General features: G+C 65.3%; 102 protein-coding genes. 45 read left to right on the top strand and 57 right to left on the bottom strand.

Annotation, left to right across the window (positions count from 1 at the left end):
* The coding region (locus VH499_RS00510) for a cysteine desulfurase family protein (RefSeq protein WP_332050713.1) at positions 1–711 on the bottom strand (711 nt) is incomplete at its 3' end.
* 9 nt (positions 712–720) lie between these two features.
* On the bottom strand, positions 721–1260 hold the full coding sequence (locus tag VH499_RS00505; RefSeq protein WP_332050712.1) for an Rrf2 family transcriptional regulator: 540 nt from the start codon (positions 1258–1260) through the stop codon (positions 721–723).
* 175 nt (positions 1261–1435) lie between these two features.
* Between VH499_RS00505 and VH499_RS00500 the strand changes: the two genes are divergently transcribed.
* Entirely contained in the window at positions 1436–2110 is a 675-nt protein-coding gene (locus tag VH499_RS00500) for an alpha/beta hydrolase (protein WP_332050711.1), read from the top strand.
* A 15-nt stretch (positions 2111–2125) separates the two neighbouring features.
* Here VH499_RS00500 and VH499_RS00495 read toward each other — a convergent pair whose 3' ends face one another.
* On the bottom strand, positions 2126–3193 hold the full coding sequence (locus VH499_RS00495) for an anhydro-N-acetylmuramic acid kinase (protein ID WP_332050710.1): 1068 nt from the start codon (positions 3191–3193) through the stop codon (positions 2126–2128).
* Positions 3193–3627, bottom strand: coding sequence for a hypothetical protein (locus VH499_RS00490; protein WP_332050709.1), 435 nt, complete (start codon positions 3625–3627; stop codon positions 3193–3195). The genes VH499_RS00495 and VH499_RS00490 overlap by 1 nt, the downstream gene beginning before the upstream one ends.
* 75 nt (positions 3628–3702) lie before the next feature.
* Between VH499_RS00490 and tyrS the strand changes: the two genes are divergently transcribed.
* Positions 3703–4956, top strand: a complete 1254-nt coding sequence (tyrS, locus tag VH499_RS00485) for a tyrosine--tRNA ligase (RefSeq protein ID WP_332050708.1) — start codon at positions 3703–3705, stop codon at positions 4954–4956.
* A gap of 3 nt (positions 4957–4959) precedes the next feature.
* On the opposite strand, the gene VH499_RS00480 is transcribed toward tyrS, so the two are convergent.
* On the bottom strand, positions 4960–8049 hold the full coding sequence (locus VH499_RS00480) for a DUF3971 domain-containing protein (RefSeq protein WP_332050707.1): 3090 nt from the start codon (positions 8047–8049) through the stop codon (positions 4960–4962).
* A 127-nt stretch (positions 8050–8176) separates the two neighbouring features.
* On the opposite strand from VH499_RS00480, the gene VH499_RS00475 reads away from it, so the two are divergent.
* The 3 genes from VH499_RS00475 to VH499_RS00465 all read left to right on the top strand — a co-directional run bounded on the left by VH499_RS00475 (position 8177) and on the right by VH499_RS00465 (position 12572).
* Positions 8177–11131, top strand: a complete 2955-nt coding sequence (locus VH499_RS00475; protein ID WP_332050706.1) for a bifunctional [glutamine synthetase] adenylyltransferase/[glutamine synthetase]-adenylyl-L-tyrosine phosphorylase — start codon at positions 8177–8179, stop codon at positions 11129–11131.
* Positions 11128–11604: a thioredoxin-dependent thiol peroxidase gene (gene bcp / locus VH499_RS00470; protein ID WP_332050705.1), complete on the top strand. Its 477-nt coding sequence runs from the start codon at positions 11128–11130 to the stop codon at positions 11602–11604. Before VH499_RS00475 ends, bcp begins: the two co-directional genes overlap by 4 nt.
* 170 nt (positions 11605–11774) lie before the next feature.
* Positions 11775–12572: a response regulator transcription factor gene (locus tag VH499_RS00465; RefSeq protein ID WP_332050704.1), complete on the top strand. Its 798-nt coding sequence runs from the start codon at positions 11775–11777 to the stop codon at positions 12570–12572.
* 13 nt (positions 12573–12585) lie between these two features.
* Here VH499_RS00465 and VH499_RS00460 read toward each other — a convergent pair whose 3' ends face one another.
* Positions 12586–13896, bottom strand: a complete 1311-nt coding sequence (locus VH499_RS00460) for an MFS transporter (protein WP_332050703.1) — start codon at positions 13894–13896, stop codon at positions 12586–12588.
* A 240-nt stretch (positions 13897–14136) separates the two neighbouring features.
* Positions 14137–14979: an amidohydrolase family protein gene (locus VH499_RS00455; RefSeq protein ID WP_332050702.1), complete on the bottom strand. Its 843-nt coding sequence runs from the start codon at positions 14977–14979 to the stop codon at positions 14137–14139.
* A gap of 164 nt (positions 14980–15143) precedes the next feature.
* Here VH499_RS00455 and VH499_RS00450 point away from each other — a divergent pair, with 164 nt between their 5' ends.
* A complete protein-coding gene (locus VH499_RS00450) occupies positions 15144–15608 on the top strand; it encodes a YbaK/EbsC family protein (RefSeq protein WP_332050701.1) in 465 nt (154 codons plus the stop codon).
* A 47-nt stretch (positions 15609–15655) separates the two neighbouring features.
* Positions 15656–15901 carry a hypothetical protein gene (locus VH499_RS00445; RefSeq protein ID WP_332050700.1) on the top strand — a complete coding sequence of 82 codons (246 nt, stop codon included), beginning with the start codon at positions 15656–15658 and terminating at the stop codon, positions 15899–15901.
* Positions 15902–15907: 6 nt separating this feature from the next.
* On the opposite strand, the gene VH499_RS00440 is transcribed toward VH499_RS00445, so the two are convergent.
* Both VH499_RS00440 and VH499_RS00435 read right to left on the bottom strand, forming a co-directional pair.
* Positions 15908–16126 carry a hypothetical protein gene (locus VH499_RS00440; RefSeq protein ID WP_332050699.1) on the bottom strand — a complete coding sequence of 73 codons (219 nt, stop codon included), beginning with the start codon at positions 16124–16126 and terminating at the stop codon, positions 15908–15910.
* A gap of 68 nt (positions 16127–16194) precedes the next feature.
* Positions 16195–18102 (bottom strand): AsmA family protein, encoded by a 1908-nt coding sequence (locus VH499_RS00435; protein WP_332050698.1) that lies wholly within the window; start codon positions 18100–18102, stop codon positions 16195–16197.
* 184 nt (positions 18103–18286) lie between these two features.
* On the opposite strand from VH499_RS00435, the gene VH499_RS00430 reads away from it, so the two are divergent.
* Entirely contained in the window at positions 18287–18529 is a 243-nt protein-coding gene (locus tag VH499_RS00430; RefSeq protein WP_332050697.1) for a hypothetical protein, read from the top strand.
* 1 nt (position 18530) lies between these two features.
* Here VH499_RS00430 and VH499_RS00425 read toward each other — a convergent pair whose 3' ends face one another.
* The gene (locus VH499_RS00425) at positions 18531–19505 is read right to left on the bottom strand and encodes an aldo/keto reductase (protein WP_332050696.1); all 975 of its coding nucleotides are present in this window, start codon (positions 19503–19505) and stop codon (positions 18531–18533) included.
* Positions 19506–20086: 581 nt separating this feature from the next.
* On the opposite strand from VH499_RS00425, the gene VH499_RS00420 reads away from it, so the two are divergent.
* The 4 genes from VH499_RS00420 (at position 20087) to VH499_RS00405 (ending at position 23546) form a co-directional block, all read left to right on the top strand.
* Positions 20087–21697 carry a choline dehydrogenase gene (locus VH499_RS00420; protein ID WP_332050695.1) on the top strand — a complete coding sequence of 537 codons (1611 nt, stop codon included), beginning with the start codon at positions 20087–20089 and terminating at the stop codon, positions 21695–21697.
* Between the two features lie 108 nt (positions 21698–21805).
* The gene (locus VH499_RS00415; protein ID WP_332050694.1) at positions 21806–22354 is read left to right on the top strand and encodes a hypothetical protein; all 549 of its coding nucleotides are present in this window, start codon (positions 21806–21808) and stop codon (positions 22352–22354) included.
* A gap of 118 nt (positions 22355–22472) precedes the next feature.
* Entirely contained in the window at positions 22473–23066 is a 594-nt protein-coding gene (locus VH499_RS00410; protein WP_332050693.1) for a phosphatase PAP2 family protein, read from the top strand.
* Between the two features lie 321 nt (positions 23067–23387).
* Positions 23388–23546: a hypothetical protein gene (locus VH499_RS00405; protein ID WP_332050692.1), complete on the top strand. Its 159-nt coding sequence runs from the start codon at positions 23388–23390 to the stop codon at positions 23544–23546.
* 22 nt (positions 23547–23568) lie between these two features.
* Here the strand turns inward: VH499_RS00405 and VH499_RS00400 are convergent, their stop codons facing one another.
* The 6 genes from VH499_RS00400 to VH499_RS00375 all read right to left on the bottom strand — a co-directional run bounded on the left by VH499_RS00400 (position 23569) and on the right by VH499_RS00375 (position 30390).
* Positions 23569–23967, bottom strand: a complete 399-nt coding sequence (locus VH499_RS00400; protein WP_332050691.1) for a VOC family protein — start codon at positions 23965–23967, stop codon at positions 23569–23571.
* A 19-nt stretch (positions 23968–23986) separates the two neighbouring features.
* Positions 23987–24736 (bottom strand): SDR family oxidoreductase, encoded by a 750-nt coding sequence (locus VH499_RS00395; RefSeq protein ID WP_332050690.1) that lies wholly within the window; start codon positions 24734–24736, stop codon positions 23987–23989.
* A 102-nt stretch (positions 24737–24838) separates the two neighbouring features.
* On the bottom strand, positions 24839–25540 hold the full coding sequence (locus tag VH499_RS00390) for a phosphatase PAP2 family protein (RefSeq protein WP_332050689.1): 702 nt from the start codon (positions 25538–25540) through the stop codon (positions 24839–24841).
* A gap of 247 nt (positions 25541–25787) precedes the next feature.
* A protein-coding gene (prfB, locus tag VH499_RS00385; RefSeq protein WP_333783819.1) for a peptide chain release factor 2 occupies positions 25788–26910 on the bottom strand; the annotation gives its coding sequence in 2 pieces (ribosomal slippage) (positions 25788–26840 and positions 26842–26910; 1122 coding nt in all).
* A gap of 56 nt (positions 26911–26966) precedes the next feature.
* Positions 26967–29468, bottom strand: coding sequence for a penicillin-binding protein 1A (locus VH499_RS00380; protein WP_332050687.1), 2502 nt, complete (start codon positions 29466–29468; stop codon positions 26967–26969).
* 85 nt (positions 29469–29553) lie between these two features.
* Entirely contained in the window at positions 29554–30390 is an 837-nt protein-coding gene (locus tag VH499_RS00375) for an N-acetylmuramoyl-L-alanine amidase (protein WP_332050686.1), read from the bottom strand.
* A 457-nt stretch (positions 30391–30847) separates the two neighbouring features.
* Here VH499_RS00375 and VH499_RS00370 point away from each other — a divergent pair, with 457 nt between their 5' ends.
* Positions 30848–33691: an Rne/Rng family ribonuclease gene (locus VH499_RS00370; RefSeq protein WP_332050685.1), complete on the top strand. Its 2844-nt coding sequence runs from the start codon at positions 30848–30850 to the stop codon at positions 33689–33691.
* A gap of 114 nt (positions 33692–33805) precedes the next feature.
* On the opposite strand, the gene VH499_RS00365 is transcribed toward VH499_RS00370, so the two are convergent.
* A complete protein-coding gene (locus VH499_RS00365; RefSeq protein WP_332050684.1) occupies positions 33806–36964 on the bottom strand; it encodes a multidrug efflux RND transporter permease subunit in 3159 nt (1052 codons plus the stop codon).
* Between the two features lie 12 nt (positions 36965–36976).
* Complete coding sequence (locus tag VH499_RS00360) at positions 36977–38134, bottom strand: efflux RND transporter periplasmic adaptor subunit (RefSeq protein ID WP_332050683.1); 1158 nt, start codon at positions 38132–38134, stop codon at positions 36977–36979.
* Between the two features lie 319 nt (positions 38135–38453).
* On the opposite strand from VH499_RS00360, the gene VH499_RS00355 reads away from it, so the two are divergent.
* The 7 genes from VH499_RS00355 (at position 38454) to VH499_RS00325 (ending at position 42991) form a co-directional block, all read left to right on the top strand.
* Positions 38454–39326 carry an SDR family NAD(P)-dependent oxidoreductase gene (locus VH499_RS00355; RefSeq protein WP_332050682.1) on the top strand — a complete coding sequence of 291 codons (873 nt, stop codon included), beginning with the start codon at positions 38454–38456 and terminating at the stop codon, positions 39324–39326.
* 119 nt (positions 39327–39445) lie between these two features.
* Positions 39446–39688, top strand: a complete 243-nt coding sequence (locus tag VH499_RS00350) for a hypothetical protein (protein WP_332050681.1) — start codon at positions 39446–39448, stop codon at positions 39686–39688.
* Between the two features lie 114 nt (positions 39689–39802).
* Entirely contained in the window at positions 39803–40513 is a 711-nt protein-coding gene (locus VH499_RS00345; protein WP_332050680.1) for a GntR family transcriptional regulator, read from the top strand.
* 6 nt (positions 40514–40519) lie between these two features.
* Entirely contained in the window at positions 40520–41626 is a 1107-nt protein-coding gene (locus tag VH499_RS00340) for a Zn-dependent alcohol dehydrogenase (protein WP_332050679.1), read from the top strand.
* A gap of 63 nt (positions 41627–41689) precedes the next feature.
* Positions 41690–42481, top strand: a complete 792-nt coding sequence (locus VH499_RS00335) for a sterol desaturase family protein (RefSeq protein WP_332050678.1) — start codon at positions 41690–41692, stop codon at positions 42479–42481.
* A 13-nt stretch (positions 42482–42494) separates the two neighbouring features.
* Positions 42495–42698, top strand: a complete 204-nt coding sequence (locus VH499_RS00330; protein ID WP_332050677.1) for a hypothetical protein — start codon at positions 42495–42497, stop codon at positions 42696–42698.
* The gene (locus tag VH499_RS00325; protein ID WP_332050676.1) at positions 42695–42991 is read left to right on the top strand and encodes a DUF6166 domain-containing protein; all 297 of its coding nucleotides are present in this window, start codon (positions 42695–42697) and stop codon (positions 42989–42991) included. Before VH499_RS00330 ends, VH499_RS00325 begins: the two co-directional genes overlap by 4 nt.
* Positions 42992–43000: 9 nt before the next feature.
* Here the strand turns inward: VH499_RS00325 and VH499_RS00320 are convergent, their stop codons facing one another.
* Both VH499_RS00320 and VH499_RS00315 read right to left on the bottom strand, forming a co-directional pair.
* Entirely contained in the window at positions 43001–44056 is a 1056-nt protein-coding gene (locus tag VH499_RS00320; RefSeq protein ID WP_332050675.1) for an acyl-CoA dehydrogenase family protein, read from the bottom strand.
* 15 nt (positions 44057–44071) lie between these two features.
* On the bottom strand, positions 44072–45229 hold the full coding sequence (locus VH499_RS00315; protein WP_332050674.1) for an acyl-CoA dehydrogenase family protein: 1158 nt from the start codon (positions 45227–45229) through the stop codon (positions 44072–44074).
* Positions 45230–45306: 77 nt separating this feature from the next.
* Here VH499_RS00315 and VH499_RS00310 point away from each other — a divergent pair, with 77 nt between their 5' ends.
* Positions 45307–45783, top strand: coding sequence for a nuclear transport factor 2 family protein (locus VH499_RS00310; protein WP_332050673.1), 477 nt, complete (start codon positions 45307–45309; stop codon positions 45781–45783).
* On the opposite strand, the gene VH499_RS00305 is transcribed toward VH499_RS00310, so the two are convergent.
* The 3 genes from VH499_RS00305 to VH499_RS00295 are packed head-to-tail and all read right to left on the bottom strand — an operon-like array spanning position 45780 to position 49251.
* Positions 45780–46781, bottom strand: a complete 1002-nt coding sequence (locus VH499_RS00305; protein WP_332050672.1) for a DUF3298 domain-containing protein — start codon at positions 46779–46781, stop codon at positions 45780–45782. The two genes, VH499_RS00310 and VH499_RS00305, sit on opposite strands and share 4 nt — an antisense overlap.
* Complete coding sequence (locus VH499_RS00300; RefSeq protein ID WP_332050671.1) at positions 46778–47929, bottom strand: pyridoxal phosphate-dependent aminotransferase; 1152 nt, start codon at positions 47927–47929, stop codon at positions 46778–46780. The genes VH499_RS00305 and VH499_RS00300 overlap by 4 nt, the downstream gene beginning before the upstream one ends.
* Before the next feature lie 8 nt (positions 47930–47937).
* Positions 47938–49251, bottom strand: coding sequence for a gamma-glutamyltransferase (locus VH499_RS00295; RefSeq protein WP_332050670.1), 1314 nt, complete (start codon positions 49249–49251; stop codon positions 47938–47940).
* A gap of 49 nt (positions 49252–49300) precedes the next feature.
* Between VH499_RS00295 and VH499_RS00290 the strand changes: the two genes are divergently transcribed.
* Both VH499_RS00290 and VH499_RS00285 read left to right on the top strand, forming a co-directional pair.
* Positions 49301–50671 carry a M48 family metalloprotease gene (locus VH499_RS00290; protein WP_332050669.1) on the top strand — a complete coding sequence of 457 codons (1371 nt, stop codon included), beginning with the start codon at positions 49301–49303 and terminating at the stop codon, positions 50669–50671.
* A 36-nt stretch (positions 50672–50707) separates the two neighbouring features.
* The gene (locus tag VH499_RS00285; protein WP_332050668.1) at positions 50708–51478 is read left to right on the top strand and encodes a DsbA family protein; all 771 of its coding nucleotides are present in this window, start codon (positions 50708–50710) and stop codon (positions 51476–51478) included.
* Here VH499_RS00285 and VH499_RS00280 read toward each other — a convergent pair.
* From VH499_RS00280 to hppD, 5 genes are read right to left on the bottom strand one after another with little or no spacing between them, the layout of a single operon-like run.
* Positions 51475–52950, bottom strand: a complete 1476-nt coding sequence (locus VH499_RS00280) for a hypothetical protein (RefSeq protein WP_332050667.1) — start codon at positions 52948–52950, stop codon at positions 51475–51477. The two genes, VH499_RS00285 and VH499_RS00280, sit on opposite strands and share 4 nt — an antisense overlap.
* Positions 52947–53591: a maleylacetoacetate isomerase gene (gene maiA, locus VH499_RS00275; protein WP_332050666.1), complete on the bottom strand. Its 645-nt coding sequence runs from the start codon at positions 53589–53591 to the stop codon at positions 52947–52949. The genes VH499_RS00280 and maiA overlap by 4 nt, the downstream gene beginning before the upstream one ends.
* 30 nt (positions 53592–53621) lie before the next feature.
* Positions 53622–54614: a fumarylacetoacetate hydrolase family protein gene (locus VH499_RS00270; RefSeq protein ID WP_332050665.1), complete on the bottom strand. Its 993-nt coding sequence runs from the start codon at positions 54612–54614 to the stop codon at positions 53622–53624.
* An 11-nt stretch (positions 54615–54625) separates the two neighbouring features.
* Positions 54626–55774, bottom strand: a complete 1149-nt coding sequence (locus VH499_RS00265; protein WP_332050664.1) for a homogentisate 1,2-dioxygenase — start codon at positions 55772–55774, stop codon at positions 54626–54628.
* A gap of 16 nt (positions 55775–55790) precedes the next feature.
* On the bottom strand, positions 55791–56870 hold the full coding sequence (gene hppD / locus VH499_RS00260) for a 4-hydroxyphenylpyruvate dioxygenase (protein WP_332050663.1): 1080 nt from the start codon (positions 56868–56870) through the stop codon (positions 55791–55793).
* A gap of 52 nt (positions 56871–56922) precedes the next feature.
* On the opposite strand from hppD, the gene VH499_RS00255 reads away from it, so the two are divergent.
* The 5 genes from VH499_RS00255 (at position 56923) to aat (ending at position 60434) form a co-directional block, all read left to right on the top strand.
* Entirely contained in the window at positions 56923–57384 is a 462-nt protein-coding gene (locus VH499_RS00255) for a MarR family transcriptional regulator (protein ID WP_332050662.1), read from the top strand.
* A 75-nt stretch (positions 57385–57459) separates the two neighbouring features.
* Positions 57460–57930, top strand: coding sequence for a type II 3-dehydroquinate dehydratase (gene aroQ, locus VH499_RS00250; protein ID WP_332050661.1), 471 nt, complete (start codon positions 57460–57462; stop codon positions 57928–57930).
* Positions 57931–57952: 22 nt separating this feature from the next.
* Entirely contained in the window at positions 57953–58420 is a 468-nt protein-coding gene (accB, locus tag VH499_RS00245) for an acetyl-CoA carboxylase biotin carboxyl carrier protein (protein ID WP_332050660.1), read from the top strand.
* Between the two features lie 15 nt (positions 58421–58435).
* Positions 58436–59779 carry an acetyl-CoA carboxylase biotin carboxylase subunit gene (gene accC, locus VH499_RS00240; RefSeq protein WP_332050659.1) on the top strand — a complete coding sequence of 448 codons (1344 nt, stop codon included), beginning with the start codon at positions 58436–58438 and terminating at the stop codon, positions 59777–59779.
* Between the two features lie 7 nt (positions 59780–59786).
* Positions 59787–60434: a leucyl/phenylalanyl-tRNA--protein transferase gene (aat, locus tag VH499_RS00235; protein ID WP_332050658.1), complete on the top strand. Its 648-nt coding sequence runs from the start codon at positions 59787–59789 to the stop codon at positions 60432–60434.
* On the opposite strand, the gene VH499_RS00230 is transcribed toward aat, so the two are convergent.
* The 4 genes from VH499_RS00230 to VH499_RS00215 are packed head-to-tail and all read right to left on the bottom strand — an operon-like array spanning position 60374 to position 61938.
* The gene (locus tag VH499_RS00230) at positions 60374–60862 is read right to left on the bottom strand and encodes a DUF2155 domain-containing protein (protein ID WP_332050657.1); all 489 of its coding nucleotides are present in this window, start codon (positions 60860–60862) and stop codon (positions 60374–60376) included. The genes aat and VH499_RS00230 overlap by 61 nt on opposite strands.
* A 2-nt stretch (positions 60863–60864) precedes the next feature.
* A complete protein-coding gene (locus VH499_RS00225; protein WP_332050656.1) occupies positions 60865–61095 on the bottom strand; it encodes a hypothetical protein in 231 nt (76 codons plus the stop codon).
* Positions 61095–61544, bottom strand: a complete 450-nt coding sequence (mlaD, locus tag VH499_RS00220; RefSeq protein WP_332050655.1) for an outer membrane lipid asymmetry maintenance protein MlaD — start codon at positions 61542–61544, stop codon at positions 61095–61097. Before mlaD ends, VH499_RS00225 begins: the two co-directional genes overlap by 1 nt.
* 40 nt (positions 61545–61584) lie before the next feature.
* On the bottom strand, positions 61585–61938 hold the full coding sequence (locus VH499_RS00215) for an NADH:ubiquinone oxidoreductase subunit NDUFA12 (RefSeq protein WP_332050654.1): 354 nt from the start codon (positions 61936–61938) through the stop codon (positions 61585–61587).
* Positions 61939–62239: 301 nt separating this feature from the next.
* On the opposite strand from VH499_RS00215, the gene VH499_RS00210 reads away from it, so the two are divergent.
* Both VH499_RS00210 and VH499_RS00205 read left to right on the top strand, forming a co-directional pair.
* Entirely contained in the window at positions 62240–65935 is a 3696-nt protein-coding gene (locus tag VH499_RS00210) for a vitamin B12-dependent ribonucleotide reductase (protein WP_332050653.1), read from the top strand.
* Positions 65936–66332: 397 nt separating this feature from the next.
* On the top strand, positions 66333–67517 hold the full coding sequence (locus VH499_RS00205; RefSeq protein ID WP_332050652.1) for a GNAT family N-acetyltransferase: 1185 nt from the start codon (positions 66333–66335) through the stop codon (positions 67515–67517).
* A gap of 43 nt (positions 67518–67560) precedes the next feature.
* Here the strand turns inward: VH499_RS00205 and VH499_RS00200 are convergent, their stop codons facing one another.
* The 4 genes from VH499_RS00200 to VH499_RS00185 are packed head-to-tail and all read right to left on the bottom strand — an operon-like array spanning position 67561 to position 71334.
* The gene (locus tag VH499_RS00200; protein ID WP_332050651.1) at positions 67561–67734 is read right to left on the bottom strand and encodes a hypothetical protein; all 174 of its coding nucleotides are present in this window, start codon (positions 67732–67734) and stop codon (positions 67561–67563) included.
* A gap of 5 nt (positions 67735–67739) precedes the next feature.
* On the bottom strand, positions 67740–70061 hold the full coding sequence (gene clpA, locus VH499_RS00195; protein WP_332050650.1) for an ATP-dependent Clp protease ATP-binding subunit ClpA: 2322 nt from the start codon (positions 70059–70061) through the stop codon (positions 67740–67742).
* A gap of 31 nt (positions 70062–70092) precedes the next feature.
* Positions 70093–70545 carry an ATP-dependent Clp protease adapter ClpS gene (clpS, locus tag VH499_RS00190; RefSeq protein WP_414709723.1) on the bottom strand — a complete coding sequence of 151 codons (453 nt, stop codon included), beginning with the start codon at positions 70543–70545 and terminating at the stop codon, positions 70093–70095.
* 33 nt (positions 70546–70578) lie between these two features.
* Positions 70579–71334: a hypothetical protein gene (locus VH499_RS00185; RefSeq protein WP_332050649.1), complete on the bottom strand. Its 756-nt coding sequence runs from the start codon at positions 71332–71334 to the stop codon at positions 70579–70581.
* Between VH499_RS00185 and VH499_RS00180 the strand changes: the two genes are divergently transcribed.
* Positions 71288–72871 carry a serine hydrolase gene (locus tag VH499_RS00180; protein WP_332050648.1) on the top strand — a complete coding sequence of 528 codons (1584 nt, stop codon included), beginning with the start codon at positions 71288–71290 and terminating at the stop codon, positions 72869–72871. The genes VH499_RS00185 and VH499_RS00180 overlap by 47 nt on opposite strands.
* On the opposite strand, the gene VH499_RS00175 is transcribed toward VH499_RS00180, so the two are convergent.
* From VH499_RS00175 to fabD, 10 genes are all read right to left on the bottom strand, one after another.
* Entirely contained in the window at positions 72840–73274 is a 435-nt protein-coding gene (locus tag VH499_RS00175) for a gamma-glutamylcyclotransferase family protein (RefSeq protein WP_332050647.1), read from the bottom strand. The two genes, VH499_RS00180 and VH499_RS00175, sit on opposite strands and share 32 nt — an antisense overlap.
* Complete coding sequence (gene pgmG / locus VH499_RS00170) at positions 73274–74674, bottom strand: phosphoglucomutase/phosphomannomutase PgmG (RefSeq protein ID WP_332050646.1); 1401 nt, start codon at positions 74672–74674, stop codon at positions 73274–73276. Before pgmG ends, VH499_RS00175 begins: the two co-directional genes overlap by 1 nt.
* Positions 74675–74704: 30 nt before the next feature.
* Positions 74705–76021 (bottom strand): UDP-glucose/GDP-mannose dehydrogenase family protein, encoded by a 1317-nt coding sequence (locus VH499_RS00165; protein WP_332050645.1) that lies wholly within the window; start codon positions 76019–76021, stop codon positions 74705–74707.
* A 3-nt stretch (positions 76022–76024) separates the two neighbouring features.
* Entirely contained in the window at positions 76025–76915 is an 891-nt protein-coding gene (gene galU, locus VH499_RS00160) for a UTP--glucose-1-phosphate uridylyltransferase GalU (protein WP_332050644.1), read from the bottom strand.
* 103 nt (positions 76916–77018) lie between these two features.
* On the bottom strand, positions 77019–77726 hold the full coding sequence (locus VH499_RS00155) for a molecular chaperone DnaJ (RefSeq protein ID WP_332050643.1): 708 nt from the start codon (positions 77724–77726) through the stop codon (positions 77019–77021).
* Between the two features lie 3 nt (positions 77727–77729).
* Positions 77730–78740, bottom strand: coding sequence for an endolytic transglycosylase MltG (gene mltG, locus VH499_RS00150; protein ID WP_332050642.1), 1011 nt, complete (start codon positions 78738–78740; stop codon positions 77730–77732).
* Between the two features lie 16 nt (positions 78741–78756).
* Positions 78757–80013 carry a beta-ketoacyl-ACP synthase II gene (gene fabF, locus VH499_RS00145; protein WP_332050641.1) on the bottom strand — a complete coding sequence of 419 codons (1257 nt, stop codon included), beginning with the start codon at positions 80011–80013 and terminating at the stop codon, positions 78757–78759.
* Positions 80014–80047: 34 nt separating this feature from the next.
* The gene (locus VH499_RS00140) at positions 80048–80287 is read right to left on the bottom strand and encodes an acyl carrier protein (protein ID WP_092820995.1); all 240 of its coding nucleotides are present in this window, start codon (positions 80285–80287) and stop codon (positions 80048–80050) included.
* A gap of 131 nt (positions 80288–80418) precedes the next feature.
* Entirely contained in the window at positions 80419–81156 is a 738-nt protein-coding gene (gene fabG, locus VH499_RS00135) for a 3-oxoacyl-[acyl-carrier-protein] reductase (RefSeq protein WP_332050640.1), read from the bottom strand.
* Between the two features lie 13 nt (positions 81157–81169).
* Entirely contained in the window at positions 81170–82111 is a 942-nt protein-coding gene (gene fabD / locus VH499_RS00130) for an ACP S-malonyltransferase (RefSeq protein WP_332050639.1), read from the bottom strand.
* Between the two features lie 270 nt (positions 82112–82381).
* On the opposite strand from fabD, the gene rpsF reads away from it, so the two are divergent.
* The 13 genes from rpsF (at position 82382) to VH499_RS00065 (ending at position 94723) form a co-directional block, all read left to right on the top strand.
* A complete protein-coding gene (gene rpsF, locus VH499_RS00125; RefSeq protein ID WP_332050638.1) occupies positions 82382–82822 on the top strand; it encodes a 30S ribosomal protein S6 in 441 nt (146 codons plus the stop codon).
* Entirely contained in the window at positions 82819–83052 is a 234-nt protein-coding gene (rpsR, locus tag VH499_RS00120) for a 30S ribosomal protein S18 (protein WP_085933286.1), read from the top strand. The genes rpsF and rpsR overlap by 4 nt, the downstream gene beginning before the upstream one ends.
* 10 nt (positions 83053–83062) lie before the next feature.
* Positions 83063–83701 carry a 50S ribosomal protein L9 gene (rplI, locus tag VH499_RS00115; RefSeq protein WP_332050637.1) on the top strand — a complete coding sequence of 213 codons (639 nt, stop codon included), beginning with the start codon at positions 83063–83065 and terminating at the stop codon, positions 83699–83701.
* 224 nt (positions 83702–83925) lie between these two features.
* On the top strand, positions 83926–85164 hold the full coding sequence (locus VH499_RS00110) for a cyclopropane-fatty-acyl-phospholipid synthase family protein (RefSeq protein ID WP_332050636.1): 1239 nt from the start codon (positions 83926–83928) through the stop codon (positions 85162–85164).
* A 91-nt stretch (positions 85165–85255) separates the two neighbouring features.
* Positions 85256–86785, top strand: coding sequence for a replicative DNA helicase (locus tag VH499_RS00105; protein ID WP_332050635.1), 1530 nt, complete (start codon positions 85256–85258; stop codon positions 86783–86785).
* An 8-nt stretch (positions 86786–86793) separates the two neighbouring features.
* The gene (gene alr / locus VH499_RS00100) at positions 86794–87942 is read left to right on the top strand and encodes an alanine racemase (RefSeq protein ID WP_332050634.1); all 1149 of its coding nucleotides are present in this window, start codon (positions 86794–86796) and stop codon (positions 87940–87942) included.
* Complete coding sequence (locus VH499_RS00095; protein ID WP_332050633.1) at positions 87939–88718, top strand: ABC transporter permease; 780 nt, start codon at positions 87939–87941, stop codon at positions 88716–88718. The genes alr and VH499_RS00095 overlap by 4 nt, the downstream gene beginning before the upstream one ends.
* Positions 88719–88723: 5 nt before the next feature.
* Complete coding sequence (locus tag VH499_RS00090) at positions 88724–89497, top strand: ABC transporter ATP-binding protein (protein WP_332050632.1); 774 nt, start codon at positions 88724–88726, stop codon at positions 89495–89497.
* Between the two features lie 2 nt (positions 89498–89499).
* Positions 89500–90357: a protein-L-isoaspartate O-methyltransferase family protein gene (locus VH499_RS00085; protein ID WP_332050631.1), complete on the top strand. Its 858-nt coding sequence runs from the start codon at positions 89500–89502 to the stop codon at positions 90355–90357.
* 1 nt (position 90358) lies between these two features.
* Entirely contained in the window at positions 90359–91822 is a 1464-nt protein-coding gene (gene radA / locus VH499_RS00080) for a DNA repair protein RadA (protein WP_332050630.1), read from the top strand.
* A 7-nt stretch (positions 91823–91829) separates the two neighbouring features.
* Positions 91830–92429, top strand: coding sequence for a CvpA family protein (locus VH499_RS00075; protein ID WP_332050629.1), 600 nt, complete (start codon positions 91830–91832; stop codon positions 92427–92429).
* Positions 92430–92439: 10 nt separating this feature from the next.
* The gene (gene purF, locus VH499_RS00070; protein ID WP_414709722.1) at positions 92440–93933 is read left to right on the top strand and encodes an amidophosphoribosyltransferase; all 1494 of its coding nucleotides are present in this window, start codon (positions 92440–92442) and stop codon (positions 93931–93933) included.
* Between the two features lie 55 nt (positions 93934–93988).
* Entirely contained in the window at positions 93989–94723 is a 735-nt protein-coding gene (locus VH499_RS00065) for an SDR family NAD(P)-dependent oxidoreductase (protein WP_332050627.1), read from the top strand.
* 2 nt (positions 94724–94725) lie between these two features.
* On the opposite strand, the gene der is transcribed toward VH499_RS00065, so the two are convergent.
* Genes der through VH499_RS00050 form a run of 3 tightly spaced genes read right to left on the bottom strand, consistent with a single transcriptional unit; the run spans position 94726 to position 98150 of the window.
* Positions 94726–96174 carry a ribosome biogenesis GTPase Der gene (gene der / locus VH499_RS00060; RefSeq protein ID WP_332050626.1) on the bottom strand — a complete coding sequence of 483 codons (1449 nt, stop codon included), beginning with the start codon at positions 96172–96174 and terminating at the stop codon, positions 94726–94728.
* Entirely contained in the window at positions 96161–97501 is a 1341-nt protein-coding gene (locus VH499_RS00055) for a PQQ-binding-like beta-propeller repeat protein (RefSeq protein WP_332050625.1), read from the bottom strand. The genes der and VH499_RS00055 overlap by 14 nt, the downstream gene beginning before the upstream one ends.
* A gap of 4 nt (positions 97502–97505) precedes the next feature.
* On the bottom strand, positions 97506–98150 hold the full coding sequence (locus VH499_RS00050) for a tetratricopeptide repeat protein (protein WP_332050624.1): 645 nt from the start codon (positions 98148–98150) through the stop codon (positions 97506–97508).
* Between the two features lie 166 nt (positions 98151–98316).
* Here VH499_RS00050 and VH499_RS00045 point away from each other — a divergent pair, with 166 nt between their 5' ends.
* Entirely contained in the window at positions 98317–98652 is a 336-nt protein-coding gene (locus VH499_RS00045) for a DUF2794 domain-containing protein (protein ID WP_332050623.1), read from the top strand.
* Between the two features lie 16 nt (positions 98653–98668).
* Here the strand turns inward: VH499_RS00045 and VH499_RS00040 are convergent, their stop codons facing one another.
* The 8 genes from VH499_RS00040 to VH499_RS00005 all read right to left on the bottom strand — a co-directional run.
* On the bottom strand, positions 98669–98893 hold the full coding sequence (locus VH499_RS00040) for a bacteriocin (protein ID WP_332050622.1): 225 nt from the start codon (positions 98891–98893) through the stop codon (positions 98669–98671).
* Between the two features lie 149 nt (positions 98894–99042).
* Positions 99043–99390, bottom strand: a complete 348-nt coding sequence (locus VH499_RS00035; protein ID WP_332050621.1) for an ArsC family reductase — start codon at positions 99388–99390, stop codon at positions 99043–99045.
* Between the two features lie 2 nt (positions 99391–99392).
* The gene (locus VH499_RS00030; protein ID WP_332050620.1) at positions 99393–100301 is read right to left on the bottom strand and encodes an oxygenase MpaB family protein; all 909 of its coding nucleotides are present in this window, start codon (positions 100299–100301) and stop codon (positions 99393–99395) included.
* Between the two features lie 57 nt (positions 100302–100358).
* Positions 100359–101057: an ABC transporter ATP-binding protein gene (locus VH499_RS00025; protein ID WP_332050619.1), complete on the bottom strand. Its 699-nt coding sequence runs from the start codon at positions 101055–101057 to the stop codon at positions 100359–100361.
* Positions 101054–102886: a branched-chain amino acid ABC transporter ATP-binding protein/permease gene (locus tag VH499_RS00020; protein ID WP_332050618.1), complete on the bottom strand. Its 1833-nt coding sequence runs from the start codon at positions 102884–102886 to the stop codon at positions 101054–101056. The genes VH499_RS00025 and VH499_RS00020 overlap by 4 nt, the downstream gene beginning before the upstream one ends.
* A 13-nt stretch (positions 102887–102899) precedes the next feature.
* The gene (locus VH499_RS00015) at positions 102900–103775 is read right to left on the bottom strand and encodes a branched-chain amino acid ABC transporter permease (RefSeq protein ID WP_332050617.1); all 876 of its coding nucleotides are present in this window, start codon (positions 103773–103775) and stop codon (positions 102900–102902) included.
* A 50-nt stretch (positions 103776–103825) separates the two neighbouring features.
* Positions 103826–105202, bottom strand: a complete 1377-nt coding sequence (locus VH499_RS00010) for a substrate-binding protein (RefSeq protein ID WP_414709721.1) — start codon at positions 105200–105202, stop codon at positions 103826–103828.
* Positions 105203–105415: 213 nt separating this feature from the next.
* A partial coding sequence (locus VH499_RS00005) for a hypothetical protein (RefSeq protein WP_332050616.1) occupies positions 105416–105648 on the bottom strand: 233 nt, incomplete at its 5' end.

Below are 105648 nucleotides of genomic sequence, written 5' to 3'. Positions count from 1 at the left end.
CCCGAATCCGACAATGCCTGCGACGTTCTCGGTCCCGGCGCGGCGATAGCGTTCCTGGCCGCCGCCGCGGCGATCCGGCGTCAATGGTGCGCCATCACGCACGACCAGAGCGCCGACGCCTGTGGGACCGCCAAGCTTGTGGCCCGAAAGGCTGAGATAGTCGACGCCCAGTCCGTGAAAATCGACCGTCGCCTTCCCTGCTCCCTGGACAGCGTCGCAGTGGACGAGGGCGCCTGCCGCCCGCGAGATCCGCACGACCTCCGCGATCGGCTGCAACACACCGGTCTCGTTGTTCGCAAACATCACCGAAACCAACGCAGGCCCGTCCACCCCGTGGAGCATGTGCTCGAGAGCCGCCAAATCGACCGTGCCACGGGGCTCGACCGGAATGACTTTGGCATCGGGAGCAGGCCTTAGCACGCTGTCGTGCTCGATGGCCGAAACCAGAACGTACGGGCGACCCGCGCCTGCCAGCACGAGGTTATTCGCCTCCGTGCCGCCCGATGTGAAGACGACCTCTGTCGGCATGGCACCGACAAGAGCGGCCACGCTGCGACGCGCCGCCTCGATCCGCGCGCGTGCGGCGCGGCCCGCGCGATGAACCGACGAAGGATTGCCGCCGGCCCGCAGCGCCTCGATCATGGCATCGAGCGCCGCCGGCCGCAGAGGGCTGGTGGCGTTGTGATCAAGGTACACTGACACGACGCTCATCGGGCAGCCTTAGCTGGCGGCGGCCATCGAGCCGTTGCTGGCGGCGGTTGGCGCCTCGGAGAGTCTTGTAGTGATCTTCCGCTCGAGCACATCCGACAGGGTGACGGAACTCAGGAACATGTGGATCTGATTGCCGAGCTCTTCCCACAGATCATGGGTCAGGCACTTGCTGCGGTCGGTGCGGCATCCGGGTGCACCCATCTCCGTGCAGCGCGTCGCCGAGATCGGCTCGTCGACCGCGAGAATGATCTCCGATACGCGCGTTTCGTTGGACGCCTTGGCCAGACGGTAGCCCCCACCGGGCCCGCGCACGCTTTTCACCAGCTCGGCCCGCCGCAGGCGGGCGAAAAGCTGTTCGAGGTAAGACAAAGAGATCTCTTGTCGCGCCGCGATATCCGACAGAGAGACAGGCTTAGCCTGGGCATGACGGGCCAAATCGACCATCGCCATCACGGCATAACGACCCTTGGTGCTGAGCTTCACAGCATCCTCCTCGCGCCGGGCTGAACCGGCTGTCGCATCCAAACGCCTAAAGGTCTTGAAAACCAAGGCGTTGCTACGATATTCCAGCCCCCCGGAACACAGGGGGAAAGACCAACTATTCAGCTTGGTTTTAGTAAACCTGAGTAGGTTGGTCAAGTATCATGCGTGCCTGCGAAAATGCTGCTGTCGGCCACCACCGGCGGCCTGAAGCGGCCAATAATGATGAATAATCGGAGTTTCCATGCCTGACGTGATGTTTACCGGCCCGGAAGGTCGCCTCGAGGGCCGCTATCATCAGAGCAAGGAAGATCATGCGCCCATCGCGCTGATCCTCCATCCCCATCCGCAATATGGCGGGACGATGAACCACAAGGTGGTGTTCTCGCTGTTCCACGTCTTCGTGAATCGGGGCTTTTCGGTCCTGCGGTTCAATACTCGGGGAGTGGGGCGCAGTCAGGGTCGGTTCGACAACGGCATGGGCGAACTGAGCGACGCCGCGGCTGCCCTCGACTGGCTGCAGACGATGAACGCCGACGCCAAATCCTGTTGGATCGCCGGCTATTCCTTCGGCGCCTGGATCGGCATGCAGCTTCTGATGCGGCGGCCGGAGATCGATTGCTTCGTGTCCGTCGCGCCGCCGGCGAATTCATACGATTTCGGCTTCCTTGCCCCCTGTCCCTCCTCCGGCCTGATCGTCGGGGCCGAGAAGGACGAGGTCGTTCCCCTGGCCGATATCCAGAAGCTGGTGGCCCGACTGTCGCTGCAGAAGGGCATTACCGTCGAGGCGCGGACCATCAAGGGCGCCAACCATTTCTTCCACGACTCGCTCGACCGGCTTGCCGTCGAAGTCGACAAGTACGTCGCCAAGTGCCTGATCAATCCGCCCGGCCGGGCGACATCCAACAAGGAACCGTAAGCCCGAAGGCGCAGGCTACGGCAGGTGCAGCCGGCCGCCGGTTTGCGGCCGCGGCACACCGGTCGTCGTCGGAAAGGTAAGTGGCAGTCCACGCAACGATCGCACCGCGAGGAAGCCGAAAGCCTGGGCCTCGATCGCATCGCTATTCCAGCCCAGGGCATCGGCGGTAATCACGTCGCTGCGCGTCTCCTCTGCCACGGCCCTGAGCAACGTCGGATTGCGCGCGCCACCACCGCAGATGATCCACTGCGTGACTGGCGCCGGGAAATGCCGCGTGGCCAGTGAGACTGCCCGCGCCGTGCCACGAGTGAGCGTCGCCGCGCCATCGGCGACGCTCAGCCCATCCGCCCATGACTCGTTGAAATCTCCGCGATCGAGAGACTTCGGCGGCTTGCGGGCGAAGTAACGATGCTCGCTGAAGCGTTCCAGGCGTGCACGATCGACCTTGCCCGCCGCGGCCAGCGCTCCATCGACGTCGAAACGGGACCCAGCCCGCCGCGCGCACCAATCGTCAATCGGCGCATTGCCCGGTCCAGTGTCAAACGCAAGCAGCGAGCCGTCGGCACCGATCCAGGTGACATTGGCAACGCCACCGACATTCAAGACGGCCAGCGGCCGCCGCAGGTCGCGTACCAGCGCGGCATGGTAGACGGGCACCAGCGGCGCCCCTTGGCCGCCCGATGCCACATCGGCGCTGCGCAGGTCGTTCACCACCTTCACGCCAAGCGCCTTCGCCAATGCTGTCCCGTCACCGATCTGCCAGGTGAACCGCTTCTCGGGCCGATGCGTGATGGTCTGTCCGTGAAAGCCAACGACGTCGATTGATGCAGGTGCAATGTCGTGCATTGCCGCCGCGTGCCGCGCCGCCTCGATATGAGCGTCCGTGACCGCCTGCTCGGCCGTGCGCGTCATCTCGTTCGGGGTTTCCGCCCCGAATGCGGCACGGATCAAGGAGCGCACGCGGTCGCTGTAAGGCAGCGTCAGCGCCGGCCCGAAACCAAAGATGCGCTCGCCGTCGGTCTCGATCACGGTCACGTCGATGCCGTCGACCGAAGTCCCGCTCATCAGACCGAGAGCGCGCATCAGGCAAGATGCCAGCGCATGCGCGCCGCGAAGGAGCCGTCCCGGGTTGAATCGAACTTCCGTGACGCCGGCCAATCGTAGCCGATCCATGCGGGCCGGACCCGCCTCGCGTCCGGCTCGAAGCGATAGCGCGGGATAACGTGCGCATTCGGCGCAGGCTCGCTGTTGCCAAGCGTCTCGTAGTTGATACGGCAGGCATCCGTCAGGGCAAGCACCGCGTCGCCGGCGCGAATCGCATCCAGCGAGTATTGGACGCGTTGCGCCTCATCGAGCGCGTTGAGGCTTTCGACCGCGGGATCCGCAAGCGGGAGGCAATGTCCGTCCAATGGCTGAACGTCCCCGATGACCAGCCAGCCCGATGTCATCCGGCAGATAACGAAAGGATCGAGGCCGCGTCGCGCCAGTTCCACTCGACGTTCGATGAGATTGGCCAAGTTTCGCTCCGTTGAGAGCACGCCCGGCCCGTGTTACACCGCCCGCCCTTCACGGACAAATCGCCGGACGGAGAGATGGCGGGCTTCAAGTCGGACTTCATGCGGATCGTGCACGAACGCGGAATGGTGCATCAATGCAGCGATGCCGGACGCCTGGACATGCTTCTCGCAACCGGCGTCCGCACGGCCTATATCGGCTTCGACTGCACGGCCGATTCGCTGCATGTCGGCCACCTGCTGCAGATCATGCTGCTGCGCTGGTGGCAGCAGTGCGGGCACAAGCCCATTGCATTGATGGGCGGCGGGACGACGAAGGTCGGGGATCCATCGGGGCGCGACGAGACGCGCCAGCTTCTCACGGCCGAGCAGATCGATGCCAACATGGCGAGCATCAAGAAGAGCTTCTCGAACTATCTCCGCTTCGGCAGCGGCCCAACCGATGCGGTGATGGCCAACAACGCCGACTGGCTCGACACGCTCCTCTATATCCCGCTGCTGCGCGATGTCGGCCGGCATTTCTCGGTCAACCGCATGCTGACGATGGACTCGGTGAGGCTTCGCCTCGAGCGCGATCAGCCGCTCTCCTTCCTCGAGTTCAACTACATGGTCCTGCAGTCCTACGATTTCGTGGAACTGTTCAAGCGCCACAACTGCATCCTCCAGATGGGCGGCTCGGACCAGTGGGGCAACATCGTGATGGGTGCCGATCTCGGGCGGCGCATGGCCGGAGCCGACCTGTTTGCGCTGACTTCGCCCCTGCTCGCATCGGCCTCGGGGGCGAAGATGGGCAAGACCGCTGCCGGCGCGGTCTGGCTCAATCCCGAGCGGCTCAGTCCCTATGACTTCTGGCAATATTGGCGCAACACCGAAGACGCCGATGTCGGTCGCTTCCTCAGGCTATTCACCGAGTTGCCGCTCGGCGAGATCAAACGGTTGGAAGCACTCGAGGGCCAGGAGATCAACGAGGCCAAGAAAATCCTGGCCACCGAGGTCACGCGCCTGGCGCACGGCGGCGAAGCTGCGGACCGTGCGGCCGACACGGCCCGGCGCACCTTCGAAGAGGGCGCAAGGGCGGAGACCCTGCCAACCATCGACGTCGGCCGCAGCCGGCTGGCTGCCGGTGTCGCGGCCTTCGAGCTGCTGCACGAGGCCGGTCTCGCGGAAAGCCGGAATGCGGCACGCAAGCTGATCAGGGGCGGCGGCGCGCGATTGAACGACAAGCCCATCCCGTCCGATGCAGAGCTGATCAAGGACGGCGATCTCGACGCCTCGGGCACGCTGAAATTGTCGGCCGGCCGCAAGCGGCATGTGCTGGTGCGGGCCGTCTAGAGTTCAGGGCGGCAATTTGGCGGGCGGCGGCGCGGGCCCGGCTTGGGCGTTGAACAGCTCGCGCAGTGCGCCGGGCGTGACGGCCGACATCATGTTGATGTCTGGCTTCAGGTCGTCGAACGGCCCCTCGAGCCGATAGGATATGGCGAAGATGCCAGCGTCCTTGCCGCCGGTAAGCAGCGGCCCCAGCAAGGGCACGTTCGACAGCAGATTGTTGAGCGCGAACGCCGGCACGACGACGCCGCGCAGCCACGCCGTGTCGCTCGCGAGGTCGAGATGTCCCGCCGCCGTGAGGCCGACCGATTTGCCGCTGGTACGCCCGTTCTTGACCTCGACGCGATCGCCGTTTTTGACAATCTCTGCCTCCAACCCGTCGAATTGCTGCAAGGCGTTGCCGGCCCGGCTGAGTCCGTCGATCGTCGAATTGAGCGAGTCGACGCCGCTGCGTGGCGTCACCTTCTGCAAGCGATAGGGCCCAAGCTTCAACGTCCCGAAAAGCGGCGCACCGGTGGCGGTGTCGTCGACCCTGCCTCGAAAATCGAGAAAGCCTCCGGCCAGGCCGTCGAGCCAGCCGGCATCCCTCAGAAGCTGCCCGAAGTCGGCGACATAGACGGCGACCGTGCGCGCACCGGGCACCCGCTGGACACGGAAGGTTGCGCCGCGGCCGCCGCCGAGCCCGAGGTCGGCTGACACAACGCGGTCGCCCGACATCTCGAACCGGCCGGAAAGCGTGCCCAGCGTGCCGCGCTGCACCAACACCTGATCGAGATGAATGGCGATGCGCGCGCTGTCTTGAGATCTCTGCGTCGCACCGCCCGGCGTCGCCTTGGCTTCTTCGTCGCGGACCTTGAGCGCCTGCCGCACCCTGGCCAGCTCGATCGAATGCCCACCCACGTCGATATCGACACCCCCCGGCCGGCGCCGCCAATCGACCGATATGCTCGTGCGGCCAAGGGTCAGCTCGTTGAACGTCAGTTGTTGGACGGCGTCTTCCCCGTTGAATCGCGCCGTGCCCTTGACCGCAAGGCCGCCACCGCGGCCATCGAATTCGGCCGCACCGAGCTTGCCGCCCGGCATCAACTTCAGACCGATCGTGAAGTGGCCATCGACTCCCGCCTCCTTGCTCCACCCGAGTTCCGGCACAGCGGCATGGGCACCCTTGAGATCGAAACGCCCCTGCAAGTCGCCCGTGCCATTGGCCGCAACCTGGTAGACGAGGTTCGAAATGCCGATCGGACCTGAAACGTAGGGCTCCAGGGAGGGGAAGCCCGCCCTGCCGACCAGCCCGGCAGGCAGCGTCCCCTTGAGCTCATAGCGCTCGCGATACGAAACCTTCGGCCCGAACTGGGCGCGCCAACCGATATCGACCGGAGACCCGTCGAGCTTGCCGGCTCCGGCCACATCGAGGCGGGAATTTTCGTAGAGGACGTGGCCGGCCGCCTCGGTGAGATCGACTCCGCCGATGGCTCCTTTGAGGGAGAAGTGTGACAACTCGGCTTTGGCACGGACATCGAGTTGGGCAACGGTAAGGGCGTTCAGCAGCGGGAAAGCGAGCCCGAGATCGATCGAGACGTCCCCGCCCACGCGCTTGGGATCGTAGAGCACGTCCTTCGGCAGGCCGAGCTGGGGCCGGGCGAGAAGCGCAATGGCGGCGGCCGCCGAACCCTTGATCGGCATATGCAGTCGCGCAGTCTGGGGCGGAGACGCGTCGAGATCGGTCAGGTCGATCGTAGCCCCCGCGATCGACAGGCCGACCCCGGCGCCCTGCGCGATGTCGAAATGCAGGGTTCCCTTCTCGTACCGTGCCGTGCCCGTCACTCCCTCGATCTCGGGCATATGCGGCATGTAGTGCACCTGCATTCCGCGATAGTCGAGAAGCGCCACCATCCGGTCGACGTCGAGCCGGGAAATGTCGTCGCCCGGCGCACTCAATCCGAACTCTGCGGCGACATCGAGCGTGCCGCCACGAAGATTGGCGAGAGCCCAATGCCGCCCGCCCGCGGCAAATTCGAGCGGCCAGTAGTCGCCCAGCCGGTCCACAGGTATGCCTCGAACCGCGGCCCGCCCGGAAAAGGTCTGGCCGCGTTCGGTGCGCGTACCGGTGCCGGTCAGCGATATCTCGGCCGCATCGAGGTTCACCAGGACCTGGTCGATCTTGGCGACATGCGACGCTGCATCGACCGAAGCGGCGGCCTTCACGCCGTGGATTCGGTGCGAGACCGGCAGGACGCCGGGCAAGGTCACCGTGCCGCTACCCCCCGTGACCTCCGCGACAATGCTGCGAATGTCGCCGGTTCCGTCCGCTTCGATGCGCATCCGACCCGACAGGGCGACATCGACGCCCCGCAGCAGGGCCGCGTCGGGTGACAGGTCGGCAAGCATTGACGGCTTGAGCCCGTCGATCTTCGCCTCGAGGGAGATCCGGCTGCGATCGCGCGCATATTTGCCCGCCAGGGCGACGTTGACGGGGCCGCCGCCATTGTCGAAGGCTCCGCTGGCCGATATGACCACGCCGCTCTCGTCGCGCTTCAGCAGGGCCTGTAGACTGGGCGCATTCCAGACGATGCCGCTGGGAACGTCGCGCACCGTCACGTGGGCGTGCTCCACCCGGACGGTATCGAGCTGACCGAGCAGCGTGGCGTGATTGGGCTTGGCCAGAAGCTGCTCGATCAGGACGCTGACAACCTCTGCCTCGGACGAGGAATCCGGCGTCGCCAGCACACGTTGCAGCATACCGCCCTCACGCGTGATATCGGCCTTGAGCATCGGCCTTTCGACGACGATGGCGGTCGGCAGGAAGCGCGCCTTGAGCACACTGCCAGGCTCGAAAGAAAGCGCAACGCTCGGCGCCGTCGCCACCGTCTGCTTGCTCTCGTCGACGACGTGCAGGTCGTTGAGGACCAGCTGCATCGGTCGTGCCCCTCCACCCCATTCGACGTAGATGTGGTCGGCGCCGACGGTCATCTTGCCGGCCGGCGTGTCGATCTCCTGGGTGACCTGCGAGCGAAGGAAGTCGAGGTCGATCGGCCCGAACAAAAGCCGCACGCAAGCGCCCAATACGATCGCCGCCAGGATGGCCGCGCCGTAGCCCACGATGCGTCCGATTCCGCGATATACTCTTCCGACCAAAGCTCTTCCGCTTGTTCGCGTTCTTGACGATGACGGCAGGTCCGGGCAAGCGTGCCGCAGTAATCCGACAATCTAGCTGCCGCTTCATCCGATGTCTTGGCTTTCGACCGTCCACCTGCCACGTCCGCACCATGGAGATCGGCTGGCCGTCGCATGGACGCGGTGGGACGAGAAGGCCGCGAGACCTGAAGAGCCGGCCGCCGCCGCGCTGCTCGAAGCGTTGTTCGGCAACAGTCCCTATCTCACCGAGACCGCGCTAAAAGACCCGGGTTTCATGGCCGATCTGTGGCAGCGCGGCCCTGATGCATCGTTGACTGCGCTCGACGACCTCTTGGCATCGGTGCGCCGTCGCGCCCGCGACGGCGTGGATCCGGGCGAGGTCGCATCGGCCTTGCGCCGGCTGAAGAGACAGGTCGCTCTTGCGGTGGCGGTGGCCGACGTCGCCGGCGTCTGGCCGCTCGAACGGATCACCGGTGCCCTCAGTTCCTTCGCCAGCGAGGCGCTCGATGCCCTCCTCGATGCGATCCTGCTTCAGCTCGGCCGCAACAGTCAGCTGGCGATCGACGGCGATCCCGATGCCGCGGCCTTCACGGCGCTCGGCATGGGCAAGCTCGGCGCGGGCGAGCTCAACTATTCGAGCGATATCGACCTGATCCTGCTCTACGACCGCGATGCCCCGGCGCTGGCCAGGGATGAGCAGGTGCCGCAGCAATTCGTGCGCGCCGCCCGGCTCCTGGTGCAGCTTCTGTCGGAGGCCTCCGCCGACGGCTATATCTTTCGCACGGACTTGCGCCTGCGACCAGATCCGGGCTCGACGCCGCTGGCGATGTCGGTCCAGGCCGCCGAGCTCTACTACGAGAGCGTCGGGCAGAACTGGGAGCGCGCGGCGATGATCAAGGCGCATCCCGTCGCCGGCAATCGCGCGGTGGGAGAGGCGTTCCTTGCCGAGCTGCGACCCTACATCTGGCGGCGCCATCTCGACTTTGCCGCCATCCACGACATTCATTCGATCAAACGGCAAATCGACGCCCATCGCGGCGGCCGCGCCGTAGGCGTCGGGGGTCATAACGTAAAACTTGGCCGCGGCGGCATTCGGGAGATCGAATTCTTTGCCCAGACGCAGCAGCTCATTTTCGGTGGACGCAATCCGGCGTTGCGCCTGCGCGGGACCTGCGAGACGCTGAGGGCGCTTGCCGACGCCGGGCACGTAACCGCGGCTGCTTCGGACGACTTGATCGAGGCTTACGGCTTCCTGCGGCGGGTCGAGCATCGCCTGCAGATGGTCGACGATCGACAGACCCACAGCTTGCCCGCCGATGATGCCGGGCTCGCCGCGATCGCCACGTTTCTTGGCTACGCCGATCGCGCGAGCTTCGAGCGCGACCTGCTGGCGCGGCTGCGCTGCGTGGAAGGACACTATGCCCGGCTGTTCGAGGAAGCGCCAAGCCTCGCGGGACCGGGCGGCAATCTGGTCTTTACCGGCATCGAGGACGACCCGGGCACATTGGAGACCTTGCGCGCGCTCGGCTTTCGCGACCCGTCGGCCGCGGCCGGCATCGTGCGACGCTGGCATCACGGGCGCTATCGTGCGACGCGGTCGGCCCGGGCGCGCGAGCTGCTTACCGAGTTGATGCCGGCCCTGCTCGAAGCGCTCGGCGCCACGGCTGCGCCCGATCAGGCGCTTCTCAATCTCGACCTCTTCCTCGCCAACCTGCCGACGGGCGTCCAGCTCTTCTCGCTGTTCAAGTCCAATCCGGCGCTGCTCGAGCTCGTCGCGACCATCATGGGCAGCGCGCCGGGCCTTGCCGGCCATCTTGCGCGGCGCACCTTGCTCCTCGATTCGGTGCTTTCTCCCAGCTTCTACACGCCGCCTCCGGCGGCAGTGATCATGGCATCCGATCTTGCCGCCACACTGGCGACGGTCGACGCCGATCAGGACATCCTCGACATAGCGCGGCGCTGGACCAACGACCGGCGCTTCCAGGTCGGTGTGCAGCAGCTCAAGCGCATCGTACGCCCGGCCGAGGCCGGGATGGCCTATTCCGACATTGCGCAGGCCACGATCTCCGCCCTTTGCGACCGCGTCGAGCAAAGCTTCTCGGCGGTCCATGGCAGCTTCCACGGCCAGCGCCTTGCGATCCTGGGGCTGGGCAAGCTCGGCAGCCGCGAGATGTCGGCAACCTCCGACCTCGACCTGATCTTCGTCTATGACATTCCACCGGGCCTCGAAGCGTCCGACGGCAGCCAGCCACTGGCGCCGATCCAGTACTATACGCGGCTCAGCGCCAAGGTGGTGACCGCGCTCACGGCGCTCACGAACGAAGGCGCGCTCTACGAGGTCGACATGCGCCTTCGTCCGTCAGGTCGTGCCGGCCCGCTCGCCAATTCGCTCCAGGGTTTCGAGGCCTATCATGCCGGCTCGGCCTGGACCTGGGAGCACCTGGCGCTGACACGCGCCCGCGTGATCCATGGGCCCGCCGGCCTCGTGGCCCGTCTGGAAGACATCGTGAAAGGCGCGCTTTGCCGAGCGCGCGACCCTGCCGGCCTGGTGCGGGATGTCGCGGACATGCGCGATCGCATCGCACAGCACGCGCCACCCAAGACGGCGTGGGACTTCAAGCATTTGCCTGGTGGCCTTTTCGATATCGACTTCGTCGCCCAGTACCTCGCCCTTCGCCACGCGGCAGAGCGGCCGGATATCCTTCATCCTCACCCCGCCGAGATGATGCGACTCGCGGCGGAGGCAGGATTTCTTTCCCGAGCCGACGCCGATCGGCTGTGCGCCACACGAAGGCTGCTCTCCGACGTGCAAAGCCTGCTTCGCCTCACGCTCAACACCGATGAGGCCGCGTTCGACGAGACCAAGGCGCCGGAGGGACAGCGCCGGCTCATCGCGGAGACAGAGGGTGCTTCCGATCTCGATGAGTTGCGCGCGCGCATCGCCGATGAAACCGAGACCGCGCATGATATATATCGACGCCTGATCGAGCAGGCGGCGCGGGCCGCCGGATGGCAGCCGCGACGGGAACGAAGGAGCGAAGCATGAGCCTCGGTGAAGACCGCATGGAGGGCAGGAAGGCCCCGGATTTCACCGCCGCCACGGACGGCGGCGGCAAGCTCAAGCTGTCCGAGCTGCGCGGCAAGCCGGTGGTGCTCTACTTCTATCCCAAGGACGACACGCCTGGTTGCACGACGGAAGCCTGCGGCTTTCGCGATGCCGCGCCCGATATCAAGAAGCTCAAGGCCCAGGTCGTGGGCGTAAGCAAGGACAGCGTCGGCCGCCACGACAAGTTCAAGGCAAAGTACAAACTGCCCTTTGCTCTCGTATCCGACGAGGATGGAAAGATTTGTGAAAGGTACGGGACCTGGATTGAGAAGAGCCTGTACGGCCGCAAATACATGGGAATCGATCGAGCGACCTTCCTCATCGACAAGGACGGGGTCGTGCGCAAGGTGTGGCGCAAGGTCAAGGTCGCAGGCCATGTGGATGACGTGCAGGAAGCCCTGAAGGCTCTCTAGTCTCGATCGCTGCGCGAGCCGGATCGGACGGCCAGTAATGGTTGTGACCAATTTGCGGTTTGCGTGTCGAGCCCTTCTACGCCGTACGCCACCTGGAATATGCTCCGGCTGGGTGTGTGGGGAGATTTCCGCGGGGTATCGGAACCTCTCCACAAGATTGTGGAGGGCAAATGCTGCAGATATTGGGCCAGGTGGGGCCTGCGAAGATTCATGGGTCCATTTCGGGGGATACCAACAGCAATCAGATCCGTCTGATCTTCGTCGATGACGACGACGATTTCCGGGAAGCGGCATCAGCCGAGCTCGAGGATCTCGGCTTCGCGGTCACGAGCTACCGTGACGGAGCGGCGCTGCTGGCGGCTGTGAATGAAGGTGTCTCCGCCGACGTAATTGTTCTGGACTGGAACATGCCGGAAATGAGCGGCATCGAACTCGTGCCGCGGCTGCGCCGCGAGGGCGTCCGGCTTCCCGTGGTGTTCCTGACCGGCCGTTCGACGCCCAATCTCGAGAGCGCCGCGCTGGATCATGGCGCCCTGGATTTCGTCGACAAGGCTCGCGGCATGCCGATCCTGGCACGGCGTGTACGCCTGATCGTCGAATCCTCGAAGCGGCCGGCCGAGCTCGCCGTCGACGAGACGCTCCATTGCGGCAAGCTGCAGTTGAAGCCGCGCATCAGCCGCGCCTTCTGGAACGGCACCGACGTCAATCTGACCTTGACCGAATTCAATGTGGTTCGCCTCCTCGCTTCGCGAATTGGCGATCACGTGAGCTATCGCGCCGTGTATGACTGCATGCATCATGTGGGGTTCATCGCCGGTAGCGGCGAGCACGGCTACCGCACGAACGTCCGCTCGACCATCAAGCGGATCCGCAACAAGTTCCGCGTCATCGATTCCACCTTCGCCGAGATCGAGAATTATCCCTCGTTCGGCTACCGCTGGGGCGGCGAACGGAAGGCAGCCGCCTAGCCCGCTATCGGTCTCAGCTCTCGAGTTGCCGGTCGCGGCTTTCGGGCACGGCGAACATGGCAACGAGAGAGATGAGGCTGGTTGCCGTCACGTACCATGCCGGCGAGCTGGGATTGCCTGTGGCACCCAGCAGCCAGGTGATGATGAACTGGGTGCTGCCGCCGAACAGCGAGACGCCGACCGCGTAGGCAACGGCGAATCCGGTCGCGCGAACGGGGCGCGGCAGCAATTCGGGGATTGCGACGAATGACGCGGTGGCACCGAGGGCCGTCAGCCCGGTCAGCGCGATCGTCGTGATGTAGACGGTTGGCCCTCCCGGCCACAGATCGATCAGCAGGAACAGCGGCCATGTCACAAGGGTGAGCACGAGGCGCGGCAGCATCATCACGATGCGCCGCCCGTACCGGTCGGCCAGCCATCCTCCCAGCAGCGCAAAGAGGAATGTGCTGGCGCCGCCAATCACGGTCGCGGCGAGCGCAGTCGAGGCCGGAAGATGCAGCGTGGCGATCGCATAGGTGGTCATGTAGTTGGCCGCGTAGGTCGAGACCGTGCCGCCCAGAATCACCAGCACGGCGAGAACGATGAAGCCGCTGTGCGCCCAAAGACTGACGGACCTCCGACGCGGCTCGACACCTGTCTGGACCGGCATATGTAGCGTCTCAGGCATGGCACGGCGCAGGAACACCGCTACCGGGATCAAGGCGAGGCAAAGCACGAACGGCACTCGCCAACCCCAGGCGGCCAGGTCCGCGGGCGACAGCAGCTGCGACAGCAGCAGGCCGCATCCGCTCGCGGCCAGCGCCGCAAGCCCCTGGCTCGCGAGCTGCCAGCTTGAATAGAGGCCGCGCCTGCCTTCGGGCGCGATCTCGATCAGGAAGACACTTGCCGGCCCGACTTCACCCCCCAATGCCAGTCCCTGCACCAGCCGGCAGACCACCACGATGACCGGAGCCGCCACGCCGATCGTGGCGTAGGACGGCGTCAGGGCGAGCGCCATGGTACCTGCCGTGATGAGGATGATGGTGAGCAGCATCGCGGGCTTCCGGCCGGCGCGATCGGCATAGGCGCCGATAATGATGCCGCCCAACGGCCGGAATACGAAGCCTACGCCGAACACGCCCACTGAGAGCAGGAGGCTCATGAATGGGGTCGAGGCCGGGAAGAAGGCCTTGCCGATATAGACCGCGAAGAACGCATAGGCGATGAAGTCGAAAAACTCGAGCGCATTGCCGGCGACGGTCGCCGCCACAACGCTGACTGGAACCCGCTCCGCTGTCCTTCCCCGCGCCCTGGCACCCGCCTCGAACGGAACCGTCGTCTGCATCTACCCCGCCCGTCAAAAAGCCAATTGGCACCGTGCCTTAGCACAAATTTCTCCTCGATGCGTATCAAACCAGAAGAAATCGTGACAACTCGTTGATTTGAAATAAAAAGAGCGAGACGGGTATCGGCGCGACCAGCCGGGAATCGCTGACTCAGTTGCGCCGGCTGGATGAAAGTGGCGGGAGGGCGACCCGGCGCGCCACTCGATCGCTAGACAGGAGGCGCAAGACTGCGGCAGACGTCAGCGCTTCCTCGGCTCCCAGCCGTAGACTTTCTGCAACGCGCCTCCCATCAGCATCGCGCGGTCGCTGTCGGACAGGCGATCGGTGACGCGAAAGGCCTCCACGCCCTGCTTGTAGGTGAGAAGGCCGACGGCGCGCGTCCAGTCCGTACCCCAGAGACAGCGATCGAGACCGAAGCCGTCGAAGATCCGGGCCAGCGGATCCCAGATGTCCTTGTAAGGAAAGGGCTCATGCGAAAGCGTGCAGGCCCCCGTGATCTTGACGGCGATGTTCTTGTGCCGGCGGAGCTCTAGCAGCTTCGGCAGATCCGACCACGGCTGCGCCGGAGCCGGCGGCGCAAAGGGCTGCTGCAATCCGAGATGATCGATCACGATCTGCGTATCGGGGTTGCGCGCGGCCATCTGGCCGGCCTGCTCGAGCCGCCCCCAGCAGAGCAGATTGACCGGCAGATCGTGCCTCGCCGCGGCCGCCAGCACGCGATTGATCCCGGGATCCGCCGCGTCAGTCGACACGTCGGGCCGCATCATGATCCGGATGGCGACCGTGCCGTCGATGCCCGCCCACTCGGCGATCGTCTCGGCAACCTTGGGATCGTTCGGATCGACGGGCTTGATCACGGCGAAGCGACCGGGATGGGCCTTCCGAACGGCGCGCGCATAGCTCGCATCCCAGCGATACATGGTGAAGACCGAGACGAGCAGCGCGCCATCGACGCCGACCTCGTCCATGGCCTTCACCATGTCGTCGCCCGTAACCTCCGGCGGGCCGGCGAGAACCTCATGCCACGGGCGCCCCGGATGGTTGCGTTCGTAGCAGTGAACCTGGGCATCGACTGTCGGCATGAAATCTTCCTCCGCGTGAATTGGCGCGAGGCTAGGGCCTGGCCTTCAGCCCTTCAAGCGCGGCCACTGTTTCAGCCCTCGCGACACTCGTCTGGCGAACAGGCATGGCGGGGCCGAAGGCGATCGATCATATTTGGCGATCCTCCAAGCCGAGTTGCATGGACATGACCGTCGAGACCGTGCGTGCATTCCTGTCCGCCCACGCACCCGATATCGAGATCGTCGAACTGCAGGACAGCACCGCGACGGTCGAGTTGGCAGCCAGAAGGCACGGCGTGCTGCCGGCGCAGATCGCCAAGACCCTGTCGCTTCGCGTCAAGGATCGCAGTCTGCTGGTCGTGACCTGCGGCGATGCCCGCCTGAACAACAGGAAGGTCAAGGACGCGCTGGGCGGCAAGGCAAGCATGCTGACTTCCGATGAGGTCGTTGCCACGACGGGCCATCCGGTGGGCGGCGTCTGTCCGTTCGGGCTGGCGACGGTGCTGCCCGTCTATTGCGATGTTTCGCTGCGCGCCTTCGACGAGGTCCTGCCTGCCGCCGGTTCGACCAACAGCGCGCTGCGCATAAGTCCGTTGCGCATGGCGGCTCTCGTCAGGGCCGAATGGGTCGATGTCTGCGATCGCCGATGAACGGAGAGAAGCGTTGATCCCATGTCAAACGGCGCTAAGCTCGGCGAATGAAGCGAACTCTCCTCATCGCACTTCTTGTTGCCGCCTGCTCGGCAAGCAATCTCCAAACCTCGCGCGGCCCCAACGGCGAGACCATCACCGGAAACGCCGTCTCGGTTCAGGTCACAAACGCGAGCAACGCGCAGGCAGCCTTCTCGCTCGCCGAGAACTACTGCCGCGACAAGAGACGCGCGGCGCGCTTCGTCGCCCAGACCGGCACGACGGCCGCGTTCGACTGCGTAAAGAGCGAATAGGCGGACTCACGGAATAGCGGTGGTCGGTTCGCGCACCGTCAGGTCGACGGCTCGCGCCCTGTGCGCATAGATGTCGATCTTGGCCCACATGCGGCCGCGCACCACCTTGTCGGCTTCTTCGGCAGTCTCGAACGGTCCATGCCAGACCATGGTGTCGGGAATGGGCCTGTTCCAGTTGGCCCGGCCGTTCTCGATTCGATACTCCGCCTCGAACACAAACCACATGACACGCTCCGGCCGCGGTGACATTGCGCGCTGCATACACCGGTACTTTGCCGACCAAGCCGCAGCTTTCACGGTCTAGCCGACAGCAATTGGCTGGTAAGGGCCTCGCAGTCGACGTCCTTGGCGTCTCCGATCACGGGATGCGGAATCGGGACCTTGACCGTGATCACCGGCTTTCGAATCTTGCCCTGGACAGTGACCGGTCCGTGCAGGTCCAAAAGATCGAACTTCTTCGGCCGCGCAGTCACCATGAAGTTCACGGTCTGAGCCCCCAGCCCAACCTCGCCCTCGACCTGTAGCACGGATTTCTGAGTGTCGAGCAGGGTCCGATCGAACGTCACCGTGCCGTGGCTGAAGTCGAGCCGGCCGAGAGCGCATCGAATGGGAATGCGATGGTCGCCAGCGACGTAGAGGACCAGCGCATCGACGATCTGCAGGCCGGCGAGGCTCACCATTAGGTCACTCACCGATCCGCCCTCCATCGCGATGTCGATATGGCCGTTCGATGTGCCCATGATCCGGGCCAGCGACCGGCCGGTGCCGGCCAGCGAGACGCGTCCCTGGATCTTGCCCTTGGTGGTGTCGAAGTAACGCGAACCGCGGAAGAATGCGCCGAAGTCGAGGTTGCTCAGCGCGAGGCCGGCGCGCACGCCGGGATCGTCAGTCCGCGCATCGACGATGAGGTCTCCGCTGACATTACCGCCGGCAATGGCGAGATTGAGCGGACGGACCGTGGCCACGCCCTTGTCGACATGGACGCCGAAGGCAAGGGCCGTCACGGGCAGGTAGGATGGCGCCACGACGCGTTTGGCATCGAGTGACACATCCATGTTCATCGCCCGCAGGCGCTCGACATGGAGCGGCACGTTGGGAAAGAGCTCACCCTCCGCCTCGAGCTGCCGTGCGGTCGCGGCCTGCCGCGACGAGACGTTGCCGCTCGTGCCCGGCGAGGCGCCGATCAAGGGCGCGAGATCGGCGAAGGTCAGGTGCTGGGAGACGAGATTGGCCGTGAGATGCGAGGGCTGCTGGCGATCGTCGATCGTGACGTCGCCCGAGAGATCGCTGGTCCCGACATGCCAGGTGGTATTCGTCACCTTCCACATGCCGGGCCGGCGGTCGAGGCGGCCGGTAATGCGGTAGGGCGGCGTGCGTGGGCCGGGAATGCCGAGCAGTGGATAGATGTCGGCCAGATTGGGACCGGAGAGGTCGACCTCCACATCGGCACCCTTCCACTGGATGGGGTCCTGGAGCGTCCCCTTCACCGTGACCCTGGTGGCGCCGTAAGCGATGTCGAGATCAACCGGGTAGGGCTTGTCGGTCTGCCGCAGCATCAGCGCCGAGCCGCCTACGAAATGGACGGTGAGTGGCTGGTTCTCGAGCTTGCCGGAAAGGTCGAGCCTGGCCTCGGGCTGGCCGCCCGCCTGCCCCGTCGCGGTCGAGATCGTGCCCTTCAGATCGATCTTGCGTCCGAGGTCGCTGTAGCCCACCTGGCCCTGGTCGATCTCGAGCTGACCGATGAGCGGAGTCTGATGCCGCTCCTTCGGCGCCACCGCTTTGGCAGCGCCGACCGTCAGCGGGCTCTGTTCGAAATCCCAATTGGTCTCTTCCTTGTCGTTGCGCTCGAGATAGACCTCCGGCTTGCGCAGCGTGAGATGCGGCAAGACAAAGTCGCCCCGCAGCAACGGCCAGAGGCGGAGGCCGAAATCGACTTCCTCGGCCTTCAACATGTGCTCCGCCTTGCCCCAGGCCGAGTTGGCGATCTGCACGTCAGTCAAATGCACATGCGCCGTCGTTCCCCAGTCGATCCTGATCGCGCCGATTGTGGTCTTGCGGCCGGAATAGGCGCTGGCACGGCTTTCGACCTCGCTGCGCACCCAGGCCGAGGTCGCGAATGCATAGAGCGCGCCGGCAGCGACCACGATGAGCAGGGCGATGACGCCCGCCGACCAGGCGATGATCTTCAATGCGCGCGCCATTGCCTCCAACCGCTTGGCCTGCCGCCGGCCCGATTCGACGCGGCATCAACGTGCCGAACGATCCGGTTGCATCCGGGGTTCCGGCCCGGAGCCAATTGCGGCAGCACGGTGGCGTATGACGCGTCATGCACAGAAACTTTGGAGGCTCCCCGCCGTTTCCTCGGCAGTTCGAAAGGAGACCGTCATGGTTAGAATATTGGCGATCGTCGCGGCCGCACTGGCCCTGTCGGCATCGGCTGCCATGGCACAGGTCAAGGCAGTACCCGTCTCCGGCGATGGCGTGCCGGCCAAGGCGCAAACCCGGCCGCAGCAAGCCATGTTGCCCGCGGGCGATCGGGGCTCGGTCGGTACGTTCATTTTCGACGAATACGGCAACGTCTATGACGCTCGCGGCGACATCATCAAGCCGCGTCCGCTGAAGCACTAGCTCAGGTCTTTGCCGGCCTTTGCTCCTCGGAGCGGTCGGTCGCCGGCGGCGGGGTGCGGGAAAGGTCGCCGATCTCGGCGCGCAGTTCGGGCGTCATCCTCACCTCGACCGCCGCAAGCGAATCCTTCAGTTGCTCGATATTGCGCGCGCCGATGATGGGCGCGGTCACCGCGGGATGCGCGCCAACCCAGGCGATGGCGGCGCTGACCGGATGCAGGCCCTTCTGCCTGCAGAAGGCCACGTACTTCTCGGCCACCTCGACCATCCACGGGTCGCCGTAGCGCGCCTCGTACATCTTGTTGGAGCGCAGCCGGCCCGACGCCTGCCCGAAGTACTTGCCCGACAGCAGCCCCGCTGCCCCGGGACTGTAGGGAATGACGCCGAGGCCGTTGGCTTCCGCCATCGGCAGGATCTCGACTTCGGCCTGGCGCTTCACGAGATTGTACATCGGCTGCAGCACTTGCAGCCGCGCCCATCCGTTGCGCTCCTCGATGTCGATTGCCCTCTGGATCTGCCAGGCCGCCCAGTTGCTGATGGCCGGATAGATCACCTTGCCCGAGCGCACCAGATCCTCGAGCGCGCGCATCGACTCCTCGATTGGCGTCAGGCTGTCCCACTGATGCAGGAACAGGACGTCGACACGGTCGGTCTGCAGACGCTTCAGGCTCGCTTCCACGGCGCGCACGATGTGCCGGCGCGAGAGGCCGCGCGCGTTGGCGTCGGGCCCAATCGGATTGAAGCACTTGGTCGTCAGCACGAGCTCGTCGCGGTGGCCCTTTGCCAGCCGGCCGAGGATCTCCTCCGATTTGCCGTTGGCATAGGCGTCGGCGCAGTCGAAGAAATTGATGCCAGCGTCGCGGCAAGCTTTGTACATCGCGGCCGACATGGTCTCGTCGGCATCGCCGCCGAAGGACATGGTGCCGAAGCAGAGCTCGGAGACGGAAAGCCCGGTGCGGCCGAGAAGCTTTGTTCTCATGCAGGCGTTCTAGCACGCCACATTCGCCTCGCCGCGCACCCCAAAAGAAAAGCCCCGCCAGGGGTGTGTGGTGGGGTGGCGGGGCTTCGAGGACACACACTCAGTTGTCAGAGCTTCAAATCGTAGCCGTCGGAAATTTCCCGTCTTAGATCAACATGTTATTCGATATTTTTAACTTAAAAATGAAACCAGCTCAAGCAAGTTGCTGGAGATATGTAGTTATCCGGCATGTTCCACTGAAGACGGCTAACCGATTGATTTGTAATATCTTTTTTGAACCGCCGCAGGCTGTAACCGCTGTGACAATTCTGTGGTCAAAGTCCTTGACGCATGTGCGAAAACGCTGCAATGTCAGTGCGTTCGGCGAAAACGTTCCACATTCGGGGGACGAAGCCCGGGAGGCTTAATATTTTCGATAATTTTAGCCGAACGATGGAGCGCTCTCCCAATATTTTGAGGGCGTATACTTTTGTAACTACTATTTTTGTCAAGCGTAGCTTCCCGGGCATCCTCCTGATTTCTTTGCCCATTCCGGCTCGAGGCTGAAATTCCTGTCGAATCGTCCTACGCTCCTGGCGGACATGGACGAGGCGTCCTACGATTTCATCGTCGCCGGCGCGGGCTCCGCGGGATGCGCGATCGCCGGAAGGCTGAGCGAGGACGGACGGCACCGCGTGCTGCTGCTCGAGGCGGGACCGCGCGACACCTACCCCTGGATCCACATCCCGCTCGGCTACCACAAGACCTTCAACAATCCGCGCGTGAACTGGATGTTCGACTCCGAGCCCGAGCCCGAGCTCGACAACCGGATCATGTATCAGCCGCGCGGCAAGGTGCTGGGCGGCACCAGCTCGATCAACGGCATGGTCTATATGCGCGGCAATGCCGCCGACTATGACGAATGGCGCCAGCGCGGCTGCGAGGGCTGGGACTACGACTCGGTGCTGCCCTACTTCAAGCGCGCCGAGGACAATGCGCGTGGCGCCGACGCATTTCACGGCACCGGAGGCCCGCTCAAGGTCAGCGACCATCGCTGGCAACCCACCCTCGCCCGCGCCATGCACGATGCTGCCGTGCAGGCCGGTATCCCGGCCAATCCCGACTTCAACGGCGCCGGGCAGGAAGGCGTGGGCTACTACCAGACCACGATCAACAAGGCGCGGCGCTGGTCGAGCGCGCGCGCCTATCTCGGCGGTGTGCGGCGACGCGGCAACCTCACCATCGCCACCCGCGCGCATGCCACGCGAATCGTGATCGAAAACGGCCGTGCGGTCGGGGTGGAATACCTCACCCCGGCGGGCGTCGTGCGCGCCGGAGCGAGGCACGAGGTGATCGTATCGGGCGGCGTGTACGGCTCGCCACAGCTTTTGATGCTGTCCGGCCTCGGTCCGGCCGCACATCTCAGGCAGCATGGCATCGAGGTCGTTCGCGACATGCCGGGCGTCGGCAGCCACCTGCACGACCATTTCAATACCTACGTCGCCTACCGCTGCGCGCAGCCGGTCACGATGAACGACCTCGCGATCAGTCTGCGCCATCGCGTCAGAGCCGCGGCGCAATATGCCTTCGGCCGCACCGGTCCGCTCGCCAGCATGGGCCTGTTCGTGGGCGCGTTGGTCAGGAGCGACAGGCGGCTGGAACGGCCAGACCTGCAGATCAACATGTTCGCCTGGGCGGTGAAGGACCGAAACCGGCACGGGGTCGTGCCGCAGCCCTTCTCCGCCTTCGGGCTCAGCCCCGTGCATCTGCGTCCCGACGGCCGCGGCACGGTGCGCCTCAAATCGCCCGATCCGCTGGCCGCACCCGAAATTCGCTTCAACTTCCTGAAGAGCACCTACGATTTCCAGGCGCTGATCGAGGGCATGCGCATCTGCCGCGAGATCGCCCGCCAGCCGGCATTGCAGCCGTTCGTCGTCGAAGAGATCTTGCCGGGCGCGACGGTGACGAGCGAAGCCGACCTGAAGGCCGACATTCGCGCGCGCGGCGTCTCGAACCTCCATCCGGTCGGCACCTGCCGCATGGGCCGCGAGATCGACGCCGTGGTCGATCCGCAGCTTCGCGTGCATGGCATCGACAATCTGCGCGTCGCCGATGCCTCGATCATGCCCTCGATCGTCGCCGGCAACACCAACGCGCCCGCCATCATGATCGGCGAGAAGTGCGCCGACATGGTGCGCGCCGCCGCGCAATAGCCGCCACCCGAAACATCGACGGCCGGTGCACGGCGCTGGACAGGCGGGCCACGGCGGTCGTTAGATGAGGCGGGGTGTGCCGGCCAATCGATGTCGGGGGATGCGGCCGTGCGGCGGAAGCTGACGCGTAGCTCGGTGTGGAGTGCAGTGGCCATGGCGCTCGCGCTGGCGAGCCTCTATCGCTGGCGCAAGGAGGTGGAGCAGGCGGCGCAGCATCTCATGTCGCAGCTCTCGCGATGGGCGAGGACGAGCGACGCGTTCCTCGTGCTGCTGGCCGTCGCGATCGTCGCCCTGGCGGTCGTATACATCGTGCCGTGGATCGCAAGACGCATGGCCTCGCCGGGCCTCGGCTGCACGTTCGAGGACCTGACGCCGGAGCAGAAGGGCTTTCTCACGATCCAGTTCGCGCGCGGCCTGCGCCGGGTCGAGGTGTTGCCCATGACCAGCCGCCAGCGGTGGTTCGAGTCGCTTGTGAGGCTGCGGTATGTCGAGCGCCGCGAGATCCTCCTGCAACCCGGGCAGGCCTGGCCCCACGACTCCGGTGTCACGATGCCCTACGAGGTGACCGCAGCCGCCTGGCGCGAGCTGCGCCGCAAGCTCGCACGTGAGGGCGACGCGTCCGGAAGCGATCTCGGCACCGGTCAGGCCGAACCGTGACCTTCCGTCGGCGGATCGACCGCCGGGCCTTGTCGCACCGAAGTCACGCCTGCGCGCTTGGCCGCGTGCTTCGCTTCGCTATCGTCCGCACCGTCGCCCGCAGAGCAGCCGTGGAAGAATGCTCAATCCCCGCTTCATAACGGACTTCGCCGATCAGGCCGTGATACTGCCCCTCGCGACTGCGATTGCCTTGATCTTCCTGCTGTCGGGATGGCGTCGCGGCGCGTTCGCATGGACCATGGCGGTAGGCGCCACGCTCGGCCTGATGCTGCTGTTGAAGCTCGCCTTCCTCGCCTGCGGCCACCTCGTCCCCGAGGCGGGTCTCGTCAGCCCGAGCGGCCACACGGCGGCGGCCGTCGTCGTCTATGGCGGATTGGCGGGTATCGCCATGCGTTCCCTGACCAACAACAGATACTGGCTGATCGCCTGCACCTTCGCCGTCGCCCTGTTGTGCGCGGTCGTGTTCGGCGCAAGCCGGTTGCGCCTCGGCCTGCACTCGATGCCGGAGGTGCTGGCCGGCGGCATGATCGGCGTGGGTGGCGCGATCTCGTCGACCGCGCTGGCGGGTGTTCCCTCGCCGGCAGTCAGGTTGGCGCATGTCCTGGCTGTCGGGTTGGCCATAGTGCTCCTGCTCCACGGCCTCCACCTGCCCGCCGAGGCCGCGATCAGATCGGTCGCCTTCACCTTCTGGCCGTTCTCGGCCTGCCGCTGAGGGACGGGCGCGGCCATGGCCCGGAGATATCGGCCTCGTCCGGCATCGGAGAGGGTGGCGCGTCTGGCGCGCATCGCCGCGATCGTCGTGGCAGGCGGCGTTCTCGTGGCAGCCCTGATCCTGATGTTCGGCGCCTTCGCCATTCCCTTCCTCGAGGCGAGGCCATGAGCACTGTCCGCGCTCGCGCACTGTTGCCAGCCGGCAACACCGATGGACGAAGTGAACGCATGGTCCGGAACGTCCCTCGAAGATCGCGCGCTCTGTCCTACAATACGTCAAAACAACTCGGGCGCGCTCCGTCTCTCCCCTCGGAGACCAACCATGGCCAGGTACGATCACATCCACGACGACAATGTCGTCCCTCTGTTCGAGGATATCCTTGCCCGGCGGCAGCGGCGTGCTGTGGGCCGGTTCGGCAGTCTCAGGGCCACCCTCAGGCGGGCCTGGGACGTGGCATTCTGCTGGCGCAAGGCCATTTGAGGCGGGAGTCCAAGCCGCTGCTTCAGGTGCCGGCCGGATAGCTTGCGATTTCGACGAGGTTGCCGTCCGGATCGTAACAGTAGACCGAGGTCATCGGGCCGAGGGCCCCTATCTGCCGCGATGGTCCGCGCTCGATTTTCACCCCGCAGCCCTCGAGATGCGCCACCACCTCGTCCGGCGATTGTGAGGTGATGAAGCAGAGATCGAGGGCGCCGGGACCGTCGTTCTTCACCGACCACCAGTCCGCCTCGCCGGTCGGCCGCACGTTGAATTTCTGCCGGCCGAACTTCAGGGCGGTGTGCCTGTAGTCGCCGAACTCCTCGCGCGTCATGCCCAGCACCCGCTGGTACCACGCCACCGTGGTCTCGACGTCGCGGCAGTTGAGCACGATGTGATCGACGCGATCGACGGTGATGGGCATGGCGATGGTCTCCCTCGGCTCAGTGGAACGTGCGGCCCGAATCGATCACCAGCGTCTGGCCGGTCATGGTGTTGGTGCGACACATGGTGACGACCTGATCGGCAACGTCGTCCTTGTCGGCGGCCTTGCCGAGCAGCGATTGACGGCGGCCGTTCTCGATCTGCTCGGGCCGCAGGTTGGCCGTCGCGCGCGTGCCTTCAAGCAGACCGGGCGCGACGCAATTGACCAGCACCTCCGGCGCCAGCGCCACGGCCATGCACTTGGTAAGGTGGATCAGGCCCGCCTTGGAGACGGCATAGGCGATCGACGAGCCCGTCGGACCCAGCCCCGCGACCGACGAGATGTTGACGATCCGCCCGCTGCCCTGCCGTTTCATGACAGGCGCCACTGCCTTGGTGCACAGCATCGGCCCGGTGAGGTTGATGTCGAGGATCTTCGTCCACTCCTCGTAACTTAGGCCGTCGAGGTCCGTGAAGGGGATCGCCTTGTTGTAGGCAGCGTCGTTCACCAGTATATCGAGCCGGCCGAAGCGCTTGCCGACATCGTCGACGAGCCGCTGCACCTGATCGCGCTCGGTCACGTCGCAGGCAAAGGCGGCCGCACCCACCTGATGCTTCTCGAGCTCGCGCGCGACGCCCGCCGCCTGGTCCCGGCTCCTGGCGCAGACGACGGCAATGTGACAGCCCTCGGCTGCCAGCGCGTGGCAGATGCGCTGTCCCAGCCCGCCATTGCCGCCGGTGACGACGGCGACTTTTCCCTTGAGGTCCATGTGTCTGCCCGATCGGTTTCCGATTAATGCGACGGCACAAGATATCGCATTGTGGCGTGCGGCGAAGTGCTCGGACAGGGACAAGCGAAGCCGCCTGCCACGCTATGCGCCCGACAGTATCAATTGCATGACGTTGGAGAATATCGCCTGCACGCCCGGGAATACGCTGTAGGCTTCCAGTACGAACAAGACAAAAACAGTGTTCGCAATCAGGTCGTCGGCATCGAACGCCGTCATGGCTCCAAGAACGGCGCGGCGCAGAAAAGGCAGATGATCTGCCAGAAGAACCGCCAGCGAACTGATGACTATGCCGGCAATGATATCGCTCGGATAGTGCACGCCCAAAGCCACCCGGCAAAGCCCTACCGTGAAGAAACACCAGATGAAATTGGCTGCTCCGACGCGCCGGTTGATCGTGAATATGGTTGCAGCCAATCCGAAATACAGGACGGCCGTGTCACTCGGAAATGAATAGTGACGCTTCTGAAACCGATCGATATCCCATTGCAGGATGTTGATCACATCAATGCTTCGATCAAAGATCGGTCTCACATGAATGGCCAACACGTGCTGACAAAGCAAGCTGACGGCGAGAATGAGGGACGTCGCCAGAAATCCCACGACGATTCGAGACCTCGTCTCGGCGTCTCTGGGTGAAAACCAAAGGTAAGTCAGGGTGCCGAATACCGGTATCCCGCGGCCCATGGGATTGTCCCCGAGAAACCTTACGAGCTTCATCAGGTATGGATAAGCCGCTGTCGTGTGATTGAAAAACAGAAGCAGATCACGATCGATCTGATGCATAGGATGTCATCGCCGGTGTCGGACGTGCCTTCCCTTCACGGAGCCCGAGGTTGCGCGATCGCGACGAGGGTCCCGGGCCCACATGATCGAATTCTGACATGCGCCTTGCAAATTCAATACCCGATCAAGTTGCGGCGTGATCAGGACTTTAGGCCGCCATGCAGTCCCAAAGGACTTAACCCGAAAGAGGTAGAATGCTCATGCGAGGTACAGTCCTCGCACGAAGACGGAAATGCTCGCGAGCCGCCTAAGCGGCCGCCTTGTCCTTCCCCTCGCCTACGCGGGCGGCCAGGGACGCCGCCATGAACTCGTCGAGATCGCCGTCGAGAACCTTCTGCGGGTCGCTGCGTTCGACGTTCGTGCGCAGGTCCTTCACCATCTGGTAGGGCTGCAGCACGTAGGAACGGATCTGGTGGCCCCAGCCGATGTCGGTCTTGCTGGCCTCCGCCTCGAGCCGCTCGGCCTCGCGCTTCTGCAGCTCGACCTCGTAGAGGCGTGCCTTCAGCATCTGCATCGCCTTGGCACGATTTTGGTGCTGGCTGCGCTCCTGCTGGACCGCGACTGCGATGCCGGTCGGGACGTGGGTGATGCGGACGGCCGAATCGGTCTTGTTGACATGCTGGCCGCCTGCCCCGGACGCGCGATAGGTATCGACGCGCAGGTCCTTGTCGAGAATCTCGATCTCGATGTTCTCGTCGACCTCGGGATAGACCCAGACGCTCGCGAAGGACGTCTGGCGCCGGGCATTCGAGTCGAACGGCGAGATGCGCACCAGGCGATGGACGCCCGATTCGGTCTTCAGCCAGCCATAGGCGTTGTGACCCTCGACCTTGAAGGCGCAGGACTTGATGCCCGCCTCCTCGCCCGCGCTCTCCTCGAGCCAACTCACCTTGTAGCCGCGCTGCTCCGCCCAGCGCGTGTACATGCGTGCCAGCATCTCGGCCCAGTCCTGCGCCTCGGTGCCGCCTGCGCCTGAATTGATCTCGACATAGGCGTTGTTGGAATCGGCCTCGCCCGAGAGCAGCGTCTCGAGCCTGGCCTTCGCCGCCTGCTCGCGCGCCTCGCCAAGTGCGCGTTCGGCATCGGCGATCATGGCCTCGTCCTTCTCGGCCTCGGCCATCTCGATCAGGCCCGTGTTGTCATCGATCGCCGCGCGCAGGTCCTTGATGGTGCCGAGCGCGCTCTCGAGCCGCGTGCGCTCACGCATCACGGCCTGCGCTTCCTTGGGATCGTTCCACAGCGCCGGATCCTCGGCGCGCGCGTTCAGCTCCGCCAGGCGAATGACTGCGCGATCATAGTCAAAGACGCCTCCTCAGGAGCGCCAGCGACTCCTCGATCTCGTTCACCATCGCCTGACTTTCGGCGCGCATTGCTGCTCCTCTTGTGGACCGCGAGCCTCCGGCTCGCCCTGCTCATGTCCGGAAGATCAATAGGTTTCGCCGGTTCCGGTGAGCGTGCCGCGCGGTCCGCCGCCGCTCGACGACATCGGGCCGCCAGCTTCCGACGGGTCTATACCCGAAAGGGAGGCGGAGCCGTCAAGCACCTGCTGCTGACCGTCGCCGCTGGGCTCGGTGCCGGGCTTGAAGAACTCGTCGATGACGTTGGGATCGCCCGGCCAGGCGGGCTGCCCGGTGTCGTGATCGACGCGCACCAGCCGGAGACCCGGCGGTACGCGGAACGGCGTCGGCGGCTTGTCCTTGTAGACGACCTTGGCGATGCGCTCGTAGATAGGCGCCGCCGTAAAGCTGCCCTGCTCGTTGCGACCGAGCGTGCGCGGGTCGTCGAAGCCGACATAGACGCCAATCGTGAGGTCGGGGGTGGAACCGAAGAACCAGGTGTCCTTCGAGTCGTTGGTGGTGCCGGTCTTGCCCGCGATCGGCCGGCCAAGTGCCGCGAGCTGAGCGGCGGTGCCGCGCGTGGTCACGCCCAGCATCATGTTCACCACCTGATAGACAGAGGCCGGGTCGTGGAACGGCTGGCGCGGATCGACGATGCGCGGCGGCGGGGGCTTCTGGCCATCGGGCGCCGGCCCACAGCCTTCGCAGATGCGCGGCTCGTGCCGGTAGATCGTCTTGCCCTCGCGATCCTGCACGCGGTCGATCAGGCTGGGCGTGATGCGCCGCGCTCCGTTGGCAAGCTGGGCATGGGCCATGGTCATGCGCAGCACCGTGGTGTCGACCGCACCCAGCGCCATCGGCAGATAGGCGCTCATGTTGTCGGCGATGCCGAATTCCTTGGCGACCTCGACCACGCGCTTCATGCCCATCTGCTGGGCCATGCGCACCGTCATGAGGTTGCGCGACTGTTCGAGACCGCGCCGCACGGTGGCAGGGCCGAGCGGAGCCTCGTTCTGGTAATTACCGGGGCGCCAGATCGGCTGACCATAGCCGGGGTTGTATTCGAACGGCGCGTCGAGCACGAGCGTCGAGGGCGTGAACCCGGCGTCCATCGCCGCGAGATAGACGAACGGCTTGAAGGACGAGCCGGGCTGGCGCTGCGCCTGGACGGCGCGGTTGAACTGGCTCATGCCATAGGACCAGCCGCCCGACATCGCGAGGATGCGGCCGGTCTGCGGCTCCATCACGATCACGGCGCCGTTCACGTTCGGCACCTGGCGCAGGCCGTAGGTGTTGGCCGGATAGGGCTTGTTGCTGGCGTCCTTCTCGACCTTCTCGACCACGATCACGTCGCCCACGCTGACGACGTTGGCGGGCCGTCCGGGACAGGCGCCCAGCGTCTGGTCGGGGCCGGTCTTGCAGGCCCAGCGCATCTCGGCGAAGGGCACGGTGCCCGTGCCGGTATTGGTGCCGTCGTCGGGCAGGCCGCCGATCACCGCCGCCTGCGGCTCGACCTTGGTGACGACCGCGAGCTGCCAGGTGGACGGGCCGTAGAGCGGTCGGCGCTGCTGGATGCGCGCGAACTCCTCCTGCCAGTCGGCGCCCATGTCAGCGATCTTGGCGTAAGGCCCGCGCCAGCCGTGGCGGCGATCGTAGGCGATCAATCCCGCCTGCAACGCCTTGTCGGCGGTCTCCTGGATCGCGGGATCAAGCGAGGTCATGACCGTGAGGCCGCCCTCGTACAGGCCCTTGTCGCCGTAGGCCGCCAGCAGGTTGCGCCGCGCCTCCTCGGCGAAATAGTCGGCCGTCACGACCTCTGTCGGCCCGCGCTTGCGATACTGCAGCTTCTCCGCCTTGGCGGCCTTCTCCTCGGCGCCGGTGATATAGCCATCCTCGCGCATGCGGCCCAGCACGTAGTCGCGCCGCGCATAGGCTTCCTGCGGATTGCGCACGATGTTGTAGCGGTTGGGCGCCTTGGGCAGGCCGGCGAGATAGGCGATCTCCGACAGGCTGAGCTCGCCCAGCGACCGGTCGAAGTAGTTCAGTGCCGCCGAGGCGACGCCGTAGTTGCCGGAGCCGAGGTAGATCTCGTTGAGATAGAGCTCGAGGATGTGGTCCTTGGAGTAGGTCTGCTCGATGCGGAAGGCGAGGATGGCCTCGCGGATCTTGCGCGAGAGCGTGGCCTGGTTGGACAGCAGGAAGTTCTTGGCGACCTGCTGGGTGATGCCCGAGGCGCCCTCCGGCCGCTTGCCGGGATTGGCGAGGTCGGTGATCGCAGCGCGGGTCATGCCGATGAAGTCCACGCCGGGATGGCTGTAGAAGCGCTGGTCCTCGGCCGAGACGAACGCCTCGAGCAGCCGTTTGGGCATGGCGGCGACGGGCACGAAGATGCGCTTCTCGCGGGCGTACTCGGCCAGCAGGCGACCGTCGGCGGCGTAGAGCCGCGACACGGTCGGCGGCTGGTAGTCGGCGAGCTGCTTGTGATCGGGCAGGCCATGGCTGAAGTGCCAGAACAGGCCCGCCACGGTGCCGATGCCGACGATCAGGCCGGCCAGGCAGAAGGCCAGCAGCACTTTGACGAAGCGGATCACGGTCACCTTCTACGCGAGCCCTGCAGGGAGCGGCAACCTGCGGCGCCGGCCACTTCGGGGACAACGTTCCAAGCGTGGCTGCGACTTATGCCTTTCTTGTGGCAGATGCGGCGGCGAAATAGGCGTCGACGGAAGCCCTGAGCGCGCGGCCGAGCGCCGCCTGGTGCTGCGGCACGGTCAGAAGCTTCTCGTCGAAGCGGTTGGAGAGATAGCCGAGTTCGACCAGCGCCGCCGGAATATCGGGCGAGGTGAGCACGGCAAAACCCGCCTCGCGATGGCTGTGCGGCAGCAGGCGCACGCCGCTGCGGCCGAACGTCTCCACGATCGTATCGGCAAAGCGGCGCGAATCGTTCACGGTGCCGCGCTGGGACATCGCGACCAGCATCTTCGCCACGGTGTCCGAATGGCGGCTGAGGCGCAGGCCGGAGCCGCCGCTGTCGTTCTCGCGCGCCGCCAGTGCTTCGGCTTCGCGGTCGCTCGCCTCTTCGGACAGCGTATAGACCGAGGCCCCGCGGACGTCCGAGTCGGGATGCGAATCGGCGTGGATCGACAGGAACAGATCGGCCTTGGCATCCTCCGCCCGGGCGACACGCTCGCGCAGGGGAATGAAGGTGTCGTCGGCGCGGGTGAGGACGACACGATATCGGCCACCTGCCTGAAGCTGGCGCCGCAGGTCGTACGCCACCTTGATGACGACGCGTTTCTCCTGCGTACCGCGCAAGCCGAGCGCGCCCGGATCTTTGCCGCCATGGCCGGGATCGAGCACGATGAGCTTGGGTTTGGGTACGAGCTTCTTCTGTTTCTTGATCGCCGGCGACGCCGGCTTCTTCCCCGACCGGGCGAACGCCGAGTCGGCGCCAAAAAACCAGGTTCCCAGAGCAAATGAAGCAGCGATCAGATCGCGACGGCGAACATCGGGCATAGTCGGCGCCAGTCGGCCAGAGGGGTTCAGTTCTTATGAAGCTTTCTTAAAGTAAAACATGAGAGCCCATGCAAATTCAATGTTTTTCAGTTAGTTATGCGACGATTTGCACGGCCTCAACGTTTGGGTTGTCGCTTTTTCGCGAACCCCGTATGTTGCGATCCGCGAGCAGTCGCCGTCGTTCGAAGCGCCCTCCCGAGGAGGCCGCGCTCCGACGGCAGCCCCGCCGGGCCCCTTCCCCAAGGCAAGGTCCGCGGGATTGTCAGGCAGGCGGTGGCTATCAGGAAACTCGAGGTCGGCAGGATCTGTACGGTCCGGCGGCGCGATGCTTCCCCGTCTTGGCCTTGTGTTCGGCCGTTCGACGGGTCGATGGCGCACCGTCCCCCTCGCGCCAGAGAGGCGGCAAGGCGGCCGGTTGCTCGCGCCGGTCGGCACTTTGCCCCTCGGGAGCGAGCCCATGGCAAGGCGCATGCTCATTGATGCCAGCCACCCGGAGGAGACACGGGTGGTCGTCGTCGACGGAACACGTCTGGAAGAATTCGATTTCGAAACCGCGGCGCGCAAGCCGCTCAAAGGCAACATCTACCTCGCCAAGGTGATCCGCATCGAACCGTCGCTGCAGGCGGCGTTCGTCGAGTATGGCGGAAACCGCCACGGCTTCCTCGCCTTCTCGGAAATCCATCCCGACTACTATCAAATCCCGATCGCCGACCGCGAACGGTTGATCGCCGAGCAGCAGCGCCTGCACGAGGAAGCCGAGGACGAGCCGGAACCTCGGTCCAACAAGGTCGACCGCACCGATATCGAGGAAGTCCGCGCCGAGCGCGCCGAAGCGGTCGCTGCGGCCGAGGGACTGCACGCCGAAGAGCCGCGCGGCGAGAGCGAGAGCGACGGCGCGGAGGAGTCTGGCTCCGACGCCGCGGCTTCCGAAGTCGCGGCCTCCGAAGCTGCCGTTGCCGAGACACCGGCCGTGGCCCCCGAACCGGCGGCGACCGTCGAACCGCCGCCGTTCGAGGCTCCCGGCGAACCGGTGCCGGTCGATGTCGTGGAGAGCGCGCAGCCCGCAACGATTTCCAGCGATCGCGTCGACGGGCCGGCGGAGGGCCCCTCGGTCGAGGCGGCGGGCGAGCCTTCCGATGTGCCTGCCGTGACGGCGAAGGAGAACGACCCGGCGGAAGCGCCGAGCGATCCCGGCGAGGCACCGCAGCCCGAGGTCACGGTCGAGACGCTGGGCGGCGACGATGCCGCCGGCGAGGAGCGCGAGACGCGCGAGCGCCGCCGCCGTCATCCGGTCCGCACCTACAAGATCCAGGAAGTCATCAAGCGCCGGCAGATCCTGCTGGTGCAGGTCGTGAAGGAAGAGCGCGGCAACAAGGGCGCGGCGCTCACGACCTATCTCTCGCTCGCCGGGCGCTACTGCGTGCTGATGCCCAACGCCGGCCGAGGCGGCGGCATCTCGCGCAAGATCTCCAATCCCAACGACCGCAAGCGCATGAAGGAGATGCTGGCGCAACTCGACGTGCCGCAAGGCATGGGCGTGATCCTGCGCACAGCCGGGCTCGAGCGATCCAACATCGATATCAAGCGCGACTATGAGTACCTCTCGCGCCTCTGGGACTCGATCCGTGAGCTCACCATGCGCTCGACGGCGCCGGCGCTGATCTACGAGGAAGGCGATCTGATCAAGCGCTCGCTGCGCGACGTCTACGATACCGACATCGCCCAGGTGCTGGTGGAGGGCGAAACGGGCTTCCAGGCAGCGTCCGAGTTCATGCGCCAACTCGTGCCGCATCAGGCCAGCAAAGTCGAGCAGTACGACGAGCCGATCCCGCTCTTCCACCGCTACCAGGTCGAGAGCCAGTTCGACGCCATGCACTCGCCCGTGGTGCAGTTGCGCAGCGGCGGCTACATCGTCATCAACCCGACCGAAGCGCTGGTCGCCATCGACGTCAACTCCGGCCGTTCGACCAAGGAGCGCAACATCGAGGAGACGGCGCTCAGGACCAACGTCGAAGCGGCCGAGGAAGTGGCGCGCCAGGTGCGCCTGCGCGATCTCGCCGGCCTGATCGTGATCGACTTCATCGACATGGAGGAGACGCGCCACCAGCGCCAGGTCGAGCACAAGGTCAAGGAGGCGATGCGCAACGACCGTGCGCGCATCCAGATCGGCCGCATCTCCGCCTTCGGCCTGCTCGAGATGTCGCGGCAGCGGCTGCGGCCTTCCCTGCTGGAGCACTCCACCGAGATCTGCCCGCACTGCGCCGGTACCGGCCGCGTGCGGTCGATCGAGTCGGCGGCGCTGCATGCGCTGCGCGCCATCGAGGAAGAAGGAGTGCGCCGGCGCGCGAGCGAGATTGCCGTCAGCGTGCCGCCCAACGTCGCCCTCTACCTTCTCAACCAGAAGCGTCACACGCTGTCGGAGATCGAGAAGCGTTACGGCTTCAGCGTCTCGGTCGAGGCCGACGACGAACTGCATGCCGCCGACTGCGAGATCGAGCGCGTGCGTTCGCGTCGCGGTGAGGACCAGCGACCCACGCCGGAGCTTGCGCGCGCGAGCTATGACGCGGTCGAAGGCGAGGCCGCCGAGGCCGGAGCACCCGAAGCTGGCGGCGAAGGCGCCGGCGGCGAGGACGATGGCGAAGGCCGCGAAGGCGGTCGCGGCCGGCGTCGCCGGCGGCGTCGCCGACGCGGCGGCCGGCGCGACGACCACGATCAGGCGTCGAGCGAGGGCGACGGCGAGCAGCCCTATGCGGCAGGCGACGGCGCCGACGAGCCCGACGCCGGGGACGACCCGGCGCGCGGAGAACAGGACGCGGAAGGCGAAGAAGCCGGTGTTCAAGCCGCCGAGGAGCGCGCAGAAGAAGAACGCCATGACGGCGACCGCAGACGTCGGCGGGGGCGCCGCGGCGGACGGCGGCGGCGCCGTGAGAACGGCGAAGGCGATCCGGGTGATCACACAGATGACCACCGGGCGGACCAGGCAACGTCCGACCAAGAGCCGGTTCTTTCGGCCGATCAACCGGTCTCGCCGCCGGCGCCGATGAACGGCCAGCCGGTGAACCAGATGGAGGGCGCCCACATGCCCGTGGAGCGGCCGCCCTATGAACCTCAGCCCGCAATGACGTCCGAGAGCGTGGTCCCGCCACCGCCGCCGATCGCGCCGCCATCGGAGCCGGTCGTCGCGGCGGCGCCGCAGCCGGTGCCGGCGCAGACCGAACCGGCGCCTCCGGCCGTCGTCATTCCGACGATCTCCGCCGATACCCCGCCCGAGAAACCCAAGCGCGGCTGGTGGCGTCGCTGATCTGACATCCCTTAGGAGAACCCCGCGCAGTCAGGACTTTTCACTTCTTGGCTGTGCCGGTGCTTCTGCCGGCCGCGTTCGTCGCGCTGATCGCCGAAGGCCGCCGGTCATCGCCTATGAGGGCTGACCTCCCTCGCCCCCCGCGGCAAGCCGGACCCGCTTCCTGCGGCGTCTCGGCGACCATTCCCGCGCCCTCTGAAAGACAACGTAGAGCATCGGAATGAGGAAGATGCCGATGGTGCTCGCGACCAGCATTCCGGCAAACACGGAGGTGCCGATGTCACGGCGGCTGATCTGGGCCGCGCCATGGGCGAAGACCAGCGGCACCAGACCGAGGATGAACGCGAACGACGTCATCATCACCGAGCGAAATCGCATGCGCGCGCCCTGCTCGGCCGCCTGCACGATGGCGACCCCTTCCTCGCGCCGCGACTTTGCGAACTCGACGATCAGGATTCCGTTCTTGGCCGCCAGCGCGATCAACACGACCAGCCCGATCTGGGCATAGAGATCGAGCGTCAGCCCGGCGACAAGGATGCCGCCGTAGGCGCCGAGCACGCCGACCGCCACCGAGAGCAGAACCGGCATGGGAATGATCCAGCTTTCGTACAGCGCGACCAGGAACAGGAAGGCGAAGACCACGGCCATGGCGAGAATCAGCCCGGTCTGACCGCTCGCCTCGTGCTCCTGATAGGCGGTGCCGGTCCATTCGAAGCCGAAGCCTGCCGGCAGCGTCCTTGCCGACACCTGCTCCATCGCCGCCAGGGCGTCGCCGGACGATCGGCCGGGTGCGGGGCTGCCATTGATGGTGATCGAGCGATAGTTGTTGTAGCGCGTGATCACCTGGGGGCCGACGACGATGCGAACGTCGGCGATCGAGCGCATGGGCACCATCTCGCCCTGCCTGTTGCGGATCTGGATCTGCCAGATGTTCTCGATCCTGCGGCGATCGTTCGCCTCGCCCTCGATGTTCACCTGCCAGGTCCGGCCGTAGAGGTTGAAGTTGTTGACGAAGAAGCCGCCCAGCGTCGCCTGCAGCGCGGTGAACACGTCGTTCATGGACAAGCCCAGCGCCTGGGCCTTGTCGCGGTCGATGTCGAGGAAGACCGAGGGCGTCGTCGCGGTGAAGGTCGAGAAAACGCGCGACAGGCGGCTGTCCTGGTTCGCCGCCGCCACCACGCCCCGCATGACGTCGCCAAGCTTCACCGGATCCTGACCCTCGAGCGCCTCGACCTGGTACTCGAAGCCACCGCTGGTGGAGAGGCCGATGATCGGCGGCAGGTTGAAGGCGACGATGGTTGCCGTGCGGATCTGCTGGCCCTCGGCAAACATGCGCTGGATCAGGGCGTGCGCGGAGTCGGCGGCCGCCGGCCGATCCTCGAAAGGCTTGAGCTTGGCCACGAGGAAGCCGGTATTGGCCTCGTTGGCGCCATCGAGCAGCGAGAAGCCGATCACGGCGAAGACATCCTGCACCTGGGGCATCGACTTCAGCACGCCTTCGACCTGGCGCACGGTCTCGCTGGTGCGCGCCACCGACGCCCCGTCCGGCAACTGTACATTGAGGAAGAATGCGCCCTGGTCCTCTTCCGGCAGGAAACTGGTGGGCGTTATGCGCGCCAGTCCCAGGATGCCGCCACCGATCAGGAGCACCAGGGGAAGCGAAAGGATGGCGATGCGCACCAGCCGCCGCACAACCGCCGCATAGCCGTCTCGCGCCTGATCGATGCCACGGAGCACCCAAGCGACCGGACCGCGCTTGGCCGGCTCGTGACGGAGGAAGATCGAGCACAGCGCGGGCGACAGGGTAAGCGCCACGACCGCCGAGATCAGCATGGCGATGCTGATGGTGACGGCGAATTGGCGGAAAAGCTGGCCCGAGATTCCGGGGATGAAGGCGACCGGCACGAACACGGAGAGCAGCACCAGGCTGATGGCGATGATGGGGCCGGTGATCTGACCCATCGCCTTCAGCGTCGCCTCGCGCGGGCCGAGCTCGGGCTCCTCCTGCAGCACCCGCTCGACATTCTCGACCACCACGATCGCGTCGTCGACCACGATGCCGATGGCCAGGACCATGGCGAGCAGCGAAACCGTGTTGGCCGAGTAGCCCACCGCCAGCAGGAACGCGAAGGTCCCGATCAGGCTGACCGGGACGGCGACGGCAGGAATGATGGTCGCGCGGATATTGCCCAGAAACAGATAGACGACCAGGACAACGAGGACAAAGGCCTGCCCCAGGGTCAGCAGCACCTCGTGGATCGTGTCCTCGACGAACACGGTCGAATCGTAGACCACGCGCGCCCTGAGGTCGGGTGGGAAGCGCGCGCGAAGGCGGTCGAGCGTGCGCCCGACGGATCGGGCAGTCTGCACGGCATTGGCGTCGGGCGAGAGGTAGAGTGCGATGCCGACCGACGGCTGGCCGTTGATGCGGGTCTCGGTGTCCTCGTTCTGCGCCCCCATCTCGACGCGCGCCACGTCGCCGATTCGCAGCACCGACCCGTCCGGATTGGCGCGCAGCACGATCTTGGCGAACTGCTGCGGCGCGGTGAGCGTCCCTTCGGTCTGCACGTTCATCTGGAATTGCTGGTCATTGCTCACCGGACGCGCCCCGATGCGGCCTACGGGAGCCTGCACATTCTGCGCCCGGATCGCTTCGACGACGTCGGACGGCGAGAGATTCAGGCTGGCCAGTCGCTGCGTGTCGAACCAGATGCGCATCGAGTAGTTCAGCTTGCCGAACAGGAGGGCCTGACCTACCCCCGGCACGCGCACCAGCTCGTCGAGCACGTTGATGGTGGCGTAGCTGGTGATGACCACCGGGCTCAACTTGCCGGTCTCACTGTAGAGGTTGAGAAACTGCAGGATGGCGGCCGACCGCTTGATGACCGTCAAACCCTGAAGCTGCACGGCCTGGGGAAGTTGCGGGATCGCCGTCTGCACGCGATTGTTGACGTTGACCGTGGCCGTGTCGGGATTGGTGCCGACCGCGAAGCTGACGGTGAGATTGTAGCTGCCGTCGTTGCCGCTGGTCGACTTCATGTAGATCATCTTGTCGACGCCCACGATCTGCGCCTCGAGCGGCTGGGCGACCGCCGCCTCGACGACGGCGGCCGAGGCACCGGGATAGTTCGCCGAGACCTGCACGCGCGGCGGCACGATGTCGGGGAACTGGGCGACCGGGATGCGGGTCATGGCGATCCCGCCGGCGATCGTGATGACGATGGCGATGACGACGGCGAAACGCGGCCGCTCGATGAAGATTGCGGAGATCATCGGCCGGTCGGATCAGTTCGCGCGCGTGGCACGCGCACCGGCGGGCGGCGCCGCAGGTCCCGGCGAGACGAGCTGGCCCGCCCGCACGCGCTGGATCCCGTCGACGATGACCTTCTCGCCCTCGCTGAGCCCGCTCGTCACCGACGCAAGGGCCGGCGTGGATTGGCCGAGCTTGACGCGCCGCTGTTCGGCCTTGTTGTCGGCGCCGACCACGAAGACGTAGTCGCCCTGCTGGTCGGCCAGTACCGCGGCCCGCGGCACGGTCAGGACCTCCGTCGGCTCCGGCTCCTCGAGGATCACGGTCACCAGTTCGCCGTCGACCAGCTCGCGGGCGCCCTGTGCCGCCTGCGATACACGCGGGTTGGGCACGGCGCCGCGCAGCGTCATCGTATCGGTGTTGGCCGATACGGAATTGTCGACAAAGTTGAGCTTGCCGGTTTGGCCATAGATCCGGCCATCGGGCAGGCGCAATCGGACAATCAGCGTACCGGTGTGCCGAACCGTGCGCTGCTGCAGCTCAATCGCGGTACGTGTCGAGATCGGGAAGACGACATACATCGGGTCCTGGCTGACGATCGAGGTCAGCACGCCCGAGAGCGTGCCCGGCCCGACATAGTTCCCGACCGTCACCGACGTCCGCCCGATCTTGCCGTCGATCGGCGCGCGGATCTCCGTGTAGCCGAGATTGATGGTCGCCTGCTGGAGCTGCGCCTCGGCGCCCAGTACCTGGGCCTGCAACGCCTGTTCGTTGGCCACGGCCGTATCGACATTGGCCTGCTGGCCGGCCGGCGTCTTCAGCAGCGCTTGGGCGCGGGCCAGCGTCGATTGCGCGTTCAGCAACTGCGCCTTGAACTGGGCGACGGCCGCCTGCCTGGCCTGAACGTCGGCGCGGAACGGCGCCTGCTCCAGCCTGAACAGCAGATCACCCTTCTTGACCTCGGCGCCTTCCGTGAACAGGACCTCTTCCAGGAAGGCGGCGACGCGAGCCACCAGATTGACCCGGTTGGTGGCCTGAATGCGGCCCACATATTCGCTCGATTGGGTGATCGAATGACGGGCGGCGTCGACCACGCCGACCGCGGGGGCCTGTTGGGCTTGTTGTGCCGCAACGGAACCGGTGGCCAGCAATGCCAGGACCAACCCGGCCCGTGCAGCGCGAAGCCAACGCATCAACCTGACTTGTCCCAGAACAGCCTTCCCCATATGTCGGCCGATCAGGCCCTTGTGTGCATTCTACAGCCTTGCCCGCGACGCTGCAGCAATTCGGCAGAGCCTGCAGGCGCGCAGGCGCCGCTTTGCCATCACGACTTCACGATTGGATACTCGGACATCGAGCATGACAACCCGGCACCGGGCCGGGAGCAGCGGCTTCATGCAGGATCGGTCGCTCCTTCTCGGCTCTTTGCCTGTCGGAGCGGCAACGAAGTGGCCGAAATCCGCAGCTCCGGCATGGCTGGTCCCGGGGACGCGGCATCGTCATACTTGCCGAATGACGACCCGTCATCCCGCTCTTGCTGCCGGCCGCGCGGCCGTGGTTACGGGCGCCGCCAGCGGTATTGGCCTTGCTGCGGCGCGTCGCTTTGCTGCATTCGGCCTCAAGGTCTGCCTGGCCGATCTCTCGGCCGAGCCGCTGAATCGTGCCGCCGAAGAAGTTGCAGGAATGGCGCCCGGCGGCCGCCAGGCTGTCCTCGCCATGCCGACCGATGTCAGCAAGCTCGATCAGGTGCGGGCGCTGAAGGACAAGGCCTACGACTCATTCGGCGAGGTCGGCATCCTGATGAACAACGCCGGGACGGCGCCGGGCGGTGGTCCGTGGGACCACATTGAACGCTGGCGCAAGGTGCTCGAGGTCAACCTGTGGGGCGCGATCAACGGTGTGCAGACCTTCGTTCCGGCGATGCTCGCGCAAGGAACGCAATGTGCGATCGTGAACACCGGCTCCAAGCAAGGGATCACCTGCCCGCCGGGCGACACGGCCTACAACGTCAGCAAGGCGGGCGTGAAGGTCCTCACGGAAGGCCTCGCCCACAGCCTGCGCAACGAAGAAGGCGCACGCATTACCGCACACCTGTTGATCCCCGGCTCAACCTTCACCGGCATGACGGCGCGCGGTCGTACTGAAAAGCCGGCCGGCGCCTGGACGCCGGATCAAGTGGTCGACATGTTGATCGAGGGCATGAATCGCGGCGACTTCTACATCCTCTGTCCCGACAACGAGGTCACCCGCGGAGTCGACAATCGCCGCATGCATTGGGCGATGCAGGACATCATCCGGAACCGGCCGGCGCTGTCGCGCTGGCATCCTGACTACAAGGAGTCGTTCGAAAGCTTTCAAAAGAGCGGCGAGGACCCCGCGTCATAGGATGACGTCGATAACCTCTGAATGACCGTGCGCCAATATCCAGCTCTTTGTAGAATCATTTATTTTCAGCAAATTATATGATAATATTGATCCAATAAATTAAAAACGGGGCAAAGGCCATGAGTGTGGTCTCTTTCCTTAAATCCCGGTTTGGTCGACCGCCTGAACTTTCACCCGGCAGCGTCTTCGCCATTGGCGGCCAGCCAGAGCAGGACCTCTGGCGCGTCTGCCAGATCCAGCCCTACGTCGGCATCCCTCACGCCAGGATCGAGCAGGTCGCCACCGGCATCACCAAGACGATTGCGGTTTCGGCGCTGCTGGGCGATCGGACGTTCAAGGTCGTTCGCCTGAGCGCCAGCTAGACCACGCCGCCTCAAAAGGCCCGTCGCCTACTTCGCCGACGCGGCTGGCACTGGCTCGCCGCCACTGATATATCAGTGGACATCAGTGACAGAGAATCACAAGAGTGATCACCGTTGGAACAGCTCAGAACCGGTAGACTCAAGACCGTCCGGCGCGGTGCACGCCAGACGGCTTCCGCTCTCGAGCCGCAGGAGAGCTCCCTCACCGACCGGGCGTGGCGAGCGCTCGAGGAGGAGATCGTCACCCTGCGCATCCTGCCAGGGAGTGTCGTCAGCGAGGCGAGCCTCAGCACGCGTCTCGGCTTCGGCCGCACGCCGGTACGCGAGGCGCTGCAGCGTCTGGCCAGCGAGGGCCTGGTTCAGATCCTGCCTCGCCGCGGCATCATCGTGACCGACATCGATGTGGCGGCGCAGTTGCGTTTGCTCGAGGTGCGCCGCGAGATCGAGCGGCTGCTCGCACGCTCCGCCGCGCAGCGCAGCTCGCGGGAGATCCGCGACCGTTTCGACTCGATCGCCGACGAGATGGAAAAGGCGGCGGAACGCGAGGACGACGTGGCTTTCATGCGGCTCGATCGAGCGTTCAATCTGCTGCTGATCGAGGCCGCCGGCAACGAGTTTGCCGCGGCGGCGATGCGGGTCATGAACGGACTCGCGCGCCGCTTCTGGTATGCCCACTACAAGCTGGTCGCCGACATGCCACTCACCGCACGGCTGCATGCCGCTGCCGCCCGGGCCATCGCGGCAGGTGATCCGAGTGCCGCCGCCGTCGCGTCGGACCACCTCATCGACCACATCCAGGACTTCTCGCGCAAGTCGATCGGATAGCCCGCCATGCGCTTCCGTGCCGCCGTTCTTCGCGAGCCTCGCAAGCGGCTTGCGGTCGAGACGATCGAAGCCGGCGATCTGCAGCCCAACGAGGTGGTGGTCCGCGTCGCGGCCGCCGGCCTTTGCCATACCGATCTCGAAGTGATCGACGGCCAGCTCGCCTATCCGATGCCCATCGTGCTTGGGCACGAGACCGCCGGCGTCATCGAGGATGTCGGCAGCGCGGTGAGCCCGAAGCGCCGCGGCGAACGCGTCGTGCTCTCCTGGAATCCGCATTGCGGCCACTGCTTCCATTGCGAGCGCGGTCAACCGATCCTGTGCGAGACCTATGTCGCGAACGGCCCGCAAGCGGTCCAGTTCGACGGCACGACGCGGCTCCGGCTGGGCAGCGCGCCGTTGCGCACCATGTTCTATATCGCAGGCTTCGCCGAGTACGCGATCGTCACCGATGGCTGCGCCATCGCCATGCCCGCCGACATGCCGCTCGATCGCGCCTGCCTGATCGGCTGCGGCGTGATGACCGGGGTGGGCGCCGCGATCAATATCGCCAAGATCGGCTATGGCGATGCCGTCATGGTGATCGGCTGCGGCGCCGTGGGCCTCTCGGCGATCCAGGGCGCGCGCCTCGCCGGAGCCACCACCATCCTTGCCGTCGATCGCAATCGCGAGCGCCTCGCCCTCGCCCGGCAGGTCGGCGCCAACCATGTTGCCGTCGTGCCCGATGACGATGCGCCGGCGATCGCTCGCAGCCTGACGGACGGGCGTGGAGTCGATTGCGTGCTGGAGTCCGCCGGCAATGCTCCGGCATTCCGCCTTTCCGCCGAAGCCTGCCGCACCGGCGGACAGATCGTGTGGCTGGGCAAGACCGGCGTGAACGAGGAAGTCGCCTTCCGCTGGGGTTCGCTGATGGGCGAGAAGCGCATCGTGCGCAGCAGCTATGGTGGCGCCCGCCCGGCGCGGGATTTCCCTCGTCTTGCAAGAGCATACCTCGACGGCAAGCTGCAGCTCGACCCTTACCTCACGCGCCGTCTCCAGCTTGAGGAAATCAATGCAGGATTCGATGATCTCAAGGCCGGGCGTGGCATCCGCTCGGTGATCGTATTCGACCGGTAGGCCGAGCCTTTGACTGCATGACATACAACTGATATATCAGATGCGACGGCAGAGGAGGCGACCATGGAATTGGCTTCGAGCTCGATGTCGGAACGCCAGAGGCACTACCGCGCCAACTACCGCCAGCGCGTGGCCGGCTGGTACAACGGCTATCTCCATATCGCGATCATCTACATCATCGGATTCACGGCACTTTACGTCTACCTGTCGAATCTCGACCGCGTCTCGCCGCTCGAATGGCTGACGGTGCCACTCACCTTCCTGTTCTGCAATTTCTTCGAATGGTGGCTGCACCGCTACGTGATGCATCGCCCGTCGCAGAACGCGGTATTTCGCGCGGTCTATAACCGCCACACGCTGATGCATCACCAGTTCTTCACCGACAAGGAGATGCGCTTCGCCGATCATCTCGACTATCGCGTGACATTCTTCCCGCCCTATGCGCTTGCCACCTTCACCCTGATGTCCATTCCCGGCGCCATCGTGCTGGGACTGCTGTTTGGCGCCAATGTCGGCTGGTTGTTCATCGCCACCACGACCTCGGTCTATCTGATCTACGAGTTCATGCATTTCTGCTGCCACGTCGACGAAAACCCCTTCGTGCGCCACATGCCGTTCGTCAATACGCTGCGCCGTCATCACGTCGCGCACCATGCCCAGTCGATCATGATGGAGCGGAACATGAACCTCACCTTCCCCATCATGGATTGGGCGTTTGGCACCTCCGATCTCAACCGCGGCCTGCTCGGCACGCTGTTCAACGGCTACAACACCGCCTACGTGAAGAACGACATGCGCAAGACCTCACGCACACCGCGTCCGCAACGCACCACCGGTCTGCGGCCGGCCGAATAGCCCGGAGGATGCCATGCCTTTCCGCGTCAAATTCCCCCTCACCCTGGCCGTCGCCCTGGTAGCGGTCGCCGGCTGGTTCTACATGGGCTATCTTGGCCAGATAGGGCCGCAATGGGCCGTGGCCTTTCTCGGGCCATTCACGGTCGTATCGCTCTGGATCTTCCCCGAGGTCGCGCGGCAGCCGTCCGACGTGAAGGCGCCGAAGAAGGCGCCGTGAAAATCTATACAGGCGACCGCACGATCGACGGCATCCAGGTGCTGGTCGATGGCAAGCCGCTCGATGCGCGCACCGACCTCAAGGCCTTGTCGAAGAACGGCTTCGAGTGGAGCTACGAGGGCCCCGAGCCGGCGCAGCTCGCATTCGCCCTCCTCGTCGACCACCTTGGCGACGCGAAGCGCGCCGAGGCCCTGCACGAGGTCTTCATGCGCGAGATCGTCGCCAATTTCGACAACAGCTGGCAGCTCACCTCTGCCGACATCGACGCCGATCTCGCGGTGCTTGCCCGTTAGCGCTCGCGGTCAGGCGGCGTACCGGCTCGCGCTCAAGGCCGGCCACATGGCCTGCGGGCCGGCTTTGGCATAGGCCGAGCCGATCTTCTCGCCCCAGAAGGTCTCGCTGCCGAAATCGCGGCGCCATACCCAGAGCCGACGGGTGTAATGGTGCAGCACATGTTCGTGGGTGAAGCCCATGGCGCCCATCGACTGATGAGCAATCGCGGCGATGCGCTGCGCGAAGTCCGAGGCCTGCGTCTTGGCCGCCGCGATCGAGAAGCCGCCGCCCTCCGCCAGCCCGCCTTCGTCGGCGTCGCGCGCGGCGGCCTCGGCCGAGGCGATGGTGGCGGCAACACAACTCGCGAGTTCGGCCAGCATGTGCTGGATCGCCTGGAAGGTCGAGATCGGCCGGCCGAACTGGACGCGCTGCTTGCAGTATTCGACGGCGGTGGCCAGCACCTTGTCGGCGGCACCCGCCATCTGCATCGCCCGCACGAGAGCCGCCAACTCGTAGGCGCGGTCGACGCCGAGTGGCGAGCTGCCCACGAACTCGCAGGTGGCATTCTCGAAACTGACGGTGCCGTAGGGCTCACCCGCATGGCTCGGCGTGTCGGTCACCGTGGCGCTGCTCGCGGGAATGACGGCGACCTTCGGCCCATCGGAGGTGTTCGCGACGGTGATGAACCGACGGGCCACCGATGCGAACGGCACGCGCTCGACGATGCCGTTCAACCGATTGCCGGCGAGGGCAAGGGTTCCCAAAGCCACCGTGCTGGGACCGGTCGCGGGCGTCGCGCCAGCCGCTGAGACCAGGAGATTGGCAAGGGCCGTCTCGGCGAGCGGCACCGGAACCGCGTGGGCGCCGGCAAGGCGCAGCACGGCCAGCATGTCCCCCAGGCTGCCGCCGGCTCCGCCTTTGTCCTCGTCGACAGCAATCAGCGGCAGCCCCATCTCCTCGATCGCCTTCCAGAAATCGACGGGCCAAATGTCCTTCTCCACGCCGTTCACCACGTCTCGGCCGCAGCGCTCGGTGAAAAAGCGGTCGGCCGTTTCCAGAAGCATGTCGCGCGTTTCACGATCCATCGTCGGTCTCCCCGCTCAGCGCAATCCCAGTCCGCGGGCAACGATGCCGCGCAGAACCTGGGTCGTGCCGCCCTGGATGGTGTAGCTCGGCGCCATCATGGTTGCGTACTGGGCGACGTCGAGGAAGTCGGCCATGTCGTCCTCGGTCGTCGCATCGGACTCGGCGAGCAGACGCGCGACTTCCGGCAAATCCTGCTGGTAGATGGTGCCAAGATCCTTCACGAGCGATGCCTCGATGGCGGGGGACTTGCCGCCCTGCATCATGCCGGCGACGGCGACCGACATTTGCCGCAGGGTCCAGAGCCGCGCGATCAGTCGACCGAGCACGGATGAGGCGCGCTTGGCCGGCTGGCGGCCCAGCACGCGCACCAGCTCACGCAGCACGTAGAAATTCTGCAAAAAGCGCTCGGGACCGGAGCGTTCGAAGGCAAGCTCGCTGGTCACCTGCAGCCAGCCATCGCCCTCGTTGCCGATCAGGCAGCTCTCGGGAATGAAGGCGTCGCTGAACGTCACCTCGTTCCAGTCGTGCCGGCCGGCGAGGTTGATGATCGGACGGATCGTGACGCCGGGCGTCTTGAGATCGACCAGGATCTGACTCAACCCCTTGTGCCGGTCGCCGTGCTGGCCCGACGTGCGCACGAGGGCAATGCAGTAGTGGTTGCGGTGCGCGCCGGACGTCCAGACCTTGGTGCCGTTGACGCGGAAGCCGCCAGGCACCGACTCGGCGCGCGTGCGCACCGATGCAAGATCGGAGCCCGAGTCGGGCTCGCTCATGCCGATGCTGAAATAGCATTCGCCCCTGGTGATACGTGGCAGGATGGCCTGGCGTTGTTCCTCGCTGCCGAAGCGCAGCAACAGGGGCCCCGACTGCCGATCGGCGATCCAATGCGAGCCTGCGGGCGCGCTGTTTCCGAGCAGTTCCTCGGTGACGACGTAGCGATCGAGAAAGCTTTTCTCCGATCCACCGTACTTCTTCGGCCAGGTGATGCCGATCCAGCCGCGCCTGCCGAGCTCGCGACTGAACTCCGGCGAGGGTGTGTTCCAGCTTGAAAACCGATCCTCGGTCTTGATCCGGGGGAGGGTATCCTTGAGGAAAGTCCGAACTTCCTCGCGCAGCGCCTCGGCCTCCGGCGGCAGGTGAAACGGCGGAAATTCGAGCTTGGGGATGGACATCGTCGTTCTCGACAGTTGGACCGATCCTGTCTGTCGGCTAATGCTAGGATGCGCAACCACGGAGTTTCGAAGATCGAATGCCGCGCCGCCCGCCCCGCCTGCCGCCGCTCCTGGCGGAATTCGACGATGAGGAGCGGGAAGCCGTGCTGGTAGCCAATCGCTCATTCTACCGCGCCTTCAACGAGCGCGACTACGACGCGATGAACCTCCTTTGGGCACCGTCGGGAGCAATGGTCTGCCTGCATCCGGGGCAAGCGCCGCTGCTTGATCGCGTCGAGATCATGGCGAGCTGGCGCGCCATCATGCGCCATCCCGAATCACCGCGCATACGTTGCACGGACGAATGGGTCGTAGGGCGCACCGGACTTGCCATCGTCGTGTGCCGTGAAATCCTGGCCAACGGCCAGCTCATGGCCACCAACAGCTTCGTTCGCCTGACCGACGGCTGGCATATTCTCGCTCATCATTCAGGACCCGTTCCCCCGGTCGAGCGCGGACAGGGCACCGCCGCCTCCGCAGGACCGCCGTTGGGCGATCGACGCAAGCTTCATTAGCGCAGGCTGCCGAGCGGACCGTCCGGAGCCAGCAGCGGCTTCAGGGTCGCATAAGGTATCTCGACGGTGAACGGGCCGGATACATACGGTCCGACGACATAGGCATCGAAGATGAGTTGCAGCCGGTCGTGGCGATAGTAGTAGTGGCCCGGCTCGAGCAGCAGCTTGGCGAGCTTGTCGGGCTCGATCGCGTCGTCGAAGCCCGGCTTGCCGTCGTTGAACTGCTTCCTGAGATTGGCATGCACCAGCGGCACCAGCGTCTCGAGCCAGCTATCGCCCTTGGCGAAGACGGCGCGTGGAGGCACGGCCTGCCCTGTGCGCAAGTCCACCAGGGAGGCATTGGTTCCACTCATGCCATGGGCGCCGCCAGTGTAGCTATAGAACTTGGCCGCCACGGCGATGGCGTTGGCAGACGGCCGTTGCAGGGTGAAGCTCTGGTCGTATGTCCATACCTGCTCGAACGACGCATCCGCGCCGGCCTGGCGATCGGGAATCGCTTCATCGCCCGCCTCGCGGGAGCGGTCGGCGAAACGACGGTTCAGGCTCGAAAAGTCGGCCGTCGTTCCGTCGAACTGCGGCCACGTCGCATCGACGAGGTAACCGATCTTGCCCACTTTGCCCTGCTTCAGCAGGGTTTGCTCGCTGACGAAGGGATAGGAGCGTTGGCCGAAGGCGTCGAGATTTTCCAGGCGGGCCTCATAGCGTTGCCGGAGGCAGCGCGCGATTTCCTCCGCGCCGCCGGTGCAGGCCCTGTTCCGGAACATGAGCCAATTCGTCTGATCCTTGACAAGATGATCCCTGGCGGCACCGCCAAGCTTGCCGGCAAGGGCATTGTATGTGGTCGCCATCGTGCGATCGGCCTTGGCGAGTCCGGGCCGCGCGCAGATCGTCTGCTCGATCGCGTTCGAAGCCTTCGAGCAGTCGAAGCTCGGGCCGGACTGCGCCCGTGCCGGCGCAGCGATCGCCGAGGCCAGCAGCATCGCGGTCGCGATCCTCATTTCGCCCTCCATGCCCTCAGGCGGCGCACGGCCTCCTCCATTTCGGCCGCCGAGCCAGCAAACGAGATGCGCAATGTCCCGGCACCTCGCGCCCGATCGAAGTCCACGCCCGGCGTCGTCGCCACGCCTGCTTCCTGCAGCATGCGCTTGCAGAAGTCGCGGCTGTCGTTGGTGAGATGCGAGACGTCGGCATAGAGATAGAATGCGCCCTGGCCGGGCGTCAGACGATCGAGTCCGGCCGCCGGCAAGCCCGCCAACAGGAGATCGCGGTTCGCGCGATAGCGGCGGACATGACCATCCAGTTCTTCACGGCACTCGAGGGCCGCCAGCGCCGCGTGCTGGCTGAGGGTCGGAACGGAGATGAAGAAGTTCTGCGACAGCCGCTCGATCGGCCGCGCCAGCTCGGGCGGCACGACCAGCCAGCCGACGCGCCAGCCGGTCATCGAAAAGTACTTGGAGAAGCTGTTCACCACGATCGCCTGTTCCGATACTTCGACCGCAGAGGCCGCCGCGCCCTCATAGACGATGCCATGATAGATCTCGTCGGAGATCAGCCGCACCTTGCGCGCCTCGCACCAGCGCGCAAGGGCGCCGAGCTGGGGGCCCGTTACCATCGTGCCTGTGGGATTGGACGGGCTCGCGACGATCAGTCCGGCGATCGGTCCGGCCTTCTCGAGCGTCTCGACCGTCGGCTGAAACCGATCGGCCGCCGACGTCGGCAGATCGACCGCCTCGAGATCGAGCGCGGCCAGGATGTTGCGGTAGGCGGGATATCCCGGGGCGGCGAGCGCCACGCGGTCGCCGGCATCGAAACTCGCCAGAAAGGCGAGCGGAAAGCCGCCGGACGAGCCGGTGGTGACGATCACCCGCTCGGGCGAAACCTCACAGCCGTACGCATCGCGATAGTGCTGCGCGATGCGCTCGCGCAGCGCCGGCAGGCCGAGTGCCGCGACGTAGCCGATGCGATCGCTGTCGAGCGCTGCATGCGCTGCAATCAGCGCACCTTTGGGTGCCGGCGTGCTGGGTTGGCCGACCTCGAGATGGATGACGGTGTCGCCCGCCGCCTCCCTCTCCGCCGCTGCCGCCATCACATCCATGACGATGAAGGGATCGACCAGCCCCGAGCGGCGCGACGTTGGACGTGGCATGGGTGGTATCACCGCTCCGTCGCCAGCAAAGCCAGGCCCACACCCGCGGGATCCGTTCCAGCCTGGCAAGTGGCTCCGCCGCTCCGTATACCGTAGGGACAGGCGATCGCATTCACGTAACCGCCATGGCCCGCGTTCCTCGCCAGCACCGCGCGGACCGGAAGCTTCTCGTCGACAGTGGCGCGGGCGACCATGCCCGTCACATAGCTCGCGGCCGGGGAGCCGCCACCCGCTCCGGCAAATCTCACCTCGCCATTGTTGGGGTTGCCAATGACAACCGGGCTCACCGCCGTGCTGTCGGGCGTCGGCGCGCCCAGCAGCATGCCGGTTCCCGGCACCATCAGCCGCGTGCCGAAGAGCTGTCCCATCGAAAGACTGCAAGCAGCGGCGTTGCCTTTGTCGTCGATTGCCGCCAGGCCGGAAATGCCGCCCGAATCGGTCGGCACGGCGGCAGATGGCGCGGATTGGCCATTCCAGCCAGCCAATGCGGTCGCCCCGCCCATCGGCGGCGGTGCGACATAGACGCGAAAGCCGCCGTCGCTATCGGAAGCTGGTGGTCCGGACTGCGGCACCGCGTTGCGCAGGGTCTCGACCGGCAGGCTTCCGCCGAGTTGCGCGACCTGATCCGACAAGCGGCGTGCAAAGTTGCCCTGGAAGAAATCGACGCCGCTGCCGCGCCGGACGGCGGCGAGAGTGACGGCAAGATCAGACTGAACGAGATTGGCGCCCTGGGCCAGCATGGCGCCATTCCGGGTGAAGGCGCGGCGCGCCTCGTCGCTCAAAGCGCCGCCGCCCGCGGCCAGGTCGCGCGCCAAGGACCGCGATACGGGCATGCCCAGGCTCGCAAGCTTTTCGCTTGGTGCCACATCAAATTCCCAGCGGGCCTGACCGTGGCGAATCTGCATCAGCGCAATTGCCCGGACCGCGGTCGGAACGGTGAATGCCACACCTTTGATCGGGCCCGGCGCTGCAACCGGACCAAAGACGAAGGTCTCGGCTGCTCTGCTCTTCGCATCATGGACGATGCAAGCGCCGGATGCGCCGAGGCCCGCGGCCGAGGGCAGCGTTACCGCCATGGCGAAGAACATCGCAACGGCAGCATCGGTCGCATTGCCGCCGCCCTGCAGGATGGAGCGACCGACCTCCGCGGCCTGCCCCTCGTCGGCCGACACCGCGGCGAACTTTTCCTTACCGCCGAAGATGTCGCTGTAGCCCGCGCGGATCGGTGATGATCCCGAAGGATTGATCGCGTTCTGGCGATCCGTCTCATTTCCGCCACAAGCCGACAGCAAAAGCAGCGCACACAGCGCCAGGCTGGCCAATTGACGACTCGATCCGGTATTCCTAGCCTGCGCGCAACGCGTGCCGCCCGTGCTCAAACGCATCATCATCCTCTTCTCTCTCGCGCTGTTCGCGCTGGCGCCGTTTCGTGCCGCGACCGCACAACAAGGTCAACGTCTCAATCTCGTCCGCGACGCCGAGATCGAGAACACGATCCGCACCTTCTTGACGCCGATCTGGCGGGTCGCCGGGCTCGACCCGGAGGCGGTGCAGATCATGATCGTCCAGGACAACAGCCTCAATGCTTTCGTGGCTGGCGGACAAAGGATCTTCATCAACACCGGCCTGCTGATGCGCACTGAAACGCCGAACCAGCTGATCGGCGTGCTGGCGCATGAAACCGGCCATATCGCAGGCGGCCATCTGGCGCGCCAACAGGAAGAGTTGCGCAAGCTGAGCACGGTGCAGATCCTCGAAATGCTGCTCGGTGGCGCCGCCATGGCCGGTGGTGCGGCCGCCGGCGGCGGGATGGGCCGCGGCGGCCCGACGGGACCGGGCAGCAAACCCATTCCGGGATCGCTCTATTCCTTCCTGCAATACTCGCAGGCGCAGGAGGCGTCGGCCGACCAGGCGGCCATCACCTATCTCGAGCGCACCCATCAGTCGCCCAGGGGCGCAGCGCAGTTCCTGCGCATCCTCGAGCACCAGGAGCGCCTCCAGATCGGACGGCGCGATGCCTACCTGACGGACCACCCGCTCACGCCCGAGCGCATCGACACCTTCGAGCGGGCCGTCGCGCGCTCGCCCTATGCGAACACGCCCGATTCGCCGCAGTTCGTCGAGATGCACGCGCGGATGGTGGCGAAGCTCCTTGGCTTCACCGCGCCTTCCGTCGCGCTGCAGCGCTACAGCGAGGGCGACCGTTCCGTGCCGGCGCGCTACGCGCGGGCCATCGCGCTCTATCGCACCGGATCGCTGGGGTCGGCGTTGCTCACCATCGACGGATTGCTGAAGGAACATCCCAACGATCCGTACTTCAACGAACTGAAAGGGCAGATGCTGTACGAGAACGGCCACATCAACGAGGCCGTGCCGGCTTACCGGCGGGCCGTGCAGTTGCTGCCCGGCGCCGGCATCCTGAAGGTCGAGTTCGCCGCCGCCCTGCTCGAGACGCACAACGCGACCAACGATCAGGAAGCCGTTCGCAACCTCGAGATCGCCCGACAAAGCGAGTCCGACAGCCTCGAACTCTGGCGGCTGATGTCGATCGGCTATGCGAGGCTGAACAACCGTGGCATGACCTCTCTTGCCCGCGCCGAAATGGCGGTTCTGCGCGGGCAACGGGCGGAGGCGCAGGCGCTCGCCGACGGCGCGATCCGCGAGTTGAAGCCGGGTACGCCCGCTTGGCAGCGCGCCCAGGACATCAAGGCCTACATCGACTCACGACCGAGCCGTCGCTGAGCGGCAGCGAACAGACAATCCTCCAGGAGCATCGACATGCGCGTCCCCCTTCTTCTGCTTTGCACCGTCCTGATCATCGCCGGTGGAATCGTCGCCGGCCGCGCGACCGCGCCGGCTTTCGTCAACGCGTCGTCGCCGGTCACCACCGAAGGGGCCGATCAAGCCGCCTTCGGCAAGAGCATCCATGACTACCTCGTGGCCCATCCCGAGGTTCTCGTCGAGGCCATGGAAGCACTCGAGCACAGGCAGAACAGCGAGCGCGATGCAGCTGCCCAGAAGGCCATCAGGCAGTATGCCAAGGAACTGACAAGCGATCCGGACAGTCCCGTTTCCGGCAACCCCAACGGCGACGTCACCGTCGTCGAATTCAGCGACTATCAGTGCCCCTACTGCAAGCGTGCGTTTCCGGCAGTCAAGTCGGTCGTTGCCGCCGACGGCAAGGTGAAGCTCGTTCACAAGGACCTGCCGATCCTGGGCGAGGCCTCGCGGATCGCCGCCTTGGCCGCGCTCGCCGCGAACAATCAACACAAGCACGATGCCTTCCACGACGCTCTCATGTCGTTCAACGGCAAGCTCGACCGCGACCGGATTCTCGAGATCGCCTCCTCGGTCGGCATCGACGTGGCCCAGCTTCAGAAGGACATGGAAGATCCCAAGCTGGCCGATATCCTCAGGCGCAATGCCGCCCTCGCCAAAGCGCTCGATGTGCGTGGCACGCCCGCTTTCGTGGTCGGCAACCAGTTCGTGCCCGGCGCCGTCGACGCCGACACGCTGAAGCAACTGATCGAGGAAGCCCGCAAGGGCTAGCGCGACAGCGTCGCCGAAAGCCCGAGCAGGTTGACGAGGTCGGGCGCAGCGAGGTTCATCCGGCTCGCCGCGGCGAGGCCGAGCGGTGGATCGGGCCGCGCCTCGAGGCCGAGGGTCCCGCCCTGTTCGATGAAGCGTGCAGCGGTATCGAGGAGCCTGGTCAAATCCTCGGTGATCAGGATATCCGGCGGCTGGTAGGTCCGGATGTCGCGGGCGAGATTGGCGCGTGCGACTGCGGGCGACTGGCCCGTGGTCGCCGCCAGTGCGCGCACCGAACGGTCGACTATCCCCTTGTCCGCAAGCATCAGTGTGGCCGAGGCTAGTGCAATCGAAGAACGTGACAGGATCATTGCATTGCCGTCATCGACGGCTCGCCAGAATGCCTCGTCCGCATCCGTCAAGGTGGCCGCAAACGACAAGTCCCAAAGATCGGCGGCTGCAAGCGCGCAGCGCTCGATGACCAGCTCTCGTTTGTCGCGCCGTTCGGCACCGGTGCAGTCAAGCCCGAGCTTGAGTTCCGAAAGCCCCATCGCCTGCAACACGGCGCGAAGCCTGACGGCCTCGAGATTCGCCGCCGGGCGCAGGATCAGGTCCTCGACGCGAAGACGCGATCGGCTGGAATCGGGCGACTCACGAGTGGTTTCGAACGACACGCTGTCCAGAGAGACGCCATTGCGCGACAACAAGCTCCCGCCGAAGCCGGCGGCGGCCGCAGAACCGACCTCGATACGGCCGAGCGGGCGGCCTGGCCGCCATGAGGTATCGCCAAGCTGCGCCAGGACGCGGCCGAGTTCGACATCCTTTGCCTTGATCTCATCGATCTTGAAAGCCACCTCGGTCGAGGCGCGCGGCGCCACCTCGAGATCGGCAACGCGGAGTGCGCCGATCCTGCCTCGGCTGAAGCCATCGACAGCGACGCGGCGCGCGCTGATGGCATCGCCGGTCTCGGGAAATGTGTAGGCAGCGTTCTTGCCTTCGATGCGCTGCACCGACAGCGCTTTGGCGATGCGCGCCGTCAGGATGGCAACCCGATGGGGGCCGGGAGCATTTGCGTCGTAGGATGCGAGATCCAGCCTGTCGATCACGAGCGAACCGACGTTCCAGCCCGCGCCACTGGATGGATCTATCATCCGGGCATCAACCAGTTCGACGTGATCGGCCTGCAGAGGATCGCCGAGCTTGAAGTCCGACAGCGGCGTGCGGCCCCGCAGCAGATCGCCAAGGGACTCCGACAGGCCGCTCGCCTGCCATCTTCCGACCGTCGCCTCACCGAACGCGTGGGAACGGAGATCGACCAGGGTCACGCGGCGGTCGATCAGCCCGACTTCGACCGCGCCGACCGATGCCTGGCCATCACGCTCGATCTCGGCCTTGATCTGTTGCGCCGCGTAGCGCTCTGCCACGGGCACGGCCGCGCCAGCGAGCAGGCCGAGCACGACGACGGCAAGCACCGCGACGAGGCCCTTGTTCACGGTTCGGCGTCGGGCTGCCTGGCCGGCTGGGCGGCATCGAATGCCGGATGCTTCATGCAGGTATCGAAAAGGCGTTTCAGCGTCGGATATTTCGCCATGTCGACCTTGAAGCGGCCGGCATTGAAGATCTGCGGCACCAGGCAGAGATCGGCCATCGTCGGCTGATCGCCATGGCTGAAGGCGCCGGTGCGGCGGTCATTCGCCACGGACGCCTCGTATGCCGCGAACCCGGTCTCGATCCAGTGTCGCGACCAGGCGAAAGCGGCTTCCTCCGACTGCCCGCATCTTTCCCGAAGATAGGTCATGACCCGCAAATTCTGGATCGGGTGGATATCCGCGGTCGGGATCAGCGCAAGGGCGCGCACGCGCGCGCGACCCACCGGATCCTTGGGCAGAAGCGGCGGTTCGGGATGCGTCTCCTCGAGATATTCCAGGATCGCCAGGGACTGCGTCAGTACTTCGCCCGAATCGAGCACCAGCGCCGGCACCAGCTTCTGCGGGTTGAGCGCCGCATAGTCCGGCGTGCTTTGCTCGCCCCTGCGCAAATGGCGAAAGGCATGCTCGACCGTGATGTCCTTCAGGTTGAGCGCGATGCGCACACGAAACGCGGCCGACGACCGGAAATACCCGATGAGCTTCATGGAGCCTCCCGGCCGCGACCGTAGCACGGCTCAGGCGCGCGGTGTGTAGCGAACCACTCTCTGGTCGATGGCGCCGAAGATCGAATGGCCGGCGCGATCGAACATCTCGATGCGCACGCGGTCGCCGAACCTCATGAACGGTGTCGCCGGCTTGCCGTTGTCGATCGTCTCGCGCACACGCCGCTCGGCAATGCAGGAGCAGCCGGCCGACGGGTCTCGATTGGCGACGGTGCCGGAGCCGACCACGGTTCCGGCCTCGAGATGCCGCGTGCGGGCTGCGTGGGCGATCAACTGGCCGAAGTCGAACGTCAGATCGGTCGCGGCGTTGGGATGGCCGAACTCCTTGCCGTTGAGCGTCGAGATGAGGGGCAGGTCGAGCTTGCCGCCGTCCCAGGCCTCGCCCAGCTCGTCGGGCGTCACGGCGACGGGAGCGAAGGCCGTCGCCGGCTTGCCATGGAAGAAGCCGAACCCCTTTGCCAGCTCCGTCACGATCACGTTGCGCAGCGAGACGTCGTTCAGGATCGTCACCAGCTTGATGTGCCGGCGCGCGGCGGCGGCAGACGTGCCCATCGGGACATCGTCGACGATAACCCCGATCTCGCCCTCGAAATCGATGCCCCAGGCTTCGTCCTCCAGCTCGATCTCATCGTTCGGTCCGACGAAGGAATCGGAGCCGCCCTGGTACATCAATGGATCGGTCCAGAAGGACGGCGGCATCTCGACGCCGCGCGCCTTGCGCACCAGCTCGACATGGACCACGTAGGCCGACCCGTCCGCCCACTGAAAGGCGCGCGGCAGCGGCGCGGCGAGCGCCGCCGTATCGAGATCGAAGGAGCCCGGCGCCTTGCCGTCGCGCAATTGCTCCGAAAGAGCGGCGAGTCTGGGCGAAAGGCTCGTCCAATCCTCGATCGCCTTCTGCAGCGTCGGTACGATGCCGGTCGCGCGGACTGCCCGCGTAAGCCCGCGGTCGACCACGATCAGCGTGCCGTCCCTTCCCCCTTCCTTCAGCGTTGCGAGCTTCATCGCGACGGGACCTACTCGGCCGCCTGGTTCATCTCGGGCGGCCGCCAGGAACCCACGTAGCCCTCGAACTCGACGCCCGCCGGCATCGCCGCGACATCGACCGCGTCGCGCGTGTCGATCATCACCGCCACCTCGTCGGTCTCCGTCTTGCCGCCCTTGGTTGCAGCGTGGAACGCCTTGGGATGGGGGCCATGGGTGAAACCCGACGGATGGATCGTCATCATGCCGGGATGGATGTTGTCGCGGCTGAAGAAGCTTCCCTTGTGGTAGAAGATGATCTCGTCGAAATCATCGTTGTTGTGGAAAAACGGCAGTCGCAGTGCCTCGGGATCGCTTTCGAGCGGACGCGGCACGAAAGTGCAGACGACGAACCGGCCGGCCATGAACGTGGTGTGCGCCGACGGCGGCAAATGGGCGCGGTGGCTCATCAGAGGCCGCAGATCGCGCCAGTTGATGCGCACCACGCTGAGATCGCCGTGCCAACCGACGGCGTCCAATGGATTGAAGGGAAAGGTCACGGTCGAAAGCGCGTTGCGCCGTTTCACCGAAACCGTCCAACTCCGCTCGTCCTGCTGTGCCTTGAAGGCGTCGTCGATATGCGGCGTGTCGAGCATCGCCGGATCGAAGATCGCGTGGTGACCGACCAGCCCCTTCTCGGGGAGGGTGAAATGGTCGTTCGTGGCCTCGACCATCAGCGACATGGTGGGCGCGGTAGGTGCCAGACGCCACATCGTGCCGCGTGGGATCACGATATAGTCGCCGTCGCGATAGCCCATATGGCCATAGTCGCAGAACAGGTCGCCCGCCCCCTCGTGCACGAACAGAAGCTGATCACCATCGCTGTTGCGGGCGAGCTCGGTCATCGGTCCGTCGAGCCGCCAAAGGCGCATCTGCAGATGCGGATTGCCCATGACCAATTCGGCGCGCCACGGATTGGCCTGGGCCTTGCCGAGCTTGTTCATGTCGAGCGCGCGCGGCCGGATCGGCCCTTCGAAGGCCACCCAATCGGTCGGCTTGTGCCTGTGGTGGAACTGCGCCGAGGGACCGAAGAAGCCTTCCTTGCTGATCTCGCGCTCATAGGTCCCCTCGGGCAGGCGCACATGGGCCTGACGCGACGCCGTGCCTTCGACCTGGCGCAGCGGAATCCAGTTCCTCGACATAGTTTCCTCCTTGATCCTACGCTTTCAGAACACCGCGCCGGATCTGGTCGAGCTCGATCGACTCGAACAGGGCGCGGAAATTGCCTTCGCCGAAGCCCTCGTTGCCGCGACGCTGGATGATCTCGAAGAAGATCGGCCCGATCACCGTCTGGGTGAAGATCTGGAGCAGCAGCCCCCCGCCCTTGGTCGGCGCGCCGTCGACAAGAATGCGGTCGGCGGCGAGCCGGGCCAGGTCCTCGCCGTGACCGGGCAGGCGCTGGTCGACTTGCTCATAGTAGGTATCCGGGACGGTCTGGAACGGCACGCCCTTGCTCCGCAGCGACTCGACGGTGTGGTAGATGTCGCTGGTGCCCAGCGCGATGTGCTGAATGCCCTCGCCGTGATAGGCGGACAGGTATTCCTGGATCTGCGACTTGTCGTCCGTGCTCTCGTTGATCGGGATCCGGATCTTGCCGCACGGGCTGGTCATCGCCCTCGACTTCAGGCCCGTGAGCTTGCCCTCGATGTCGAAGTAGCGGATCTCGCGGAAATTGAACAGGCGTTCGTAGAACTCCGCCCATTCGTCCATGCGGCCGCGATGCACGTTGTGGGTCAAATGATCGATATAGGTGAGGCCGACACCGCCGGGGTTGTGCTCGACGCCGGGCAGAAAGTCGAAGTCGACATCGTAGATGCTGCCCTTTTCGCCGTAGCGATCGACCAGGTAGATCAGCGAATCGCCGATACCCTTGATCGCCGGAATGTTGAGCTCCATCGGGCCGACCTTGTTCTCGACGCCCCAGGCGCCGAGCGCCAGCGCGCGCTTGTAGGCGCGGGCCGCGTTCTTCACGCGAAAGGCGATGGCGCAGACGCTCGGACCGTGCACGCGGGCGAAGCCCTGCGCGAAGCTTTCCTTCTCTCCGTTGACGATGAAGTTCACGTCGCCCTGGCGGAACAGCGACACATCCTTCGAGCGATGACGGGCCACGCGAAGGAAGCCCATGCTCTCGAACAGCCGGCCCAGCGCCTCCGGGTCGGCCGCGGTGTATTCGACGAATTCGAAGCCTTCCGTGCCCATGGGGTTCACGGGATCGGTGTCGAGATCGCTGCCGGCCATGCCGTCCTCCCGAATTTGACGGAACGAACAATTAGTTACATATGTAACTATCATGCCGAACGCTTCGCAAGGCCTCGAGCTGGAAAATTTCCTGCCCTACCGGCTCTCGGTCCTCGCTCAGATGGTGAGCAAATCGCTGCACGATCTCTACGCCGGCCCGTTCCGATTGACCGTCACGCAGTGGCGTGTGCTGGCCGCTCTGGGCCGCTTCGCGCCGCTTACCGCATCGGATGTGGGGCAGCGCATCGTGATGGACAAGGTGGCGGTCAGCCGGGCGGTGGCAGGGCTCATGAAGCGCGGCCTGGTCGAACGGGCGACCGACCTCAACGACCGGCGGCGCGCTTCTCTCAGACTGTCGGCCCGCGGCCGCGTCATGCATGCGCGGATCGTTCCCATCGCGCTGGCGTATGAGAAGCGTCTCTGCGAGGCCCTGACCGACGAGCAGCGGCGCCAGTTCGATTCGCTGGCCGAGCGCCTGTCTGCTCGCGCCAAGGCTCTCTGCGCCGGAGCATAACTGTCCCCGGCCGGCATCCTTGTGGCCGAGTCTCCGCGTGCTATAAACCCGCGACTTATAAGGACGGAGGCAGGTTTGGCCGTCAAGGCCGCGCGACGCCCGCCGGCGGCGAAACCGGTGCTGGTACTCAACGGGCCCAATCTCAACATGCTGGGCAAGCGGCAGCCGCAGATCTATGGCCGAGAGACTCTGGCGGATGTCGAGAAGAACTGTCGGGTCGAGGCGGCGCGCCTCGGGCTGGAGCTGGAATTCGCCCAAAGCAATCACGAAGGGGTACTGGTCGACCTTATTCAGGCGGCGCGCGAAAAGAACAGCGGCATCGTGATCAATGCCGGCGCCTACAGTCATACCTCGGTGGCCCTGCTGGACGCTCTGAACGCCGCCGAGGTGCCGGCCATCGAGGTCCACATCTCGAACATCTACAGGCGTGAAAGCTTTCGCCATCGCTCATATATAAGTCCCGCCGCGGTCGGCGTGATCGCCGGCCTCGGCAGCCAGGGTTACCTTCTCGCTCTCCAGGCGTTGGCGCGCCTGTTGGGCCGCTGAAATCTTCCGGGGAGCGTTCTTCATGGCCAAATTCGAGATGGATACCGAGTTCGTCCGCAAGCTGGCGCAGATCCTCGAGGAGACCCATCTCGGCGAAATCGAACTGGCGGACGGCGAACGCCGTATCCGGGTCGCCCGGCCGCAGGTGACCATGGCGGCCGCGGCGCCGCTAGCCTTTGCCGCCCCGGCAGCACTTGCGGCCGGCGGAAACGCCGGCCCGTCGGCACTGGCCAATGGGAGCGATCTCGGCGCCCATCCGGGGGCAGTGAAATCTCCTATGGTCGGAACGGCCTACCTGGCGGCCGAGCCCGGCAAGCCGGCCTTCGTGACGGTTGGCGACAAGATCACGGCCGGGCAGACGCTTCTGATCATCGAGGCAATGAAGACCTTCAATCCGATCAAGGCGCCAAAAGCCGGCACTGTAACGCAGATCCTGGTCGAGAATGCCCAGCCGGTGGAGTTCGGACAGGCGCTGATGGTCGTCGAGTAACGGCCGTCCGTCGTAATGTTCGAAAAAGTCCTGATCGCCAACCGCGGCGAGATCGCGCTCCGCATCCACCGCGCCTGCCGTGAGATGGGCATCCAGACCGTCGCGGTCCATTCCACGGCCGACAGCGATGCCATGCATGTGCGGCTGGCCGATCAGTCCGTCTGCATTGGCCCTCCGCCCGCGCGCGACAGCTACCTCAATATTCCGGCCATCCTGTCGGCTGCGACGATCACCGACGTCGATGCCATCCATCCGGGCTACGGTTTCCTATCGGAGAACGCGCGCTTCGCCGAGGCTGTCGAAGCAAGCGGCTTCACCTTCATCGGCCCGACGCCGCAGCACATCACAATGATGGGCGACAAGATCGTGGCCAAGCAGACGGCGCACGAGCTCGGCCTGCCGCTGGTGCCGGGATCGGCCGGACCGGTCGGATCGCTCGAGGAGATCGTTGCGCAGGGCGGCAAGATCGGCTGGCCGGTACTGATCAAGGCCGTGGCCGGCGGCGGCGGCCGCGGCATGAAGGTCGTCGACAGCGCTGACACGGCGGCAGAGGCCTATGCCCTTGCCAAGGCCGAAGCCAAGGCAGCCTTCAACAACGATGCCGTCTATGTCGAGAAATATCTCGGACACCCGCGCCATATCGAGATACAGGTCTTGGGCGACGGTCAGGGCGAAGGTGTCCATCTCGGCGAACGCGACTGCTCGCTGCAGCGTCGCCATCAGAAGGTGCTTGAGGAAGCACCCTCGCCAGCCCTCAATCCCGAACAGCGCAGCCGCATCGGCGAGCTTGCAGCTGCGGCGGTGCGCAAGCTCAGATACCGCGGCGCCGGCACCATGGAATTCCTGTTCCAGGACGGCGAATTCTACTTCATCGAGATGAACACCCGCCTGCAGGTCGAGCATCCCATCACCGAAGCGGTCACGGGTATCGATCTGGTCCGTGAGCAGATCCGCATCGCCGACGGCGCGCCGCTTGGCCTCAAACAGAGCGACATCGTCATCCAGGGCCACGCCATTGAATGCCGCGTCAATGCCGAGAATCCCGAGAGTTTCGTGCCCTGCCCCGGCCGTGTGGCCGACTATCATCCGCCCGGCGGCCTCGGGGTGCGCGTCGATTCCGGACTCTATTCGGGCTACGTGATGCCGCCCTACTACGATTCGATGGTGGCCAAACTCATCGTCAGCGGGCCGACGCGCAACGAATGCCTGATGCGGCTGCGCCGTTCGCTCGAGGAATTCGTGATCGGTGGCATCGAGACCACGATCCCGCTGCACCAGCGCATCATCCGCCAGCAAGAATTCATCGACGGCGAATACGATATCCACTGGCTGGAGAAGCTGGTCGGCCTAAAGAAATAGCCTCGCGATGCTGGAGATCACGCCCGAGCTCCTGCTGCAGGCCTACCGGATCGGCGTGTTTCCCATGGGGGAACGCCGCGACGACCCCAAACTCTACTGGCTCGATCCGCGCTTGCGCGCCGTGCTGCCGCTCGATGGCTTCCACTTGCCCCGCCGCCTTGCACGCACGGTCCGTTCCGGTCATTTCGAGGTCACCGCGGACCAGGCGTTCGTCGAGGTTGTCCGCGCCTGCGCCCTGCCGCGACCGGGCCATCCCGAAAGCTGGATCAACGAGCCGATCGTCGGCCTCTACAGCGAACTGCACAGACGTGGCCACGCCCATAGCGTCGAGTCCTGGCGCGACGGGCAACTCGTCGGCGGCCTGTACGGCGTTTCCGTCGGCGCTGCCTTCTTCGGCGAGAGCATGTTCAGCCGCGAGCGCGACGCCTCCAAGGTCGCGCTCGTCCATCTCGTTGCGCGCTTGATCACGGGCAGCTTCCGGCTGCTCGACTGCCAATTCATGACGGAGCATCTGCGCAACTTCGGCGCTGTCGAGATCCCACGCGACGATTTCCGCGAACGGCTGGCCGACGCGGTCGGCCGCGAGGCCGCCTTTCAGCGCGACTTGGTCGGCGACCCTTGCTCCCTCGTGCAGGCGAGCACACGCACATCATAGACACCGTCGTCGAGTGCCGAGAGCGAGGGCGTCGACGCGAACATCCAGCCGGCGAAAAGTCTCCGCTCCGGCTGACCGGGCTTGTGGTCCACGATCGTGAGATAGGCCGCGGCCTCGGGCGGCGCATCCGGCGTATTGACCAGACAGTCGCCCACGGTGATAGCGAGGGTGCCGAACCTCGTCGAGGCGCCGACCGGAGCGATGAAGCGCCGCGTCCGCGCGGTCACCTTGTCGAGCCCCTGCAGCTCGGCGACCGGCCTGCCCGGGCCGTCGGGAATCGCACGCAGGGTCGCGGCATCGTCGAACGAAGAGGATGACGGCTGCGCAGCAGAGGTTTGCGCCGGAGGCGTCTGGGCAGCAGTCATGGCGGCAAAGACGGTCAGAACGACGGCAGCAGCCACTGACGCAAAGGCCGCACGTCGAGGCACGCTCATTCCTTCTCGGCGTGGGGTACTGCCAATCCGTCGATCAACTCGTGCAGCGCTGCCTTGATCTGCCCGGCGTCGCATCCCATCAGAACTCCGTCCTCCAGCGCGTCGGCGCAGAGGCTCTCGATCTCCTGGATGTTCTGATTCAGGACTTTGATCTTTTCGAGGCAGGAGACCGGCTTGCCATCGGATTGCCGCCACATCGGCGGCGTCTTGGGAAGACGTGCGTTCATCACTTGTTTCCTGTTCCGCCGAACATGAACTTGGCGATCAACTCTGTCAGCGAGATGGCATCCTGCGTATTGGCGATCTCGCCTCCGGGCTGCAGCGTCTTGGTGTCCGCGCCTGGCTCCAGGGCCACTACCATACCGCCAAGCAGCGACTCGCTCACGATCTTGGCGTTGGTGTCCTCCGGAAGGCGCAGGCTCGAGGAAAGCGCCATGTGCACCACCGCCTGATAGGTCTTGGCGTCGAGGTCGATGGTCGTGACGGTGCCGACCTTGACCCCGCTCAGCGTGACGTCGGATCCGCGCTTCAGCCCGTCGACGCGGCCAAAGCGAGCGGTAAGCTCATAACCGCCCGAGCTCGACCGGTCCGACTTGGCGAAGGCATAGAACACGAATACGCCCGCCACCACCAACACGACAGCGCCTACGATCGTCTCGACGATATTGCGGCCCACGCACGGTCTCCCCGCTGTCTTTTCCAGTCACGCCGACAGTTCAGCCGGGACGCCACGCTTCGTAGGCCGGCTTGGGTTTCTCGCCGGCGGTCGAAAGCGACGAGCCCGGAGGGCGATAGGCAAGACCGGTACCAGTGAGATTGCGCTCGTGCTCTTTCTGCCACGGCCTGCGTGGCAGACCGTTCGCGGGCGGCGGCGCGTTCGTCGTGTGATGCAGCCAGCCGTGCCAATCGGGCGGAACCCGCGAGGCCTCGGGCTCTCCACGGTAGATGACCCACCGTTTCCGGCGCCGGCCCGGAAGCACGCGCTTGTCCTGGTAGTAGCGATTGCCTTGGTCGTCAGTTCCAACCAGTTCGCCGCGCATTTTCGTGAACAGCCAGGTACCGAAGGTCATCAATCACTCTCTCGAAATGCATCGCGCGCTTGTACGCGCGCACCTTGTGGCGTGCAACGCGACGCATGCGGGCCTTGGGGCGCATATCGTTCGTCGTCATGCGATTTCACGGCGTCCCGGACCCTTGTTGCGTGGTTGCATCATCTAGTACGATCAACACATTGGTCTACAAAATATAGTTGCGCACACAAGATTTTGTAATTTACTATCGTCCTGTGCCCATATCTGCGTGCTCATTGAACCGATTGAGCACGTCCCGCAGCGGGACAGGAAGACGGGAAGTTGGCACGGGGGATCGTCGATGCGCTTTGAGCGCCGGAACACGCGAACAGGGAAATCGCCATTCGAAGGAGTGGCGTTTCGTGTTGCCGATTCCGAAATTCGCAACCCCGACGGCACGGTTGTCTTTCAGCACAAGAGCATCGAGGTTCCTGCCGACTGGTCGCAAGTCGCGACCGACGTGCTGGCGCAAAAGTACTTCCGGCGCGCCGGCGTCGCCAGGCATCTGGTCCGCGTCGCCGAGGGCGATGTGCCGGAATGGCTCTGGCGTTCGGTACCCGACGAGCTTGCCCTCGCGACCTTGCCCCCTGAACAACGCTTCGGCGGCGAGAGCTCGGCGCGTCAGATATTCCATCGCATGGCCGGTGCCTGGACCTACTGGGGCTGGAAGGGTGGTTATTTCGACAGCGAAGAAGATGCGAGCGCCTATTACGCCGAGCTGTCTTTCATGCTGGCGAGGCAGATGTGCGCGCCCAACTCGCCGCAGTGGTTCAACACCGGCCTGCACTGGGCCTACGGCATCGACGGTCCCGATCAGGGACACTGGTTCGTCGACCATCGAGACGGCATCGCCTACCCGTCCGATTCGGCCTACGAGCGGCCGCAACCGCATGCCTGCTTCATCCAGAGCGTATCGGATGAGTTGCTAAGCGACGGCGGCATCATGGATCTGTGGGTTCGCGAGGCGCGGTTGTTCAAGTACGGCTCGGGGACGGGCTCCAATTTCTCGCGGCTGCGCGCGGCCGGCGAAAGATTGTCGGGGGGCGGGAAATCTTCCGGGCTGATGTCGTTCCTCAAGATCGGTGACCGCGCGGCCGGCGCCATCAAGTCGGGCGGTACGACACGCCGCGCCGCCAAGATGGTGGTCGTGGACGTCGACCATCCCGATATCGAGGAGTTCGTCTCCTGGAAGATGCTCGAGGAGCAGAAGGTCGCCGCTCTCGTCGCAGGCTCGCGCCTCGCCAACCGGCATCTCAACGCGGTGATGCGGGCATGCCTCGAAGGCGGAGTCGAAGGCGATGGCGCGTTCGATCCCAGGCGCAACCCGCACCTGCGCCAGGAAATCGTGGCCGCACGGGCCGCCGAGCTTCCGGAGAACTACATCCAGCGGGCCATCCAGTTCGCCCGCCAGGGCTACCGGCACATCGAATTCCCGGCCTTCGACACGGATTGGGAGTCGGAAGCCTACGCGACGGTGGCCGGACAGAACGCCAACAACTCCGTGCGGGTGACCGACGCCTTCCTGCGGGCGGTGGAAGCCGATCGCGAATGGGCGCTCACCGAGCGCACCACGGGCAAGGTCTCCAGAACGGTCTCGGCGGCAGCGCTTTGGGACCGCGTGGCCGAAGCGGCCTGGCACTCGGCCGATCCCGGCGTGCAGTTCGACACGACGATCAACGACTGGCACACCTGTCCGGCATCGGGCCGCATCAACGCTTCCAATCCGTGCTCGGAGTACATGTTCCTCGACGACACGGCGTGCAATCTCGCGTCCCTGAACCTGCTTCGGTTCCGGCGCGACGACGGTACGGTCGACGTCATCGCCCTCGAGCACGCGACACGTCTGTGGACCGTCGTTCTCGAGATTTCGGTGATGATGGCGCAGTATCCGTCGCGCCGCATCGCCGAACTCTCCTATCGTTATCGGACGCTGGGGCTGGGATACGCCAATCTTGGCGCGCTGCTGATGGCGTCGGGCCTGGGCTACGATTCGGCTCGAGGCCGCGCCATCGCCGGCGCGATCACCGCCGTCGTGACCGGCATCGCCTACGCGACTTCGGCAGAGATGGCCAGCCTGATGGGCGCCTTCCCCGGTTTCCTTGCCAACCGCGAGCCGATGCTGCGTGTCATCCGCAACCATCGTTCTGCGGCCTACGGCGGCGAAGCGGGCTACGAGGGCCTGTCCACCCCGCCGGTCGCCCTGGACGTGGCGAACTGCCCGGACGCCGGCCTGGTGGTGGCCGCGCAGCATGCCTGGGACCGCGCGCTGGCTCTTGGCGAGCAACACGGCTTTCGCAACGCGCAGGTCTCGGTGATCGCTCCCACCGGCACGATCGGGCTGGTGATGGATTGCGATACGACCGGCATCGAACCCGACTTCGCTTTGGTGAAGTTCAAGAAGCTGGCGGGCGGCGGTTATTTCAAGATCATCAACCGGACGGTGCCGCTGGCGCTGCGCACGCTGGGCTACGACGAGCCCGCGATCGCGCGCATCGTCGCCCACGCGGTGGGTTACGGCACGCTGACATCGGCGCCCGCCATCAATCCCGAGACGCTGGCGGCGCGCGGGTTCGATGCGGCGACCCTTGCACGGATCGAGCAGGCGCTCGCCACCGCTTTCGACATACGGTTTGCTTTCTCGCGCTACACGTTGGGCGACGACTTCTGCCGTTCGGTACTGGCACTCGACGATGCGGCGCTCGACGATCCCGATCTCGATCTCCTTGCGCGACTCGGCTTTTCCCGCAACGACATCGCGTCGGCGAACATCCACGCATGCGGGACGCTGTCGATCGAAGGCGCGTCGGACCTCAAGAGCGAGCATCTCGCTGTTTTCGATTGCGCAAATCCCTGTGGACGAGATGGCAAGCGCTGCTTGTCTGCTGAAAGCCACATACGCATGATGGCTGCAGCACAACCGTTCATATCGGGCGCGATCTCGAAGACGATCAACATGCCGAACGCCGCCACGGTCGAGGACTGCCGCAAGGCCTACGAGATGTCGTGGAAGCTTGGCCTCAAGGCCAATGCGCTTTATCGCGACGGCTCGAAGTTGTCGCAGCCGCTTTCCGCCCTGGTGCTCGGCGAGGACAAGGCAGCGAACGACGACCTTCTCGAACTCTCGCCCGTTGCGCGCGCGCCCGTCATCGCCGAGCGCATCGTGGAACGAATCGTCGAGCGCGAGGTGCGCCGCGGCCGCGAGCGGCTGCCGCAGCGGCGCAAGGGTTATACCCAGAAGGCCACGGTCGGCGGTCACAAGGTCTATCTGCGCACCGGCGAATACGAGGACGGCCGGGTCGGCGAGATCTTCGTCGACATGCACAAGGAGGGTGCCGCCTTCCGCAGCCTGATGAACAACTTCGCCATCGCGATCTCGATCGGCCTGCAGTACGGCGTGCCGCTCGAGGAGTTCGTCGAGGCCTACACCTTCACGCGGTTCGACCCCAGCGGTCTCGTCGAAGGCAACGATGCGATCAAGATGTCGACCTCGGTGGTCGACTACATCTTCCGCGAGCTCGCCATCTCCTATCTCGGGCGCAACGACCTCGCGCACGTCGAGCAGGCCGACCTTCGGCCCGACGGCGTCGGCCGGGGCCAGGTCGAGGACGGGTTGCCGGTTGGCGGCACGGACGCCGCGCAGGCCGCGGCAGCCGCGGTCAGCCGCATCGCCAGCGTCGGCTACATGCGCAGCAACCTCTATGTATTGAGCGGCCGGACGGCCGGCAGTGTCGCTATCGCCGACCAGGCGATCGCCGCCGGCACCGCGCCCATCGAACTGACGGACGGCCCAGCCGTCGCTTCGGCGCACATCGCCCAGGCGGCCGTCGTCGGCGTCGCGACCGGAGGGGCATCCTCCTCACCCAGGGGTCTGGCCGTCGAGGCAAGACTCAAGGGGTTCGAAGGGGATGCCTGTCCGGAGTGTGGCAACTTCACCATGGTCCGCAACGGGACGTGCCTCAAGTGCACCACCTGCGGCGGCACCACGGGATGCAGTTGACCAAGCGCGACGTAGCGTACCTGCGTACCCCGAGGACCTCGCGGTTGGGGACCTCATAGCTAACCATAGGAGACAGTTATGGCTGCTAAGAAAAAGGCTGCTAAGAAGAAGGCTGCTAAGAAGAAGAAGCAGTAAGAATAAGGAAAGGGCGTAGGCCAAAGCTCAACTTTGGCCCCTCTAACCGACGCCTTTCGGCTTCCGTGTGGGCGCCCTCGTGGCCCCCACCGGAAGCCACCTTCAAATTCAAGCATTAAAGCCAATGCGACGTTCCCGTTCGCGGGGACTGGAAAGGCGAAACTGATTGGTGTCCGGCGGCTAATGTCCGCCGGACTTTTTTGTAGCCGGCGCCAAGTCCGCGCACGCCTCACTGACGGCAAGATTCGCGCTATGCTAGACGATGCCCGATGACACACCGACCCTCGGCTTGCGCGTCGTCGAATCGCTCGCAGCGGTCGATGCGACACAGTGGGATGCGTGCGCTCTCGCCCCCGGGGCCGCCGGCAGTCCGTTCCTGACCCACCGGTTCCTGAAGGCGCTCGAGGACTCGAAGTCGGTCGGCCGGCGCAGCGGCTGGCAGCCGCAATACCTGCTCGCCGAATCGGCAGATGGGACGTTGCTGGGCGCGGCCCCTCTCTATCTGAAAGGCCACAGCCAGGGCGAATATGTGTTCGACCATGGGTGGGCGCAGGCGTTCGAACGTGCAGGCGGCCGCTACTATCCCAAGCTCCAGATCGCCATCCCTTTCACGCCCGTGCCGGGACCACGTCTGTTCATCCGTCCTGGACCGCTGGCCGACGTCGTTCGCGACGCGATGATCGACATGCTGGCGAAAATCGCCAAGGACAACGGCATCAGTTCGGTGCACGCCACCTTCTGCAGCGAAGCCGACTGGAAGCGCTTTGGTGCCCGCGGATGGCTGCAGCGCATGGGCCAGCAATATCACTGGCACAACGCCGGCTATCGGACATTCGACGATTTCCTTGCCGCCCTTGCCTCGCGCAAGCGCAAGGCGATCCGCAAGGAGAGGGAAGCGGTGCGCCGCGAGGGCCTCGCTGTCCGCGCTCTTACCGGGGCCGACATCAAGCCCCGGCATTGGGATGCTTTCTTCGCCTTCTACATGGACACCGGCGGACGCAAATGGGGTTCGCCATATCTGACGCGCGCCTTCTTTGACATCCTCGGCGGCACCATGGCCGACAAGGTCGTGCTGGTCATGGCTGAAGCCGAGGGCCGGCCGGTCGGCGGCGCCCTCAATCTCCGAGGCGACGACACGCTCTACGGCCGCTATTGGGGCTGCCTCGAGAGCCACGCGTTCCTGCATTTCGAGGCCTGCTATTATCAGGCGATCGACTTCGCGATCACGCACGGCCTGCGGCACGTCGAAGCCGGCGCCCAGGGCGACCACAAGATCCAGCGCGGCTATCTGCCTGTGCCGACCTACTCCGCCCACTGGATCGTCGATGCCGGCTTCCGGCGCGCCGTCGACGACTATCTCAAGCGCGAACGGCCGGCCGTCGCGCAGGAGATCGAGAACCTGCAGCAGTATTCGCCGTTTCGGAAAGAGAACGAGAGGTCGCCGTAAAGCTCCCTCGGGTCCCTGCCGCGGGATGACGCGCCTGCGCGTGTCACTTCTTCTCGATCATCAGCATCCCGAGAAAGAATATGACGAAGAAGATCAGCTGCTCGGTCAGGTCAAGCGGCGCCTGCCAGTGCAGCTTCTCGACGATGATCTTCGCCACCCAGAACACCGCGGTGGCGAGAACCGCGCCGCGGAAGGCGAGCCAGAGAGGCCGGAACATCAAGATCAGTCAGCGAGCACCGGTTCCTGGCTGGCGGGAGGCAGCGCGCCGCGCTCGGGCGGCAGGAAGGTGAAGACGAGCTTGGCCGCCGCGCCTTCGCCCTCGGCGTCGACCCGGACCGTGCCGCCGCCGTTGGCGAGCTTGCCGAACAGCACCTCTTCCGCGAGTGGCTTCTTGAGGTGCTCCTGGATGACGCGGGCGAGGGGCCGGGCGCCGAACAGGCGATCGTAGCCCTTCTCGGCGAGCCAACGACGCGCCGAATCGCTGAGTTCGATGAAGACCTTGCGGTCGGCGAGCTGCACCTCGAGCTCGGCCACGAACTTGTCGACCACCTTGCCCATGCTCTCGGGGCCGAGGTTGGCGAACTTGATGACCGCATCGAGACGATTGCGGAACTCCGGCGCGAACAGCCGGTTGATCGCCTCGTCGTCCTCGTCGTGCCGAGCCTCGCGGCCGAAGCCCAGAGCCGGCTTGGCGATGTCGGCAGCACCGGCATTGGTGGTCATGCACAGGATCACGTTGCGGAAGTCCACGGTCCGGCCGTTGTGATCGGTGAGCTTGCCGTAGTCCATCACCTGCAGGAGCACGTTGAACACGTCCGGATGCGCCTTCTCGATCTCGTCGAACAGGATCACACAATGGGGATGCTGGTTGACCTTGTCGGTCAGAAGACCGCCCTGGTCGAAGCCGACATAGCCCGGCGGAGCGCCGATCAGGCGCGAGACGCTGTGCCGCTCCATGTACTCTGACATATCGAAGCGGATCAGCTCCAGGCCCAGGAGCCGCGCAAGCTGACGCGTCACCTCGGTCTTGCCGACGCCGGTCGGACCGGCCAGCAGGTAGGAGCCGATCGGCTTCTCCGGCGAGCGCAGGCCCGCGCGCGCGAGCTTGATCGCCGCCGAAAGCTGATCGATCGCCTTGTCCTGCCCGAACACCACCGTCTTCAGATCGCGGTCGATGTTGCGCAGCATCTCGGTGTCGTCCTTCGACACGCTCTTGGGCGGGATGCGCGCGATCTTGGCGACGATCTCCTCGATGTCGGGCACGTCGATCGTCACCTTGCGGGCCTCTTGCGGACGTAGCATCTGCGCCGCCCCGACCTCGTCGATCACGTCGATCGACTTGTCGGGCAGCTTGCGGTCGTGGATGTAGCGCGCCGACAGCTCGACCGACGCCTTGATCGCGTCGTCGGTGTAGGTGACGTGATGGTGCTTCTCGTAGACCGGCTTGAGGCCCTGCATGATCTGCACGGCGTCGGAGATCGACGGTTCCGGCACGTCGATCTTCTGGAAGCGCCGCACGAGGGCACGATCCTTCTCGAAGTAGTTCCGGTATTCCTTGTAGGTAGTCGAGCCGATGCAGCGCAGCTCGCCCGACTGAAGCGACGGCTTCAGGAGATTGGACGCATCCATCGATCCGCCGGAAGTGGCCCCGGCGCCGATGATGGTATGGATCTCGTCGATGAACAGCACCGAGTTCGGCTTCTTCTTGAGCTCCGACAGGACCGCCTTCAGCCGCTCCTCGAAGTCGCCGCGATAGCGCGTGCCGGCCAGCAGCGCGCCCATGTCGAGCGCGTAGATCACCGACTCCTTCAGAACGTCCGGCACGTCGCCTTCGACGATCTTGCGCGCCAGTCCCTCCGCGATCGCCGTCTTGCCCACTCCCGGCTCGCCGACATACAGCGGGTTGTTCTTAGTCCGGCGGCACAGGACCTGAATTGTGCGTTCGACTTCGTATTCGCGGCCGATCAGCGGATCGACGCGGCCCTCGCGCGCCTTCTGGTTCAGATCCACGCAGTAGGCGGCAAGCGCCTCATTGCCCTGCTTGACCGACGCGTCGCCAGCCTCTTCCTCCGAGCCGGTCACGCGACGGGTGCGGGCCCGACCCGGCACCTTGGCCTTGCCGTGGCTGATGTAGTCGACCGCATCGAGCCGGGACATGCCCTGGTTCTCGAGAAACGACACGGCGTGGCTGTCGCGCTCGGAGAACAGCGCCACGAGGACGTTGGCGCCCGTCACTTCCTTGCGGCCCGACGACTGGACATGCACCGCCGCGCGCTGCACGACCCGCTGGAAGCCAGCGGTGGGCAGCGGCTCGCTCGGCGTCTGGGTCACGATGCCCTTCAACCGATTATCGATGAACGCCTCGAGGTCGTGGCGCAGGCGATCGATGTCGATCCCGCATGCCCTGAGCACCGGCGTCGCATCGTCGTCCTCGGTCATGGCGAGGAGCAGATGCTCCAGCGTCGCGTATTCGTGCCGCCGCTCGCCGGCCAGCGCAAAAGCGCGATGAAGGGACTTCTCGAGGTTCTTGGACAACATGGACATCGAACACCTCGACCAAAAAACGGATCGTTGCTTACTCTTTCTCCAGCGTGCACTGCAGCGGATGTTGGTTCTTGCGCGCGTAGTCGACCGTCTGCGTCACCTTCGTCTCGGCGACTTCGTAAGTGTAGACGCCGCAGACGCCCACGCCTTTCTGGTGCACGTGGAGCATGATCTGGGTCGCTTCCTCGCGGTTCTTCTGGAAGATGTGCTGCAGCACGTCGACGACGAACTCCATCGGTGTGTAGTCGTCGTTCAGCATCAGCACCTTGTACATCGAAGGCTTCTTGGTACGGGTGCGCGTGAGCGTCAGAGCACCGGCCCGGCCCTCGCTGTCGCCCTCGCCATCGTCCCGGCGTGACGGCGGCCGCGGCGGCACGCCGCCTGGCGGTTCCTTGGGTCCGCCCAGCCGGCTGCCATCGAGGCGCCCGTCTTTCGTTGAACCGGAGCAAAGCATTATCGCGAACTGATCCCCTGTCGAAGGCACCTGCGAATTATATAGGCACACCAAGCGATTCCGCTACCTCGGCCGCAATCCATCCTTGCCCACCACCAGCATCCAGCGATCGCCGCGTCCGCGCCGCGCGGATTCGCTGTCCATACCCCGGCGGAACTGCGCCGGCTCGAGCTTGCGAGGACGGTTCACAGGAACTTTCACGTTGTCCCAAGCGAAAAGTTGCTCCGCGAACTTCACTTTTGCGAAACCATCGGTCGGATAGTGGTAGGCCTGGAAGCCCCAGACGCCGTTGCGACAGGAGGCTACCGTCCACCAGAAGTCGTTGTCGGGCAGGCGCAATCCGTCGGGCGGCGGGCCGAAGGCCGCACTGGCCTGCAGCAGATCCATCAAATGACGCGTTTCCTCGGCATCCAGCAGGCGCTGACCATGCTTCATGCGCCACGGATTGAGGACGTCGGTGCCGCTTTCGGCCAGTATGTTGCTCACATTGCCTTGGTCGGCGAGAACGCCGATCTCCATGCCCGCGGTTCCATCCGGTTGCAGGAAAATCTCGTACGTCCGCACCTGCTCTTCCCACAGCCCATTATAGACCAGCCGAAGGCGACTACGCCCGCCCGGATGGCAGGCGGCACGGATATCGTCGCCGCCGACATAGCTGAACCAGTGGAAACTGCGGACAACGGGCATATCCACATTGCGATCGGCCCGTTGCGCCGACGCTGCCGTTGCCAGCAGCAGCATGGAGGTCAAGGCCAGAGCGGATATTATCCTCATGATGCCTCTCCGTTTGCCATGCAGTTTCCGGACCAACTGCGGCAACAGCGCGACTGTTGAAAAGTTGCATAAGGGCAGGAACTTTAGTAATCTTCAGGAAATTGCCCTAAGCCTTTGGTGGGGCACAAGAAATCGTTGCAATTTGTATGGCGTTTTTGAGATGACCCCCTCCCTCAGGCGCTATGCGGTGAGCTTTGCCTGGCTTGCCGCATACATTTTCGTCTCCGCGCTGCTCTTTGCAGTCGATGCCGACGCCCAAGGGCCGTCGACCCAATCTCGCGCCGCACCGCCAAAACGCACGCATGGCCTGTCGAGAGCCCATCGGCACGTTTCTTCCTGGATCCCCAATCCGGCGGTCACGGCGAAGGATTCCTATCTCATCGTTGACGCGAACAGCGGGCGTGAACTCGACTCCGACCAGCCCGACAGTCTGCGTCACCCCGCGTCGCTCACGAAGTTGATGACGCTTTATCTCACCTTCTCGGCACTCGACTCGGGCCGGCTGTCATTGGGCGATGCGCTCTCCGTATCGAGCAATGCGGCCAATGCCCCGCCGACCAAGATGGGGATGACTCCGGGTGGAACTGTCATCGTGCGCGACGCGATCATGGGACTGGTGACGCGGTCGGCCAACGATGCCGCGGTCCTGCTTGCCGAGGCGCTCGGCGGAACCGAGGAGCAGTTCGCACGTCTCATGACGCAGAAGGCCCGCCAGCTTGGTCTGACATCGACCGTCTATCGCAATGCGTCCGGCCTGCCCAACCGGGAGCAAGTGACGACCGCCCGCGACATGGCAAAACTTGCCCACGCATTGCTGCGTGACTTCCCACACTATTATCCCGTGTTTTCGGTGCAGAGCTATCTCTACCACGGTCACCCGCTCGAGAATCACAATCACATGCTCGGCAACTATCCGGGCGCCGATGGCTTGAAGACGGGCTACACGGCGGCGTCCGGTTTCAATCTTGTGATGTCGGCCGTTCGGGACAATCGGCGGCTGATCGGCGTGGTGATGGGCGGCGACAGCCCGGGCCAGCGCGATCGGCTGATGGCGGAGTTGATGGACCGCGGTTTCGCCACCGCCCAGCAGATGAACCTTTCGCCCTGGACTACACCGCGGGTGCCGCCTTCGGCGCGCTACGCCGCCGCCAACTTCGTCCCCGGAACGGCGATCCCGGATGCGGTCCGCGTTGGCCAGGTCGTCCGTGCAGAACCGGCGCCGACGGCGAACGCACTGCGGTCGACCGGTTCCATCCGGGTTGCCAGCACGGCGGCGACGGTGCCGACCGAAGCGCCGGCGCCTGCGGTTGGAAGCTGGGTGATCCAGGTCGGCTCGTTTTCCGATCAGCGCTCCGCGCAGCTCGCGCTGGAGCGGGCGACGTCCATCCTTTCCGATTTGACGCGCACACATGCCGCGATCAGCGTCGATGAAGTGCAGATGGCGCAAAAGACATTTCATCGTGCCCGCTTGACCAACCTCTCGCAGGCCGAAGCCATCGACGGCTGCAAGCGTCTGGAGCAGCGCAAGATCTATTGCGCGGCGCTCGAGGTCACGGCCTGGAATACGCCGGACGCACGCTGAAAGCCCGGCGCAAACGGGTCACGAATGTCCGCTTGTGATGGCGCTGCCAGAGCGCCAGCTGCCAGGTCTCGTCGGCGGGCTGCAGGCGCGCCTGTAAGGGCTCGAAGACGGCGACCTCGATAAGGGTGCCCTTCGCCCTCACCCTGAGCGGCGCGATCCGGTAACCGGGACCTTCATAGGCGATGAGCCGATCGACGTCGCGACGGCTCAGCCCCTCGACGACCGCACCCTCGGCCTCCCTACGCGGATCGGGTATGACAATCGGGTAGCTCGCACCCTTGGCTCGTCGCCGCGCATGTCCCGGCAGGCTTGCGGGAACAAACGCCTGCGGCGGCAGGCGCCGGCCGAGCACCAGGGCCATCACGTCGCGGTCGAGCAGCGTGCCGTAGAAGAAGAATCGCATCAGTGCCCGGCCGCCGCCTCTTCCGGCAGGCTGACGCCGCTCGCCGCCAATGCCGCCTTGAGATCGCCCTTCAATCGCTCGAGGCCCGCCTCGTTGGCGCTCTCGCAACGCGCGACGAGGACGGCCTGGGTATTGGAAGCACGCAGGAGCCACCAGCCGTCCGGCGTGTTCACCCGCACGCCGTCGATGTCGTTCACCTTGGCGCCCGCCTGCTTCAGCCGCGCCTTGACGTCGTCGACGATCTTGAACTTGCGGTCCTCGGCGCAATCGAACCGCAATTCCGGCGTATTGACGAGCTGCGGAAGCTTGTCGCGCATGTCGGCCAGACTGTCCCGCTCGCTCGCGACGATGTTCAGCAAGCGAAGGCCGCAATAGAGCGCGTCGTCGAAGCCGTAGAAGGTGTCGGCAAAGAAGACATGCCCGCTCATCTCGCCGGCGAGCGGTGCCTTGAGCTCGGCCATCTTGGTCTTGATCAGCGAATGGCCGGTCTTCCACATCAGCGGCGTGCCGCCGGCGCGCAGGATCTCGTCGAACAAGGCCTGACTCGCCTTCACGTCGGCGATGATGGTGGCGCCCGGCCGGCGCTTCAGCACGTCGCGCGACCACAGGATCATGAGCTGATCACCCCACAGGATGCGGCCCTTGCCATCGATGGCACCGATGCGGTCGCCGTCGCCGTCGAAGGCGATGCCGAGATCGCAGCCGCGGCGGCGCACCTCGGCCACGAGTTGCTCGAGGTTCTTGGGCACGGTCGGATCGGGATGGTGGGCCGGGAAAGTGCCGTCCACTCTCTCGTTCAGCACGTAGTGCTCGCCCGGCAGCTTGTCGACGACGGCCCGGATCGACACACCGACGGCACCGTTGCCGGTATCCCAGGCGACTTTGAGCTTGCGGCCGGGCTTCACGTCCTTGAGCAGCCTCGCTGCGTAGTCGGCCAGGACGCCTTTTTGCTCGACCGTGCCGTTGCCCGTCTCGACGTCGCCCTTCGCCGCCATCTCACCCAGCTTCTGGATGTCGGCCCCGTAGAACGACTTCTTGCCCATCATCATCTTGAAGCCGTTGTAGTCCGGTGGATTGTGCGAGCCCGTGATCTGGATGCCGCCGTCGGCGTCGAGATGCCAGACTGCGAAATAGAGCATCGGCGTGGCGGCTAGCCCGATATTGACCACGTGTACGCCGGACGAGGCCAGCCCCTCGATGCAGGCGGCAGCGAGATCCGGCGAGCTCAGCCGACCGTCATAACCCAGTGCGACACGCTTGCCGCCCTTGCGCCGGACCATGGACCCAAACGTACGCCCGATGGCGCGCGCGTCGGCGGCGTGCAGCGTACCGCCGACGATCCCTCGAATGTCGTACTCGCGCAGGATCGTCGAATCGAACTTATGGGCCGTCTGGCTCATGGGAAACGCTCCGCTAACAAGGCGTAGGGTCTAGGTACGTGGCCGCGGCCGGCCGACCCCTTCGTAGGTGAAGCCGAGGCTGCGCATCTCGTCGGGATTGAAGATATTGCGCAGATCGACGATGCGGGGCTGGCGCATCGCCTCCTTAATACGCCGCGGATCGAGCCCGCGGAACTCGTGCCACTCCGTGATCACAACCGCGACGTCGGCCTGGGCCACGGCCTGGTAAGCGGTCTTGACGAAGGTCACGCCGGACAACAGCCGTCCTGCCTCGGTCATGCCTTCGGGGTCGAACGCCACGATCTTTGCGCCGGCCGCCTGGAGCGCCGGAACGATATCGAGCGAAGGTGCATCGCGCATGTCGTCGGTGTCGGGCTTGAACGTAAGGCCCAGTACACCGATCGTGAGGCCGGCGACCGAGCCGCCGCAGAAGTCGATGACCTTGTGCGCCATCTTTTTCTTGCGCGTGTTGTTCACTTCGATCACCTGCTCGACGATCGTCTGGCGAGCATCGACTTCACGCGCGGTGTAGGCGAGCGCCAGCGTGTCCTTGGGAAAACAGGAGCCGCCGAAGCCCGGGCCGGGATGCAGGAACTTGCGGCCGATCCGCCCGTCCAGTCCGATGCCGCGCGCCACGTCGTGCACGTCGGCGCCCACCTTCTCGCACAGGTCGGCGATCTCGTTGATGAAGGTGATCTTGGTGGCAAGGAAAGCGTTGCCGGCGTATTTCGTGACTTCCGCAGTCTCGATGTTGGTGAAGACCATCGGCGTCTGGATCAAATTGAGGGGACGGTAGATGGCCGCCATGACCTCGCGGGCGCGTTGGCTCTCGACGCCGATCACGACGCGATCCGGTTTCATGAAATCCTCGATCGCCGCACCCTCCCGCAGGAACTCGGGATTGGACGCGACATCGAATTCGGCCGCCGGCTGCGCTTCGCGGATGATGCGCGCCACCTCGCGGCCGGTTCCCACCGGCACGGTCGACTTCGTCACGATCACGGTATAGCGCGTGATCGCCTTGGCGATCTCTGCGGCCGCGGCGTAGACGTAGCTCAGATCGGCGTGCCCGTCGCCGCGACGGGTCGGCGTGCCAACGGCGATGAAGACTGCGTCGGCCCGGGCCACAGCATCGGCCAGGTTGGTGCCGAATTCGAGACGGCCGGCGCGCATGTTGTCGGCGACCAGCCGGTCGAGGCCGGGCTCATAGATTGGAATCTGACCGCGGCGCAACCGCTCGATCTTGTCGGTTTCCTTGTCGATGCAGACGACGTCATGCCCGAACTGGGCGAAGCAGGCGCCGGACACGAGGCCGACATAGCCCGAACCGATCATCGCTATGCGCATCGCTCAGCCCTTCAGCAAACGCTCGAGGAGCGCCCGTGTCTCGACCGACGTGTCGGATCGCTGCAACGCCACCGCGACATTGGCCTCGAGGAAGCCGAGGCGATTGCCGCAATCGAAACGCCCACCGGTATAGCGCATGGCATGGAAAGGCTTGCCGCCGATCATCTTCGCCATGGCGTCGGTGAGCTGGATTTCGCCGCCCGCCCCGGCTTCATGCTTGTCGAGATGGTCGAAGACCTCCGGCAACACGACGCTGCGGCCGATCCAGGCGAGCGTCGACGGCGCCTCCTCGGGCGTGGGCTTCTCGACGATGGCCGTCATCTCGGCCAGTCCGTCCTTTTCATTGCTGACGGCCACGATGCCGTAGCTCTTGGTCTGGTCACGAGGAACATCCATCACCGCCACCACGTTACCGCCGGTCTTTTCATGGGCCGCGACAAGCTGGGCGGTACATGTCGGCGAGCTGAGCATCAGCTCGTCGGGCAGCAACACGGCAAACGGTTCGTTTCCGATCCAGTGCCGCGCGCACCAAACCGCATGGCCGAGGCCGAGTGGCCTTTGCTGCCGGGTGAAGACCGCGTTGCCCGGCTTGATGGTGGCGGCCTGGGTTTGCTTGAGCTCGGAGGCCTTGCGCCGTTGCTCGAGCGTCATCTCGAGCTCGTAGGCGTGATCGAAATGATCCTCGAGCGCGCCCTTGTTGCGGCCTGTGACAAACACGAACTCGTCGATGCCTGCAGCCAGGCACTCATCGATCGCATACTGGATCAAGGGCCGATCGACGACCGTGAGCATCTCCTTCGGCATCGCCTTGGTGGCGGGAAGGAACCGTGTGCCCAATCCGGCAACCGGCAGAACGGCTTTACGGACGCGCTGCGCCATACTCGTCGACCTCACGCCAGCAATTTGTATTTATCGCGCCGGATCAATGATTTGCCCGGATCGCCCCGGAAGTGGGCGCGGCGGTTGATGCCATAGCCGGCGCAGGCCGGCAAGGTGCTTAGCCGAGCAGGATATCCTTGGCCCGGTTGATGCGGGCCGCGAGGTCGGCGCTGCCGCCCACGTCCGGATGAACTCGCTGGATCAGCCGTCGGTGGGCTGCCCGAATTTCCTCCGCCGTGGCCCCCTCGGTGAGACCCAACACCGCCAGCGCCTCCTGCCGGCTCATATCGGCCTTGCCGGATTTGGGCGGGGGCCGCTCCGCACCGCGCCAGCCGGCGCCGAGACGCCGGTCGAGATATGCCTCCAGTACGCGAGCGGAATCCGCATCCGACGCGGCCTCGGCCTGCAGATCGAGCAGTTCGCCGTCGGTCAGGCTATCGAGCGTGCGACCTGTGAATCGGCCCGCCAGCACAGCTCCGCCGACATCGCCGGTGCCATGGTCGATCCAGGCGCGCAGGAAGGCCGTGCGCACCTCGGTCCGCTGATGGCGTCCAGGGGAGCTGAAGCCGCCACCCCCTGCACGATGCCGCAGAAACCGTGTGAGGAGAGCCGTTCCCAGCAAGGCGACCAGCCCCATCAGTTCGGGCAGGACTTCCGGCAGAAACCGGACGGCGAGGATGAGCGCTGCGGCGCTGACGATTCCCGCCAGCACGAACATCGTCCGCCGGACGTTCCGGGCGAGCGTCGAGGGGTTGGCGCGAAGGAACCAGCCGATCCCCAACACCATGGCCGCCATCACGCCAAGTGCGAGGAAGACCGCGGCCATGGCCTACGGCTTGGCAGCCGACGGTGAAGCCTGCTCCAGCCGCTCGCGCTGGATCTGCTTCCAGCGCTCGACGTTGCGATTGTGCTCGGCGACGGTTCTCGAGAAGACATGGCCGCCCTGCCCGTCGGCGACGAAATAAAGCGACCGGTCATGCGCCGGATTGGTCGCCGCGAGGATCGAGGCCCTCCCCGGATTGCAGATCGGGCCGGGAGGAAGTCCCGCGATCGCATAGGTGTTGTAGGGCGAGGTCGACTGCAAGTCCGCCTTCGTGAGCTCGCGGTTGAACGATGCCTTGCCCCCGGTAAGGCCGTAGATCGTGGTGGGATCGCTTTCGAGCTTCATCTTGAGCCGCAGTCGATTGAGGAAGACTGCCGCTATGCGGCTCCGCTCGGCCGGAATGGCGGTTTCCTTCTCGACCATCGAAGCAAGAATGAGGGCCTGGCGGCGATTGGCGAGCGGCAAGCCGGGCGTGCGCTTGCGCCAGGCCTCGTCCAGGGTCTTGTCCATCGCCTCCTTCATGCGCAGGAGGAGACCGTCGCGGGTATCATCGCGCGAATAGAAGTACGTTTCGGGGAGGAGGTCTCCTTCCTTCACATCCACGGTGATGTCTCCCGACAGCGCATCCGTCCGGCGCACAAGGTCGACGATCTCGGCGGTCGTCATGCCTTCGGGCACCGTCAGGCGGCGCTGCACGAGCTTGCCCGATTGCAGCAGCTCGACGAGCCCTTGCATCGACATATGGGCAGGCACCTCGTACTCGCCGGCCTTGATGGGCTTGGGTTCGGGATCGATCATCAAAGCCACACGAAACAGCAGCGGGTGGGCGATTGCGCCCTCCTGATGCAGGACCTTCGCCATTGTCGCCGGTCCGGCGCCTCGCGGAATGACGATCCGCTTGGTCGCCTCCAAAGGCCCTTGGGCAACCAGGATCTCGTGGCCGAAAAAGAGCGCGCCCCCCACCACGGTCAGGAACAGGGCGATGAAGAACAGAACCCAACGGAAAAAGCTGAGCATGACTCAGCCCCGACGATCAGACGGCACCGACGATCAGGCAAGCGTTGGTGCCGCCGAAACCGAACGAATTGCTGAGCGCATAGCGCACGCTGCGCTGCTTCGCCTGCTTGGGCACCAGGTCGATGTCACAGCCCTCGTCGGGCTCGTCGAGATTGAGCGTCGGCGGCACGACCTGATCGATAACCGACTTGAGGGCGTAGATCGCCTCGATCGCGCCAGCGGCCCCGAGCAGGTGTCCGGTCGCCGATTTGGTCGACGACATCGAAATCTTGTAGGCGTCGGCGCCGAACGTCTTTTTCACCGCGCCAAGCTCGATCACATCGGCCATGGTCGACGTGCCGTGCGCATTCACGTAGTCGACCTGATCCGTGTTGAGCCGGGCACGCTTCAGCGCCGCCTTCATGGCGCGTTGTGCGCCGTCGCCGTCCTCCGACGGCGCAGTGATGTGATAGGCATCGCCCGACAGCCCGTAGCCCAGGATCTCGCCATAGATCCTGGCACCGCGCTTGCGCGCGTGCTCGTACTCCTCGAGGATGACGCAACCTGCGCCCTCACCCATCACGAAGCCATCGCGCCGCTTGTCCCAGGGCCGTGATGCCGCAGCGGGCGTGTCGTTGAAATCGGTCGAAAGTGCCTTGCAGGCGTTGAAGCCGGCGATGCCCAGTCGGCAGATTGCCGCCTCCGCGCCGCCCGCCACCATCACGTCGGCATCTTCCCACTGGATCAACCGCGCGGCATCGCCGATCGCATGGGCGCCGGTGGCGCAGGCGGTCACGACCGAATGGTTCGGACCGCGGAAGCCGAACTCGATCGAGACCTGGCCGGAGGCGAGGTTGATCAGCGCCGAGGGAATGAAGAAGGGACTGACGCGTCGCGGCCCGCGCTCCTTGAGAACGATCGACGTTTCGTAGATCGTTTGCAAGCCGCCGATGCCGCCACCGATCATGACGCCGGTGCGGTTACGGCCTTCGTCGTCCTGCGGTTTCCAGCCCGAATCCTCGACCGCCTGCTTGGCAGCGGCCATGGCGAAGACGATGAATTTATCGACCTTGCGTTGATCCTTGGGCGACATGTAGAGGTCGGCGTTGAAATGGCCGTTCGCCTTGTCGCCGACGGGAACCTCGCCCGCGATCTTGGTCGCGAGATCGGACGTGTCGAACGCCTGGATCGCGCGAATACCGGACTCGGCTGCCAGCAGGCGCCGCCAGTTGGTCTCGACGCCGTCGCCCAACGGCGTCACCATACCCATGCCGGTTACGACGACTCGCCTCATCATTCGCCTTCCTTCCCGCAGGAACCGGCGCTGATCAGGACTTGGCGTTGCTCTTGATGAAGCCGATGGCGTCGCCGACGGTCTGGATCTTCTCGGCGGCGTCGTCGGGAATCTCGATGCCGAATTCCTCTTCGAACGCCATCACCAGCTCGACGGTGTCGAGGCTGTCGGCGCCGAGATCGTCGATGAACTTGGCATCTTCCTTCACCTGGGCCGCTTCGACCCCGAGATGCTCGACGACGATCTTCTTAACGCGTTCGGCAATATCGCTCATTTGTTGTCCTTCCCGTGATCTTCAATCCGGCTCGCCGAAGGGGACGACGAATTCAGGCTCTCCTAACATAGCTCCCCGGCCAAGGCCAGCGCCGGAAAGCCCACAGAATCAGGCACTTGTGCCCGAATCCCTCAGATCATCGCCATGCCGCCGTTGATGTGCAGGGTCTGCCCCGTGACGTACGCGGCCTCGTCGCTGGCCAGATAGAGCACGGCCGAAGCGATCTCCTCGGGCGTGCCGAGGCGACCGGCCGGCACACGGCCGAGAATGGCATTTCTCTGTTCGTCGGTCAGGACATCCGTCATGGGCGTGGCGATGAAGCCGGGTGCCACGCAGTTCACGGTGACGCCGCGCGAGGCCAGTTCCTGGGCGAGCGACTTCGACATGCCGATCAGGCCGGCTTTGGCGGCGGCGTAGTTCGCCTGGCCCGGATTGCCGGTAACGCCGACGACCGAGGTGATGTTGATCACGCGGCCGAAACGACGCTTCATCATGCCGCGCATTGCCGCACGCGTGAGCTTGAACGTGCCGGTGAGGTTGACCTGCAGCACCTTCTCCCATTCCTCGTCCTTCATCCGCATCGAGATGTTATCGCGGGTGATGCCGGCATTGTTCACCAGGATGTCGATCTTGCCCGCTACGGTCTCGGCCTCCTTGGCGAGGCGCTCGATATCCGCCGGGTCGTCCATCCTTGCCACGATCACGTGGGCACGCTCGCCGAGCATCCCCCTGAGCTGCTGCAGGGCCTCGGTCCGTGTGCCCGAAAGCACGACCGTCGCGCCCTGCGCATGAAGCGTCCGCGCGATCGCTCCCCCAATGCCGCCGGAAGCACCGGTGATCAGAGCCGCCTTGCCACTGAGATCGAACATGGCGTCCCGCTCCTCACGCCGTTTTCAGGAAGGCTTCGATGTCGGCCGGCGCATTCAACGCCACACCCGTCATTTCCTTGTCGATCCGCTTCACCAGCCCGGAAAGGACCTTCCCCGAGCCGCACTCCACCAGGGTGTCGACGCCGTTCGACCGCATGTATTGCACGGTTTCGCGCCAACGCACGAGTCCGGTGACCTGTTCCACCAGGCGTCGCTTGATCTCCTCGGGACGGGTGATCTCCGATGCCAGCACGTTGGCAACCAGCGGCACCCGTGGCGTCTCGAGCGCCACCTTGTCCAATGCCGTTTGCATGGCGTCGGCCGCGGGCTGCATCAGCGGGCAATGGAAGGGCGCGCTTACCGGCAGCAGCATGCCGCGCTTGCAACCCCTTGCCTTGGCCGCTTCGATCGCCCGCTCCACGGCAGCCTTGTCGCCGCTCACGACGATCTGGCCGCCGCCATTGTCGTTGGCGACGGTGACGACTTCCCCTTGCGCTGCCTCCTTGCAAGCCGCTTGCGCGGCCTCGAACTCGATCCCCAGCAAGGCCGCCATCGCGCCTTCGCCGACCGGCACGGCTTTCTGCATGGACTGGCCACGCAACTTCAGAAGCCGGGCCGCGTCGGCGAGCTTGAGCGCGCCAGCCGCCGCAAGCGCTGAATATTCACCGAGCGAATGCCCGGCCACGTGCGAGGCAAGCGTGGGCAAGGGCCGGCCGCCGTCCTTCTCCAGGATCCGCACGACCGCCACGCTTACGGCCATCAGCGCCGGCTGGGCATTTTCCGTCAGGACAAGATCGGACTCGGGTCCTTCGCGCATCAGCCTGGACAGGTTCTGCTTCAGGGCCTCGTCGATCTCCGCGAACACGTCCCGGGCGGTGGCGAAAGCTCCGGCAAGGTCCGCCCCCATGCCCAACGCCTGGGAACCCTGTCCCGGAAATACAAAAGCGCGACTCATAAGGCTCCCCCGGTTTTCGCCTCGTCCTGGGCTCGAAGCGGTGTCCCTATATCCCACCCGGAAGGCGGCCGGAACGGCCTTGATTCACGGCAATTAGCCTGTATAACCGCCCCTCTTCGGGGCCTGAATCGGCCCCGTCTCCTTGCCGGTCCAGTTCGAGGCAGATCCGCCCGGGCAAAGGGCCGGCTAGATCCGGGCGGTTGCCGGTCGAGCCTTTTTTGAGGGCCGCGACGAACGCCGGGTCGCTAACAGCCATAAGGAGCTTCGGAGTTGGCACTTTACGAAAACGTCTTCATTGCGCGCCAGGACGTACCGGCTACGCAAGTGGAGGCGCTCACCAACCAGTTCACAGAACTGGTGACTGGCCTCGGCGGCACCGTTCCCAAGAAGGAATATTGGGGCCTGCGCTCGCTCACCTTCCGGATCAAGAAGAACCGCAAGGGACACTACACCCTGCTCAACATCGACGCTCCGCCGGCCGCGGTAAAGGAGCTAGAGCGCACGATGTCGATCAACGAAGACATCCTCCGCTACCTGACGGTCCGGGTCGATGAGTTGGAGGAAGGACCATCGGCCGTGATGCTGCGCGCCAGCGAGAAGGCCGACCGCCCCTCGGGCGATCGCGACCGCGGCTGGGGCGATCGCCCTCCGCGCCGCGAGCGTCCGCGCTTCGGCGATGAAGCTCCGGCCCCTGCAGGAGACGAAGAATGAGCGCCCAGCGTCGCCCGTTTACCCGCCGCCGCAAGAGCTGCCCTTTCTCGGGCGCCAATGCGCCGAAGATCGACTACAAGGACGTGCGGCTGCTGCAGCGCTTCATCTCGGAGCGCGGCAAGATCGTGCCCAGCCGCATCTCCGCGGTGTCGTCCAAGAAGCAGCGCGAGCTCGCCCAGGCGATCAAGCGCGCCCGCTTCTTGGCGCTCCTTCCCTACGTGATCTCCTGAGGAGCGCGCCATGCCCATGAGCGTCATCCTGTTGGAACGCGTCCCCAAGCTCGGCCAGATGGGCGACGTGGTGAAGGTGAAGCCCGGCTTCGCCCGCAACTTCCTCCTGCCGCAGAAGAAGGCCCTGCGCGCCACCAAGGACAACGTCGCCTACTTCGAGTCGCAGCGTAAGGTGCTCGAGGCGCAGAATCTCGAACGCCGCTCCGAGGCGGAAGCCGCGGCGGCCAAGATGAAGGACCTCAAGGTCACCCTGATCCGTCAGGCATCGGAGTCCCTGCAGCTCTATGGCTCCGTCACCTCGCGCGACGTCGCGGACGCAGCCAATGCTGCTGGTGTAAAGATTGCCCGCGGCCAGGTCGAGCTCGACAAGCCGATCAAGGCGTTGGGCGCCCATGCGATCAAGGTCCATCTCCATCCCGAGGTGGCGGTCGAGATCATGGCGCTGGTTGCCCGTTCACCCGACGAGGCCGACTTCCTCGCCAAGGGCGGCACGCTCGTTGCCGAGACCGAGCGCGCCGCGCTCGAAGCAGCGGAGGCCGCCCAGCGGGCGGCCGAGCAGGCCGCCGCGCTTTTCGAGGCCAAGCCCGCCGCCGAAGGCGGAGCGGCCGAGACGACCGCAGGTGAAGAAGCCAGAAGCGAAGAGAAATAGGCCGATCCGGGCCGCGCGCCCGACCTGCCGACAGACGCCTGTCGTCGCACGCCCGCGACGGCAGGCGTTTTATTTTGTGCCAATGGAACTTCGAGACAGCTGAGTAATTTTCTTTCTAGAGGCCTTTGCATTGAAAAGACCGTTGGTATTAACATTTGAGGCGACAACGTGGCATTTCCGGTGGAATCGATTTGTTTTCACCGGCTTGTGAGGGTGGTCCGACGATGCTGTTTGCCCAGGTTCTTTCCCGCGTATTGGGGGAAGGCCAACTGACGATCATCGATGCGGCAGGCCGTTCGCATCGGGTCCAGGGGGCCCGGCCCGGACCTGCGGTCACGGTGCGGCTCCGCGGTCGGTGGACCGGCTTGCGGCTCCTGCTGCATCCGCGCCTGGCGCTTGGCGAAGCCTTCATGGACGGCAAGCTGACCGTCGAGAATGGCGATATTTACGACCTGCTCGACCTCCTCGGCCGCAACATGGCGGCATTCGAAACGACCCCCTTCGTGCGCTGGTCCTACGGCTTCCAGCGCCTTGTCCGCACGGTCGAGCAGTACAATCCGGTCGGCCGGGCGGCGCGCAACGCCGCGCATCACTACGACCTCAACGACCAGCTCTATGACTTTTTCCTCGATCGCGATCGCCAGTATTCCTGCGCCTACTTCAAGACCGGCGAGGAGCCGCTCGAACAGGCCCAGCTCGACAAGAAGCGCCATATCGCCGCCAAGCTGCTGCTGCGACCGGGCCAGAACGTTCTCGACATCGGATCGGGCTGGGGAGGCATGGGCCTCTTCCTCAGCCAGGAATTCGGCGTCGACGTCACCGGCGTGACGCTGTCGAAGGAGCAGCTCGCCGTCTCGAGCCGGCGCGCGCTGGAGGGCGGCCTTGCCGACCGGGTGCGGTTCAAGCTGCTGGACTATCGCGAGGAGTCGGGACGCTACGACCGGATCGTATCAGTCGGCATGTTCGAGCACGTGGGCGTCGCCCACTACCTCGAGTTCTTCCGCAAGGTGAAGGGGCTCCTCAAGGAAGACGGCGTGATGTTGCTGCATGCCATCGGCCGCATGGAACCCCCCGGCGGCACGAATACCTGGCTGAAGAAGTATATCTTCCCGGGCGGCTACACTCCGGCCCTCTCGGAAGTGCTGACGGCGATCGAAAAGGTCGGCCTGTGGGTCACCGACGTCGAGGTCCTGCGCTTGCACTACGCGCGAACCCTTCGCCATTGGCGCAGCCGATTCAACGCCAACCGCGAACGCATCAAGCAGATGGCCGGCTATGACGAACGCTTCTGCCGCATGTGGGAGTTCTATCTCGCGGGCTGCGAAGTGGCGTTCCGGTACATGAATCAGATGGTGTTCCAGATTCAGATCGCCCGGAAACAGGATGCCGTGCCCCTGACGCGCGATTACATGGTGGATGCAGAACGAGGAGTCGGGGTCGCCAGCTCGATGGCGGCGGAATAGCCCACATGATTGTTCCAATTCACTGTGGGCATCTCATGGGATAGTCTTTTTGCCGTAGAGTCGTCCCCCTCCAAGTGGCAAAGGCTCTCCCATGGAGCCCAAACAAGATCCCAGGATCGCCCTGCTTCCGGGCGTCGAAGAACCGCACATTCGCCTGCCGCCGGAGAATCTCGAGGCGGAACAGGCCCTGTTGGGATCGATCCTCGTCAACAACAACGCCTATCATCGGGTCGGCGAGTTCCTGAAGGGCGAGCACTTTGCGAACGCCCTGCACGGCAAGCTCTTTGATGATGTGGCACGCCTGATCGAAAAGGGTCAGGTCGTGAGCGTGATCACGCTCAAGACCTACCTCGAGCAGGATGAGGCGATGAAAGAGGCCGGCGGCGCGGAATATCTCGCGAACCTCGCCGCAGCCTCGGTTCATGTCATCGACGCCGAGCAGTACGGACGCGTGGTCCACGATCTTTACCTGCGCCGCCAGCTCATCGCTCTCGGCCACGATGTGGTGAACGGCGCCTTCAGGCCGACGCTCGAAGAAAGTGCCATGGAGCAGATCGAGACTGCTGAGAAGCAGCTCTACGATCTCGCCAGCGTCGGCCAGATCGAAGGCGGCTTCAAACCATTTCGCGCCTCGCTGACCGAGGCGATGGAGGCCGCCGAGGCCGCCTACCATCGCGCCGGCCAGCTCACGGGTGTCGCTACCGGCCTGTTCCAGCTCGACCAGCTTCTCGGCGGCATGCACAAGTCGGACCTGATCATCCTCGCCGGCCGCCCGGCCATGGGCAAAAGCTCGCTGGCGACCAATATCGGCTTCAACGCGGCCAAGGCCTATCGCGAAGAGCATGACACCAACGGCCACGTGAAGGTGGTGGATGGGGCGGTCGTCGGCTTCTTCTCGCTGGAGATGTCGGCTGAACAGCTCGCCACCCGCATGATCTCCGAGCAGGCGGAGATCCCCTCCGAGAAGATTCGCAAGGGTGAACTGATCAGTGCGGACTTCGACCGGGTTCTGTCGGTGGCTCATGAACTCGAGCACCTGAACTTCTTCATCGACGACACGCCGGCGCTGTCGATCGCGGCATTGCGTACGCGCGCACGCCGCCTCAAGCGCAGCCACGGCCTGGGACTGTTGATCGTCGACTACCTGCAATTGCTGGCGCCGTCGGGCAAGACACGTCAGGAGAACCGCGTACAGGAGGTGTCGGAGATCACCCGCGGCCTCAAGACGCTTGCCAAGGAACTCGATGTACCCGTGCTGGCGCTCAGCCAGCTCAGTCGTGCCGTCGAGCAGCGCGAGGACAAGCGTCCCCAGCTTGCCGATCTGCGCGAATCGGGCTCTATCGAGCAGGATGCCGACGTTGTGATGTTCATCTATCGCGACGAGTACTACCTGATGCGCGACGAGCCACAGCGCCGTGCGGAGGAAAGCGACCAGCGCTTCAACGAGCGGCACGATGCCTGGCGGCAGCGCTGCGAGCAGCAGTACGGCAAGGCCGAGGTGATCGTCGCCAAGCAGCGTCACGGCCCGACCGGCATCGTCCGGCTGGCGTTCGAAGGCCAGTTCACCAAATTCGGCAACCTGCCGGCCGACGACGATCGGTCGGGCGCGCCGATCTTCTAAGATCTTCCGTGTCCACTCCCCCCGACACCGACGCGACGCGCCGGGCTGGCGCGATCCTGACCGTCGACCTCGCCGCCATCGCCGCCAACTGGCGCGGGCTGCGCGACGCCGGTCGCGCTACCGGCCGTCCGGTCGAGTGCGCCGCCGTCGTCAAGGCCGACGCCTATGGCACCGGCGCGGCAGTCGTCGGGCCACGGCTGGCGGGCGAAGGCTGCCGGCATTTCTTCGTTGCGCACATCGATGAAGGCATTGCGCTGCGCGCTGTCCTGCCCGGTCTTCCGATCTACGTCCTGAACGGCCTGTTGCCCGGCACCGAGGCCGACTTTGTCGAGCACGAGTTGACGCCGGTGCTCAATCACCTCGGCCAGCTCAATGCCTGGCGGGCGTCTGCACAACGCTACAATCGCGCGCTCGATGCGGTGATCCACATCGACACGGGCATGCACCGTCTGGGCTTCGGGCCGGAGGAAGCGCAGGTAGTGATCAATGAACGCGGTCGCCTGCGCGGGCTCCGCCTTGCGCTGCTGATGAGCCACCTCGTCGTGTCGGAAGAGCCCGGCAATCCGGTCAACGGCGAGCAGCTTGCGCGCTTCCGCACCTTCGTGCAGGCGATGCCGGGCGCCCCCGCCTCGCTTGCCAATTCGTCGGGCATCTTTCTCGGGCCCGACTACCACTTCGATCTCCTGCGGCCCGGCGCCGCCCTCTATGGCATCAATCCGTTGCCCGGCCAGCCCAACCCGATGCTGCCGACGGTAAAGCTGGACGTGCGCATCTTGCAGACCCGTGTGATTGACGCTTTGCAGACCGTTGGATACGGTGCCGCTTGGCGATCCGCGCGGCCAAGTCGCGTGGCCACGATCGCGCTTGGATATGCCGACGGCTATTTCCGCAATCTCATCAATCGCGCCCATGTGCACATCGCCGGTCATCGTGTGCCCGTAATCGGTCGTATCTCCATGGATCTGGTCACGATCGACGTGACCGACGTGCCCGAGGCCGCGTGCCGGCCGGGCGCCACCGTCGAAGTGCTGGGCGAGCACATGACGGCCGACGATCTGGCCGATCATGCGCGCACCAACGCCTATGAGGTGATGACCGCGCTGGGTCGCCGCTACGCACGCCTCTATGTCGACGAAGCGCCCGAGGGCGGTCCATGAACGTGCCGTTGGTTACCCTTCTCGGCCGCGTGACGCTGGCCTTTCTGGCGGGCATCGGCGCAGTGACGGCATTCGCCGGCGAAGCGATCCGCCAGGCGGTGCAGCCGCCGTACTATCATCGGCAGATCGTGCGGCAGATGCTGGAGATCGGCTACTACTCGCTGCCGGTCGTCGGCTTGACGGCGATCTTCACCGGCATGGTGCTGGCGCTGCAGAGCTACACCGGCTTCGCCCGCTTTTCCGCCGAAAGCGCGATCCCCAACGTCGTCGTCGTCTCCCTCACCCGCGAACTGGGGCCGGTGCTGGCGAGTTTGATGGTGGCCGGCCGTGTCGGCGCTGCCATGGCGGCAGAGATCGGCACCATGCGCGTCACCGAGCAGATCGACGCCCTCGACACGCTCTCGACCGATCCCCTGAAATATCTGGTCGCCCCGCGCCTGATCGCGGGCATCGTCACGATGCCGATGCTGGTGCTGGTCGCCGACATCATCGGCGTGCTGGGGGGCTATCTGGTCGGCGTCTACAAGCTCGATTTCAATGCCATCAGCTACCTGCGCAACACCATGGACTTCCTGCAGTTTCAGGACGTGTTCTCGGGACTGGTGAAGGCGGCGGTGTTCGGTTTCCTGATCACGCTGATGGGCTGCTATCACGGCTATACGTCGAAAGGCGGCGCCCAGGGTGTCGGCATGGCGACGACCAATGCGGTGGTCTCGGCCTCGATCCTGATCCTCACCTTCAACTACTTCATCACCGAAGCCTTCTTTGCGCGCTAGAGACGATGGCTTCCCCGAAGATCTCGTTGCGCGGCGTGACCAAGGCCTTCGGGCCGAAGAAGGTGCTGCGCGGCATCGATCTCGACGTCGCTAAAGGCGAATCGATGGTGGTGATCGGCGGATCGGGCACCGGCAAGTCGGTGCTGCTGAAATGCATCCTCGGCCTGATGCGGCCCGACTCCGGCTCGATCAGGATCGACGGCGAGGAAACGGTCGGGCTCAACGGCCGCGGCCGCGAGTCGGTGATGCGCAAGTTCGGCATGCTGTTCCAGGGTGGTGCGCTGTTCGACTCACTGCCGGTCTGGGAGAACGTCGCCTTCGGGCCGATCCAGAGCGACGGAATGGCCCCGGCCAGGGCGCGCGAGGTCGCCATCGCCAAGCTGGGGGCAGTCGGGCTGGGACCGGAGATCGGCGAGCTCTTTCCGTCCGAACTGTCGGGCGGCATGCAGAAGCGAGTGGCGCTTGCCCGCGCCATCGCGCGTGAACCCGAGATCATCTTCTTCGACGAACCCACCACAGGCCTCGATCCGATCATGGCCGACGTGATCAACGAGCTGATCGTGAAGTGTGTCAGCGACCTCGGCGCCACCGCGGTCTCGATCACGCACGACATGGCAAGTGCGCGCAAGATCGGCCACCGTATCGCCATGCTCCACGACGGCAAGCTGATCTGGCAAGGGCCGGTGGCCGCGATCGACCATTGCGGCAACCCCCATGTCGACCAGTTCATCCACGGCCGTGCCGAGGGGCCGATCCAGATGCAGATCCGGAGGCTCTGACGATGGCCCGCCAGCCCGGTCTCGCGCAGGCGCGTCGCTGGTTCGCCGAGGAGCTGCGCGCCATCGGCCATCTCCGCGACGAACGCGTGATCGATGCCTTCGCCACGGTGCCACGCGAGCGCTTCGCCGGCCCCGGGCCATGGCGCATCCTCCACTTCATCGACGGCTACTGGACGACACCCGACGCCGACCCGCGCCGGCTTTATCACAACGTACTGGTCGCGCTGGACGAGGAGCGACGGCTCAATATCGGCGAACCGCTGTTGTGGGCACGCCACTTCGACCGCATCGCCGTGAAGGACGGCGAGCGCGTGCTGCAGATCGGCGCCGGATCGGGTTACTACACGGCCGTGCTGGCCGAGCTGGTCGGACCGAACGGCCGCGTCGAGGGCATCGAAATCGATGCCTCGTTGGCGGCGATCGCCAAACGCAATCTCACGGCATGGCCGGCGGCTTGTATCCGGCAAGGCGACGCCCGCGCACCGATCGAGGGAAGCTGGGACCTGATTGTGGCCTTCGCCGGCGCGACGGCGCCACACGACTGGTGGCTGGACGCGCTGGCTGACGGCGGCCGCCTGCTGCTGCCGCTGACGTCCGCCAGCTTCTCCCAGCGTAGCGGCTTCATGCTGCGCCTCGACCGCCGCGGCGACGGCTTCGCGGCACGCTCGACGGGCTGGGTCGGGTTTTATCCCTGCGCCGGCGCGCGCAGTGCCGAGGACGAAGCGGCCCTCGAGGCGGCGCTCGGCGATCCGGCCGGACAACAGGCCGTGCGCAGCCTGCGTCGCGACGTCCACGACAAGGACGAGTGGTGCTGGCTGCATCGCGACCGCTGGTGCCTCTCCAGGCACGAGCTGCACTGACATGGCCCGGTCGCTGAATCGCTTCGTCTGCCAGTCCTGCGGCGCCGTCACCAGCAAGTGGAGCGGCCGCTGCGAGAGCTGCGGCGAATGGAACACGATCGCCGAGGAAGCGGCTCCCTCGCCGGGCCCGGCCAGCGGCGGCCTGTCGCGCGGCGGTAAGGGACGATTGCTCGAATTCGCCGGCCTCACCGGCTCGACGCCACAGCCGCCCCGCTACAGGAGCGGCATCGCCGAGTTCGATCGCGTCTGCGGCGGCGGGCTGGTCGTGGGCTCAGCCCTGCTGATCGGCGGCGATCCTGGCATCGGCAAGTCGACGCTGCTCTTGCAGGTCGCCGCCGCACTGGCCAGTCAGCATACGGCATGCGCCTATATCTCGGGCGAGGAGGCGCTCGATCAGGTGCGCCTGCGAGCCGAGCGGCTGGGACTGCACAACGCACCGGTGCATCTCACAGCTGCTACTTCCATCCGCGATATCGTGGCCACGCTCGAGCGGCCCGATGCGCCGAAGGTCGCGGTGATCGATTCGATCCAGACCATGTGGCTCGATACGGTCGAGAGCACGCCCGGGACCGTGACCCAGGTGCGCGCCGCCGCGCAGGCGCTGGTCGAACTCGCCAAGCGGCGCGGCATCGCGGTTCTGCTGGTGGGCCATGTCACGAAGGACGGCGCCATCGCCGGTCCGCGCGTGCTCGAGCACATGGTCGATACGGTGCTCTACTTCGAAGGCGAACGCGGACACCAGTTCCGCATCCTGCGTACCGTGAAGAACCGGTTTGGTCCGACTGACGAAATCGGCGTGTTCGAGATGTCCGATCGCGGGCTGAATGATGTCGCCAATCCCTCCGCCCTGTTTCTCGCCGAGCGGCGCGGGCAGGTCTCCGGCGCCTGCGTATTCGCCGGCATCGAGGGGACGCGGCCGGTGCTGGTGGAGATCCAGGCGCTGGTGGCGCCCTCTTCCTTCGCCACACCGCGCCACGCCGTGGTCGGCTGGGATTCCAACCGGCTTGCCATGGTGCTGGCGGTCCTGGAGGCGCGCTGTCAGGTCAGCATCGGCGCCAATGACGTCTACCTCAATGTCGCGGGTGGACTGCGCATAGGAGAGCCAGCAGCGGATCTCGCGGTGGCGGCAGCTGTCGTCTCGTCGCTCGCCGACGAAGCGGTACCGCCCGACATGGTCGTGTTCGGCGAGATCGGCCTGGGCGGCGAAGTGCGGCCGGTAGGCCAGCGCGAGGCGCGCCTGCGCGAGGCGGCAAAGCTCGGGTTCCGCACGGCGCTCGTGCCGCGCAGCCGCACCGGTTCGGTGTCGCCGCCGCGAACGGCCGAGGGCATCGTTGTTGACGAAATCGAGCATCTATCAGACCTTGTGACGCGTTTCCAACCGGCCGATCGGCCCCTCGGGCGACCGCGGCGCGATGGCGCCCCGGAACGCCGGCGCGACCAGGTCACGAACGAGAAAAGGGGGTAGAGGGGCGATGGAGCAGCTTGGCATCACCGTGTTCGACGTCGCCGTCATTGCCGTGGCGGTCTTCGGTGCGGCCATCGGCGTATCTTCGGGCTTCGCGCACGCCGTCCTCTTCATCGCCTCCTGGATCGCGGCCGGCTGGATCGCCGTTCATTTCTCGAACCTGATCCAGCCGCAGATCCAGCAGCTCGTGGGTAATCCGGAACTCGCCTATTTCGTCTCGATGCTGGTGGTCTTCGTGGGCGGCCTGATTGCGCTGGTCATGCTGACGAATGCCTTTTCCCGCGCCATCCGTGCGAGCCCGCTGGCCAAGCCCGACCGCATCCTGGGGGCCGGATTCGGCGCACTCTGTGCCTGGGTCGTCATGGGCACGACCTTTCTGTTTTACAGCTACCTGGGTCCCAAGCAGCTCCCGCCGGCAGTGGAAGGCGGCGCGACGTTTCCGATGATCAAGGATATGGCCAATTTCGTCGAACCCTACCTGCCGCCGGGCTTCCGTACCCGACTCCAGCAAAAGCCGGCCGATTCGATGCCCGACCTGACCCCCGCGCCGCAGACCGCACCGCCGCCCGCGACGACGACGCCGACGGAAAACAAACAGTCGCAGTGAGTTATCCTTGATGGCGCAGGGGTCGGCTCCCAGATATAACCGCGCCGTGACTCCTGCCCGTCCACACCGCGACCTCGACAAGTTCCGCGAGGAATGTGCGCTGTTCGGCATCTACGGGACAGCGGATGCCGCCGCCCATACCGCGCTCGGCCTGCATGCACTCCAACATCGCGGGCAGGAAGCCTCCGGCATCGTCACCTTCGACGGCCGTCATTTCCACAATCACCGTGCGGCCGGCCTGGTGGGCGACATCTTCGGCGAGCAGTCGGTCATCGCCAAGCTCAAGGGTTATTCGGCGATCGGCCACAATCGCTACGCCACGACAGGCGGCTCGTCGGACCGCAACATCCAGCCGATCTTCGCCGACTTCGATTTCGGCGGTCTGGCGCTGGCACATAACGGCAATCTCACCAACGCCTACATCCTGCGCAAGGAACTGGTGCGAATGGGCTGCCTCTTTCAGTCCACCACCGATACCGAGGTCATCAATCACCTGATCGCCCGGTCGACCTATTCGCCGGTGGTCGACCGAATCATCGACGCCTTGGGCAAGGTCAAGGGCGCCTACTCGCTCCTGATGCTGACGGACGAGGCACTCTACGGCGTGCGCGATCCGCTTGGCGTGCGCCCGCTTTGCATTGGCCGGCTCGAGGATGCCTGGATCGTGACCTCGGAGAGCTGCGCCCTGGATATACTGGGTGCCCGCTTCGTGCGTGATGTCGAGCCGGGCGAGGTCGTGATCGTGGACGGCCAAGGGTTGCGCTCGATCAGGCCCTTCCCCAGGCACCAGCGCCGCTTCTGCGTCTTCGAGCACATCTATTTCGCGCGGCCCGACAGCAGGATCGAGGGCGTGGGCGTCTACGAGGCACGCAAACGTATCGGCGTGGAACTCGCCAAGGAAAGCCCGGTGCCTGCCGATGTGATCGTGCCGGTGCCCGATTCCGGCGTGCCGGCCGCGATCGGTTATGCTCACCAGTCGGGCGTGCCGTTCGAGCTCGGCATCATCCGCAACCACTATGTAGGCCGTACTTTCATCGAGCCGGCCGACAATATCCGGCATCTGGGCGTGCGGCTGAAGCACAACGCCAACCGGGCCTATATCGAGGGCAAGCGCGTGGTGCTGGTCGACGATTCGATCGTGCGCGGCACCACCTCGATGAAGATCGTCGAGATGGTGCGCAACGCCGGTGCGCGCGAGGTGCACATGCGCATCGCCGCGCCACCGACTACCGATCCCTGCTTTTACGGCATCGACACGCCCGAGCGGGAGAAGCTGCTGGCTTCACGCTACGACGTCGCCGGCATGGCAAAGTTCATCGGCGTCGACTCGCTCGCCTTCGTCTCGATCGATGGTCTCTATCGCGCGATGGGCATGCCGGCCGGCCGCGACAAGGCCAATCCCTCGTTCTGCGATGCCTGCTTCACGGGCGACTACCCGATCCCGCTCGACGATCTCGTCGAGGCCGAGGACCGCCAGCTCTCCTTCCTCGCCGAACCGGCCTGACCATGGTCTTCGGGGCCGCAAGCCTCCGGCTCGCCCAGGGTCATCGGCGCGCAAGATGCGCGCCGTCCCAAAGATCATGAGACTGAAGGGCCGCGTCGCGCTGGTGACCGGTGCGTCGCGTGGCCTGGGCGCGGCGGCGGCACTGGCCTACGGTCGCGAGGGGGCGCACTGCGTGCTCGTCGCCCGCACCGTGGGCGGGTTGGAGGCGGTCGACGACCAGATCAAGGCCGTCGGCGGCAGCGCCACACTGGTGCCGCTCGACGTGACCGATGGACCTGGCATCGACCGACTCGGCGCCGCCCTCTACGAGCGCTTCGGCAAACTCGATGTCCTGCTAGGAAACGCCGGCCTGCTGGGCGAGCTGGCGCCGATCGGGCACGTCGAGCCAAGAATTTTCGAGCGTGTGTTGGCGGTGAACGTCACGGCAAACTGGCGCCTTATCCGCTCGCTCGACCCGCTGCTGCGCCGCTCCGACGCCGGGCGCGCCATCTTCGTGACGTCGGGCGTCTCGCGCCGGGTCGTGCCTTACTGGAGCGCCTATGCGGCCAGCAAGGCCGCGCTCGACATGATGGTCGGCGTCTACGCCGCCGAAAGCGCGCATACCTCGGTGAAGGTCAATCTCTATAATCCCGGTCCGACGCGCACCAGGATGCGCAAGGAGGCGTTTCCCGGCGAGGACCCCGAGACCGTGTCGCCGCCCGAAGCCCATGCCGAAGCCCTGATCCGGCTTGCGCTGCCCTCCTGCACCCTGAACGGCCAGTGGGTGGCGGGCGACGAAGCCGTGGCATAGCGCTATCGCTTCTTCTTCGCCCGGACGGCATAGGGGTTCTTCGGCTTGCGCATGGTGAGCCGGATCGGAACGCCTGGCAGGCCGAAATCATCGCGCAGGCGGTTGACCAGGAAGCGCAGATAGTCGTCGCCGAGTCCCTCGGGCTGACTCACCGACAGCACGAAGGTAGGCGGACGGATCTTGATCTGGGTCATGAAGCGCAGACGGATACGGCGCCCGTGTGCCAGCGGCGGCGGATGCAGCGTCTCCACCTCGCGCAGCCAGCGATTGAGCTTCGGCGTCGGCACGCGCTTGTTCCAGATCTCGTAGGTCTCGAACACGGCGGGCATCAGCTTCTCGATGCCGCGGCCATTCAACGCCGAAACTCCCACGATCGGCACGTCCTTCACCTGGGCGAACGAGGCTTCGAGGCGATCGCGCAGCTTGCGCCACGCCTTGGCGGCCGCGCTGCGATCGTCAGCCAGAAGGTCGGTCTTGTTGACCGCGATCACCAGCGCGCGGCCTTCCTCGATCACCCAGCCCGCTACCGCGAGATCCTGCTTCTCGGCCATGTTGGCGGCATCGAGCACGACGACCGCGACATCCGCCAGGCGGATCGCGTCGAGCGTATCGGCGACGGAGGCGGCCTCGAGCTTGGCCTCGACGCGGCTGCGCCTGCGCATGCCGGCGGTATCGACCAGCCGCACCGCCCGACCTTTCCACTGCCATTCGACGCGAATCGCATCGCGGGTGATCCCGGCCTCGGGCCCGGTCAGCACCCGCTCCTCGCCGACCAGGCGATTGAGCAGAGTAGACTTTCCGACATTGGGACGGCCAACGATGGCGAGCAGCAGCGGCCGCTTGGCGAGCTCCTCGTCAGTCGGGCCTTCGGATTCTCCGTCGCCGTCCGCAGAGCCTTCATCCTCGCTCTCTTCGGGGAACGGCGCGATGTAGCTGGCAAGCGCATCGTGCAGATCGCTCAAACCTTCTCCGTGCTCGGCGGATACGGGGATGGGCTCGCCGAGCCCAAGGCCGTGCGCCTCGGCAAGGCCCTGCTGTCCCGCCCGGCCTTCGCACTTGTTGGCGACCAGGATCACCTTGGCGGCGCGCTTGCGCAGCCAGCTCGCAAAGGCCTCGTCGAGCGGCAGGACGCCGGCGCGCCCGTCGATCAGGAACAGGACCACGTCGGCGGCGTCAACGGCGCGCTCGGTGAAGCGACGCATGCGCGCTTCCAGCGCCTCGCCGCCGGCGGTTTCCCAGCCCGCGGTATCGAGCAGAGTGAAGGCAAGATCGCCGAGCTGCGCGGCCGACTCGCGCACATCCCGCGTCACACCCGGCGTGTCGTCCACGATCGCGCGCCGTCGGCCGACCAGGCGATTGAACAGCGTCGATTTGCCGACATTGGGCCGCCCGACGATGGCGACCCGGGGTCCTATCCGGTCGAGACGGCGATCCTGCTCAGCGGAGGGCAACGAGCCTGCCTGAATCGGTCAGGACATAGATGGTCCGGTTGGCGATCACCGGCGCGAGACGGGCCGGCCCGCCAAGGCCCACCTTGCCAATGACGGCGCCGGTATAGGGCGAGAGCGCGAGGAGATCTCCGGTCGTGCCGGTCACCAGCAGGCGATCGCCCGCCAGCACCGGGCCGCCCCACAGGATCGGCTTCTGCCGCTTCTCGTCGAAATACTGGGTAAGCGGCGTCACCCACTTCACCTTGCCGTTGCTGCGGTCGAGCGCGACCACGTCGTCGCTGCTGGTAATGACGAACAGGAAGCGGCCAGCGACCCAGGGCGTCTGGTTGCCGCCAAAATTGCGTTCCCACCGGCGCTGACCGCTTGCCAGATCGACGGCGGTGATCTGCCCGGCCGAGCCCATCGCGAAGACCTGCCCGCGATCGATCACGGGCCGGCCGCGAATGTCGGCAAGATTGCCGAAGGCCCGCGCCTCCGCGCCCCGTCCGACGAGCGACTCGTTCCAGATCGAGCGGTTGTTAGCGGGGTGGAATGCCACCAGCTCGCCCGACCGGAAGGGCGCAACGACATAATCCCCATACCCCGCCGGGCTTGTCCCGTCGACGTAACCCGAAACCTCCTGCAAGCTGGAGAACGACCAGAGATCGGCGCCGTCGACTGCAGCAAGCGCATGCAGCTTGCCGTCCAGGGTGATGGCAAAGACGCGGTCGGCGAAGGCGAGCGGCGCACCGCGCACCGGCGCGCTTTCCTTCGACCGCCAGATCTCGGTGCCGCTATTGGGATCGAGCGCGAATACGCCGGCGAAGCCCGTCGTCACGAACAGCCGGCCGCCATACCAGGTGATGCCGCCGCCGAACTCGCCCTCGTCACGTGCATCCTCCGGCTTCAGGGTCACGCTCCACAGCCGCTCGCCGGTATCGGCACGGAATGCCGAAACCGTGCTCACCGCGTCTTTCACGAACACCTTGCCATCGGCGATCACCGGCGGCGTCGTGAGGATGCGATCGGAGGTCGTACCGGCGCCTATATCGGCAGTCCAGGCGATCTGGGGCTGCGCACCGATCTCGAGATGCTGCATGGCGTAGTCGGCGAATCCGCCCGACTGCGGCCAGGCGTCGTTCGCGACGGGCGCCGGCAGCACGACCGGAACGTTGGCCATGTCGTTGTCGGGTTCGACATCGCGCCTCTCCGCGAAAACGGGGATGCGCTCACCCGGCAGCGGCGGCCCCTTCTTGTCGAAGAGGCTGCAGCCGGAGAGCGAGGTCGAGAGCAGCGTGGCGGCGAGGAGGACGCGGGGATCGCACAAGCGCAGCAACACGGTCGACATCGGCCTATTTCGCCCCTTGCTCGTCGTAAAGATTGAGCATCGCCTGCGCGCGCTGCACGGTACCCTGCGGCGCAGCCGGGTCCTTGCCGATCTCGGTCCAGAGCTCGCGCGCACGCTTCACATCGCCCTTGTGCGCAGCTTGCAGGGCCTGCAGTTCGAGGACGCTACCACGGAAGGCGTGATCGACGCCCGAGATCGATCCGAGCCCGGCAATCGTTTCGTCCGCCTTCGCCGTATCGACGCTGCGGTAGCCCGCGATCACCTGCGCCAGTTCCGACAGCTCGCCCGGAAGCTTCGGCGCCACATCGAGCAACGCCGCAACCTGTTCTTCAGGCTTGTCACGCATTTGCGCTGCGGCAAGGGCTGCCAGCGAGCGATAGGGCTCGACCGCGCTCGCGGCCTGCTGGTCGAGTGCGGTCCGGGCGGCCGCGTTGTCCTTGCCGATCTGAGCCAGCGCCGACGCGTAGGCAGCGCCTGCCGCGGCGCGTTGCGCCGTCTGATATTGGCGCCATCCGACCAGCGCGACGACCGCGACCACCAGCACGACGACGCCGGCCACGACCCAGGTTCCGTAGCGCTTCCACCAGGCCTTGAGGTCGTCCTGCCGAACGGCATCGTCAATTTCATGAAAGGCCGCCTGATCGGACACGCGCGACTCCCGATTATTGCGAAAAATCAACAGCTTCAGCGGGTACATACCCGCCGCCCGAGGCTTTGGCAAACCATCGGATGACCCGGGTTGGGGATCGCCGCTTTACCCTCCGGAAAGCATCTGCAACAATTCGGTCGGACGGCATGACCCCCTCGCTGCCTGCATGACCAATCTCTACCGCCTACCCGATCAGCGGGCGCGTCGCCGCATCGTCTCCTTCGATCGCCGTGAACTGTCGCGACTCCTGAACCTCTACAGCATGCGGGTAGCCTCAGGCGAATGGCGCGACTATGCGATCGATTTCCGGCCCGGCATGGCCATCTTCTCGATCTTTCGCCACACCGCCGAACAGCCTCTGTTCGCCATCGCCAAGGTGCCAGGCGGCGGCACGGGCGGCGGATACATGGTCTACAACGGCCCGCGCAAGTTGGCGCATGGCGACAGCCTCGAAGACGTGCTGCACATCTTCGACCGCAAGCTCAAACTGCTGCTGGGTTAGAGCGACGAAACAGGACTTACTTCACGCCGCCCGGTGTCGTGACGGCGCCGATGCCGGCACCCAGCGCCGCACCTGCCAGCGCCGGACCGACCAGGGGCCAGCCGGCAAGCGCGCCGACTGCCAGGCCCGCGCCGGTACCGATGGCGCCGCCCGTCACGGCGCGCTGGCCCCAGGTATCGCCGCAGGCCGACAGGGAAAGCGCCAGAGGAACCAGAATCAGCGCAAAAACCTTCGTCTTCATAGCCAGAACCTCGAGAGGGAAAGGCGGCCCGAACGGCCGCTGGCAATTTTATTGCGGCCACGTACGCGGCCGATTCTTCTAGCTTCGTAATTTTGATGATTCACGTCAAGTGGATGTTTTAATCTCCTGAATCTCCTAGAAATTTACGGTCAAAATATCTCATCGTAAGTGTCAGGGCTGAAGCCGACCCGCAGCCGGCCGCCCGCCTCGAGAACCGGCCGCCTGATCATCGAGGGCTGGTCCAGCATCAAAGCGACTGCCTTCTTCTCGGTCAGGCCTGCCTTGTCGGCCTCGGGCAGCTTGCGGAAGGTCGACCCGCCACGGTTGAGCAGTACCTCCCAGCCCACCTTCTTCGCCCAGCCCTCAAGAAGCTCGCGATCGACTCCCTGCACCTTGTAGTCGTGAAACGCATAGGGAATGCCCCTCGCATCGAGCCAGGCACGGGCCTTCTTCATCGTGTCGCAATTCCTGATGCCGTAGATCACGACAGGTTTCATCGTCACGTTCCTCCTCCCCGGCGATAGAGATAGTCGGCCGGCAAACCGAGCCTGACGCACGATTGCACCGCCGGACTCGAGCGCAGCATGATCCGGTCGGCAAGCGCGCCTGCGAGACGCACCAGCGGTCGCTGCCAAAAGCGCAGGCCGAAGGCCGCCGTCAGGCCCAGCCGCGCGCGAATCCAAGCCGGCACGAGCTCGACAGCGGCGCGGATCAGCAACCGCTGCAGCGGTCGCATCGCCAGAGGGAAAACCGGAGCTGCATGGAGGATGTCCAGAAATTCGAACACGATGGGCGAAGCTTCGAGCCGCTCGCGACGGGCCTCGAATAGCCGCTCCAGGTCGGCCAGCGAAGCCGGGGCATCGAGTGCGCCGTAGAGCTGCGCCGCCGCAAGCCCTTCCTCGCAGAGCCGGTCGAGCTCCTCGAGGCTCAGCGCGTTCACATATTGCCGATAGGCCTGGGCGAAGCCGAATTCCGCCGTGGCCTGCACCCAGGTTAGAAGCGCAACGTCGTTGGCATGGTAGGGCTGGCCGGCTGGGGTACGACCGGCGACCTTCTCGTGCAGGCGCACGACGTGAGCGATCATGGCCCGCGCCTCGCTTGCCGCGCCGTAGACGGTGACCATCGCCGCAAGGCCAGTGCGACGCAAGCGATGAACCGGCTCGCGGCGGAATGAAGAATGCTCCCAGACTCCCGTGCGCACTGCGGGATCGGCAAGCTCCAGGATCACCGCCGCTACGCCGCCCACGAACAGAGCGACAGGGTTCTTGAAGATCCGCCACGACACCGAGTCCGCCGACACCAGCGCCGGCTCGCCAGCCGGCCGCGTGAAGTCCACAGGCGGGCCATCCTTCGGCTGGACGAGATCGCGGGCAAGCGCATCGAGGAACGGCAGGACGAAGACGGCCATGCCTCCTACTTGGGAAGCGCTTCGCCCGAGGTCCACCGCACCCCGGCCGACTTGGCCTTACACGCCCAGATGCCGCTGCAGGATCTCGGGATTGGCCTTGAGTTCCGCGGCCGGCCCTTCATGAGCCATGTGCCCGTTGTTGAGGATATAGACGCGCTGCGCAAGCGCCAGCACGGCGGCGAGGTTCTGCTCGACGATCACGATCGTCTGCCCCGCGGCCGCGAGATCGCGGCACGCCTTCATCAGGTCATGCACGATCACCGGCGCCAGGCCCTCGAACGGCTCGTCGAGCAGGACGATCTTGGGATCGCGGACGAGCGCGCGGGCGATCGCCAGCATCTGCTGCTCGCCGCCGGAGAGATCCGTGCCGCGGCTGGTACGCCGCTCCTTGAGCCGTGGAAACATTTCCCAGATGCGATCGATCGGCCAGCGCTTCGGCGCCGTATGACCAGCCAGGATCAGGTTTTCCTCGACGTCCAGGCTGCCGAAGATCCGGCGCTCCTCGTGCACGAGCTGCATTCCTGCCTGGGCGATGGTATGGCTTTTCCTGCCGGCAATGTTCTGGCCGTCGAACACCACCTTGCCGGCACGCGGCGCCACCACGCCCATCAGGCTTTTCAGCGTCGTGCTCTTGCCAGCGCCGTTGCGCCCGAGCAGCGCCACCACCTCGTTCTTCTCGACGCGCAGCGCCAGATCGAACAGGATGTGGGAATCCCCGTAGTAGGAATTCAGTCCGTGGACCTCGAGCAGGCTCATTCGAGCACGCCCCCGAGATAAGCCTCGCGCACGGCCGGATCGCCCTTGATCTCGTCCGGCGTGCCCTCGGTAAGAACGCGGCCTTCCTGCAGGACGGTGACGCGCTCGGCGAGCTCGAACAGGGCGTCCATGTCGTGGTCGATGACGATCATGGTGCGGCCCTGGCGGATCGACTTCAGCAGCTTGACGGTCTCCACTCGCTCCTGCGGGCTCATGCCGGCCAGCGGCTCGTCGAGCAGCAGCAGGCTGGGCGAGGTTGCAAGCGCCAGCCCGATCTCCAGCCGGCGCTTCTCGCCGTAGGCGAGCTGCGCGACCGGCGTGTCGGCGCGATGCGTGAGGCTCACGAGCGCAAGCGTATGGTCGATCTGATCGGTGAGCCCCGGGATGCGCACCGGATTGCGGAAGAGATCGAGGCGGAACTTGCCGCGCAGGTCGGCAAGGGCCGCGATCTGCAGGTTCTCGCGCACGGTCAGCCGGGAAAAGAGCTGGTTTACCTGGTAGCTCTTGGTGAGGCCGAGCTGGCAGACGTCGGTGACGTTCATTCCGGTGATGTCGCGCCCGGCAAACTCGATGGTGCCGGATGTCGGCGCGATCTCGCAGGTCAGCATCTTGAAGAAAGTCGTCTTGCCCGCGCCGTTGGGGCCGATGATGCCGCGCAGCTCGCCGCTGTCGACGACGAAGTCGATGTCGCTGTTGGCGAGCAGGCCGCCGTACCGCTTGCTGATCCCGGTCGCCTTCAGGATCGGACCGGACGGCGGTTCGGCGACGCGATGGTGGACCGGCAGTGGTGTGGCAGCCGCGCCCACGGACATCGCCGCCGGAACCGATTCCGCCGGCGCTTCGCCCTCGGAGCCGTTCCGGCGGAAGAAAACTCTATAGAGGTCCTTCAGGCCGCCGATGATGCCCTGACGCAGGAAGCAAACCAGCAACACGAAGACCAGTCCCAGCACCAGCTTCCACGCGGCGCCCAGTCCGAGGGTCGCCTGCAGGAAATCCTGCAGATAGAGCCAGATGGCAGCGCCGACCAGCGGCCCGAAAAGCGTGCCACGGCCGCCAATGGCCGTTTGCATCACGAGCTGGCCCGACGTGTCGAAGGTGAACGCCTCCGGCGGCATGAACGCCTGGAGCACGCCGAGAAGGCCGCCCGCCAGGCCGGCATAGGCGGCCGCGATGACAAAGGCCGCGAGCTTGTAGCCGTGAATGTTGTGGCCAACGGCGGCCGCCCGCAGCGGGTTTTCGCGGATCGCGGTAAAGATGGCGCCGACCGGCGAGCGCACGATGCGCAGCGCGATCACGATGCCGATGAAATAGAAGAAAGCCAGGAAGGGATAAAGCGACCAGCCGGTCGTGAAATGCAGCGTGGCGAACCCCAGGTCGAAGGTTGGCGCCGGAACGCCGGGGAGCCCGTTTTCGCCGCCGGTCCAGTCCGCCAGGGGATTGAACTCGACGAAGTAAAAGACCTCCGCGATGGCCACGGTGATCATGGCGAAATAGATGCCGGTACGCCTGAGCGCGATCAGCCCGACCAGATAGCCGACGACGGCGGCGGCGATCATGCCGATGATCAACGCCAGCACGACGTGCGGGAAGCCCGCCCTGGTGAGCAGGTAGGCGGCGACGAAGCCGCCGGTACCATAAAGCGCCGACTGGCCGAACGACAGAAGGCCGGTATAGCCGAACAGGATGTCGAAGCCGATGCCGAACAGTCCCCAGACCAGGATGCGATTCACGGTGTTCGGAGCGAAATCGAGATAAGGCAGCACGAACGGCGCAGCGACCAGAGCGATCGCCGTCAATAGTTCGACAAGGAAGCGGCGCTGCCCGGACATCACACGGCGGCGTTCATTCGCGGCCCCGCGCTCCGAGCAGGCCGTGTGGACGTATCAGCAGCACAAGCGTCATCGCCGCGAAGAGCATGACATAGGCATAACCCGGGTTGATCATCGACGTGATGCTGATGATCTCGCCCGCGATCAGGCCGCCGAGGACCGCACCGGGGAACGATCCGACGCCGCCGATGACCACGACCACGAACGTCTGCACCAGGATCGCCTCGCCCACGTCGGGCGTCAGCGACACGACCGGCGCATTCACGATGCCGGCGAAGCCCGCCGCCATGGCACCTATTCCGAACACGATCATGAACACGCGATAGACGTCGATTCCGAGCGAATCCACCATGACGGAATCCTCGATCCCGGCGCGCACGATCATTCCCAGCTTGGTGCGGTAGAGCACGAGGTAGAGGACGATCAACGCCACCGCCACGATGCCGACGACGGCCAGGCGGTAGGTCGGATAGAACATGAAGCCAAGCGAGGTGATGCCCGACATCAAGGGGGGCGCCGGCACGGTCTTGGTCAGGCTCGAGAAGAAGAGCCGGACCACCTCGACGAAGCAGATGCCGAGACCGAACGTGACCAGGAGCTGGTCCTCGTGCGGGCGGCCATAGAAGTGACGGATGACCACCCGCTCCATCACCACGCCGACCACCAGCAGGAAAAGCGTGCCGGCAATCACCGCGACGATATAGGAGCCGGTCGCGTCAAAGGCGACGTACCCGGCATAGCCGCCGAGCATGAACATCGCGCCATGCGCAAGGTTCAGGACGCCGAGCGTGCCATAGATGATCGTCAGCCCGGAGCTGATGAGCGCGAGCAACGCCCCCAGCGCCAGGCCGTTGAACATTTGCGAGACGAGATTAGCCCAGGTGAACACGGTCGACCCCGATATCGCTCCCGCACGCTAACACCGACGCTCCGAGAGCGTCAGGTGGTCTCGCCGAGCTTGCAGCCGAAGGCGTCCGGCTTCTGCATCAGCGGCTCGCCGGGCAGAACTTCGAGGACCTCCCAGAAGTCCTCCTTGTTCTTCATGTCGGCCGGCTTCTTGCCGCGGACGATGATCACGGGCCGAACGAGTTGATGGTCTTCCGGCCGGAAGTGCACCTCGCCAACCGTCGACTGCAGCTTGGCGCCCGACTCGAGGGCCTTGATGACCGCCGGCGGATAGAAGGTGCCAGCCGTCTCCACCGCGTTCGCCCAGAATGCAAACTGGTTGTAGCAGGCGTTGGCGCCCCATTCCGGCTTGTAGCCGTATTTCTTGTCGAACGCCTCGACGAACATCTTGGCGAGGGGATATTTGTCCTCCAGCGTCCACCAGAAATCGGTCGCCGCATACACGCCGGCCGTGAGCTCCGGCCCTGTTTCCTTGGCGAGGAACGGGATCTGGTACGGCACCACGAGCGTCATCTTCGGGATGATGCCGAACTGCTTCGCCTGCTGGATCGACAGCACGGCGTCGCGGCCCCAGTTCACGTTGACCAGGAACTCGGCGCCGGAGTTGGCGATGTTGGTGAGATATTGGCTGAAATCCTGCGTGCCGAGCGGCGACACCTGGTTGGTCACCATGGTCCAGCCGGCATTCTGGGCCAGATATTCGTTCACCGATTTGGTCACAGTGTGGCCGTAGGTGTAGTCCGGCGTCATGAACGCCGCCTTGCGGTTTTTGCCGAAGGCCTTCACCAGCACCGGGCCGATCGCGTTCGCCGCCGTCTCGCCGTAGAAATTCTGGCGGAAGCCGTAGCGCACGCAGTCCTTGCCCGTGGTGTCGTTGGAGCCGGAGATGCCGGTGACGTAGAGAACCTTCTCGCGCTGGGCGAATTTGTTGAGCGCGACCGCAACCGCCGATGAGGTCGAGCCGGTCAGCAGGATGATCTTGTTCTGGTTGATGAAGGTCTGGATTGCCTGCACCGCCTGGTTCGGCTTGGCGGCGGAGTCGGCGGCGAGCAGGTTCACCTTCTTGCCGAGCAGCCCCTTGGTGACCTTCGGCGCGATCTTCTTGAGCAGATCATTGCCTTCATTGATGTGCTCGACGGCAAGCTCCCAGCCCTTCAGCTCGTCCTCGCCCTGCACGGCGTAGGTGCCGGTGCGCGGCACGGCTGCGGCGACGTTGACGGTGTCGCCCTTGGAGCCTTCCGGCCAGGTGCCGATCGGCGGCTGATCCTCCGCGAAAGCAAGGGGTGCGTAAGGAAACGGCGAGCGCAGGTCGAGATAGAGGGCGCCCAATCCCGCGGCCGCGGCGGCCGTATGTTTCAGCACGGCGCGCCGCGACACCGATGTCCTGGAATGCGATTTTCTTTGCGTCACTTTATCCTCCCTATTCAATTCTGGATCGACTATGGCCTCCTTTCGCGGGGGCCGCCTTCATCAGAGTTATTGATCAGAATGAATCTATCGGCTGGCTCCGGCGATGCAAGGCTGAAAGTCCGCAGAGGCTTGCGGCGGCCGTTCATCGGCAGGCCGGAGGACGATGACGACGAGCCGCAGGATCGCCGATGCTAGCAGGGAGCCTGCCTGCGATCAAAGCCGGTGCTCGAGCCGGGGAGCCGTGGCCGCCGCCATGGCTGGCCGATCTAGCTCCAGGGAGACCTCGCAGGCCGCTGCGATCGCGGCCGCGATCTGCCATGGCGATGCCGCCACGCGCTGGATCGGCGCCAGCAGCCGATTGTGCAACTCGTAGGCAACCGCCGCTGCGATTTCCGCGCCGAAGCCGCCTCCCCCAGCATTTCCATAGGCGATCGCCAGCCTTCCGG

Source organism: Reyranella sp. (assembly GCF_036558665.1).
Lineage (GTDB): Bacteria > Pseudomonadota > Alphaproteobacteria > Reyranellales > Reyranellaceae > Reyranella.
This window is presented reverse-complemented; position numbering and strand designations above follow the sequence as displayed.

What these genes read in the sequence shown, in the direction of transcription:
- VH499_RS00500 (WP_332050711.1), top strand. Translation starts at nt 1,436, where the DNA reads ATGCCTGACGTGATGTTTACCGGCCCGGAAGGTCGCCTCGAGGGCCGC.
- VH499_RS00495 (WP_332050710.1), bottom strand. Translation starts at nt 3,193, where the DNA reads ATGCGCGCTCTCGGTCTGATGAGCGGGACTTCGGTCGACGGCATCGAC.
- tyrS (WP_332050708.1), top strand. Translation starts at nt 3,703, where the DNA reads ATGGCGGGCTTCAAGTCGGACTTCATGCGGATCGTGCACGAACGCGGA.
- VH499_RS00475 (WP_332050706.1), top strand. Translation starts at nt 8,177, where the DNA reads ATGTCTTGGCTTTCGACCGTCCACCTGCCACGTCCGCACCATGGAGAT.
- bcp (WP_332050705.1), top strand. Translation starts at nt 11,128, where the DNA reads ATGAGCCTCGGTGAAGACCGCATGGAGGGCAGGAAGGCCCCGGATTTC.
- VH499_RS00465 (WP_332050704.1), top strand. Translation starts at nt 11,775, where the DNA reads ATGCTGCAGATATTGGGCCAGGTGGGGCCTGCGAAGATTCATGGGTCC.
- VH499_RS00460 (WP_332050703.1), bottom strand. Translation starts at nt 13,896, where the DNA reads ATGCAGACGACGGTTCCGTTCGAGGCGGGTGCCAGGGCGCGGGGAAGG.
- VH499_RS00455 (WP_332050702.1), bottom strand. Translation starts at nt 14,979, where the DNA reads ATGCCGACAGTCGATGCCCAGGTTCACTGCTACGAACGCAACCATCCG.
- VH499_RS00450 (WP_332050701.1), top strand. Translation starts at nt 15,144, where the DNA reads ATGACCGTCGAGACCGTGCGTGCATTCCTGTCCGCCCACGCACCCGAT.
- VH499_RS00445 (WP_332050700.1), top strand. Translation starts at nt 15,656, where the DNA reads ATGAAGCGAACTCTCCTCATCGCACTTCTTGTTGCCGCCTGCTCGGCA.
- VH499_RS00440 (WP_332050699.1), bottom strand. Translation starts at nt 16,126, where the DNA reads ATGTGGTTTGTGTTCGAGGCGGAGTATCGAATCGAGAACGGCCGGGCC.
- VH499_RS00435 (WP_332050698.1), bottom strand. Translation starts at nt 18,102, where the DNA reads ATGGCGCGCGCATTGAAGATCATCGCCTGGTCGGCGGGCGTCATCGCC.
- VH499_RS00430 (WP_332050697.1), top strand. Translation starts at nt 18,287, where the DNA reads ATGGTTAGAATATTGGCGATCGTCGCGGCCGCACTGGCCCTGTCGGCA.
- VH499_RS00425 (WP_332050696.1), bottom strand. Translation starts at nt 19,505, where the DNA reads ATGAGAACAAAGCTTCTCGGCCGCACCGGGCTTTCCGTCTCCGAGCTC.
- VH499_RS00420 (WP_332050695.1), top strand. Translation starts at nt 20,087, where the DNA reads ATGGACGAGGCGTCCTACGATTTCATCGTCGCCGGCGCGGGCTCCGCG.
- VH499_RS00410 (WP_332050693.1), top strand. Translation starts at nt 22,473, where the DNA reads ATGCTCAATCCCCGCTTCATAACGGACTTCGCCGATCAGGCCGTGATA.
- VH499_RS00405 (WP_332050692.1), top strand. Translation starts at nt 23,388, where the DNA reads ATGGCCAGGTACGATCACATCCACGACGACAATGTCGTCCCTCTGTTC.
- VH499_RS00400 (WP_332050691.1), bottom strand. Translation starts at nt 23,967, where the DNA reads ATGCCCATCACCGTCGATCGCGTCGATCACATCGTGCTCAACTGCCGC.
- VH499_RS00395 (WP_332050690.1), bottom strand. Translation starts at nt 24,736, where the DNA reads ATGGACCTCAAGGGAAAAGTCGCCGTCGTCACCGGCGGCAATGGCGGG.
- VH499_RS00390 (WP_332050689.1), bottom strand. Translation starts at nt 25,540, where the DNA reads ATGCATCAGATCGATCGTGATCTGCTTCTGTTTTTCAATCACACGACA.
- VH499_RS00375 (WP_332050686.1), bottom strand. Translation starts at nt 30,390, where the DNA reads ATGCCCGATGTTCGCCGTCGCGATCTGATCGCTGCTTCATTTGCTCTG.
- VH499_RS00370 (WP_332050685.1), top strand. Translation starts at nt 30,848, where the DNA reads ATGGCAAGGCGCATGCTCATTGATGCCAGCCACCCGGAGGAGACACGG.
- VH499_RS00365 (WP_332050684.1), bottom strand. Translation starts at nt 36,964, where the DNA reads ATGATCTCCGCAATCTTCATCGAGCGGCCGCGTTTCGCCGTCGTCATC.
- VH499_RS00360 (WP_332050683.1), bottom strand. Translation starts at nt 38,134, where the DNA reads ATGCGTTGGCTTCGCGCTGCACGGGCCGGGTTGGTCCTGGCATTGCTG.
- VH499_RS00355 (WP_332050682.1), top strand. Translation starts at nt 38,454, where the DNA reads ATGACGACCCGTCATCCCGCTCTTGCTGCCGGCCGCGCGGCCGTGGTT.
- VH499_RS00350 (WP_332050681.1), top strand. Translation starts at nt 39,446, where the DNA reads ATGAGTGTGGTCTCTTTCCTTAAATCCCGGTTTGGTCGACCGCCTGAA.
- VH499_RS00340 (WP_332050679.1), top strand. Translation starts at nt 40,520, where the DNA reads ATGCGCTTCCGTGCCGCCGTTCTTCGCGAGCCTCGCAAGCGGCTTGCG.
- VH499_RS00335 (WP_332050678.1), top strand. Translation starts at nt 41,690, where the DNA reads ATGGAATTGGCTTCGAGCTCGATGTCGGAACGCCAGAGGCACTACCGC.
- VH499_RS00330 (WP_332050677.1), top strand. Translation starts at nt 42,495, where the DNA reads ATGCCTTTCCGCGTCAAATTCCCCCTCACCCTGGCCGTCGCCCTGGTA.
- VH499_RS00320 (WP_332050675.1), bottom strand. Translation starts at nt 44,056, where the DNA reads ATGGATCGTGAAACGCGCGACATGCTTCTGGAAACGGCCGACCGCTTT.
- VH499_RS00315 (WP_332050674.1), bottom strand. Translation starts at nt 45,229, where the DNA reads ATGTCCATCCCCAAGCTCGAATTTCCGCCGTTTCACCTGCCGCCGGAG.
- VH499_RS00310 (WP_332050673.1), top strand. Translation starts at nt 45,307, where the DNA reads ATGCCGCGCCGCCCGCCCCGCCTGCCGCCGCTCCTGGCGGAATTCGAC.
- VH499_RS00305 (WP_332050672.1), bottom strand. Translation starts at nt 46,781, where the DNA reads ATGAGGATCGCGACCGCGATGCTGCTGGCCTCGGCGATCGCTGCGCCG.
- VH499_RS00300 (WP_332050671.1), bottom strand. Translation starts at nt 47,929, where the DNA reads ATGCCACGTCCAACGTCGCGCCGCTCGGGGCTGGTCGATCCCTTCATC.
- VH499_RS00285 (WP_332050668.1), top strand. Translation starts at nt 50,708, where the DNA reads ATGCGCGTCCCCCTTCTTCTGCTTTGCACCGTCCTGATCATCGCCGGT.
- maiA (WP_332050666.1), bottom strand. Translation starts at nt 53,591, where the DNA reads ATGAAGCTCATCGGGTATTTCCGGTCGTCGGCCGCGTTTCGTGTGCGC.
- VH499_RS00270 (WP_332050665.1), bottom strand. Translation starts at nt 54,614, where the DNA reads ATGAAGCTCGCAACGCTGAAGGAAGGGGGAAGGGACGGCACGCTGATC.
- VH499_RS00265 (WP_332050664.1), bottom strand. Translation starts at nt 55,774, where the DNA reads ATGTCGAGGAACTGGATTCCGCTGCGCCAGGTCGAAGGCACGGCGTCG.
- hppD (WP_332050663.1), bottom strand. Translation starts at nt 56,870, where the DNA reads ATGGCCGGCAGCGATCTCGACACCGATCCCGTGAACCCCATGGGCACG.
- VH499_RS00255 (WP_332050662.1), top strand. Translation starts at nt 56,923, where the DNA reads ATGCCGAACGCTTCGCAAGGCCTCGAGCTGGAAAATTTCCTGCCCTAC.
- accB (WP_332050660.1), top strand. Translation starts at nt 57,953, where the DNA reads ATGGCCAAATTCGAGATGGATACCGAGTTCGTCCGCAAGCTGGCGCAG.
- accC (WP_332050659.1), top strand. Translation starts at nt 58,436, where the DNA reads ATGTTCGAAAAAGTCCTGATCGCCAACCGCGGCGAGATCGCGCTCCGC.
- aat (WP_332050658.1), top strand. Translation starts at nt 59,787, where the DNA reads ATGCTGGAGATCACGCCCGAGCTCCTGCTGCAGGCCTACCGGATCGGC.
- VH499_RS00225 (WP_332050656.1), bottom strand. Translation starts at nt 61,095, where the DNA reads ATGAACGCACGTCTTCCCAAGACGCCGCCGATGTGGCGGCAATCCGAT.
- VH499_RS00215 (WP_332050654.1), bottom strand. Translation starts at nt 61,938, where the DNA reads ATGACCTTCGGTACCTGGCTGTTCACGAAAATGCGCGGCGAACTGGTT.
- VH499_RS00210 (WP_332050653.1), top strand. Translation starts at nt 62,240, where the DNA reads ATGCGCTTTGAGCGCCGGAACACGCGAACAGGGAAATCGCCATTCGAA.
- VH499_RS00205 (WP_332050652.1), top strand. Translation starts at nt 66,333, where the DNA reads ATGCCCGATGACACACCGACCCTCGGCTTGCGCGTCGTCGAATCGCTC.
- VH499_RS00200 (WP_332050651.1), bottom strand. Translation starts at nt 67,734, where the DNA reads ATGTTCCGGCCTCTCTGGCTCGCCTTCCGCGGCGCGGTTCTCGCCACC.
- clpA (WP_332050650.1), bottom strand. Translation starts at nt 70,061, where the DNA reads ATGTCCATGTTGTCCAAGAACCTCGAGAAGTCCCTTCATCGCGCTTTT.
- VH499_RS00180 (WP_332050648.1), top strand. Translation starts at nt 71,288, where the DNA reads ATGATGCCTCTCCGTTTGCCATGCAGTTTCCGGACCAACTGCGGCAAC.
- VH499_RS00175 (WP_332050647.1), bottom strand. Translation starts at nt 73,274, where the DNA reads ATGCGATTCTTCTTCTACGGCACGCTGCTCGACCGCGACGTGATGGCC.
- pgmG (WP_332050646.1), bottom strand. Translation starts at nt 74,674, where the DNA reads ATGAGCCAGACGGCCCATAAGTTCGATTCGACGATCCTGCGCGAGTAC.
- VH499_RS00165 (WP_332050645.1), bottom strand. Translation starts at nt 76,021, where the DNA reads ATGCGCATAGCGATGATCGGTTCGGGCTATGTCGGCCTCGTGTCCGGC.
- VH499_RS00155 (WP_332050643.1), bottom strand. Translation starts at nt 77,726, where the DNA reads ATGGCCGCGGTCTTCCTCGCACTTGGCGTGATGGCGGCCATGGTGTTG.
- mltG (WP_332050642.1), bottom strand. Translation starts at nt 78,740, where the DNA reads ATGCTCAGCTTTTTCCGTTGGGTTCTGTTCTTCATCGCCCTGTTCCTG.
- fabF (WP_332050641.1), bottom strand. Translation starts at nt 80,013, where the DNA reads ATGAGGCGAGTCGTCGTAACCGGCATGGGTATGGTGACGCCGTTGGGC.
- VH499_RS00140 (WP_092820995.1), bottom strand. Translation starts at nt 80,287, where the DNA reads ATGAGCGATATTGCCGAACGCGTTAAGAAGATCGTCGTCGAGCATCTC.
- fabG (WP_332050640.1), bottom strand. Translation starts at nt 81,156, where the DNA reads ATGTTCGATCTCAGTGGCAAGGCGGCTCTGATCACCGGTGCTTCCGGC.
- fabD (WP_332050639.1), bottom strand. Translation starts at nt 82,111, where the DNA reads ATGAGTCGCGCTTTTGTATTTCCGGGACAGGGTTCCCAGGCGTTGGGC.
- rpsR (WP_085933286.1), top strand. Translation starts at nt 82,819, where the DNA reads ATGAGCGCCCAGCGTCGCCCGTTTACCCGCCGCCGCAAGAGCTGCCCT.
- rplI (WP_332050637.1), top strand. Translation starts at nt 83,063, where the DNA reads ATGCCCATGAGCGTCATCCTGTTGGAACGCGTCCCCAAGCTCGGCCAG.
- VH499_RS00110 (WP_332050636.1), top strand. Translation starts at nt 83,926, where the DNA reads ATGCTGTTTGCCCAGGTTCTTTCCCGCGTATTGGGGGAAGGCCAACTG.
- VH499_RS00105 (WP_332050635.1), top strand. Translation starts at nt 85,256, where the DNA reads ATGGAGCCCAAACAAGATCCCAGGATCGCCCTGCTTCCGGGCGTCGAA.
- VH499_RS00095 (WP_332050633.1), top strand. Translation starts at nt 87,939, where the DNA reads ATGAACGTGCCGTTGGTTACCCTTCTCGGCCGCGTGACGCTGGCCTTT.
- VH499_RS00090 (WP_332050632.1), top strand. Translation starts at nt 88,724, where the DNA reads ATGGCTTCCCCGAAGATCTCGTTGCGCGGCGTGACCAAGGCCTTCGGG.
- VH499_RS00085 (WP_332050631.1), top strand. Translation starts at nt 89,500, where the DNA reads ATGGCCCGCCAGCCCGGTCTCGCGCAGGCGCGTCGCTGGTTCGCCGAG.
- radA (WP_332050630.1), top strand. Translation starts at nt 90,359, where the DNA reads ATGGCCCGGTCGCTGAATCGCTTCGTCTGCCAGTCCTGCGGCGCCGTC.
- VH499_RS00075 (WP_332050629.1), top strand. Translation starts at nt 91,830, where the DNA reads ATGGAGCAGCTTGGCATCACCGTGTTCGACGTCGCCGTCATTGCCGTG.
- purF (WP_414709722.1), top strand. Translation starts at nt 92,440, where the DNA reads ATGGCGCAGGGGTCGGCTCCCAGATATAACCGCGCCGTGACTCCTGCC.
- VH499_RS00065 (WP_332050627.1), top strand. Translation starts at nt 93,989, where the DNA reads ATGCGCGCCGTCCCAAAGATCATGAGACTGAAGGGCCGCGTCGCGCTG.
- VH499_RS00055 (WP_332050625.1), bottom strand. Translation starts at nt 97,501, where the DNA reads ATGTCGACCGTGTTGCTGCGCTTGTGCGATCCCCGCGTCCTCCTCGCC.
- VH499_RS00045 (WP_332050623.1), top strand. Translation starts at nt 98,317, where the DNA reads ATGACCAATCTCTACCGCCTACCCGATCAGCGGGCGCGTCGCCGCATC.
- VH499_RS00040 (WP_332050622.1), bottom strand. Translation starts at nt 98,893, where the DNA reads ATGAAGACGAAGGTTTTTGCGCTGATTCTGGTTCCTCTGGCGCTTTCC.
- VH499_RS00035 (WP_332050621.1), bottom strand. Translation starts at nt 99,390, where the DNA reads ATGAAACCTGTCGTGATCTACGGCATCAGGAATTGCGACACGATGAAG.
- VH499_RS00030 (WP_332050620.1), bottom strand. Translation starts at nt 100,301, where the DNA reads ATGGCCGTCTTCGTCCTGCCGTTCCTCGATGCGCTTGCCCGCGATCTC.
- VH499_RS00025 (WP_332050619.1), bottom strand. Translation starts at nt 101,057, where the DNA reads ATGAGCCTGCTCGAGGTCCACGGACTGAATTCCTACTACGGGGATTCC.
- VH499_RS00020 (WP_332050618.1), bottom strand. Translation starts at nt 102,886, where the DNA reads ATGTCCGGGCAGCGCCGCTTCCTTGTCGAACTATTGACGGCGATCGCT.